Raw genomic sequence first — 115,343 nt, 5'->3', positions numbered from 1 at the left:
AGCGTAAAACGCTTTTATAAATTTTTTTGCATAGATAACAATAGAAACACATAAAAAAATGAGACATAGCTTCATGAGACTTTTGCACATAGCACTTGGTCTGATACATCTGTTTAGTATTGAAGAGACTACAGGACAACATGTCTCATTCCATAGGGGAGCAGTATCGGCTGCACATCCCCTGGCAGTAGAGGCCGGATTGGAAATATTGAAATCCGGTGGCAATGCCATAGATGCAGCCGTGGCAGTACATTTTGCACTGGCATCAGTGTATCAGATAGCCGGAAACGTGGCAGGAGGAGGATTTGCAGTCGTGCATGTGCCCGATGGCCGGATTCTTACTCTGGACTTCAGAGAAACTGCCCCGGCTGCCGCGTATGACTCCATGTATGCGTATTTGATGGCGCGTTATCCAGATACAAAACCCAGCCTGGAGGGAGCTACTTCTGTTGGAATTCCGGGCAGTGTAGCCGGACTTTTCGCACTTCACGATTCGCTCGGCTCATTGCCCTGGCATCGGTGTCTGCAGCCAGCTATCCAATTGGCTGACAGCCATCGGCTTACACCATACATGGCCTCTCAATGGCTCAGGCATACGTCCGATATTAAGAGAATTTCTGGCTTTTTGCCATCATTTTTACTTCATGACGACTCACTCTATCCCGGACAACTGGTCCGACAGTCTGAATTGGCAAACCTGCTCCGAAGAATTGCGGCTTTCGGTCCCGACTCCTTTTATCACGGGACATTTGCTCTTCAAATGGCCGATTTTCTGCAAACTCATGGAGGAGTGCATACAGCTGAAGATTTTGCCAGTTATCAGCCAGTCTGGCGAAAGCCGGAGCTCATACCCTATCGCGGATATCTTATAGCCACCATGCCACTTCCCTCTGCAGGAGGTATAGGTCTTCGCCACTTTTGCGGCATGTCAGAAAGCCTGAACCTGCATCGGATTAAACCGTACTCCCCCCGGTATGCTCATTATTTTGCGGAAATGGCCAAAAGAGTCTATGCCCACAGGCACAAGTACCTGGGCGATCCGCGGGACACCGACCCAGATATCCTCAGCCGAATTACTTCGGATACCTATATAAGGCAGATGGCCTCAAGCATCAGCCCTACATTCCGAACACCTTCAGCAGCTTTTGGCACCCCCTCTCCGGCTTCCATCGAAAGCTTTGAAACCACCCATTATTGCACGGCCGATTCCACGGGACTTCTCGTAAGCATTACCACTACACTCAACGGCTACTTCGGGAGTAAACTTTATTTCCACGGAATGTTTTTTAACAACGAAATGGACGATTTTTCAACCCTTCCGGGACAAAGCAACCAGTTTGGCCTCCCGTTTTCCACTGCCAATAAAGTCCGACCCAATCGTCGAATGCTCAGCTCTATGACACCTGCCATTTTATTACATCGCGGGCTGCCTATCGCAGCCGTCGGTACTCCGGGAGGTACCACCATCATCACCAACATATTTCAGGTCCTTGAGCTGATGTCCAGAGGATGGCCGCTGGAAAAAGCCATCGACCAGAAAAAGCTCCACGCTCAATGGCTGCCCGATGAACTCATCGTTGAAAACGGCGCTCTCAATCCAACCACCATAAAAAAACTCCAAAAGATGGGCTATCAAATCCGAGAAATTGAACAAATTGGCATCTTCAACGCCATTTACATCACTCCCAACCGCAACTTTGTGCCCTTAGCCGATTCCAAAAGAAAAGGTGACTCCTGCGCCAGCGGATGGTAACAGCATTCTGCCATACCCTCATTTTAAAATATCAGAACATTTACATTCTTTTTATAAAAAATTTCAAAATAATCCAAAAAAAATATTTTTTTTTCAATTCACTTGACCAGACGCTGAAAAAAATGTCAGTACACGTACATTCGCGCCCTGAATTGTGGACAGATTTGTGCTGATTGCAACCACATTAAAAAATGCTAAAACAGTAACTCACACCCGTCGTAGTTCTGTGAAAGGCTTTTTTTAAAAGGGGTAAGCAGTACACATCACCTCCAAATGTTTAACCCAAATTCCATTAAAAAAATGCCTTATCTATTCACCTCTGAATCCGTCTCCGAAGGTCACCCCGACAAAGTAGCCGATCAAATTTCCGATGCCATCCTCGACCACTTCCTGGCCTTCGACCCCGACAGTAAAGTAGCCTGCGAAACCCTTGTCACCACAGGACAAGTCATTGTAGCCGGCGAAGTCAAAACCAATACCTACATCGACATACAATCCATAGTGCGCGATACCATACGCCGTATAGGCTACACACGCAGCGAGTACATGTTTGAGGCCAACTCTTGCGGCATCCTCACCGCCATCCATGAGCAAAGTCCCGACATCAGTCAAGGCGTAGAGCGCGGCACGCCTGAAGAACAAGGCGCCGGAGACCAGGGTATGATGTTTGGCTATGCCACCAACGAAACCGCCAATCACATGCCCCTTGCCCTCGACTTGAGCCATCGCCTCCTTCGCGAGCTGGCCGACATCCGCCGGGAGGGACGTATGATGACCTATCTGCGCCCAGATGCCAAAAGCCAGGTCACCATCCAATACGACGACAACAACCGCCCTGACAAAATACACACCATCGTCGTCAGCACCCAGCACGACGAGTTCGACGCCGACGACCGCATGCAGGAAATCATCCGTCGCGACATCATCGACATACTCATACCGCGCGTCAAAGCCCAGCTGACCCCCGACCTGCAAAAACTCTTCACCGACGACATCATCTACCACGTCAATCCCACCGGAAAATTCGTCATCGGAGGCCCCCATGGCGACACCGGTCTCACCGGTCGTAAAATTATCGTCGATACCTACGGAGGCAAAGGCGCGCACGGCGGAGGGGCCTTCAGTGGCAAAGACCCCTCAAAAGTCGACCGCTCAGCAGCCTACGCCTGCCGCCACATCGCCAAAAACCTCGTAGCCGCCGGCATAGCCGACGAAATCCTCGTCCAGGTATCCTATGCCATCGGAATTGCCAGCCCCATCAACATCTTTGTAAATACCTACGGCACAGCACATCACGGCCTCACTGACTCACAAATCGCCGAAGGCATCGATGCCATTTTCGACATGCGCCCCTACGAAATCGAAAAACGACTCTCCCTCCGCGCACCCATCTACAGCGAAACAGCCGCCTATGGCCACATGGGTCGCAAGCCACAAACCGTCATCAAAACCTTCCGAAAGCCCGACCACAACGGCACCCTGGAGCTCAAAAAAGAAGTCAAACTCTTCACCTGGGAAGAACTCAACTACGTCGACACCATTCGCAAGTACTTCAAAATCAAATCATAACCAACCAAACTCCCAGCCAGACCGCACATCGATTTACGATCCATTTGGGCGTGCCCCCGCGCGCCGGCCTCCTTGCGCCGGCCTTACCGCGCGGGGTCGGGCTGCTCCGGGGTGCGCTTCGCTCCCGTGCTGCGCACCGCCCTGTCGGGCGCCCTCCGCATCCCTCACGCACATAACCCTAACCACCACCTACACCTCCATTGTACCAAAACCCATAATATCTTTTCTAAAAAAATCAAATCATTTAAATACAAACCCCACGAAAATCTCTGATCCTTTCACAACAAAAAATCCGTAAAAAAATCCTGGAAAATATCAACACCCGGATAGTACCCATCCCCAAATATAGCCTAAGAAATACGCCCTTAAAATTCATTAAATACAAAAGCGATTTGTACAGCAGAATTTAGTTATCGATACACCAATAAGTCTGAAACAAGTACAAAACTCACTACAAAATCCCTACATTTAAATCCCACGGACAATATCCAGCTTTCTACAGATTCCAAACCCATGTTCCATATTCTATCTTTGCTAAAAGACACAATCTATACCCTACAATCAACTAGAATATTCTACCAATATAAAAAAGCTTTAGACACAAAAAAAATCATTGTATTAGCAGACATTTGTAAGACAGAGGCATACTACATTTCCATTTTCAACGATCTAATATGTTCTTTACTAGGTATATACGTGGAAAATTAAAAGAAAAATTAAGATTAAATTCCTTGATTTTACCACAGAAGAATTCTTACTTAAAATAACGCAGTGGTAATGAAAAAAATAAAGTAATAAGATAATATTATGCAGTGGCATGCACATTAAAAAAATGTTATGTCAAGATGATTTTACCATTAAATTTCATAAACATTTGAAATAATTTATTAATAGCCAATGGATTTTTCTGTAAATAATTTTGCCACGTGATCAAAAACAACCCAAAATGAAAAAAGCACTAGTACTTCTTTTATTATTCCTGTGCGGAAACTTCACCTTTGCACAGGTCACTTCTTCTGGTATCAGAGGAAGACTTACCGACACTAAAACCGGGGAGGCATTACCCGGTGCCACCATCGACGCCATACACACCCCATCCGGTACACGCTATTCAGCGGTTACTACTGATAACGGTTTCTATCAAATCAGCAACATGCGCGTCGGCGGCCCTTACCGGATTACCTTTTCATTCATTGGTTATCACACCAAAACGATTGAAGGGATCTACCTAACCTTGGGAGTACCTTCTGTGTTTGACATCAAAATGGAAGAAGTCTCCCTTAGCCTTCAGGAAGTAACCGTCACTTCCACTATTGATCCCGTATTCAGCTCAGGACGCACAGGAGCAGCCACATCGGTTGACAACAAAACGCTCAACTCACTGCCCACCATTTCGCGTCGTATCGACGATTTCACACGTCTGACACCTCAGGCTGGTCGAGGCAACTCATTCGCCGGAGCTGACAACCGTCTCAACAACATCACCGTGGACGGATCTTACTTCAACAATTCCTTTGGTCTGGGTGGTCAGCCAGGAGATCGTACCGGAGTTGCTCCTATCTCCCTCGATGCCATCGACCAAATCCAGGTCAATATTGCTCCTTATGATGTCAGGCAAGGACTTTTCACAGGAGCCACTGTCAATACTGTAACCCGCTCCGGAACCAACGACTTTCAAGGCTCCATTTACTCTTTTTTCAGAAACAACAACATGGTAGGCCGCAAAGCAAAAGATCTGGAATTTAATCCCGGAGAATTTAATTACGATCAATATGGAGTTAGACTTGGTGGCCCCATTTTGAAAGACAAACTCTTCTTCTTCTCTTCTTACGAATATGAAAAGACCACAGAGCCGGGAACAACTTTTCGCGCTAACAGAGGCAATGAACCTGTTGGTGGAAATGTAACACGTGTCCTTGCATCAGACCTCGATTCTTTGAGCTCCTTCCTGTTTAATAGATTTGGCTACGTTACCGGACCTTATGAAGGCTATGACAACAATGTAATAGCCCACAAATTTCTGATCCGTCTGGATTATAATCTAGATAAGAAGAATAAAATTTCACTCCGCTACAATCACTTAAATTCTTCTTCGGATATTCTACTGTCGAATTCATCTTCATTGGGCTTCGGAAACAGAAGAACTAACTTAACTGGCCTAAACTTCAAAAACTCCAACTATCAGATTATTGAAAACATCCGGTCCATTATAGGCGAGTGGAACTCTCAAATCGGCACCAACATGAGCAACCAGCTCATCCTTGGCTACACCTTCCAGGACGAAAGCCGTCGCCCGGTAGGCCAGTTCTTCCCGATGGTGGATATCCTCAAAGACAATACCGTGTACACCACCTTCGGGTTTGAGCCTTTTTCACCTAATAATGAACTGAGATATTCCACCTGGCAGCTTCAAAACAATTTTAATATATACAGCGGACGTCATACCCACACTTTTGGGGCAAGTCTTGAATATTATCAGTCTGAAAACATTTTCTTCCCCGGTTCGCAAAGTGTGTATGTATACAACAGTCTGGAGGATTTCTATACCGACGCCCTTGACTATTTCGACAACCCCAATCGTACCACTTCCCCTGTCAACTTAAGGAGATTTCAAGTTCGTTGGTCCAACATACCGGGTCAAGACAAACCTATTCAGCCGTTAAAAGTAACATTACCAGGAATCTACTACCAAGATAACTTCCAAATCAGCAGTAAATTCAACATCATTGCTGGACTAAGGGTGGAAGTACCATTCTTTGGCAATACTGCCTATAGAAACTCTCAAGTTGATACCCTCCTGTTTAGAGATGAAAAAGGGAATACCGTACAATACAGAACTGACAAGCTTCCGGATCCTAACCCCATGTGGTCTCCACGTCTAGGCTTCAACTACGCTGTTGACGATGCGCGTACCCTTCAGATCAGAGGAGGTACTGGGGTGTTCTCCGGTCGTCCGGCATATGTATGGATTTCCAATCAAATCGGAAACAACGGAATTCTAACAGGCTTTGAAAGATTGGATAACACTACTCAACGACCTTTTCATCCCGATCCTAACCGCTACAAGCCAACCAATGTAACCGGCGCTCCTGCATCGCGCTACGAGCTAGCTCTTACCGATCCGGGATTTGTCTTCCCTCAGCTTTGGAGGTCCAACCTAGCGGTTGACTACAGACTACCATTGGGAATGATTGCCACACTTGAGGGAATTTACAGCCGAGACGTCAATGGCATTTACTACATCAATGCCAACTTGGCACCAGCTGATTCTTTTTACGTAGGAGTGGATCCTCGTCCCCGTTGGACGTCTACCAATGCCACTAGAATCAATTCCTTCATCGACAATGCCATTGTACTGAAAAATCAAAATGTCGGGTTTGCTTACAATGTTTCAGCCTCCATTGAAAGACCCGCTCAAGAAGATGGTCTTTACTTCAAGTTGGGTTATTCATACGGTGTAGCTAAAAACACCATCGACCCCGGATCCATTGCCTTCGGCTCATGGAATAACAACCCTCATACAGGAGATCCCAACAATCCTGGATTGGGCTTCTCTGCCAATACCCAAGGACACAGAACATTTGCCGCAGTTTCCTACAACATACTTAGCGATCGCAGCTATAAAAACATGGGTAATAAGTTCTTTTCTAATTTTGGTAATACCACCATCTCGCTATTTTACGATGGATTTACTCAAGGTGTAGCCAGCTACACATACAGTGGTGATATGAACGGCGATGGAGGTACATCCAACGATCTCATTTACATCGCAGCCAATATGGATGAGATGAATTTTGAGCAGTATACCGTTACTGTAGGTAGTCAATCCATCACCTTCACCGCCGAACAACAAAAAGAAGCCTGGGAAGCATTTATCAACAAAGACCCCTACTTGAGCAAAAACCGAGGAAAATATGCCGAAAGAAACGGAGCTTGGCTTCCAATGGTGCACCGTGTGGACTTCAGCATTGCTCAGGAAATCGGTATTAAGCAAGGTAAATACAAAAACTCCCTTCAATTCAGAGTTGACATTCTGAATTTCACTAACTTCCTGAATTCCAATTGGGGAGTAGGTCGCCGATTTACTTCCACCCAACCGTTGATCAACAGAGGTGTTGACGCAAATGGCCAACACAGATATCGCCTGCTCCAACTGCAAGGCAGATTGATAGACGAACCCTATCAGTTCACAAACAATGTGGCTGACGTTTGGAGAATTCAGGTAGGCATCCGCTACAATTTCAATTAACTTATAATCTCAGCACTATACAACCCCGGATTTTCCGGGGTTTTTTTTATGTCAGTTTTTACAAAGTGCCAAATTGTCAACGATAGACTTACTTAATGGCAGTTTCTCATGACTGGCATATTATTAGCCTATAGCTGTGATCAAAAAATAGTAATAACCAAAACATAGATAGCTATGTCAGAAGTGAAAATTCGTCCGTTAGCAGACAGAGTGCTCGTAGAGCCAGCACCAGCTGAAACAAAAACCTCATCTGGTATCATCATCCCTGATACCGCTCAGGAAAAACCTCAGCGCGGTAAAGTCGTTGCCGTAGGTAATGGCAAAAAAGATGAACCAATGACCGTAGCTCCAGGTGATATGGTGCTTTACGGAAAGTATGCCGGTACTGAAATTAAAATCGACGGAAAAGACTACCTCATCATGAGAGAGTCTGACATCCTCGCAATCATCTAACGACTCTGTACTAATTGACGAAATGTTTAACCCAAAAACAAAAAAACAATGGCTAAAGAAATCAAATTTGACGTAGAAGCCCGCGAAAAACTTAAAAAGGGCGTAGATGCTCTTGCCAATGCTGTTAAAGTAACACTCGGTCCTCAAGGTCGTAATGTTGTTATTCAAAAATCTTTCGGATCACCTCATGTTACCAAAGACGGTGTAACAGTAGCCAAAGAAATTGAGCTCGAAGACAAAATTGAAAACCTCGGTGCTCAAATGGTTAAAGAGGTGGCCAGCAAAACAGCTGACATAGCCGGCGATGGTACCACTACTGCTACCGTACTTGCTCAGGCCATCATCACTCAAGGTATGAAAAACGTAGCAGCCGGTGCTAATCCCATGGACCTGAAAAGAGGTATGGATAAGGCGGTAGCCAAAGTTGTATCAGAGCTCAAATCAATATCTGTAGCCGTTGGCGACAGCTACGACAAAATTGAGCAAGTGGCTACCATTTCCGCCAACAATGATACCACCATCGGTAATCTGATTGCTGAAGCCATGAAGAAGGTGAAAAAAGAAGGCGTGATCACCGTCGAAGAGGCTAAAGGCACAGAAACTACAGTAGAGGTGGTGGAGGGTATGCAGTTTGACCGCGGTTATCTGTCTCCTTACTTCGTGACCAATGCCGATAAAATGGTAGCTGAGCTCGAAAATGCCTTCATTCTGATTTACGACAAGAAAATCAGTTCGATGAAGGAGCTGTTGCCAGTCCTCGAGCCCGTAGCTCAAGGCGGACGTCAGCTGCTCATCATTGCTGAAGATGTAGAAGGCGAAGCGCTGGCTACACTTGTAGTCAACAAAATCCGCGGTGCCCTGAAAGTAGCTGCTGTTAAGGCTCCTGGTTTCGGCGACCGCAGAAAAGCCATGCTCGAAGATATCGCCATCCTCACCGGAGGTACTGTCATCTCTGAAGAACGCGGATTCAAACTCGAAAATGCTACCATTGACATGCTCGGAAGAGCTGAAAAAATCACCATCGACAAAGACAATACTACCATCGTCAATGGTGCCGGTAACCCAGAAGACATCAAAGCCCGCGTCAATCAGATTAAAGCCCAGATCGAAACTACTACCAGTGACTATGACAGAGAAAAACTGCAAGAACGCCTTGCTAAGCTGGCCGGTGGAGTAGCTGTGCTGTATGTAGGTGCTGCTTCCGAAGTAGAAATGAAAGAGAAAAAAGATCGCGTGGAAGATGCCCTCGCTGCTACTCGCGCTGCCATCGAAGAAGGCATCGTACCCGGTGGAGGTGTAGCCCTGGTACGCGCCGGAAAGGCTCTTGAAAACGTAAAAGGCGACAACGAAGACGAAACTACCGGTATTGCTATCATCGCCCGTGCCATTGAAGAGCCACTTCGTCAGATTGTAGAAAATTCAGGCATGGAAGGTAGTGTAGTAGTACAGAAAGTAAAAGAAGGAACCGGTGACTTTGGTTTCAATGCCAAGACTGAGCGCTACGAAAACCTCTTTGAGTCTGGCATCATTGACCCGACTAAAGTGGTACGTGTAGCTCTTGAAAATGCCGCTTCTGTAGCCGGTATGCTCCTTACTACAGAAGCTACCATCACCGAAATTCCGAAGAAGGAAACCGCTCCTGCAATGCCAGGCGGTGGAATGGGTGACATGATGTAATCCTCAGATCTTTTTCTAATCTCAAATGCCGCCCCTTGATGGGGCGGTTTTTTGTTTTCACCCCAATCATCGAACCGCTTTGCTATTTTTTGGCTCTAAGAGCGTAAAATTCGAACTTTACAAACGGCTTTCTTAAAAATACAAGCAGTGTGCCTCTGTCTGTTATAGGTTCCAACCTGGAGCTTCTGATGCTTGCTGTTGAATGAAAAAATCCTGCCGCCGACTATTATTCCGGCAACAGGATTTTCGGACCCACAGATTTATTTCTACTAAGATAGATACAATACGTCTCTCACCGCTCTGATTACTTCTTTAGGCTGAGGCAGATAGGCCTCAACCAAAGTAGGAGCGTACGCCATTGGTGTGTCCTTGGAAGTAATTCGGCGAACAGGAGCATCCAGATAATCAAAAGCCAGCCTTTGAACAGCAAAGGTTATTTCTGTGGCGATGCTGCCAAGTGGCCATGCCTCCTCTACTATTACCAGACGATTGGTCTTTTTTACACTGCTGAGTACAGTGTCGTAATCAATAGGACGCACTGTCCTCAAATCAATGATCTCGCATGAAATGCCCTCTTTGGCCAATTCTTCAGCAGCCGAATAAGCTACTTTAATTATTTTTCCAAAGGAAACAATGGTCACATCGCTTCCCTGACGCTTTATATCCGCCTTTCCAATGGGAATGAGATATTCTTCTTCCGGCACTTCTGCCTTATCGCCATACATCTGCTCGCTTTCCATAAAAATAACCGGATCGTCATCGCGAATGGCTGATTTCAACAGACCTTTGGCATCATAGGGATTGGAAGGAACTACTACCTTCAATCCGGGACAATTGGCATACCAGCTTTCGAAAGCCTGACTATGCGTGGCTGCAAGCTGACCTGCAGATGCTGTTGGACCCCGGAATACAATGGGTATTGAAAACTGCCCTCCTGACATTTGTCTGATTTTAGCAGCATTATTGATGACCTGGTCTATTGCAACCAGTGAAAAGTTAAATGTCATAAATTCAATAATGGGACGAAGGCCATTCATTGCAGCACCAACCCCTATACCTGCAAATCCAAGTTCGGATATCGGAGTATCGATCACCCTTTTTGGTCCGAATTCATCCAGCATACCTTTGGAAGCCTTATAGGCACCGTTGTATTCAGCCACTTCCTCTCCCATCAAAAACACGCGCTCATCCCTGCGCATTTCCTCGCTCATGGCTTCAGCGATTGCTTCTCTAAACTGTATTACTCTCATTACGATTTCTTTAATTGACTTTTCTACGTCGTGCAAAAATAGGTTTCTGTGAACAGGGTCAAAGGAATTTTTATCAGTATGCTCTGGCAAATAATACCCTTCCTTTTGAATTTTTTCCAGTGAGAATACATTTGCCTTCTTCCGGCTTCTGATCAAATGGAATACAGCGAATTGTGGCCTTCGTGAGTTCTTTTATTCTTTCCTCAGTTTCTGATGTTCCATCCCAGTGAGCACTTATAAACCCCCCTTTTTCATCGAGCAATCGGGTAAATTCTTCCCAGGTATCAGCACTTGAGACCATTGAATCTCTGAATGCTCTGGCTTTTTCATAAATGGTTTCCTGGATATCCTCGAGGAGTTTTCTGATGTAGTCGGTCAATCCGATTTGAGAGACTACGACTTTTTCCAAAGTGTCGCGACGAGCGATTTCGACTTGGTTGTTTTCAATATCCTTCGGGCCTATGGCAATACGGATTGGTACACCTTTCAACTCGTATTCGTTGAATTTCCAGCCTGGTTTATGGGTGTCGCGGTCGTCGTATTTCACTGCTATTCCTGCTTTTTTCAGGTTTTCGAAAATGTTTACAGCTACCTCATTCACTTTTTCAAAATCTTCTCTTCCTCTGTAAATCGGCACAATGACTACTTGTATTGGAGCCAACGTCGGAGGCAAAACCAGGCCATTGTCGTCGCTGTGGGTCATAATCAAAGCTCCGATAAGTCGTGTTGACACCCCCCAGCTGGTTGCCCAGACATATTCTTCTTTGCCTTCTTTGGTGGCAAATTTTACATCGAAGGCCCTGGCGAAGTTTTGACCCAGGAAGTGGGAGGTACCAGCTTGCAAAGCCTTTCCATCCTGCATCATGGCTTCTATACAATACGTCTCCTCAGCTCCTGCAAAGCGTTCATTTGGGCTTTTTACACCTTTTATTACTGGAATAGCCATAAATCTCTCTGCAAAATCTGCATAGACATTGAGCATCAATTCAGCTTCTGCGATGGCTTCATCACGGGTGGCGTGTGCGGTATGCCCTTCTTGCCACAGAAATTCAGCAGTTCGCAAAAAGAGACGAGTACGCATTTCCCAGCGCACCACATTGGCCCACTGGTTGATGAGCAAAGGCAAATCCCTGTAGGATTGTATCCAATTGCGATACGTATCCCATATGATGGTCTCTGAAGTAGGTCGTACAATCAGCTCTTCTTCCAGCCTGGCCTCATCGTCCACAATTACGCCTTTTCCATCAGGTGCATTTTTTAGTCGGTAGTGAGTAACTACAGCACATTCTTTGGCAAAACCTTCTACATGGTCGGCCTCCTTGCTCAGATATGACTTAGGAATAAATAGAGGAAAATATGCGTTTTGATGGCCGGTTTCTTTAAATCTCCGGTCCAGCTCCTGTTGTATTTTCTCCCAGATGGCATAGCCATATGGTTTGATGACCATACAACCTCGTACACCGCTGTTTTCTGCCAGATCAGCTTTGATGATCAGATCGTTATACCATTTTGCATAGTCGATATGTCGTGGAGTCAGCTCTTTTGCCATAAATTTTTTTGTGGTATAATTATTGTCTTATATTTGGTGTGCGAAATTAATTATTAATCAAAAAAACCAAAGCCATGAAAAAGTTAGTGATTTTTGGAAGTTTAGTGGCTGGTTTGATACTATCCTCCTGTAATTCTTCCAATAGGGTAGTCTCAAATTTTTATGAAGATGGGATATACTACAACCCAGCTATTGGAAATATTCCCTCCGGAAGCATGGCTTCAAGTGAAAATGCTTCAGGAGACAACAATAAAGCCAGTGCAGTAGACGACTATTTTGATCCAAATTATAAATCTCAAGGACCTACAATTATCAACAATCATTTTGGCTCAGCTTTAACTCCAATGTGGGGAATGGGCTTCAATCCATTATGGAGTCCCTGGGCCATGAATCCGATGTGGATGAGTCCAGGCTGGTCTTTTGGCATTGGATGGGGAGCCGGCTGGGGAATGGGTTGGTCTCGTTGGGGCATGGGCTTCGGACCCATGTGGGCCAACAATCCTTGGTATTGGAATCCCTGGATGATGAATCGCATGTGGATGTGGGATCCGTGGATGTACAATTCTATGATGATGTGGGATCCTTTCTGGGGTCATCCGATGGCTTGGGGAAATCCCTGGATGAATCCGTGGATGCCGGGATTTGGTTGGGGTATGCCAATAGTGATGCCTCCTCGCTCGGTGAATCAGGTAAGGGGTGTGAGGTCAGGAAGTTATGCTTCTACAGGCTCAGGAATTGGTCGTAAATCATCAGAACCAGCAATGCCTGCAGACCGGACCAGCAGACTTAGTGCAGCCCGTACTTCCTCTGAAATTGCCTCCCCCTCGGCGCAGTCTCTGTCCAAACTGGAATCTGCAAGTGAAAATCCTGCCAGCAGATTAAGGGCTTCTGACTTAAGAGCTACAAGAGATGTGGTTTCATCATCGCAAGCAGTTTCAAGAAACAGCTATGCAGACAGACTTAGCACAAATACCCTGCAGTCCAGCCATGCTGCCAGGTCTGTAGAACATACCACTCCGGTTTCACGTCAGACACCGGCAGCTGTCGAACGTCCGGCTCGCATTTACAGTCCTTCTAACAGCGCTCCTGCAACCAGAAGCCAAAGCTTACCACCTGCTACACGACAATATCAACGTGGACAAATGGAATCTATTCAATCCAGGCCCATTCAACGTCAGCAAAACACCTGGCAAAACCAGGCTCCTGCTTCGCGTCCAAGCTTTAACCCTGGCGGGGCTCGACAGTTCAATACCTCACCTTCATTCAATTCAGGCGGTGCCACAAGAGGCTCTTCAGGTGGTTCAGGCGGAAGACTCAGATAATATAAACAGCATTGCCAGTATCAAGGGCTTTCAAAGGCAGAATATTTCTGCCTTTTTTTGTTCCTCATATCACCTATTAGTAAATTGACTTGCATTTATGAATATCAAAAAGCTCACAGTTTTTCTTTTGTCACTCTTAGCCAGTGTACTTGAGATTAAGGCTCAGAATGCCACAGATGCCCTTCGGTTTAGCTTTTTGTTGCCTTATGGTACTGCCCGATACAATGCGATGGGCGGAGCTTTTGGCGCTTTGGGAAATGACATTGCAGGCATTCACGACAATCCTGCAGGTGTAGGCGTGTTCAGAATGGATGAAACGATTTTTTCATTTGGCTTTCTCTATAGCTCGATAGATGCTAATTTTCAGGGAATTACTACTCCGGCTACACAAGACAGGCTGCTGTTGGGGAATCTCGGAATCGTAAGACGGGTGGAAGATAAAAAGCAGGCCAAACACAAAGCTTCCTTTGCTTTAACATTCAATCGTCTGGCTAATCTCGACAGCGAACATTTCATTGAAGGTGTTCATCCGGGCTCTATTGGTGCGGTATGGTTTGACCGGGTACAGGGTCTTACCGAAGATCAACTGTTCAGTCAGGATCCTTACATATACTACATGGCGTTTTTTCCATTTTTAATCGATTATTCCGACGAAAACACCAAAGTCATTGATAAACTGTGGGGATTTGGCGACCAGATTCTCCATAGTCACCTGCGTCAGACACGGGGTAATATCTCCGAATTGGGCTTGACTTATGGGGGCAATTACCTAAACCGCGTCCAGTGGGGTGTCCAGCTAGGCATTCCATTCATCAATTATTCGGAGCAAATTACCTATACTGAGTCCAACTTTGACCCAGCCTCCATCTTGCGCTTTTACCAGTTTCGTGAGTTACTATCGCTCAACGGTACGGGAGTCAATCTAAAAGCAGGAGTAATTTACCGCCCGGAACAGAATGTGCGCTTGTCTGCCTCTGTTCATACCCCTTCGTTGAATTATATAAGAGGGAGCTTTGAAGTAGCGCCCGAAAGTCGCACCTTCGACAATCAGATTCATCGCCCTAATCCCTTGGTCGATGACAACATAAGGTTTCAACTTACGACTCCGATGAGGATTCAACTTGGTGGAGCTTACATCTTCGACAATTTGGGGCTAATTTCCGCAGAATACCACCTGACAGATTTTAGTACCAACCGATTGCGTTCATCACTTTATAATTTATCGGTTGACAATCAGCAAATAAGAGACATATATCGCATATCTCACCAATTTCGCGTTGGTACCGAATGGCGTATCGAACGTATGGCGTTGCGTACAGGTTTTAATCATATTACTTCTCCGTTTAAAAACGATGCTATCTCAGGAAGATTTAATGGATTACATTTGGGATTGGGATACAGAGGCCAGGAATTTCACGCTGATGTTTCCTATTCATACTTTATTAACCATCCGGAATTTTTTATGTACGATGCTGACTACATCACACCTGCTAAGCTTCGAAATGTACGAAATACGCTAATGCTAACTCTCATTTTCAGAAGTATCTGAGTACAATGACAGATTGGTTTAAGGTTTGGTTTGATACCGACTATTATCATCTATTGTACAATTATAGGGATGAGAAGGAAGCTGAGCAATTTATCTCAAGACTTTGCCAAACAATACAAATACCCTCAACTGCCCATATCATAGACCTGGCTTGCGGACGTGGGAGACACGCGCGAATTCTGGCCCGATATTACGGTTTGGTAACCGGTCTTGACATCTCTTCATCATCCATAGAATTTGCCATCTCTCAACAGACGCCGGGCACCCAATACTATGTACAGGATATGCGAAAGTCCTACGGCTACCATGTATGCGAGGCCGTATTCAATCTGTTTACTTCTTTTGGATATTTTGATACCTTGGAAGAGCATGAACTAACGCTATACCATGTCTATAATGCTTTGAAACCGGGGGGTATTTTTGTATTTGATTTTTTGAATCCTGTGCCGGTGCGCTCAGGTATCACCCCTTCCGAACATCTGACCATAGAGGGTATTCGATTCGATATCAGCCGTTACATAGAAGACCAGAAGGTAATCAAAGAAATCGTGGTGCACGATCGCGGACGTATTCACACTTTTTTTGAGCGGGTTCAACTTTTTGATGCAACTTTGTTGCAAAAATTGTTCAGAAAAGTGGGATTTAGAATTAGTAGTCTATTTGGTGATATCCAGCTATCCAAGTTTGAAGAGAACAGTTCACCTAGAATCATTCTTATTGCGAAAAAGCCTTGATTGTCAACATTTCAGTTCTTTTCTTTAGCACATTTGGCGGTGCCTGGCTCGCCAGATTGTTTGTCTCTGGTAAGGAATATGCCCTGAAAGTTCTATTAGCTTTCAGCGGGTCTTTCCTTTTGGCCATCACCGCCCTTCACATTCTGCCTGACATATTTTTGGAAAGTGGCCACAACCATAGCATTGGAATATTTATTTTAATGGGTATTCTGCTTCAAATTGTTCTTGAGTTTTTTACCCAAGGTATCGAACACGGACATTTGCACCACCACAATGGTCTTGCCCATCACCAGATGCTATCACCGGCAGCCGTTGGAGGCCTATATCTGCACTCTTTCCTGGAGAGTTTGCCATTGGGCGTTCAATGGCTTAACGAAAGCGGAGGCATTCTCTTCTGGGGCATTGTACTTCATCATCTGCCGGTAGGTATTATTCTCTATACCATGTTTAAAGCCGTAGGAATGAAACGGCAAAAAATACTCCTATTTCTGGGATTATTTGCTCTTAGCTCTCCTGCTGGTGCCCTTACAGGCTTCTTTGTCCCGATTTTTAGAGATATCTATTTGTATCTACTGGCAATAGTGGCCGGAATTTTTATGCACATATCCACCACTATCATTTTTGAAACCAATCACAACCATCGGTTTAATTTGATGAAGGTTATTTCATTTATATTGGCTGTGATATTAGCCTACCAACTGGTGGAGAACTTCCATTAATCATCACCTATTTCTATTGGTTATTAAAAATTATATATCATATCAATAATGATCACTTTGCTTTGAAGGCATACCTTTGCGTCTGTCTAATCAAAAAAACAAATCTCTATGGCAGTTTTAGTAGGAAAAAAAGCACCTGACTTCAGTGTAAATGCGGTAATCAATGGGGAAGAAATAGTTGAAAACTTCACCCTAAGCCAATTTCACGGTAAAAAATATGTACTCCTGTTTTTCTATCCAAAAGACTTTACATTCGTGTGCCCTACAGAGCTTCACGCGTTTCAGGAAAAACTTGCAGAATTTGAAGCTCGCAATGTTCAGGTAATCGCTGCATCTACCGATACTGAGCAGTCACATTGGGGCTGGTTACAAGTCTCCAAAGAAAATGGTGGAATCAAAGGTATTACCTATCCTATCCTGGCTGATACCAATAAGACCATCGCTTCCAATTACGACGTACTTGCCGGCACATATTATTACAACGACAATGATGAACTCTGTGCCGAAGGCGAATTGGTAGCGTATCGCGGCCTCTTTCTAATCGATAAAGAAGGCATTGTACGTCATCAGGTCGTCAACGATATGCCCCTAGGCCGTAGTGTAGATGAAGCACTTCGTATGGTGGATGCTCTTCAATACTTCGAGGAAAAAGGAGAAGTATGCCCTGCTAATTGGAGTAAAGGCAAAGAAGGCTTGAAGGCAAGCCACGATGGAATAGCAGAATATCTCGCAAAACATTAAAATCCAATTCTTTAATTAAAGATAAAGCCCCTCTTTCGAAGGGGCTTTTGTTTTTATTTTTCTCATGACCCTATTTAACTTCCGATACATCCTATCCAAAGCCTTCAATCAACTCTTGAGATGTAAAGTAAAAAGTATCTCAGTTCTTATTGCACCATAATTTTACTCATCTAAGGTGGTTTCACTAAAGATTTCTGACTTTTTGTTTAATAATAGCCTTGGTTTACTAAGTAATCCGTATTTATGCTTGTTTCTTTTTGCCAATTGAGTACTTTTGTTGCGCAAAAAATTGAGTAAATTATTTACTCGATTGTGCTCCATGTCAGACCTAATCAATGGGACTGACGTGGCGGAGCCTTAAAAAACATTTAATGTCGGCTCCTACTGACCCACAACTTCAAGAAGATCTCGATGCCATTCGTAGGATTGTTCTTCCTTATGATTTCGAAGCAGAAATCAGAGTTTTTTCTATCGAACCAGAGGAGATCGATATCGGCAAGGAAATCTACCTATTGATCATAAGCCAAAAAATTGACCGTGCTACTTGGTTTTATATGGAATACGAACTTCGAAAGCACTTTAAAGGTAGATTCGTAAAAACGTATGTCGTTAAGCAAATCGATTCAGGATTGCTTCGCATTGCCTATGACTGCTCCGTTCGGATCACTGAATGCAGGGATTGATCAAACCGATTGTTTTACTTTATGCTCGATACCCTCATTTCATCCAAAACCAGAATCAAGCTCCTGCTGAAATTTTTTCTCAATACGGAGGCAAAGGGCTACTTGCGCGGTCTTGAAGCGGAATTCGGCGAAAGTTCCAATGCAATCAGGGTTGAACTCAACAGACTTGAGGTGGCCGGTATTCTCATATCAGAAAATGAAGGTAACAAACGTCTGTTCTCTGTCAACAAAAAACATCCGCTGTTTATTCCAATTTACAACCTCGTTCGTTCCTATGTCGGAATTGATACGGTAATTGAAAAAGTCGTTGAACGCCTGGGCAATGTAAAAGAAGTGTATCTCACCGGCCATTTTGCCAAAGGTTTAGATTCTGAGGTACTGGAACTTGTCCTTGTGGGAAGTGACATCGATGCTGAATATCTGGAATTTCTTTCCGAAAAAGCATCAAAAATGATCAACAGAATTATTAAAACTGACATATTTTCGGACCTGGAATCGCTCCAGCAGGTGTATGGAGATTCAAAAATATTAATCTACAAAAACGAAGAACAGAATGGCTGAATTAAAACCTCTAAGTGAATCCAAGATTGGCATCATTGGTCTTGGATATGTAGGTCTTCCCTTGGCAGTGGCACTTGCATCCAAATACAAAGTGGTGGGATTTGACATCAGCTCAGCTCGTGTGGATGAACTGCTCAAAGGACATGACCATACACTGGAGGTATCTGACGATGAGCTGCAAAAGGTACTCGTAAGAAACCCCGTGCAGCTTTACAATGGCAGAGTAGGTTTTTATCCATCTATGGCCGTTGGCGATCTTTCGTCTTGCAATATTTACATTGTCACTGTGCCTACCCCAACTGATAAGCACAATCGCCCGGACCTTACACCTATGATAAAGGCATCTGAAACTGTGGCTAAGGTGCTCAAAATTGGCGATGTAGTCATTTATGAATCCACCGTATATCCCGGAGTGACCGAAGAGGAAATGGTTCCCATACTTGAAAAAGGCTCAGGATTGAAATTTAACCAGGATTTCTTTTGTGGATATTCACCTGAACGCATCAATCCGGGGGATAAAGAGCATACTGTAACCAAAATCCTGAAGGTGACCTCAGGGTCTACTCCGGAAGCAGCCGAATACGTCGATCAGCTCTATCGCTCCGTGATCACAGCCGGGACTTACAAAGCCTCTTCCATAAAAGTTGCAGAAGCTGCCAAAGTGATTGAAAACAGCCAGCGTGACATCAACATTGCCTTTGTGAACGAACTTTCCAAGATTTTTAACCTCCTTGGAATTGATACCACAGAGGTACTAGAGGCCGCTGGTACGAAATGGAACTTCCTGAAATTCAAACCAGGTCTTGTCGGCGGTCATTGCATCGGCGTTGATCCCTACTATCTGGCTCAAAAAGCTCAGGAAGTCGGCTACCATCCGGAAATCATCCTGGCCGGACGCCGGCTCAACGACAGCATGGGCAAGCATGTAGCTACCGAAACCATCAAACTCATGATGCGCAAAGATCTTCGGGTGATCGATTCCAAAGTATTGATCCTGGGATTTACTTTCAAAGAAAACTGTCCCGATGTGCGCAATACCCGTGTCATTGATATTTACAAAGAATTGAGAAGTTTCGACATCAATGTAGACATATATGATCCCTGGGCCAGTGCTGCGGAAGTAAAACACGAATACGACATTGACATTATTACAGGGCATGGCAATTGCCCGGATTTAACACAATATCAGGCCATTATCCTCGCTGTAGCGCACAATGAATTCAAAACCCTCAATCTATGTAAATCCGATTCACAGGTGATTTATGACGTTAAAGCCATTTTGCCAAAAAATTGTGTAGATGCCAGACTCTAAAGTTTTTAATTAATCCTTTCATTTCTGAATATTGCCTTTCACTGGAATGAATTTGTAATCCCTGAAAAGTAGCTTTAAAAAAAGCATAAGCTTAAAAAAAAAGCAAAAAAACAATTGAAAAGTTGTAAATAACAAAAGTGATTGTAAATTCAAATTTTAGATACAGTTATAACCTTGAATGACAAAATATTTTTTTTGAGGGGATAAATGCATTTACCTAACATATATTTTACATCTGGGTAAAAAAATCCTTTCTATTTTTTAGTTTAACATAAAAATTTACGCGTAAAAAATTTACAATTAATGAAAACATTACTTACCGGTTGTGCAGGTTTTATTGGTTCAAATATTCTGGAGGCTCTGATAGAAAACCCTCGTATTTCCCACATTGTTGGAATGGACAACCTTGCAACAGGTTACCTTAAAAACATTGAAGAATATTTGCGGCATCCCAAATTTACCTTTATAGAGGGTGATATACGCGATTTTGATACTTGTTACCGTGCCACAGAGGGGGTTGATGCCATTTGTCACCAGGCTGCCCTGGGCAGTGTACCCCGCAGCATCGAAGACCCAATTACTTCTCACGATGTGAATGTCAACGGTTTTCTAAATGTATTGGAGGCCGCACGTCGCAGGGGTGTAATGCGAGTAGTATATGCTTCTTCATCGTCGGTGTATGGTGATCTTGAAGAATCGCCTAAAGTAGAGGACAGAGTAGGGAAGGTATTGTCTCCTTATGCAGCCACCAAAATGGCCAACGAACTCTATGCAGAGGCATATGCGCGCAATTACGGTATTACCTTGGTTGGCCTGCGATACTTTAACGTATTTGGGCCCAAACAGGATCCCAATGGCCCATATGCAGCTGTGGTACCACTGTTTATAAAAGCTGCTTTGACCAACACACCACCAACCATAAATGGCGATGGTACCATCACCCGAGACTTCACCCCGGTGAGCAATGTAGTTCAAATTAATACCAATGCCCTGCAGGTGGATTTGCGATCTGGCCGACACTATATCTGGAATGTAGCGTGTGGACAAACTACTGATCTAAATACCCTGTGGTCAATGATCAAATCCATAACTGGTACCACCGTAGATGCAGTGCATGGACCCATGAGAAAAGGCGATATCCTCTATTCGTTGGCAGATGTAAACAGAGCCATTTCGCAAGGTCAATATCAACCTGATGCCGATTTGCTCAAAGGACTTAAAAAAACAGTTGATTTTTATAGAAAGAATATTGTCGCGACGAACAGGATAATTTCTTGAAATTAAAAATATTTCTAGTAAAAAAGTTCCTTTGATTAGGAAAAACATTCAAATTTTTCATGTATTTTGCGCATCCAACTGCTGTGATTGACCCGGGGTGTGAAATTGGGGATGGAACCAAAATCTGGCATTTCTCGCATATCATGACCGGGTGTAAAATCGGCAAAAACTGCAACCTTGGGCAAAATGTAGTAGTCAGTCCTGAAGTAGTCCTTGGTAATAACGTTAAAGTGCAAAATAACGTAAGCATCTATACCGGAGTGATCTGTGAGGATGATGTGTTTCTAGGTCCCAGCATGGTGTTTACCAATGTAATCAATCCACGTTCGGCAATCAACCGACGCGATCAATATCTGTGCACTCATGTGGGAAAAGGTGCTACCATCGGAGCAAATGCTACTATTGTGTGTGGTATTGAAATTGGACAGTTTGCTTTTATTGGAGCTGGAGCAGTGGTGACCAAACCGGTGAAAGCATATGCTCTAGTAGTAGGTAATCCTGCCCGCCAGATTGGATGGATGAGTGAATTCGGCCATAGATTGCATTTTGATACCAATAATCGCGCACAATGTCCTGAGAGTGGTGATTGGTATGAATTGGTGAATGGGGAAGTGAAAAAATTAAATTTAAAGACATGATTCAGAATGCTACCTTATTGATAACCGGAGGTACAGGTTCTTTTGGCTCAGCTGTTTTAAAAAGATTTCTTCATACAAATCACTTTTCTGAAATCAGAATCTTTTCACGAGATGAGAAAAAGCAACGTGATATTCGCACTCAACTGAATAATCCAAAAGTTAAATTTTACCTGGGTGACGTACGCGACATTGACTCCATTAACAGAGCCATGGATGGAGTTGACTACGTCTTTCATGCAGCAGCATTAAAGCAAGTACCATCATGTGAATTTTTTCCTATTGAAGCTACAAAGACCAATGTTTTTGGTACACAAAACGTTATAGAATCGGCTATAAAATTTAATGTTAAAAAAGTAATTTGCTTAAGTACAGATAAAGCTGCTTATCCGATCAATGCTATGGGTATTTCTAAGGCATTAATGGAAAAAGTAGCAATTGCTGCAGCGCGAAACACAAATTCAACGACAGTTTGTTTGACCAGATATGGGAATGTAATGGCCTCTCGTGGTTCAGTGATTCCTCATTTTATTCAACAAATAAAAAACGGGCAACCGATAACAGTCACAGATCCCAATATGACAAGATTTCTTATGAGTCTTGAAGATGCTGTAGATTTAGTGCTTTTTGCCTTTGAGTTTGGTAATTCCGGTGATTTATTTGTAAATAAGGCACCCTCTGCCAGAATAGGAGATCTAGCCATCGCAATTAGGGAACTTGCTAACTCCGACAATGAAATTAAGATTATCGGTACCCGTCACGGCGAAAAATTGTATGAGACATTGTGCACACGAGAAGAAATGATTAGGGATGAGGATATGGGAAACTTTTACAGAATTCCGGCCGATAACAGAGATTTAAACTATGCAATGTACTTCTCCGAGGGAAATCCTGATATATCCAAAGTAGAAGATTACAATTCACATAACACAAAGATACTAGATATAAATGAAATAAAAAATATACTTCTGAGTTTATCTATAATTCGAAAAGAATTTTTTAATGAGAAAATAGAAGAGATATTATATCAATGAAAATTATAAAGGGAGAAGTATATACTGATTTCAGAGGAATAGTTCGATTTGTAAATGGGTTTACATTGGACAAAGTAGTTCGAATGTATTCAGTTCAACCTAGAAAAAATTTCATAAGAGCCTGGCAAGGCCACAGGCGGGAGACAAAATGGTTTTTTGCAGCAAAAGGTGATTTTTTAGTTAAATGCGTTGAAATGAATACAGGAAAGAAAGAAGAATATTGGTTAACGGATAAAAAATCAGAAGTATTGGAAATTCCAGGAGGTTTTTATAATGGATTTATGTCTGATGGTGAAGATTCCACATTGTTGATTTTTTCCAATTTTACTTTGGAGCAATCCAAATCAGATGATTATAGAAAAACTATTGAAGAATTACCATGGTAAACAAGTGCGATGATTAATATAGGTATTACTGGTAGCAGTGGCTTTATAGGGTATCATTTATATCAAACCATAAAACTTAATAAAGAATTTAATATTGTTGAGTTTAATAGAGAATTTTTTGAAAATTCTGATCAATTGGAACAATTTGTGTCAAGTTGTGATGTTATTGTTCATCTAGCAGGATTAAACAGACACCATTCAGATCGTGAAATATATAATGTAAACCTTGGATTGGTACAAAAACTAATCAATGCATTAGAAAAAACAAATTCTAAGCCTCATGTGCTTATTTCCTCCTCCCTGCAGGAAGAAAGAGGTAATGTTTATTGAAATTCAAAAAAAGAAAGTAGAATGCTTTTGTCCGAATGGGCTAAAAATAATAATGCGAGATTTTCAGGACTAATTATCCCAAATGTTTTTGGTCCTTTTGGAAAACCTTTTTATAATTCTGTAGTCGCTACTTTTTGTCATCAAATTTCTAGATATGATCAACCTATCCTTGAAAATGATGTACCCTTAAAGCTTATTTATGTAGGTGAACTTGTTAATGAGATAATTGAATTAATAAACAATAAAGATACCACGCACTACAAAATAATCCCTCATACAGCTGAGGTGAGAGTATCCGGCATTTTAAATTTATTGTTGTACTTCAGGGAATCCTATCAAGAAAACGGGATAATTCCAAAAATCAAAAATTCCTTTGAGCTTCAATTGTTTAACACTTACAGATGTTATATGAATCTTGACAATTATTTCCCCAGAAAATATAATGTAAAATTGGATGAACGAGGAATATTTGTAGAACTTTCGAGAAGTGAAATCTCTGGACAAACCTCATTTTCAACAACAAAACCTGGAATTACCAGAGGCAATCATTTTCATACTAGAAAAATTGAGCGTTTCTCAGTAATTAAAGGAAAAGCTAGAATTCAACTCAGGCGAATTGGTACGGATAAAGTTTATCAATTTTTTCTGGATGGAAATAATCCTGGTTATGTCGATATGCCCATCTGGTACACCCACAATATCACCAATACCGGCGATGAAGACCTGTACACCATTTTCTGGATCAACGAGCATTACAATCCCGAAGATCCTGATACCTTTTTTGAAAAAGTTTAATGAAAGGTTCTCGCAGATCCCCGCAGATTCTTCATCAGCGTAAATCAGCGGGAAATCTAATCTGCGAAATCAGCGAGAAACAAAATTCAGCCAATGAAAAAACTTAAAGTCCTTACCGTCGTCGGTACACGCCCAGAAATCATTCGCCTTTCCCGGGTGATGGCTGCGCTCGATTCATCTGAAGCCATTGAGCATCTTACGGTTCATACAGGTCAAAATTACGATTATGAACTTAACCAGATATTCTATGAAGATTTGGAAATACGTAAACCTGACTATTTTTTAAATGCTGCTGGAGAAACTCCTTCTGCAACGATTGGCCAGATTTTAATCAATATTGATCCCATTCTTGAAAAAGAAAAGCCAGATGCTTTTTTAGTCCTGGGCGATACAAATTCCTGTCTTTGCGCAATTCCGGCCAAAAAACGCCACATACCCATTTTTCATATGGAGGCAGGAAATCGCTGTTTTGACCAGCGTGTTCCTGAAGAAACCAATCGCAAAATCGTGGATCATATAGCCGATATTAACCTTACTTACAGCAGCATAGCCCGTGAATATTTACTGCGGGAAGGCCTGCCTGCCGACCGGGTCATTAAAACGGGCAGCCCTATGTACGAAGTCCTACATTATTATATGCCCAAAATATTGTCCAGTGATGTTTTAAATCGATTAGGACTCGAAAAAGAAAAATATTTTGTGGTTTCGGCACACAGAGAAGAAAATATCAACAATGACCGGAATTTCTTTTCATTGCTGGAAGCCTTAAATAAAATCGCTGAAAAATATCAATATCCGGTTATTGTTTCTACTCATCCTCGCACCAGAAAGAGAATAGAGGAAGTCAAAGGGAAGAATTTAAAACTCAACCCATTAATACAATTTTTAAAGCCACTGGGATTTTCTGATTACAATGCTTTACAAATCCATGCATTTGCTGTTTTATCCGATTCGGGAACCATTTCGGAAGAGTCCTCCATCTTAAATTTTCGGGCCCTCAATATTCGCGAAGCACATGAACGCCCCGAAGCCATGGAAGAAGCCAGTGTGATGATGGTAGGTTTAAATCCGGAGCGCATATTACAGGGATTGATTCAATTGCAATATCAAAGAACAGGAAACGAAAGAAACTTCCGCTTGGTTAGCGACTATGGCATGCCGAATGTAAGTGAAAAAGTCGTTCGTATCATCCTGAGCTACACCGATTACGTGAAACGAGTCGTCTGGAATGAATAATATCCATCGTGTAGCACTATGCCAGACACTGTGAAACACTGTACAACTAATCCAACCCTTATCACCAATCACCAATCACGAACCACGAATCACCCATGAAAGGCATTATCCTTGCCGGAGGCGCCGGCACCCGTCTCCATCCCGTCACCAAGGTAGTATCCAAACAGCTCTTGCCTGTCTATGACAAACCCATGATCTACTACCCGCTATCGGTGCTCATGCTTGCCGGAATACGCGACATTCTGATCATCTCCACGCCTCACGACCTACCCAATTTTGAAAAGCTCTTTGGCGACGGCAGCCAACTTGGACTCCGGTTCAATTATAAAGTACAACCCAGCCCCGATGGACTTGCCCAGGCCTTTATCCTAGGTGAAGAATTTATTGGAAACGATAATGTATGCCTGGTTTTGGGGGATAACATCTTCTACGGTGCAGGACTTCAGCAGCTTTTGGCAAAAAGTGTAGCTATCGTAGAAAACGAGCACAAAGCCGTTGTCTTTGGATACTATGTGGACGACCCTGAGCGCTATGGCGTGGCCGAAATAGATGATGAAGGCAATGTGTTGAGCATTGAGGAAAAACCCAAAGCGCCGAAAAGCAATTATGCCGTAGTGGGCTTATACTTTTATCCCAATTCGGTGGTTGAGATAGCCAAAAATGTAAAACCCTCTGCCCGTGGCGAACTGGAGATCACCTCTGTGAATCAGGAGTACCTTAATCGCAAACAACTCAAACTACAAATCCTAAGCCGCGGTTATGCCTGGCTGGATACCGGCACCCATGAAGCCATGAGCGAGGCCACCGAGTTTGTGAAAGCTGTGGAAAAACGCACCGGACTTAAAATAGCTTGTTTAGAAGAGATTGCATACAAAATGAGATATATCGACCGAGAAAAGCTGGAAGAGCACATCAAAGCTCAAGGCAAAAGTTCGTATGGTGAATATTTAAGAAAAATTTAGAATGAAGAAGCCCGAAATAATAAATCTTCCCAAATTTGAGGACCCAAGAGGAAATCTTTCTTTTATCGAGGAATTTAAACATATTCCCTTTAAAATTGAGCGGGTGTACTGGATCTATGATGTACCGGGTGGACAAGTGCGCGGGGGACATGCATTTAAAAAACAGCAGGAGTTTATCGTAGCACTTTCGGGAAGCTTCGATGTAGTGGTAGATGATGGAACGATAAAACAAACCTTTTCGCTCAACAGATCGTACTATGGCCTTTATATTCCGGCGGGTTATTGGAGGCAAATGCAAAACTTTTCCACAAACTCAGTTGCAATTGTTTTGAGTTCAACAGAATTTGATGAAAATGATTATATAAGAGATTATTTAGACTTTTTGAAATCTAAAAAAAATGTATAAAGTTACAGTTTTCAATTGTAGTTTAATAGAATTTCCAAAAATTCAAAACAGAGCTGGTAATATTACTCCAATTACAAATTTAAAAGAGGTTCCTTTTGAAATAAAAAGAATCTTCTACATCTATGACATACCTGGAGGAGAAGATCGAGGTGGGCACGCCCATAAAAAATGTCATCAGATCTTAGTAGCAGTGAGTGGAAGTTTTGAAGTAGAGCTAGATGATGGTATGCTAAAAAAAACTGTTTTAATAAATCGACCCTATTATGGATTGCATATTCCGCCAGGAATTTGGGCAAAAGAAAAAAGCTTCTCTTCCGGAGCAATTTGTCTGGTTTTGGCTTCGGAAGTATATGATGAAGAAGATTATATACGAGAATATGAACTTTTTAAATCTTATAAATTTCAATAAATGGAAAGCAAACTTTTAGAAATTTTCAATGTAGTGCTCAGAAACAGAGGAAGAAGCGAAGTTTCTCAACTCACCGAAAACACTCATTTAAGATCGGATTTGGGTTTAGATTCACTGGATTTAGCCGAATTGACTGTTCGAATCGAATCGGAGTATGGCATCGATATTTTTGAAGAAGGAATTGTTAATACGGTGGGGGAAATTGTAAATAAACTTAATGCACTAAAGTGAAGACATGTTTTTGATAGATGTAAAGAATAATCAACATTACTCTTGGGAAGGACTTGTAGAAGAAATCAATAAAAACAATCGATACTATCCTATCGGTATTTTTGAAAATTTATACCAATACCTCCATAACATCATCGTTGCTGTCCTGGCAAATAAGAACGTTACTTTGGTCGATTATACCTTCAAGAAAGAAGAGATAGAAAGAATTTTGGGGGATGATGTTATACTTTTAAATAAAGCGGAAGATGTAGAAATACCTTGGATTTTAAATAAAGAAGATTTAATTGAAAAAATAAAAAGCAGAAGAAATTGGTCGATCACTCTTTTTACTTCTGGTACTACCGGTTTACCTAAGAAAGTAACTCATAATTATGAGTCAATAGGCAAAGGATTAGTCATCAATGAAAAACATAGTAAGGATGTGTGGGGTTTTGCTTACAATATTACACACATTGCAGGATTACAGGTGTATTTTCAAGCGCTTTTTAATAAAAACACATTGATAAACTTATTCGATGTGGAGAGGGAACTAGTGTTTGATGCAATAAATAAATATAAAATAACTCATATTTCGGCGACCCCTACTTTTTACAGGCTATTGCAACCTTTTGAAAATAGAGTAAACCAAACAATAAAAAGAATTACATTAGGTGGTGAAAAATCTGACAAGAAGCTCATTGAAAATTTATCGAAGTGCTTTGTAAATGCGAAAATAAAAAACACCTATGCAACTACAGAGTTTGGAACAATTCTGATTACCCATGATGGAGAGAATTTTTCAATACCAGAAAAGTACAAGAATAAAATAAAAATTGTCGATAATGAAATTGTAGTACATCGCAGTTTGCTGGGTATGGTTGATCTGGATGTGGAAGAATGGTATTATACGGGTGATCGAGTTGAGATCATTCAACATGATCCCTTGAATTTTAAAATAATGGGAAGAACATCTGATTTTGTAAATGTGGGAGGGTATAAAGTGAATTTACTTGAGGTTGAAGAAGTTCTCCGAAATATAGATGTAATTAAAAATGCGAAAGTATATTCTAAACAAAATAGTATTATTGGAAATATCATTTGTGCTGATGTTATATTATTAAAAGATAAAAAATGCACTGAATCTGAAATCAGGAAGATTTTAAAAGACCATTTACAAGAATATAAAATACCCAGGGTAATTCGGATGGTCGAAAAATTAGATGTAACCAGATCAGGAAAATTAAAATCCCAATCTTAATAAATTAAGTATGGAAAATGAAGGTAAAACTGTTTTGATCACTGGAGTATCCAAAGGTTTGGGCATTGAATTGTGTACAAAATTCCTTGATAACAATTGGAAAGTATTCGGTATCAGTCGGACAAAAACAGAAGAAATTATAAGGCTACAAAAGTCTTATGAAGATAGATTTAGTTGGAAAAGCTATGACCTCGCAGATACAGATAATTTAAAACAGTTTTTTAATGAATTAATAGACAAAGAAGCGCTCAATGCTTATGTAAATAACGCTGCAGTAGCCTACGATGATATCATTACCAATGTACAACTTGATCCGCTCATACATATGTACAAGGTTAACGTATTTTCTCCAATAATGTTGACAAAGTTTGTGCTCAGAAATATGCTCCTTCACAATGTAATGGGATCAATAGTACACCTATCCTCGATAAGTGTTCATACAGGATATAAGGGGCTAGCCATGTATGCATCCACAAAAGGAGCCTTAGAAGCCTTTTCAAAAAATACGGCTCGGGAGTGGGGGGAGAGAAAGATCAGAAGTAATTGCTTAGTAGCAGGATTTATGGAGACTGAGATGAGTTCGTCCCTTACACCAGACCAAAAGAACAGAATTTATCAAAGAACTTCATTAAAAATTCCTACAGAAAAAAGTTCAGTTGCTTCAATGGTTTATTTTTTATGTACGCAGGAGGCAAGCTCAATAACCGGACAAAATATTTTTGTAGATTCAGGTACAATTTAAAACCGTATGAAATTTAATAAGGAGAATATCAGGATATCGCCTAATGCTCAAATAGGAAAAAATGTCAAAATCGGTGATCATACCATCATATACGATAACGTAATAATAGGTGACAATGTAATTATCGCAAATCACTGTGTTATTGGTGAGCCGCTACATTCATATTATTGGGATGAAAAATATGAAAATCCCGTTACATATATTGGTAACAATTCATTGATCAGAAGTCATACTATTATTTATGCAGGATCAAAGCTTGCAGCACACCTAAACACTGGGCACAGAGTAACGGTAAGGGAATATACCATCGCTGGCGAGCATTGTTCCTTTGGGTCTTACACCGATATACAAGGTTATGTAAAACTTGGAAATTACAATAGATTTCACAGTTTTGTCAATATTGGTCAGAATTCTGAAACGGGTGACTTTGTATTCGTTTATCCTTTTGTTGTTTTTACAAATGATTCAACGCCACCTTCGGAGGATTTAAAAGGACCTTATGTAGGCAATTATACACAGATATTAACGGGTGCTATCTTATTGCCTGGAGTTCGAATCGGAAACCATAGCATGGTAGCTGCCAACTCTGTAGCCGGGGGGACATTCGAAGATGATTCCTTAATCCAAGGTAATCCAGCAAAAGTATTAGGAAAACTAAGTAAAATGCCTCTGTTTAACTCAAAGGGCAAAAGACATTATCCCTGGCCTTATCACTTCGACCGGGGGATGCCATGGCAAGGAATCGGATATGATGAATGGTTAAAAAATCAAGAGGAATGATATCATTTTTACCCTTAAAAGACATAAATGCCCAATACGCTCAACAGCTGAAAGAAGCAGCTGCCGAGGTAATCGACTCCGGTTGGTATTTGATGGGTGAGAAGGTAAAACAATTTGAAAGCAATCTTGCTACTTATATCGGTGTAAAACACGCCATCGGTGTGGCCAATGGATTGGATGCGCTTCGATTGATTTTGAGGGCTTGGAACGAATTGGGCATTTTAAATGAGGGAGATGAAGTGATTGTGCCTGCCAATACCTACATTGCCTCCATCCTTGCCATTACCGACAATCGTTTAAAACCGGTTTTGGTCGAGCCGGATATTCATACCTACAACCTGGATATCGACCTTGTTGAACAGCACATTACCGAAAAAACCAAGGCCATTATGGTGGTACACCTTTATGGTCAGGTGTGCTGGAGTGAAAGGCTTGAGACCTTGGTAAAGAAATACAATCTGAAAATCATCGAAGACAATGCTCAAGCCATTGGTGCAGTGTGGAATGGCAGAAAAACGGGCTCCCTTGGAGATGCTGCAGGACTGTCGTTCTATCCTGGCAAAAACTTAGGAGCACTGGGCGACGCTGGAGCTGTAACCACCAACGATGATCAACTGGCCGATGTCGTGCGGGCATTGGCAAACTACGGCAGTCGGAAGAAGTACATAAACGATTACCAAGGGCTGAACAGCCGACTGGATGAAATTCAGGCTGCTTTTTTGGACATTAAACTAAAGTACATCGACCAGGAAAACCAACAAAGGCGAGAGATTGCTCGGTATTATTGTGAAAACATCAAAAATCCAGAAATTATCCTTCCGAAACACCCTGATTTTTTCGAATCTGATGCAACCCTAAGCCATGTGTGGCACTTGTTTGTAATTCGACTTTTTCAGAGGGATCAGCTACAAAAATACTTGAATGAGAAGGGGATTCAAACTCTTATTCATTATCCAATTCCTCCACATCTTCAGACGGCATATAGTTTACTAGGGTTTACGAGAGGTCATTATCCAATTACAGAGCAAATAGCTGATACTTGCATAAGTTTACCCATATGGCCGGGAATGACACTTGAAGAGCAAAATATTGTGGTGAGTGCAGTCAACCAATTCTTTAGTGCAGGAAAATAAAGTTGCCTATAGGCAAATTATGAAAGCCACCTCCATTTTTGGAGGAGTACAGGTGTTTCAAATAATAATTGGGATCATCAGGTCAAAGTTTATTGCCATTCTATTGGGACCATCTGGAATGGGCATCGCCGGATTGTTACAATCGACAACCGGTTTAATCGCAGGTTTGACAAACTTTGGGTTGTCAACCAGTGCTGTAAAAGATATTTCTGCGGCACATAGCACAGGCAACTCCATTCGTGTATCTATTGTGGTGACTGTTTTCAGGAGGCTTGTATGGATTACCGGCATCCTGGGAGCAATAAGTACACTCGTCTTATCTCCTTGGCTTAGTCAAATTACTTTTGGAAATAGGGAATATACCTATGCCTTTATTCTCATTTCAGTAACTTTACTCATTGACCAAATCAGTAGTGGACAGGGAGTATTGTTGCGCGGCATGCGTCAGATAGGTTATATGGCCAAATCCGGAATGATTGGCAGTGTGTTGGGACTTTTTACCACCATTCCTCTCTATTACATATATGGGATTAAGGGCATAGTGCCTGCTATTATCATTTCATCGGTCACATCATTAATGATTTCCTGGTACTTTGCTCAAAAACTCGGTTTAAAACCAATTTATGTATCAATAGCCCGTACCATTGCAGAGGGGAAGGATATGTTGAAATTGGGCTTTATGATCAGCCTTAGCGGCTTGATTACAATAGCAGCATCATATATTGTGAGGATTTATATCAGCAATACCGGTGGTGTGGATCAAGTGGGACTTTACAATGCCGGCTTTGCTGTAATCAACACTTATGTAGGACTGGTTTTTACTGCCATGAGCACTGATTATTATCCTCGCCTGTCAGCAGTAGCACATAGCAACGAAGAAAGTAAAGAAGTCATCAATCAGCAAGCCGAAATTGCCTTATTAATCTTAGCTCCAATTATTATAGTTTTCCTGGTTTTTATCAATTGGGTCGTGATAGTGCTTTACTCAACCAAATTTTTACCGGTTAACGACATGATACTATATGCTGCTTTGGGTATGTTTTTCAAGGCTGCTTCCTGGGCTGTTGCCTTTATTTTTTTGGCAAAAGGGGCAAGTAAACTTTTTTTCTGGAACGAACTTGCTACCAATGTATATATGCTGGCTTTAAATATTTGGGGTTACTATTTCTGGGGATTGAGCGGATTGGGGATTTCATTTCTATTAACTTACATGTTTTATTTGATCCAAGTATTTCTTGTGGCCAGATTAAAATATGATTTTTCGTTTACCCCTGCTTTTTATAAAATATTCGTACCACAACTGGCTTTGGCATTTACTGGCTTTATGGTAGTAAAACTTTTGGGTAGCCCCTATTCCTATAGTATAGGATTGCTGCTTATTCTGATTTCTGCTTGGTTTTCGTTTAAAGAATTGGATAAACGGCTAGAATTAAAGTCAATATTGACAAAGCATTCCCAGAATTAGTCTAATTTTAATAGCACACATGCGAAACCGTAAATCCAAAATTTTTCATGGTTTAGTAAATTATGGCACACAGTCAGGTCTATTTGCCAGAGAATTAAGAAAAATGGGATATGACGCCATATCAGTAACCTATCCTGATGCATTTAAAAGAGTAACAGATGTAGAACTCAAACACGGTGGTAACTTTATTCAAAAAGTTATAAAACATACATGGAATTATTTATTCCGTATAAAATGTTTTTTTAAATATGATATTTTTCATTTCTATTATGGGACAACGTTATTGCCTTGGCAATTGGATTTGCCTTTTTATAAGTTTTTTGGTAAAAAAGTAATTATGGAATATTTGGGTTATGATGTTCAACTTTATGAATATTCTATAAAAAAATACGAAATCACAAATGTGATGTTTTATAAAACACCTGAAGAAGCAAAAAAAAGTGACAAAAAAAAATTAGCTAGATTAAGATCAGAATCGAAATATTTAGATAAGAAGTTGGTTTGTGCCCCTTACCTTTCTGAGTTTGTTCCAGGATCAGAGGTACTTCCATTAGCTATTGATTTGTCAGAATACAAATATTCACCGAAAGCTATCCCTTCAGAAGATATTGTCATAATGCATGCGCCTACAAGCCGGGGTAATAAGGGATCCTTATTTATTATAAATGCTATCGATAAATTAATAAATGAGGGTTATCCAATCAAAATGCTATTAGTTGAAAATGTTACTCATAATGAGCTAAAAAAAAAGTACATAGAATGCGATATTTTTGTGGATCAAATCCTTGGCGGTTGGTACGGAACAGCTTCAATTGAAGCAATGGCCCATGGACGTCCGACTATTTGTTTTATTCGAGAATCATATTTCAAATATATTGATTATGGCAAATCCATTCCAATTATAAATGCCAATCCTTCTACTATTTATGAGGTTTTAAAATTTCTTGTTGACAACAAACACTTACTAATTGAAATAGGAAAAAAATCGAGACAATTTGTTGAAGATATACATGATTCAAGAAATGTGACAAATAGACTTGTTGAAATCTATAATTTACTTTAAATAATAATTATGAACATTTCTTTAGTTGCCGGTGCCCGCCCGAATTTTATGAAAATAGCTCCAATTATTCATGCAATAAAAATTAAAAATGAGAAATTAAAAATTAAAAGTGGTCAAGATAAGTGGAGTTTTATAAAGTATCGTCTGGTACATACCGGGCAGCACTATGATGAAAAAATGAGCGAAACGTTTTTTCGGGAGCTCAACATACCTGAGCCTGATGTAAATCTGGGATGTGGAGGCGGCACGCAAGCTGAGCAAACTGCTGCTATTATGGTGGCTTTTGAAAAGGAGTTGATTGCTCATCCGGCTGATTTAGTCATTGTAGTTGGGGATGTGAACAGCACATTGGCATGCAGCATAGTCGCAAAAAAATTAAATACAAAAGTAGCTCATGTAGAAGCTGGGATTCGATCCGGAGATATGAGTATGCCAGAGGAGATCAATAGAATCGTAACGGATAGTATTACAGACTATTTTTTTACCACTACCACATGGGCAAACCAAAACCTATTAAAATCGGGAATTGATGAAAAAAGAATATTTTTAGTAGGCAATGTGATGATTGATACATTAATGGCTAATCAGCACCGGTTTTATCCTCCTCCTTTTTGGGAAATATTTAATTTACAACCAGGCCAATATTTTGTGCTGACTTTACACCGCCCTGCCAATGTGGATGATGCCCAAAAGCTAAAGAGTATGATACATGAAATAGTAACAAATATTGACGGCTTACCGGTAATATTTCCAATGCATCCCAGAACTTTTAAGGTTTATTCAGAACTAGGTATTAGTTATCCAAATCTATATACTGTAGAGCCTCTGGGTTATCTGTCCTTCAATTATCTTGTCAAACACGCAAAGGCAGTCATTACGGATTCGGGAGGCATTACAGAAGAAACAACGGTGATGGGTATTCCTTGTATAACCCTACGAGATACTACGGAAAGGCCTGAAACAGTAGAAATCGGTACCAATGAATTAGTAGGATCAAATCCTAAAGCAATAAAAGCAGCACTTGAAATACTAAAACGAGGTGAATGGAAAAAGGGGAAAATTCCGGAATTATGGGATGGTAAAACTGCAGAACGAATTGTGAATGTTTTAATAAAACTGAGAGATTATTCAAATTATTATGTATAAAAAAATAAAAATATTAATCATAACACATAATTTTTACCCGGATTTAAGTCCAAGATCTTTTCGGGCTACCGAACTGGCTAAAGAATTTTATCGACAGGGACATGAGGTTACATTAATGGCTCCTGAAAAAAAAGGTCTCGAGTCATTCTTAACAGAGTACCCAATCAATTTTAAAAGTTTAGGAACATTACGTTGGAAAATTTTTAATTTTAAATCTTTTGGAATATTAGGAAGACTATACAACAAAGCTGTAAACCGATTGCTTCCTCTTTTATTTGAATATCCTAATATGGAAATTTTTTTCAAAGTTCGAAAGGCGCTAAAAAAAGAAAATGATCAGTACGATTTGTTAATTTCCATTGCGGTGCCTTATCCCATTCATTGGGGCGTGGCGTCAGTCTGGTCCAAAAGTCATAGAAAAGTTGCAAAAGTTTGGGTAGCGGATTGTGGAGATCCGTATTGCTTGCAGGAAAATGATACATTTAGGCCTCCATTTTACTTCCGATGGATTGAAAAATGGTTTATGAGGAAGGCAACTTATATAACAGTGCCTACTTTGAATTCTATTAAAGGTTATTTTCCTGAATTTCATTCCAAAATTCAAATCATTCCTCAGGGATTTAAATTTGAAGAAGTTAGAAAAAGACCTGAGATAATGGATGGGATTGTACGCTTCGGTTATGGTGGTGGATTTATTCCCGGAAGGAGGGATCCCAAAGAGTTTATTCAGTTTTTAGTACAATTACCAGTGGAAAGGCGGTTTGAATTTCACGTGTATACACATACACCTCAATATATCCTACCATACATTCAAAATGATCCTCGTATTTTAATTCATAATCCGAAAGACCGTCTTGAATTTCTCTATACTATTTCTGGATTTCAATTCGTAGTTAATTTTTCCAATAAAGGAACCGTACAAACTCCTAGCAAACTGATTGATTATGGAATTATTAACAAACCCATTTTAAATATTGAAACTGGTAACTTGGATAAAGAAGCAGTAGTAGAATTTTTAAATGGTAACTATAGAAAATCTCTAAAAGTTGAATGTCTGGAAAATTATCGAATTGAAAACGTATGTAGAAAATTTCTCAGTTTAGCTGATGCATCTAAATAAGCCCTACAATTCAGCCAAGTTGCCGCGAATTTCTTTAGGCCACCTTGTCATGTTTCTCATTTGGCCTTTTGCTGTTTTTGTGCGGTCTCTTCGTCGGTATCGTATCCCGCAATCAAAAACCATTTTCTGGCTGTTTTGCATTTACTTTGGATTAGTTTTCATCGTAGCTGAGAATTATGTTGGGTCTGCTGATTCAGCTCGCTATGCACTACAGCTAAAAGAACTGCACCGAGAATCCTTTTCTTTTTCAGCTCTTGTAGAGCTGATCTATTCTGAGGTTGGGTATGTGGACATTTACCAGCCGCTACTTACCTGGATAGTCGCATCTTTTACAAATAATCCCAAAGTCCTTTTTGCCCTATTTGCTGCTGTCTTTGGTTTCTTTTACGTGCAAAACCTATGGATGGTTCTGAACAGCAAGCAAATACGGTTTTCCCCCTTGCTTTTTTTGTTTGTTCTGGCACTAGCGTTGACCAATCCCATCTGGAACATCAACGGAGCAAGGATGTGGACGGCTACTCATATTTTTCTATACGGCGTTTTACATATTTACTTAAATCAGAATAAAAAGGGATATCTCTGGGCAGCGGCATCTATTTTAGTTCATTTTTCCTTCCTGTTCCCGGTTGCATTGTTGATAGCTTATGCCTTCATCCCCAAAAATGCCACCATCTTATTTGTTTTTTTTGTATCTACTTCATTTGTAAACGAAATAAATTACGAAGGCTTAAGGGAAGTATTGGGATTTTTGCCTGAGACCTTTCAGCCGAGGGTGCGGGGATATACAAATGAACAATATGCCGAACAGATGAGAGCATCCATTGAAGAATTGTCATGGCATGTGCGTTTTGCCGATTACTGCCAAAAATTTGTGTTATATCTCTGGACCATTTTAGCATTTGCCTTTTATGATAAGTGGTCAAAAAATTTACCCAAAATAAAAAATCTATTTTTATTAGGATTATTTATCGGTGGATTTGCTAAAATCGCTGGTCTTGTACCCTCCGGAGGCAGATTTTTAGTGCTGTCGAATTTTATTTTCTGTATGGTTTTTATCTTTCTAATAGCTGAGTTTACTGTGTTCAGATTTAAGGTGCAATGGGCCAAACAAATCACGTATTTACCTCTTACATTTTATTTGATTTTTGCTTTCAGAACAGGAATGGATTATTATGGACCATTGTTGTTTGTAGGCAATCCTTTATTTGCTCTAGTAATGGATGATCAAATACCTTTGATTGAATTTATAAAATCGGTTTTTTAAAGTTACTAATATATTTTGAGTTTAACATGTAAAATTTAACTAAAAAATTTTGATTTTTCTTAGGCTGAACCGTGCCCGTGCAAATTCATATATGATTTTTTTAAAATAGGTACTTAAAATAATCTAAAGGTGATCGACAATATAAAAATGATCATTTTATGGGTACTTGATCACCTGTCAGAAGTACGAACAAAGCGCAAAATAGTGGTTTTTAAGTCGGACGATTGGGGTTCGGTACGCATTCGATCCAAGGAAGACCAAAAAGCATTAATAAAAAAGGGTTTGAAGATTACCAATAGGTTTGATCAATACGATTCGCTGGAAACCAATGATGACTTGGAGATGCTTTTTGAAGTATTGACTAAATACAAAGATCAATATGGGAATCATCCTGTAATTACAGCAGTTACCAATGTAGCAAATCCTGATTTTACACGCATTCAAGATTCTGCATTTAAGGAATATTTTTTTGAAACAATAGATCGGACCTATCAAAGGTATCCTGATTCTGATCGAGTGATGAGGCTGGTGCAAGAAGGGATTCGTAATAAAATTTTCATCCCTCAATCCCATGGTAGAGAACATGTACAAGTAAATTGGTGGATGAGAGAGTTGAGCATTGAAAATAGCCCTGCCAGAAAATACTTTGAAAACGAATTTTTTTTTATTCCCTCTTGTGATTTACTTCATACTTACAGAAACAGAGATTTATCGGCTGCATTTGATGTTTTGGACAAAAATGATCTGGAAGTACAAAAAGAGATAATCTATTCAGGTTTAGATATTTTCGAACAACTATTTGGATACAAAAGTACTACTTTTACTCCGCCTGCTATGTTTTATAGTCCATCGATTGAGATAAGTTTATTCCAAAAAGGAATCAAATGGTTAGACGTTGGAAGAATATTCAAAGTCCCCATGCCTGATGGATCGGAAAAATGGCAAGTCAATTATTTGGGAAGGAAGAAAAAATCAGGGCTTAAAGTCTTGGTTCGAAATGCCATGTTTGAACCCAATATTTCAGAAACAGATAATGGAGTTTCCAGATGTTTGTATGATATCGAACGTGCTTTTTCTGTTGGTCAACCAGCAATTATATCCAATCACAGGGTTTCATTTATTGGTAGGTTAGATGTGAGCAATAGAAATAAGGGATTAAGAGCATTGAACATGCTTCTTTCGAAAATAGTTCACAAATGGCCTGAAGTAGAATTTCTATCCACTAATGATATAGTGCATTCCTTGAAATGAGTTTGTATGACAAAATTAAATATGCTGAATCTCTTTTTAGAAGCCGAAAATTTAAAAAGAAGATCGTTATTATAGAATCCGATGACTGGGGAAGTGAACGCATACCGAATTTATCTGTACGTAAAATACTTGAAGAAAAGGGAATTGATGTAGGAACTAACCCACATTCCAAATATGATACCTTAGAGAGATTAGAAGACTTGGAATTATTACATAACCAATTGGAAAATTTTGAAAAGCAATTTGGGAAAAAAGTTAAGATTACTGCCAACTTTATTTTAGGTAATCCTGATTTCGAGAAGATAAAACAACATAATTATCAACAGTATTTTTTTGAAGAATTCACTAAAACTTATGAGAGAAGAGATGGTCATACTTTGGTTTGGTCAAAGATTCAAGAGCTCATCAGAAATGGATATTTTGTGCCCCAATTTCATGGCAGAGAACACATTAATTTTTGCTTTTGGTTAAAAGAATTAAGAGAGGGTAATAAGTTTTTCTCAGATGCTTTTGAGTTGGGATGTTATGGAATTGACATACCAAGAGCGGGGCTTCATAGAAAAAATTTGATGGCAGCTTTTGAGTATTCAGATATTTATCAAAAAAAGATAATAGAAGAAAGCATTTCCGAGGGGTTAGAAATTTTTGAAAATAATTTTAAAAGGAAGTCAGAGACTGTAGTTGCCCCCAGACATGTTTGGGATTCAGACCTTGAGTACCTAATGAGAAATAAAGGTGTTACAGCCATTCAAACTACCATGTTTCAGCTCTCTCCGGGAATAGACAGATATCAAAGAACTTTTAGATATACAGGCATGCTAAACCCGAAGACAGGGATGAGGTACCTGGTGAGGAATGCATTTTTTGAACCTTCTTATTCAGAAAAGTTCGATTGGATCAATCAGACTCTCCGAAAGGTCCAAATTGCTTTTTTGTTTAATATTCCAGCAATTATTGGGATGCATAGAATAAATTTTGTAGGGGGATTGATTCCATCTGTCAGAGATCAAAATCTTGAAAAATTCAATAAACTATTGCAGAAAATTGTTGAATCTTACCCGGATGTCGAATTTTTAAGTTCTGATGAATTGAGTAAAATGATTAATTAGCTAAATGTGCGGAATAAGTGGTTTTTTTCATAGAAAGGGATTCTTGGACGTCGATCAGCTTTTACTTTACAATGAAGGATTAAAACATCGAGGCCCTGACAGTTCTGGTTATTTCTTTAAAAAATCTAAGATAGGAAGTTTAGGTCTTGGCCATGTAAGATTGTCTATAATTGACTTGTCAGAGTCAGGTAAACAACCAATTTCCTCTGACCATCTAACGATTGTTTTTAATGGCGAGATTTACAATTTTCGGTCAATAAGATCTGAACTTCTTGAAAAGGGATATTCATTTGCGTCAGAGTCTGACACGGAAGTTGTACTTAAAAGTTTTGAAGAATGGGGTTTAGATTGTGTTGATAAGTTTAAGGGAATGTGGGCCTTTGCGATCTTTGATTCTATAGACTCGAGGCTATATCTCTGCAGAGACAGATTAGGTGTAAAACCCTTGTATTGGTTTAAGGACGAACAACAATTTTTGTTCGGTTCAGAATTAAAAGTTTTTTTTCTTACCAAAACCTTCAAAAAAGAGATAGATACCGATAGCCTTTTAACATTTATCAATTACGGTTATGTAACAAATAATAAAACTTTAATCAAAAATGTAGTAAAAGCTCAGGCCGGTGCTTGGACAATCGTGGACTTAGAAAACTTAACAATTCAAATTAAAAATTTCTGGTCTTACGGGAATTTATTTGAAAAAGAAAAGTTTAAAGGTTCGTTTTTTGAGGCAGTAGAGGAAACCGAGCGATTAGTAAAAGAAGCCTGTGAGTTAAGAATGGTTTCTGATGTACCCGTAGGAGTATTTTTGAGTGGAGGGTTTGATAGTACGCTGGTAACTACCATGCTTCAAAAAGATCGAACAGAAAAGATAAAAACTTTTACAATTGGATTTTCGGATGGAGTAGATGAGTCCAAGGATGCTGAAAAAATAGCCAAGTATTTAGGCACTGATCATACGAGTTATGACTGTCGGCAGAAAGATGCATTGGATTTGATCCCGGAATTGCCAACATATTATGACGATCCCATTGCAGACATTTCTTGTATTCCCACCATGCTAGTCAGCAAGCTGGCTGCTAAAGAAGTGAAGGTTGCTCTTTCAGCCGATGGGGGCGATGAGTTGTTCGCCGGATATGAAGGATTCAAAACAACTCCGGAATATTTGCATATCCTAAATAGAATACCTGTAAAGTTAGTTGCTGGAGTGGTGACAAAAGCAGCTTCACATTTTTTCAAAGGCAGATTTAGTCATCTCAATAAAAAGCTTATTGCTATAGGATCAGTGCTTTTGGCACCGGAGCGAAAAAAACTTTATTTCATGCACATTAATCAAAACAGCCTTCCATCCGAAATAATCAATAATCTATTAAAAATTCCAGCAAAAATTGACCCTCCCGAGTTTTCATTTCCCGATTTAAAAGATCAACTCGATGACCTATTTATTTTTGGTGTTGAAGATATTTTAACAAATATGCTTCTTGTCAAAGTAGATAGAGCTACGATGGCTTTTTCATTGGAAGGCAGAGAACCATTCTTAGATCATACATTGATGGAGTTTGCGGCCACATTACCATTTGAATTTAAGCATAATGGTGTCGAAAGTAAAAGACCGTTGAGAGAAATCGTTTACAAATATCTGCCAAAAGAGATGATGGATAGACCGAAAACAGGATTCGACCTACCCATTTATAAATGGCTCCGAAGTGACTTATCCTATCTTTTCGAAGACTTTTTAAATCAGAAAAGTATCGAAAAACAAGGAATTTTTGATTCCTTGTATCTTGAAAATCTGAAAAAGCAATTTAAAAATAATCAATTAAGATATCCACAGGTATTGTGGAGACTTATGGTGTTTCAGTTGTGGTATAAAAAGTGGTTCAATTAATTAATAACAAATAAAACAAATCATTAATGATCCCGGTAACAAAGCCTTTCTTACCTCCTTTAGAAGAGTATTATAAATTGGTACAAAGTATTTGGGAGCGACAATGGTTGACTAATAACGGACCATTAGTTAATGAACTGGAATTAAAATTAAAAGAATATTTAAATGTTCCCCACTTAATTTATGTAACCAACGGTACGATTGCGCTGCAAATAGCGATTAAAGCTTTAGGTTTAAAGGGTGAAATCATAACAACACCTTTCTCTTATGTGGCAACTACAAGTAGTATAGTTTGGGAAGGCTGCACACCAATTTTTGTTGATATTGACCCGAATACATTCAACATTGATCCTACTAAAATTGAGGCTGCTATCACAAATGAAACCTCTGCCATTTTAGCCACACATGTCTATGGAAATCCTTGTGATATTGAAAAAATTCAGGAAATTGCGGACAGATATAATTTAAAAGTAATCTATGATGCAGCACACTGTTTTGGCACTAAATATAAAGGTAAGTCCATCTTCGAATTTGGAGATGTAAGTACAACCAGTTTTCATGCTACCAAATTATTTCATTCGATTGAAGGCGGAGCTATCATAACAAAGGATCCAGATTTGCTAAAAAAAATGGCTTACATGAGAAATTTTGGACACGATGGGCCTGAAAATTTTAATGGAGTGGGAATTAATGGGAAAAATTCTGAACTTCACGCAGCTATGGGACTTGTAAATTTAAACTACATTGAAGATATTCTAAGTAGAAGAAGAGAGTTATTTGCATACTATGATAAAAAACTTAAGGGATTAAAAAAAACGACTCAGAGTTTATTGCCAGAATCTGAATATAATTACTCATATTACCCGATAGTATTACCTTCCGAAGAGTTTTTGTTTAAAATTGTTAAAATTTTAAATGATCATTGGATTTATCCCAGAAGGTATTTTTATCCATCACTCAATACATTACCCTATGTACAGCTTCAAAATTTACCAGTGACTGATGATATCTCAAGAAAAGTCTTATGCTTGCCGCTGTACCATACTTTAAGTTTTGAAGAAATTGATTATATTGCAAGACTAATGTTAAGAGTTCAAAATAATTAATATGAAAAAAAAAGCTTTAATTATCACAGATAACTTTAAAATCTGTTCTAAAATCAATCAAATCAATCAAATTCTTGGAATAGATAGTGAATTTTCATTTGCTACAAGTATTTATTCTTCAATTAAAGACTTTAATCTTTCTGACAGATACCTGAAGCAGTATAATTTAAAAAAAGATAATGATGTTGAAGAAATTATAAATAATTATGAAATGGTTTTTTCTATTCATTCCAAACAAATTTTTCCAAAAATTTTAATTGATTCATGTAAATGTTATAATTTACATCCTGGATATATTCCAATAAATCGTGGTTGGTATCCACAAGTTTTTGCAATAATCAATAATACTCCAGTTGGTGCAACATTCCATGAAATTGATGAAAATTTGGATTTAGGAAGGATTATTGATAGGGAATTTGTAAAAAAAGAAAGCTGGGATACTTCATTTACTTTATATAATAAGATAGTGAATAAGGAACTTGAATTATGGGAGAGAAATATTTTAAATGTTTTGAAAGGTGACTATATGACAATCGAGCCTGAAAATAATGGATCAATTTATTTTAAAAAAGATTTTTATAATTTATTAAAACTAGATTTAAATGAAAAAGTTACCGTAAAGCAATTTATAGATAGATTAAGAGCCTTAACATTTGATTCTTATGATAATCTATTTTTCATAGATGAAAATGGTCAAAAAGTATATGTTTCAATTAATCTAAAAAAAGGTGAATAAGATCTCTATAATAATACCGCTTTACTACTCTGAAAACTATATAGAAAGATTAAATTATTCTTTAATAAATCAAACATTTGAAAATATTGAAATTATTTACATTAATGATGAAAGTCCAGATAATTCATTAAAACTTATCAAAAATTTTTCTTTAAATGATTCAAGAATATTCATTATCAATAAAAAAAACCAAGGTCAGGCAGCGGCATTAAATGATGGTATAAAATTGTGTAGTGGCAATTATATTATGTTTTTAGATGCAGACGATTGGATTGAACTTAATACATGTGAATTAGCAATACATGCAGCATTAAAATACAATGTAGATATGGTTTTCTGGCCACATTTTAAAGAATATGCCAATAAATCAGTTCCTGGCCCGTTTTTTTTCCCCGAATCTAAGTTATTTACAGGTAAAGATATGCAGTTTCTTCGAAGGCGGATGATGGGGCTTGTAGACGAAGAGTTGAAAAAACCTATGAGCACTGATTATTTCAGTGCAGGCTGGGGTAAATTGTACAAAGCCGATATAATTAAGTCAAACGGTATATTTTGGACAGATACAATGACTGTTGGAAGTTCAGATGTTTTGTTTAATGCTCAATTAAATCCATACATAAAAAGTGCATATTATTTAAACATCTATTTACATCATTATAACAAAAACAATCCGAATTCTCTAACTAAAACCTATAACAATACACTGAAAATCAAGTTAGAAAATTTATTTGTTGAATTAAATAAGGTTATTCAAAAAAATTACATAAATGAAGAAAAAGATGAATTTGAAAAGGCATTAAATAATCGAATAGCCTTATCCACGGTCAACATTTCTCTGGGCTATGTTTCAAAAGGTATAAGCAGTACTGGATATCGTCTATTCAAAAATTTAATCACTTCAGAGCCTTTTTCAAAAAGTTACAAAAAATTACAAATAAAATACATGCCTTTTCATTTCAGAATATTTTTCTTTATGTGCAAAAATCAGATTTCAATTCCAGCTTATTTAATGATTTATTTTATGTCAAAATTTCGGAAAAAATGATAAACAATAAAATTTTGAGATATGGAAAAAAATTTGCTCTTTTAAGACGTTTTTTTAAGCATTCGTTATCTCTATTGTTTCCTATAGTAAAAATTTATTATAAATTTCCAAAAGTTGAATCTGTATTTGATACATTGCAAAAGATTAAAAAGGACAAATTATCAATAGTTCGTTTTGGAGATGGTGAAATTTTATATTTAGTTGATCGCCTTGATTTGCCTTTTCAGAAATTTGATAAACGACTTGCTAAGGTTTTCATTGATATTTTAAAAAATGACTACGATGGATTGTTGGTCGGATTACCAATTGGTTACAGCAACATTGACACTCTTTCTGGGGAAGTTAAAGTTTTTTGGAAATCTCAAATTGTTTGGAACTATGGGAGGTTTAAAAAATATTTAAATTTAAATAAGCAATATTCAAATGCAAGCATTACCAGACTTACATATGGTTTTAACAAAGATTACAGTGAGAGAGGATTCAATTTATGGAAAGAAATTTTAAGAGGTCAGAGAGTTCTTATCATTGAAGGTGAGAAAACAAGATTCGGAGTTGGCAATGATTTATTATCCGGTTTTAAAAAAATAGATAGAATTATTGCTCCGAAACATAATGCTTTTTATAAATGCGACGAAATTATTGATTACGTAACAAAAAACCACGGTCACAATGATTTAATAATTGTTGCTTTAGGACCAGCAGCTAAGTTCTTGGTTTTTGAACTTTTTAAAAAAGGATTCCGGTGTTTGGACGTAGGTAATTTAGATATTGAATACGAATGGTATCTGAGAGATTGCTATAAGGAAAGACAACTTATTCCAGGTAAATATACAAGTGAGGTTAAAGGAGGAAGAGAAGTAGGTGATCATCCCGATTCAGAAGCTTTTGACCAATACAAAAGGGAAATAGTAGCTTCCTTTCTATGAAGAAAATTGTTGTAATTGGTCCTAATGCTGGCATGGGCGGAGTTGAACGTGCATCTGTAAATATAGCTAATGGCTTTGTGGAATTTGGCAACGAAGTTACATATATCGCTCTTATTCCTAAATCTCCTTTTTTCGAACTTAAATCTAAATATATTGAGCCAAATGGCTTTAATAACGGATCAATGGATTTAATTAAAACTTTGAGATATATACGAAAACATGTTATTGATATTAAGCCAGATGCAATTTTATGTTTTACGAAATTTTATGCTGCCATAGCTAATATGGCTTTAATTTTTTCCAGATATAAAATATATGTTACCGAGCGTTCTAGTCCATTGTATAAATGGCCTGAAAAAATAGAGTGGTTTTGTCGTTTATCTTTTTCCTTAAAAAAGGTAAATGGTGTCATTTCTCAGACATCTATAGCTTCTGAATTTCATAAAAAATATTATGGAAATAATAAATACACCATCATTCCAAATGCTATTCGAGAAATCAAATTATATCCTTATGTAAAAAGAGAAAAAATCATTTTAGCTGTTGGGAGATTTCAAGATACTTGTAAAGGTTTTGATTTGCTGGTCAAAGCGTTTAACGGAGTCAGTAATGATGAGTGGCGTTTAGTCTTTGCCGGCGGTACCCGAGAAGAGGGTAAGTATTTGTTGGATTTTGCAAATGAAGACAAGAAGTCAATGATCGATTTTTTGGGGCCGGTGAAGGATATCGATTTACTGTACGCAAGAGCTGGAATTTTTGTAATGCCATCCAGAAGTGAAGGATTTCCAAATGCGCTGGCTGAGGCATTAATTGCTGGATGTTGTTGCATAAGCTTCGATTTTACAGCAGGTGCAAGAGATTTAATAAAAGATGGATTTAATGGAGTTCTTATTGAACCTGAAAATTATGTGAAATTAGGAGAAGTTTTGAGTGAACTTATAGTAAATAAAAACAAGAGGGAATTATATAGCTCAAATGCCAGATTGATAAAAAATAATCTTGATTATTCCAAAATAATACAATCGTATTTAAAATTTATCTTGTGAGATATTAAATTATTTCTGTCTTTGTTATTTATGCTATTTATCTTCACGAGCGTTTGTAGAGTGATTTTTTTTCTTTTGTGGTTTTGTCATAGTAAAAGCAAATTTATTATAATATAAATTTATTTTTTTATCTTGTTTTATGAAAACTAAATTTTGGTATGTTCTTTGGATAGACAATAAAGCAATATTAATTATTTCACTTTACTATTAAATACAAACTTTACACATTAAAGGCAAATCTTTTCTTGTAGATGCATACTAAAGAATCGAGTTTTAAAAAACATAAATTAAATCTGGTAATTGTAAAAAATATGTTTGAAGTTCTCTTACATTTGTAATTTAATTAATTAGATTTTTAAAACTAAAATTAAAGCATAACTTTTTGATCATATTTACGCTTTAAGTATTCAATAATTTTACACAAATTTTTTTTGAATAAATGTTTCTAAAGTAAATTTACTGTATTCTTTAAAAGGTAATCCAATCTGTTTTTATTCTAAAATAACTTCATTTGATAGAATCGTTATTTAGACGAAAAAAATACTTCTAAAATTTTTAATTGAAATTCAATTTATCAACAAATAGTTATAACTTACATCTCATATTAAAATTATTTTCTCTATACAAGGAATAGTGGAAAAAATTAAATTTATTTATTCAATTTGATTTTCACAATATGTGCGGAATTTTCGGATTTATTTCTAACTCTATAAGTGAATCGGATCTACTATACTCCACTAATTTTTTAAAAAAGAGAGGACCTGATGCAGGTGGCATTTACTATGACCCTCCTGTGGGTTTAGGTCACCGGAGATTATCAGTAATCGATTTAAATCAAGGCAGCCAGCCAATGTTTTCAGAAGACCAATCGATTGTTGTTGTTTTCAACGGGGAAATTTATAATTTTAAAAAATTAAAAACTGAATTAGGCAAAACTGGAGTAGAATTTCTAACTCAGAGTGATACAGAAGTCATTATAAAATGCTATCAAGCTTTTGGTTGGAAGGTATGTTTGGAAAAATTAGAGGGAATGTTTTCGATCGCTCTTTTGGATAAGAATTTGGAAAAACTCTTTATCGCAAGAGATCGATATGGGGAGAAACCATTATATTATACCAGAGGTTCTTTTGGATTTATGTTTTCATCAGAGCTCAAAGCATTAAATAGTTTTTTTTATAAAAAAAAAATTTCTCTTAAGGGACTAAATCTCTATTTTAGCTTAACTTATATACCGGCTCCTTATACCATTTATGAAGATGTGTATAAGCTGTGTCCGGGACATTATATTGTGGTGGATTATAATGGAAATTATGAAATACAGAAATATTATGATCTAAAAAAAATTGTACATGGTGGTGTTAATAAATTAATTACTGATTACGATAATGCAAAAAAAACATTAAGTAAACTTTTATTTGAATCAGTTGAGGAACGAATGGTATCAGATGTGCCAATCGGATCTTTTTTAAGCGGAGGTATAGATTCCAGTATTGTTTCGGCCATTATGGCTAAAATTTCTTCAGAGCCTGTTAAAACTTTTTCAATTGGTTTTAAAGAGAAAGCGTATGATGAAAGTGAAAGGGCTGCTTTAGTGGCAAAACATATACAATCAGATCATACCTTGCATGTGTTGGGTCATGAGGAATTACTAGCCGTAGTGGATGAAGTCCTGGCTTATTTTGATGAACCTTTCGGCGATTCTTCTGCTATTCCGTCGTTTATTGTCTCAAAGAAAGCAAGGGAGAAAGTGACCGTAGTATTGACTGGCGATGGTGCAGATGAATTGTTTGGAGGATATGAAAAATATTTAGGACTTTATTATGCTACTCGATGGAAAAAAATTCCGACTGTTATTCAAAATTTTATTAAAAATGTAATTAGCTTAATTCCTCATACTAACCTTACAAATCATGAACTAAGGAAAGCAAAAAAATTAATTAATTCTGCTTCCTTAGCTTCAATTCAGCGCTACATTCAACTATCATCTCTGGGATTTTCGGACAGAGAAAAACAGGAATTGATGATGGTTGATTATTACCAGTCATCTGATAGTGATATAGGTATTTATTTCAGTGAAACATCATTTTTGAGCGAATTAGACAGCACTTTTTACAGCGATATAAATATGGTGTTGGAGGGTGATATGCTGACTAAAGTGGATCGTATGAGTATGTTCAATTCCTTGGAAGCAAGGGTTCCTTTTTTGGATTCGAAAATTGTTGATTTTTCTTTCCGTTTACCAATACATTTTAAAATTCAGGGTAAAGAAAAGAAAAAGATACTCAAAGACACCTTTGCAGACCTTTTACCACCGGAAACTTTGACTTTTAGTAAAAAGGGTTTTGGGCTTCCTCTTAGAATATGGTTTAAAAATGAATTGAAGAGCGAATTATTAGAATTACTTGACTATGATTTTGTAGAATTCCAAGGAATTTTTAGAGCTAATTATATTCAAAAATTAATAGATGAGCATATGAGAAATCATGAAAATCATAGTGTGAAACTTTGGGTTTTATTTGTTTTCCAGAAATGGTATCAAAAGCAAAGATTTTGATGGGAAAAAAGCTTATTTTGGGGGTTACTTTGGGAGGAAGTTCAAGATTATTAGACGGACAGGCGAGTTATTTTAGAAAATTAGGATACGATGTGTATTTAATTTCTGAAGATCATTATAAGGAGAGGATTTTTTGTGAGAAAGAAGGGATCAAGCATTTACCGGTTGATATTGTGGCTGATATTAACCCTCTTAAGGATCTAAAGACATTATTTCAGATCATAAAACATTTTAGAACGATCAAACCAGATATCGTAAACTTAGGAACTCCCAAAATGGCATTATTGGGCCTTATAGCGGCAAGACTTTTAGGAATTAAAAAACGCATTTACACTTGCAGGGGATTAAGATTTGAAACAGAGAAAGGAATCCTCAGAAAAATTTTGATTATTATTGAGCGTATAACTGTAAATATGGCATATAAAGTAGTTTATGTCAGTCCTTCATTATTGACAGCCGCAGGCAATTACAAAGTTTTGGACAATGTAAAATCTATTGTTCTTACAAGTAGCAATGGAGTTAATATTGAAGCTTTTGATAAACTCAAGATAAATCAGGATGAGGTAAACCAGTTAAAAATAAAATACGGTCTAAAAGATTGTTTGGTTATTGGTTTTGTAGGCAGAATTACCAGAGATAAAGGAGTTTATGAGTTGGTAAATGTTTTTGAAGATTTATATAAAAAATACCATAATTTGAAACTGATTATGATGGGTCATATTAAATGCGATAAAATTTTCGAACATAGATTCCGATCTCATCCTGGGATTATTCACATACCCTTCCAGGACAATGTTCCCTTGCACATGTCACTTTTTGACATATTTGTATTGCCTTCATGGAGGGAGGGTTTTCCGAATGTGCCTATTCAGGCAGCCGCCCTTGGTCTACCGGTTGTGGTTAGCGATGCTACAGGTTGCATTGACTCAGTAAATAAGGATATTAATGGTTTGGTATTCAAAACTAGAGATAAAAAATCTCTTTATAATGCTCTTGGTCTTTATATTGAAAATAAAGAATTGAGAATAAAACATGGACAGGAAGGTATAAAATGGGCACAAGGTTTTTCTCAAATTTCAATTTGGAATAAAATACATCATGTTTATTTATCTTGCTATTAAAATGAGTGAGTATGAAAAAAATTTTTTATTTAATTTATTACTTGAAACATCTGGATAAAAAAAAATTTAACAAATTTTTGAACTATACAGAAAAATTAACCGGAAGACCTAGATTTTTTCTCTTAAGGGATGTATTAGGCTCGGTTTTTCGGTATAATATTTCTTTACTTGAATATTTTCAATTTCGTTTTTATTATCTAATTGATCAAGAGAGGAAAAAATGGGCAGGCACCGGGTATATGTATGAGTACCAGCTACGAATGAACCCAAAATCTGAACGTCAAATTCTTGACGACAAAACGCTTTTTTACAAGAGCTATAATGAGTTTTTTTTACACAAGGTGGCAGATTTAAAAACCCTTAAAAGTAATCAGAAATTATGTCAAGAACTATTGGCTAATTCATCTGGAAAAATAGTTTTTAAGTTTGCTAAAGGTAAATGTGGTAAGGGTGTATTGATCAGGCCAGCCGATGACTTTACAATAGAATCATTGATTCATTTTATGGAAAATGAGGGCTATGATTTGGCCGAAGAATTTTTAATTCAGCATTCAGATTTACAAAAATTATCTCCCTCTGCAGTCAATACAATCCGAATCTTTACTCAACTCAATGAAAAAAATGAAGTGGAAGTGTTAGGTTGTCGTCTGAGAATTTCTATAAATTCACATGTGGACAATTTAGCTGCTGGGAATATTGCGGCCCCTATTGATGAAAGTACAGGAGTAGTAACTGGTCCAGGAGTATATAGTGACATAACAAAACCAGATGAATATTATCATCCAAACACTGGAGTATCTATCATTGGCTTTCAGATACCATTTTGGAAAGAAACTGTAGAATTGGCTAAGAAAGCTGCTTTAAAACACCCTCAAAACAGATCTATTGGATGGGACATTGTGATTACTCAAAATGGACCAGGGCTTATTGAAGGCAATCATGACTGGTGCAAACTATTATGGCAATTGCCAGTCAAAAAAGGGATGAAAGAAATCCTTGAAAAATATGTATAGAAAATGGATAAAAAGAACATTAGATGTTTTAATTTCAATTGTAGCTTTAATTTTCACCTTTCCGATTTTGCTGATAGTAGCTGTTCTTTTAAGTATTCAGAACAAAGGTCAAATTTTTTACTATCAACTTAGACCTGGATTAAATCAAAAGCCCTTTAAGATTATCAAGTTCAAAACAATGAATGATCAGTGCGATGAAAACGGTAACTTATTACCTGACGTACAACGAATAACCAAAATTGGCAGGATTATAAGAAATTTATCCATTGATGAACTTCCACAGTTGATCAATGTGCTCAAAGGCGATATGAGTATTGTAGGTCCCAGGCCTTTATTGTTTAAATATATACCTCTTTACAATAAAGAACAACTACGCAGGCATGAGGTGAAACCAGGCATTACAGGTTGGGCTCAGGTAAACGGACGCAATTCCATTTCCTGGACAAGAAAGTTTGAATTAGATATAGAATATGTAGATCATGTTTCATTTTTATTTGACATGAAAATTCTCTTTCTCACTATAAAGAAAGTATTGTTGCGAGAGGGGATTAATCAATCAAAAGAGCGTCCTATGCAACCTTTTAGCGGAAACAATTAGTATGAAAGAAAAAATTTTTATAATTGGCGCTGGAAGCGTCGGAGGACACATTGCATCTAATTTAAAGTTGTACGGAATTGATCGGTTTCAAATAAAATTTTTAGATGATGATGTTAAAAAAATAGGAAGTACCTTTATGGGTTATCCCATAGTTGATAAAATTGAATTTTTACTCACTTTGGATGAGCCTGCCTTTGTTGTAATGGGTGTAGCATTTCCAAATATTAAAAAATCAATATTTGATAGGATATCATTGAGTTCAAATTTTGAATACATGACCCTTATCGCAAAAAATGCCTGGATTTCAGAGGATGTTGAAATTGGAAAAGGTTGTATAGTTTATCCAGGTTGTATGGTAAACTACGGCGCGACATTGAAAAATTTTGTAATTTTAAACATGAACTGTGCTATTGGACATCATGCAGAGATAGGAAATTTCAGTAGTTTAGCGCCTGGTGTATGTATTGGTGGACATACAAAAATAGGAGATTGTGTGGATATGGGTATAGGAAGTTGTACGCTTCAAAATATAATCATTGGGGATAACTCTGTAGTAGGTGGTCAAGCAATGATAACTCGTTCGATTCCAGATAATTCAAAGGTTGTTGGTGTACCAGCAAAAATTTTACAATAATTTTTTATAAGCTTGAAATCCAAAATTTATCTTTCCTCACCTCACTTAGGCGATAAGGAACTGGAATACGTCCACGAAGCATTTCGCAGCAACTGGGTAGCTCCTCTCGGTCCGAATGTAGACGGATTTGAGCACGATCTGGCCGAATATACAGGAGTCAGATACGCAGCGGCCTTGAGTAGTGGCACAGCAGCCATACATCTGGCATTGGTCATGCTGGGAGTAGGGAGGGGAGATGTGGTCATATGTCAGAGTTTTACTTTTTCAGGTACGGCAAATCCCATTGCGTACGTAGGTGCTCATCCGGTTTTTATCGATTCAGAGTCGGAAACCTGGAACATGTGTCCTGACCATCTGCAGGAAGCCATCACCGATTTAGAAAAAAAGGGCAATAGACCAAAAGCGATCATTCCCGTGCATCTGTATGGCATGCCTGCCAAAATGGATCGAATCTTAGAAATTGCAAGGCAATTTGAAATACCTGTCATAGAAGATGCCGCTGAGGCATTAGGCTCATCTATTCAGGGTAGAAAATGTGGCTCTTTTGGTGATATTGGAATCTTATCTTTTAACGGTAATAAAATCATCACTACCAGTGGTGGAGGTGCATTGCTTTCCGACAATAAGGATTTTGTGGTGAAAGCCAGATTTCTGGCTACCCAAGCCAGAGAACCAGCACCTCATTACGAACATAAAGAGATCGGCTACAACTATCGCATGAGCAATGTGGTGGCGGGAATAGGGCGTGGTCAAATGCAGGTACTGGAAGACCGAATTTGGCAGAGGAGAAAAAATTTTGAACGGTACAAGGAAATCTTTTCAGAAATAAACAATCGAGGATATTGCATCAAATGGCTTGACGAACCGGAGGGTTTTTTTTCCAATCGCTGGCTGACGACGGTGATTTTAGATCCAATGAAAAATAACGGCATCAACCGGGAAAAATTGAGGTTGGCCTTTGAAAGTGAAATGATTGAAAGTCGTCCTTTGTGGAAGCCTATGCATTTGCAGCCGGTTTTCGCTAAAGAATTATATTATGGTGAAAAAATCTCAGAGCAATTATTTGTGCAAGGATTATGTTTGCCCTCGGGTTCCAATCTCACCGATGATGATTGGAAACGCATTGAAGATGTAATCTACAAAGTTTTTGCATAGAGAAATTGAAAACTGGAAAAAAATTTGGTCTAATAGGTGCAGCTGGCTACGTGGCTCCCCGGCATATGAAGGCCATCAAAGATACCCTCAATGAATTAATTGTAGCCTACGATCCATGCGATGTAGTCGGAATATTAGACAGTTATTTTCCTGACGCAGCTTTTTTTACTGAGTTTGAGCGTTTTGATCGCCATGTAGAGTTGATTAAAAGAAGAAGTCAACCGATTGATTTTCTTTCTGTATGCTCGCCTAACTATTTACATGATAGTCATATACGATTTGGATTAAGGATAGGGGCTGATGTAATTTGTGAAAAGCCACTGGTGTTAAACCCATGGAATGTAGAGGCCTTGATGGAAGCAGAGCGGGAATATGGTCGCAGGATTTATACCGTTTTACAGCTTAGAGTACATCCCTCTGTAATGGCTTTAAAGGAAATGGTCGATAACCATAAGTCTGATCAGTTGTACGATGTAGATCTTACCTACATTACTTCAAGGGGCAAATGGTATTATGCATCCTGGAAAGGTGACGAAAGCAAATCAGGAGGTATCGTTACAAATATCGGCATTCATTTTTTTGATATGCTGGTGTGGATCTTTGGCAAGCCGGTGCATCAAACCGTTCATATATATACCCATGACAGAGCTGCCGGATTTCTCGAGCTGGAGAAAGCCCGGGTCCGTTGGTTTCTCAGCATCAACAGCGAATGCCTTCCTGAGCAGGTTCGAACTGCCGGCGGGCGAACGTACAGAAGTTTAAAAATCAACGGCGAAGAATTTGAGTTCAGCGATGGCTTTGCCGATCTGCACACTGCCATGTACCGCGATGTATTGAAGGGAAACGGATACGGTCCGAAAGACGCCTATTGGGGAATTGAGCTGGCCTATCAGATAAGAAACAGCAAACCGACCGGACCGAAAGGGGAGTATCATCCGCTGGCATCTCTGCCGCTAAGTCCACATCCTTTTTTACGAAACGCCCCGATTAAAAATCAAAATTTGCTTTGAAGGTCCGGTTAGCATGGAAAATACATATAACAACTGAATTTTATTAAATCAATGAAAAAATTTAGCATCCCTTTTCTAATTTCTTTAATGGCTTTATCTTGTGTCTCAAGGCGCCAACTTACCTACTTCCAGGACAAGGGAGCATCTTTAGAAGTCGATTCAGCGGAATTTCATTCCCGATTGATCATCAAATACCGTATACAACCTGGTGATATAATTAAAGTCGAGGTGATTTCGACAAATGAAGATGTGAACCGCGTATTTAATGCTGCCACTGCTCAGCAGGTACCCATTGGAGGATTTGCTGGTGGATCGGGCGGTGGGCTCGATCCGATTTTTTATCTGCAGGGATTTTTTGTCGACCAGCTGGGTTATTTAACCCTCCCCGTTGTTGGTAAAATTCACATTGCTGGGCTTTCCATTGTAGAGGTAAAAGAAGCTATAGAAAGAGAGCTACTTCGGTATTTTGAAGCAGGGACAGTAACTGTACGTTCAGTAATACCCGGAATCAACATAAAGGTAATCGGTGATGTAAGACGCCCCGGAAGGTATGTTTTCTTCAGAAATTACGTAACTGTGATGGATGCCCTTGCAGAGGCTGGAGATATTGATTTTGTCGGAAACCGAACAGAAGTAGAGATTATTCGGATGACTCCCAAGGGGTATGTGTTTAAAACCCTTGATCTGACCGATAGATCTGCGCTGGCCAGTCCGGATATTTTTTTAGAACCGAACGATATCATCAACGTAAAACCGCTACCGGCCAAAAGCTGGGGTATCGGTACCACAGGCTTTCAGACATTTACCGGAGTATTAAGCGTGGTGAGTACGCTGCTTACATTAATCATTGTTTCCAGAAATTTAAGATAAACGTTAACCATGCAGTTGCAAAGAGATAGTAATTCTATGTACAACAGATCGGAAGAGGAGTCTTTGGATATCCGAAATTTCTTGTACAGAATTTTAGAGTATTGGAAATTGGTGATTGCCGGAGTTTTAATAGGACTTATCGGAGCATGGCTCTACATACGATACAGTGTTCCTACTTACAAAGGGAAGACCATTATTTTATTGGCCGATGGCGAAAAATCTGCCCCGGCCATGGACATGTTGTTGCTGTCCATGGGGTATTACAATCCTCGGCTGAAATTTGAAAACGAGGTGCTGATATTGAAAAGTGTGAATCTGGCAGAACGAGTGTTAAAAAAGGTGCCTTTTGAAGTGAGTCTAATAGGAGAAGGAAGAGTCCGCAATGTCGAACTGTATGGAACAGAGAAGCCTTTTGAGATAGAATACGATCCGGCGCATCCTCAGTGGCTGGGTGAGTATGAAGTGACCATCCTGTCACAGAATGAATTCAGAATTCGCATTCGGGATGCAAAGTCTGCAGCAAGTTATCTGTACGAGTCTGATTCCGCGCTGAGCTGTTCCTCCATAAAAGAATTAGAACAAATTGTATCGTTTAATGAATGGATAGAGAGTGAATGTTATAAATTTCGGCTGATACCTTTAAAAAAATTAACGGAGAAAGCCAATTTCACTTTTAAATTTCAAAACCGAAAAGGCTTGGCCAATGCGTATGCTCAGCAGGTTAAAATAGAACCTGCAGCCAAGAGCTCATCAGGTATTAACATTGAATTAACAGGTTCTTCTACAGAAAAAATCAGGGATTACCTCAATGCGTTTGTTCAGTCCTACATCGAATTCGGACTGGAACTTAAGAAGTCTGCCAGTAGGGCTACTCTGGATTTTATCAATGAGCAACTTAAGGGAATAGAAGACAGCTTGATAGTGGCTGAAAACATTTTGCAGACTTACAGATCGTCCAATCTGGTCATTGATATACAGTCAGAGGCTGGTGAACTGCTTTCTAGACTTACCGAGATCGATCGTGAATCCTCTCAAAATCAGTTAAAGCTCGAGTACATCAAATATCTGGAAAATCAACTCAATCAAAGAGATCTTAAATCAGAACTGGTGCAGCCCACCGTAAGTGGAATTAGCGACCCGGTGATCATCAACCTGGTTACTAAACTCAACGATCTCATTAGTCAAAGAGCGCGGTATGGAAGTCTGACGGCTGATAACCCGGTCATTAAAGAGCTCACTCTTCAAATTGCCCAGATTCAACAAAATATCAGGGACAATATTTCAGGACTGAGAAATGTACTCCAGATGGAACAAAACACTCTGAAGAGGAAGATGCAACAACTGGAGCAACAGCTCAGTAAAGTGCCTAAGTCGGAACAGGACCTGTTGAGAATAAAGAGAAAATTTGAACTCAACCAAACACTCTTTACCTATCTGATGCAGAAGAGAGCAGAAGTAGGTATTAGTGCTGCAAGTACACAGACAGATGTACGCATCGTGGAAAGAGCTTTGGTGGATAATATTCCAATAAGTCCCAAACCCGGTTTGACCTACGCTGTGGGACTGATGTTGGGTTTTATTATTCCGGTTGGATTTGTATTAACTGTCGTGTATTTTAACAACAAGGTGTACTCCATTGCGGAGATTGAAAAGGGAACATCGGTTCCTATTGTAGGGATTGTTGGGCACAGCAAAAGAGATTCTAATTTGGTAGTTTTAGACTATCCAAAATCCATCATAGCTGAAAATTTCCGGGGCATTAGGGCCAATCTGGAATTTTTTAAATCCACCAATAACGGAGTGCTTAAAGTGATCGCTGTAACTTCGAGTATCCCCGGTGAAGGCAAAACGTTTGTAAGTATAAATTTGGGTAGTGTTCTTGCCATGGCTGGTAAGAAAACAATATTGATTGGTGCAGACCTCAGAAAGCCGAAAATCTTCAAGGACTTTGACCTTTTGAACGAAAAAGGTCTTAGTACGTATTTGTCTGGACAGGATTCGGCAGATGAAATTATTCAACACACGGTATATGAAAATCTGGATGTCATTTCAGGTGGACCCATACCTCCTAATCCCTCCGAACTTATCATCAGGCATGAATTTGAGGTGTTGATCAACCAGCTGAAGCAACAATATGAATACATCATCATCGATACAGTTCCGGTGCTTTTAGTTTCTGATTCGATTGAAATAGCAAGGTTATCGGATTTGATGATTTATGTGATTCGGGCTGGTTTTTCTCCAAAGGAGGTTCTCAGGTCCATAAATGAGAAATATCAATCGGGTATTTTTAAAAACCTTGGCATATGTGTCAACGATTTTAATGCAAAAAAAGGTGGCTATGGCTACGGCTATGGCTATGGCTATGGGTACGGCTATGGATATGGCTATGGCTATGGATATGGCTATGGCTACACAGATGAAGAGGAGGGTGAAGATGTGAATGTAGGCAAGAAGAAAAAAAAGTAATTCTGATCCAAATGCATGAAAAAAAGCCCCGCAATGGGGCTTTTTTGTTTTGTGCTGGTCAAAAGGCTACATCAGGAATTTTTTTACCAACAGTTCTGCAATCTGTATAGCGTTGGTAGCTGCGCCTTTTCGCAGATTGTCGGCTACAATCCAAAGGTTTAGGGTATTATCGAGAGTGAAGTCACGTCTTATTCTTCCTACAAAAACATCATCTTTACCTTTAGATAACAGTGGCATGGGATATTCGAATTTCGAAGGGTTGTCCAGTAGCCTTACGCCCGGTGCGGAGGAGAGGATGTCTTTTACCTCGTCGAGGTCAAAGGCGTGTTTGAAGGTGGCATTTACGGATTCGCTATGGCCGCCAATGACAGGTATCCGAACGGCTGTAGCGGTAACTTTTATTTCTGGATCGCTGAGGATTTTTACGGTCTCATGGGTGAGCTTCATTTCTTCTTTGGTGTAGCCATTGTCGAGGAAAACATCGCACTGTGGGATGCAATTCAGGTCAATGGGGTGTGGATAAATTTTTTCGGTTGATTCTCCCTTTCGCTCAGCCATAAGTTGTGCCACGGCTCTGGCTCCGGTGCCAGTGACAGATTGGTAGGTACTTATGACTACTCTTCGGACTTTGTAGCGTTGATGAAGTGGTCCTAGTACCATGACCATTTGGATGGTAGAACAGTTGGGATTGGCAATGATGTAATCGGTGCTCTGGAGCAGGTGGCCATTGACTTCGGGCACGATGAGCTTTTTGTCGGGGTCCATTCGCCAGGCTGATGAATTGTCGACCACACGGCATCCATAGGCTGTAAATCTTGGGGCCCATTGAAGGCTTACACTTCCTCCGGCGGAAAAAATGGCTATGTCAGGCTTTCGTTCGACAGCTTCCTGCAGGGAGACTACCGGTATTTGTTGACCTTTGAATGTAATTTTCTTTCCGATGCTTTTTTCTGAGGCTGCAGGAATTAACTCTGTTACCGGGAAATTTCTTTCTTCCAGTACTTTAAGCATTTCGGAGCCCACCAAACCTGTAGCTCCAACCAAGGCGACTTTCATTGTTGATATTGGGATTTAATTGTCTGTTATTTGAGTTGGCAAAAAAGAAATAAAATACTGAAAATCAATTTATAACAAAGCTTTAAATTTTAGGATTGCAGGGATGTATCGGGTTTCTACGAAGCCACATCGTTTATTTAAATACTTTGTGAGGGTCTGAATAGAGTTGTATGATTTTGTATGCCAATTCACTGAGTTCATTTACAATTCTTTAGTTGTAAGCGGCAGGATACAGATGTGCGCAAGTATTGACTTTAGGAGAAAATTACCTTGATTTGGGAACGCGAGGTGTTATCTGTCCATTGTGGTTTTCGCGCCAGGGCGGAGGCGGATATGAGCTGTAGCGGGCGGGCAGTGTGGTCCAAGGGTGAGGAGGCGGAGCGGAAGCAAGCCACCGCAGCCCTATGGACCACGCCCGATCCGCAAAGGGAATAGTAGCCGTAGACCGGCCCCCGGTCTCCCCTCAAGGAGGCCGGGGGAGGCGCCCAAACTACAAATATTATTCATGTGGAATTAGTCTTGTCTGTGCAAGAGGGCTACGCTCTCTACATGATGTGTGTGTGGAAACATATCGACTGCTCCGTAGCGTATGATGCTGTATCGGCTGCTGAGCATGGCCAGGTCGCGGGCCTGGGTGGCGCTGTTGCAACTGATGTAAACGATTGCGGGCGGGGCCAGGCGCAATAGAGTATTGACTACATCGGGGTGCATGCCATCGCGGGGAGGGTCGACTATTATGGCGTCGGGATTGCCATGGGTGGCAATAAATACAGGTGTGAAAGTTTGTTTTATGTCGCCGGCAATAAAGGTGGTATTGGTGATTTGATTGAGAAGGGCATTGGTGTGTGCGTCGGCTATGGCATCGGGTACGAGTTCTACGCCTATGACTTTGCGCACATACCGAGCCATGTAGAGGGCGATGGTACCGGTGCCGGTGTAGAGGTCGTAGACGAGCTCGGTGCCTGTGGGTCGAAGATAGTCGAGGGCCCTACGATATAGCTGTGTGGCCTGGTGGGAGTTGGTCTGGTAAAAACTCTTTGGGCTGATGCGAAAAATGAGGGGCTGATGCCGGGCGTTGTAGGCTGGCATTTGTTCTTCGATGTATCCGGGACCGTGATAACAGACCAGGTCGAGGTCGTAGAGGGCATCGTTGCCTTTGGTATTGATGGCGTAGAGTAGGGTAGTGAGCTGAGGAAAGGTCTGCAGCAGGCTGTCAAGGAGTCGATGTATGGCGGATGTATCGTTGTGACCAAATTGCAGGATGACCATGTATTGGCCGGTGGTGGTGTAGCGGAGGGTAAGGGTGCGCAGCAGGCCTGTTTGTTCTTTGGGATGCCAGAAGCTTAGGTGGTGATCGATGGCGTAGTGAAACAGGTAATTGCGGATTTGGTTGGTGAAGGAGTCGTGCAGGTGGCAGTGTTCAATATGTAGTACTCTGTCCCATCGGCCGGGTATGTGGAAGCCAAGCGCCCGGCGGTCGAGCGACCGGCCTTCGGTGATTTGCTGTTCGGTGAGCCATCGCATGGAGCTGAAGGAATATTCGACTTTGTTTCGATAGCCGAATGTGCTGCTGGATGCGAGTATGGGGTCGGGTTCCGGGAGTGAGAGTTTGCCGAGGTGGAGGAGGTTGTTGGTGACTTCCTGCTGTTTCCATTGTAATTGGGCCTGGTAGTGCATATGCTGCCATTTGCAGCCTCCGCATAGGCCGAAATGAGTGCAAGGGGGGGAAGTACGGTGTGGTGAGGGGGTATGAAGGTGGACGATGCGGGCTTCGAGGTAGTTTTTTTTGGATTGCACGACTTCTGCGTCTATGATATCTCCTGGTACTGCGTATGGAATGAAAACCACCTGGCCTTGAGAGGTGCGGGCTATGGCTTTGCCCTGGGCTCCGGCAGCTGACACTTCAAGATGCGGGATCAGGTCGCCTTTTTTGAATTTTTTGGTCATCGGGTGCTGGTATGGCATGTGGCGCCCTTTCAGAGGGGAGTGAATTTGAGAACAATCTCTTCGATTTCCTTCCAGTCATTGGGACTGGGTTTTCCAAGTGGGAAGTGGTATATGAAGGGTTCTTCGTATTGTATGTGTCTGAACCGGGCTGTGAGTGGATGGCTATCGGTGACTACGGCGGTGAGTTTATTGTCGCCTTTCAGAAAGAGAAGCATACGGATTCGGTCGCCTTTGAGGGAGCGGTTGTGGTCGCGGACGATGTATACGGTACCTTGGGGAAGGATGTGTTTTTCGGGTTTGAATGCGGCAATCCAATCGGTCAGGGCTGCTTGGATGTTTCCTTTTCGGTTGATGATTTTTTCGATTTCAGTTTCGGGTTTGGTGGTTTCGTCCACTTTGGTTTTGAAGAGATAGCCTTCAATGATGACGCGGTACTTGTCTTTGTGGCGGCCGGTTGCTTCAATTATTTCTGGTACATCCCATTGTTGTGGCATGATGCCGACTTCTTTTCCGCCGATGAATACGGATGCTCCTTGAGCGATGCGGTGGCCGCTCATTTCGGCCTTTCGAATCATGACTTCGATGCTGACCGGATACCAGTTGTCTGTCATAGGGCCTGTGTACACTTCGGTGCCTTCGGGTATGATGAAGAGCACACGGACACCGGGTTTGGTATATAGCTCAGCATTTTTCTTTACTTTCTGAGCCTGACTCAGCTCAATGCTAAAGAGTGCAATAGCGATGAGAGCTATGTGTTTCATTGTTCCGTATTTTTTGCCTGGTCCCAGTACTTATCCATTTCGGCCAGGGTGAGGTTGTGCAGGTTATTGCCGGCAGCTTGAACGGCCTTTTCCATGTAGGTGAAGCGGTGAATAAATTTTTTGTTGGTCTTTTCGAGGGCGTTTTCGGGGTTTATGTTGAGGAATCGGGCATAGTTGATCAGGCTGAACAGCAGGTCACCGAATTCGTTTTCCATTTTTTCGTGATTGCCGGAGTGGACTTCGGATTGAAATTCTTCTAGTTCCTCCTGTACTTTCGTCCAGACCTGCTCGGCATTATCCCAGTCAAAGCCTGCTCCACGTGCTTTTTCCTGTATGCGTTGGGCTTTCACCATAGCGGGGAGGCTTTTGGGGACACCTTCGAGTACGGAGCGGTTGCCTTCTTTGAGTTTGAGTTTTTCCCAATTGGCTTTTACTTCTTCTTCGCCACTGACTTTAACATCGCCATAGATGTGAGGATGTCGGGCTATGAGCTTGTCGCAGATGGTGTTGAGTACATCGGCTATGTCGAAATGCCCGGATTCGGAAGCAATCCGGGCGTAGAAGACCATGTGAAGCATCAGATCGCCGATCTCCTTTTTGATGTCATCCATATTGTGTTCCAGGATGGCGTCTGCGAGTTCGTAGGTCTCTTCTATGGTGAGATGGCGGAGGCTTTCCATGGTTTGTTTGCGGTCCCATGGGCATTGTTCCCTCAGCTCGTCCATGATGGTGAGCAGGCGGTCGAAGGCTTTGAGTTTATCTTCTCTGGAGTTCACGCTTGAGTATCGGCATTGGTGTTTTCTTCCGGTTGCTTGTCGGGGGCACTTTCCTGCTGAGCTGTTGCAGGCTCTGGATGTTCATCGACCAGTCCTTTTTCCAGTAAGATGTTGTACCATTGGAAGAGCTTTTTGATGTCGCTGAAGTAGACTCTTTCGCGGTCGTATTCGGGAAAGAAGTGTTCGAGTTCTGCCCTGAGTGTTGCTTCGTATTCTTTGTGAGAGGGGGCTTGTTTTCCCTGGTAATGCTTATACATCATGGCCAGGATTTCGCGAAGAGGTTTGTCGTCGCTGTAGGTAAACATTGAAATGTCGTTCAGGCTGGAAGCGTTCTGGTTGGCACTGACAGGCATTTTTTTGCCATCGGCCAGGCTTTCGACCAGGATGCCTGTTCGGGTGGTAGCAATCAGTTTGTAAAGACCGGGCTTTCCGGTGATGGCGATGATTTTCTTCAAATCCATAGGTTCACTCTGTTTGCACTTGTATTTGATTGGTTTTGTTTTTTGGGTCGTTGAGCCATTTTTCAATCAGTTCAATATCGTTGGAGGGGTCCTCGTCCGTGATTTTTAACAGGGTAGCTGCTTGTGCGGCCAAAGGATGTCCCGGATACTGTTCTATCAATTGTTCCCACATTTTAATGGCCTGCTGTGGCTGACGCAGGTTGTTATCGTAAATCATGCCGGAGAGAAACAATGCCTGTGCTGCATGATTCTGCCCTGCAAACCTGGTGTATACCAGCTGCAGCTGTCTGAGTGCATTCACTTCCATATCGGGAAAGAGCAGAAACAGGTTGGCCGCTTTGATCATCAATTGAGCCGAAAGTGTGTCGTACGGCAGAGCTTCGGTGTACAGGCTGATTTTTTCAATTAGTCTGGCAGCTAAGGCCGTATCCGCATTGGGCATTGTGGCCAGCAATTGGTTTTCGGTCTGTCGTATATCTTCCAACAGGTCCGAAAGCTCCAGGCCTGTATCGCCCTCCTGTGGGCTTCTGCCACCGCATTGCCAGTGAACAGCCAGAAGCAGAAACAACGCAGCGCGATACAATTTTTTCATCGGTTGTAAAAACGGATTTTGTAATTGCACTGAACTTTTCCTTTCAGGATGTTGTCGAGTTTTCCCTTGATCAGACGTTTTTTCAGCGGGGAGAGCCGGTCGGTAAACAAGATGCCTTCGATGTGGTCGTATTCGTGTTGGATGATTCGGGCTCTGATGCCATTGAATGTCTCGCGGTGTTCGCGAAAATGTTCATCCAGGTAGCGGATGGTGATGCTTTCATGGCGGAGCACATCCTCCCGCACTTCAGGGATGGACAGACATCCCTCGTTGAACATCCACTTTTCGCCAAATTCCTCTTCGATTTCAGCGTTGATAAATACTTTTTTAAAGGTCGAAATGCCCTCTTCATTCCGAAAATCGGAATCTTCGGCAAATGGAGTTGCGTCCACCAGAAAAAGCCTGATGTTGAGCCCGATTTGTGGGGCTGCCAATCCTACACCGTTGGCCTGATACATAGTTTCCCACATATTGGCGATTAGCGTATCGAGGTCTTTGTAGTCCGGGCCAACTGGCACACTCCGGCGCTTGAGCACCGGATCTCCATAAGCTACTATTGGCAAGATGGTAGTTGTCATTATCACTTAGAAAGCGCGCAAACCTACAAACTTTACACCAAATTACACGTGCCACCTAAGCCTATCTTCTAAAGTATGGGCACTGTTGTTTACCGGCTGTTGTGCCTGAATTTTAAAAATCCATCGGCCAATCCTCTATAATCAAAATATTTTTATCAGCATCTTTGTTCAAAAGCCTTTGAATACCATATCCAAAAAAATTTCTAATAAGCCGGTCGCAATTGTGGAGGCAACCCTTTGTTTGTTCGTCCCCCCTGTATTTTTGCTGCTTGATCTTAAGTTTTCTTAAATGAAAATATCATATAACTGGCTGAAAGAATACATTGATTTAAAGAATCTAAATGTAAATGAAGTTGGTGAAATTCTGACACAAATAGGACTGGAATGTGAAGCAATCGAACGCTTGGGCGGGGGACCTGAAATCGATCCAAAAGTCGTTGTAGGCTACATAGTCAGTGCCGAAAAGCATCCAAACGCAGATAAGCTTACACTTTGTCAGGTAGATGTGGGCAACGGACTACTGCTGCAGATCGTATGCGGGGCTCCCAATGTTGCCGCAGGACAAAAAGTGCCTGTTGCTCAGGTCGGTGCGAGGCTTAAGACCTTTTCCGGAGAAGAAATCCACATTAAAAAAAGCAAAATCAGAGGAGCAGTTAGCGAGGGGATGATTTGTGCAGAAGATGAGCTCGGCCTCAGCCACGACCACAATGGCATCATGGTGTTACCAGACGATACACAGGTAGGCCTCCCGCTGGCAGGATGCATCGCAACCGATGTGGATTACATCCTCGAAATCGGACTGACCCCCAACCGGGCTGATGCCATGAGCCACTATGGCGTCGCACGCGACCTCTACGCCTACCTCACTCACAAGAAGAAAAAAACCGAAATCAACCTGCCTTCAGTGGCAAGCTTTAAGGTCAGCAACCAACAATTGACCGTCGACATTGAAATCGATGACCTAAAAGCCTGTTACCGCTATGCAGGCGTCACTGTGTCAGGCGTTAAAGTAGGTCCCTCTCCGCAATGGCTACAGCAACGGCTTAAAGCAGTAGGGCTTACTCCCATCAACAATATCGTCGACATTACCAACTTTGTCCTGCACGAATGTGGACATCCCTTGCATGCCTTTGATGCCGACAAAATAACAGGCCGCAAAATCAAAATACGAAAAGCCACCGAAGGAGAAAAGTTCATCACTCTCGACGGTATTGAACGCACACTCTCAGCCGACGACCTCATGATATGCGATGCCGATAAGCCCCTAGTTCTGGCAGGTATTTACGGAGGCCTCTATTCAGGAGTGACCGGGCACACCGTCAATGTATTCCTGGAATCGGCTGTTTTCGATTCGGTTCACATTAGGCGGTCAGCACGGCGTCATGGATTACAGACCGATGCCTCTTACCGCTACGAAAGAGGAGTGGATCCGGATATGACCCTTTACGCACTCAAGCGTGCTGCCATTCTCATCAAAGAACTGGCCGGTGGCGAAATTTCCATGAACATCCACGACGAATACCCTACCCCCATAGCTCCACATCCTGTAGATGCCAATCTCGACCGGATTCGCCGGTTCATCGGCAAAAAAGACATCTCCAACGCCGAAATAAAATCCATACTCGCATCGCTCGAAATCAAAATAGCCGCAGAAATCGAAGACACCCTGCGCCTCGAAGTCCCCGCCTACAGGGTAGATGTACAGCGCGAAGCCGACATCGCCGAAGAAATTCTACGCATCTACGGCCTCGATGCCATCGACCCACCACGGAAAATAAAATTTGCCTGGCATACCCCCGTCACCGACCATCAGGAGCTACTCCAGAAAAGCCAGGTAGCACGACTGCTCTCGGCAAGGGGATTGAGCGAATGCCTCAACAATTCACTCACCTCTCCCGACCATCTACCGGCCAGCCAACAAGATAAAGCCATCGCCCTGCTCAATCCCCTGAGCCGCGACCTTTCGGTACTGAGGACCTCCATGCTCCCACCCCTCCTTCATACCATACGCTACAACTTAAACCGCCAGCAGCACAGCCTGATGCTCTTCGAATTCGGGAAAATCTACCATCGAACCACGCCAGATTCCTTTTCGGAGACCGACCAGCTGGCCATCGTCCTCACCGGACATTGGCCTGAAGATACCTGGATGCAGCCCTCCACGCCCATCACCTTCTATCATCTGGTAGACACTGTCGAAGCTGTCCTCCATCAATTCAAAATTCACGACATCACCAAATCCTACACCTCCGATGACCTTGGCGAAGGCATCGATATATCTGCCCATGGACAGCCGATTGCCAGCCTTCGGGCGGTAGCGCCCACTCTGTTGGTCAACTTTGAAATCGACCAACCTGTTTACTATGCCCACCTTCACTGGGAAAACCTCTTCCACCTTTCGCTTCGGCAGAAGACCACCTACAAGCCCATACACCCCTATCCTGAAGTAGTCCGCGACCTTGCTTTGCTGGTCGATACCTCCGTCACTTTTAAAGCCCTGACCGATGCCATAGCCTCCTTACGCATCAGCCAATTGCGCGATATCAGGCTCTTCGACGTTTATCAGGGCAAAAACCTTCCCGCCGGCACCAAATCCTATGCCCTGCGTTTCATCCTGCGCAGCGACAGCCACACTCTTCAAGAACACGAAATCGACCACATTATGCAGCGCATTTTCGAAACTCTGTCCAGCCAGTGTGGAGCTAGACTCCGTTGAAAAGCAAGTATTTATTTTTTTTGAGGGGCGCCTCCCCCGGCCGTCCGATGATTGCGGCCGGGGGCCGGTCTACGGCTCCTATTCGCCTTGCGGTTCGGGCGTGGCACATCGGGCTGCGGTGGCTTGCTCCGCTCCGCCTCCTCGCCCGTGAGCCACACAGCCCGCCCGCTGCGGCTCATATCCGCCTCCGCCCTGGCGCATGCACAATGAGGCAAGGCTTCAATGATATTGACAAACCTCCAAAATCTGTTTTGTTTAGTACCTTACCAGCTATATGGTTGAGCCCGGCAGATGACTGCTTTTTCAACGCGTTGGTAGACCGAATTCAATCTGCTGATAAGACATGGAAACACTCCGGTCAGCCATCCCTGATTTGTACAGCTCACCTCATACAATTCTGCAGCAGTCACCGAAACCTTGTATCAAATAATCCGCTTTCGATACAACCAAAGCCACACATATTTTCATCCAGGCACGGACAAAATTTTTCAACTCCCGTTGAGGCTCTTAAAATTCACATCACATCCAATCTTATCTACTTACCATATATGCCTGCTGCGAAGAAATCAACCGTAATCTTCTCATCCATCACCCGGTCATACAATTAAAAAATTCCACCATTGATGTGGAGAGTCTGACCGGTCATAAAGCTGCTCTCCTGCGAAGCCAGGTACACCACGGCATGCCCGATTTCTTCAGGAGGTCCTAGGCGCTTTTGCACCGATTTTTCAGTAAACTGAGGGAGAATTTCCGGCGGTATGTCTGAAATCATCCCGGCCTGCATATACCCCGGAGCTATGCAATTGACAGTGATTCCAAAAGGCGCCCAATCTGCTGCAAGTGCACGAGCCAGCCCTTGTAAGCCCGCCTTGGATGCCGCATAGGCAGCCGTGCCACGTACCAAAGTATTGGCCACAACCGACGAAATAAAGATGATACGACCGAAGTTTCGCTTGCGCATGCCTGCAAAAAGCGATTGTGCCAGGTAAAACGGCACAGAAAGATTGATATCCAGGGTCTTTTGCCAGTCGTCTGTTCTGACCTTATGGGCAGCAGCCGATAGGCTAATACCTGCATTTGCTACCAGGACATCGATTTCTTCGCCTACTAATTCCGCAAAAGCCTTCACCTCCTCTGCATTGGCAAGCGAATGCCGGATGACGGAAACATTTTCAAAATGCCTTTCTTGTACAAAATTTCTCAGTTCATCCACACGGGTATTAGCTTGAAGAACCAAGTGAAATCCAGCATTGTGCAGCACAGGTATAATGGCACGGCCCAGCCCACCTGAAGCCCCTGTGAGCAGGAGAGTTTTTCTATCACTTGCCATAGGGAGTATACATGGTAATTCCTTTTTGTTTGTATTGCTCCAGCATCACCTCAAACATGCGGGCAGCATCGGTCATCAGTCCGGTTCCCTCTCCGATTTGTACCTTATGCATAGCGCCAGAAGAGATAAACATGGGTATCAAAGCATCGCACTGTCGCCTGGCCGATTGAGCGGGATTGTGTACTTTGACAGGTTGGGTATATCTCACACCGTTTTTGTCAGTAATCTTTACGGTGAAGGTATCCGGAAAATATACCGGATATGGAAAGTCCTCTACGGCATCTTCGAGCAAGTGAAGACTGGTACCTGCCTGAGCCAGGGTAACACCGGCGTAGAGGATTTTTCCGTTGACTTCGGTCAACCGGTAAAATGGTGAGTATTTGTCGTATGGAGTCAGTCGGCCGAGGTGCCCCTCTGTAAGCCATTGAGCCAAAGGACCAAAGGCACATACAGGCTCAGTAGGGCTCAGAGAGCGTTCCACACCGGGCATCAGCCGAAAGTATTCGGTCACCGCCCCCATCGCTGAGGGGTCTAGCCTTACATCAAAATGTGGATGGCTTCGAATGTAATCAAGTTGCAATGCCGGGTTGGGCGAAGACGGCATCAGCAGGTTTCCGTCAGGTCCAATCACTTCCAGAATTGCATCGATCAGCGTTTTGGGACCGTCGGCCAAATAGCCAAGTCTGCTCATTGAACAGTGTACCAACAAGCTATCTCCGGTCCTCAGACCAGCGCTTTTCAACTGGTCAATCAGTGTAGAAACTGTGATGATTTGACCTGACCGAGCTTTGTTCAGCAGTGCAGTACGCGTTCTTTGTTTTTTGTACTTTCTGTAGAGCTCCAGCACACCTGCAGGCATCAGCGATCGGAGTAGGTCTCTCATTGCTTTTGACAGTTTACCTCAGAATTGTACATCATCGCGTCAAGGAAATATTTCACGCCCCAGTTTGGAATCCGGAAGGGTTCGTATCTTCCCCACAGCGGAGAACTTCCAGTGATGCCCCCGTGCAAATACGGCACTCCCGGAGTGCGGATCTGATGATGGAGCAGATAGTTGACCAGCATGTTGTAAGCGTCTTTCCAGATTTTTGCCCTGTAGTGCAGATGTAGTTTGGCGAAAATTACAGCACATTGAGCCACTCCAGTATTGCAGATCGATCGCTGTCCGTACCATCTCTTGTCGTACCTGCCTTTAAGTCTTTTATCTTGGAGCAGTGCTGCTTTCAGCGCTGTGGCGGTGGTAAGAGCAGCATCCAACCACACCCCGTCACCGGTTGCCAGCGCCAGGTCCAAAAGTCCGTCCAATGAGTAAGCTATCGTGTGCAATATGGGTCGGTGGTTGTGCTTTTTGGAATTGTCCGCGTTTTGAAACCATCCGTTTTTTAAAAGCTGGCTTCCTACCACCCAATTTGCGTTTTTTAGGGCAGCATCTTTGTATCCCTGATTTTCGGTGATTTTACCTAATTTGTACAAGGGTGCTGCCACGTAGGTATCGTATACGCGTATTTCGTTCAGATACACGTGCCGGTTCCAGTAGCCCTCAGGGTGCTGAATCGACACCAGCCAATCTGCAGCCCTGGTGGCAGCATCGAGATAGTGTTGACCACCCAGGTGAACGTATCCTTCCAGTAATCCCCTGATGACCTGGCCGGTATTGAATACGATCTCGGGTCTGTTTTCGTGCAGATACCCGCCTTGCCAGCCGCCCGAAGGTTTTTGGATGGCCAGCAGCCATTGAAGTGCTTTTTCGGCTGATTGCCTGATTTCGGGTTTTTGACGTAACTCAGGCCACATCAACAGACTTTCGACTATGTAGCCGGTGGTTTCCGGGTAGGGAGATGTGTATCCACCCGCGAAGTCATATGTGGCAAAACCTCCTTCCGAATTTGATGCCTGACTGTGAAGAAGCCATTGCAGCGCCGATTCTACTGCAGATTCTACTTCATCGTTTGCAGGAGGCCTGTGATCAGTCATGTAGAGATCAGTGGCCGATAGTAGTGCCGCGCGCGTTTTATGGGGCGATGCTATTGTACATAAAAAATACTTAGAGTACAGAGCTACCGAGCGTATCAATATTCCAGGATTTTGGACAAATGTAGGGTGACCCGGGGGTTAATAAATGTTTTGACCTGAAGGGACAAGTTTACGGGCCAGGTATTTAGCTGTGTATGAGTTTTCGCACTTTACCAAATCTTCAGGTGTACCTTCAAAAATCAGATGGCCACCTCCAATACCTCCTTCAGGTCCGAGGTCTACTACCCAATCCGCACATTTGATTACATCCATGTGATGTTCTATGACAAGGACTGTATGCCCATTATCAATCAGGGCATTGAATGCAGCCAATAATTTTTTTACATCTTGAAAATGCAGACCAGTGGTAGGTTCATCAAAAATAAATAGTGTGCTAACCGAGTGAGACCCCTGAGTTAGAAAAGATGCCAGTTTTAGTCGCTGCGCTTCACCACCACTTAAGGTGCTGCCCGATTGCCCCAATTTAACGTATCCTAATCCTACATCCATCAATGGTTTCAACTGTCTTGAAATTTTTGGAGCGTTAATAGAAGTAAAGAAATCAAATGCTTCGTCTACAGTCATTTCAAGAATGTCATAGATAGATTTGTCGTGGATTTTGACTTCCAATACTTCTTTTTTGTATCTAGTGCCATTGCATTCTTCACATATCAAATGTACATCGGCCATAAATTGCATTTCCACAGTAAGAATCCCTTCTCCCTCGCAAGCCTCACATCGTCCACCGGGCACATTGAATGAAAAATGTCGGGCACCGTAACCTCTAAGCTTAGACAATTTTTGACTGGCAAACAGTTCTCGTATCTCATCAAAGGCCTTAATGTAGGTAACCGGATTAGATCTTGAAGACCTTCCAATCGGGTTTTGGTCGATGAACTCTACTTTTTTAATCCGGTTTTTAGGCAGGTGCAAGGCTTTGTGCAGTCCTGGCCGTTCCCCTGGCAAATCCAAGTATTTCAACATCGCCGGATAGAGAATCTCGTTGATTAAGGTGGATTTTCCAGACCCACTTACTCCCGTTACTGCATTCAGGCATTCCAGTCCGAATCGGACTGTGATTCCCTTCAAATTGTGTTGATATGCATCTTCTATGGTGATGAATTCTTTAGGTGTTCTACGTGTAGTGGGCACTTCGATTTCCATCCTTCCAGTCAGATATTTGGCCGTTAGGCTATTTTCTGAATGGACCAGTTCTGCGGGCGTGCCCGCAAAGATCACTTCTCCTCCTTGCGAACCGGCACCCGGCCCCATGTCTATAATGTAATCGGCTGCTATCATCACATCCTCATCGTGTTCCACCACGATCACACTATTGCCAGCAGATTTTAGTTTTTTGAGTATGGAAATCAACTGCTCTGTATCGCGGCTGTGCAACCCAATGCTCGGCTCATCGAGAATGTACATGCTCCCCACCAGGCTGCTACCCAGTGAAGTCGTCAACTGGATTCTCTGTGTTTCTCCTCCTGACAGCGTATCGCTTCGCCTGTTCAAAGTGAGATATCCAAGACCTACGTTGCACAAATACTCCAATCTGGTAGTAATCTCTCTAATCAGCCGATCGGCTATTTCTCTTTCAAAAGGGGAAAACTTCATCTCTCTGAAGGTTTTCAACAGATCCTGAACTTGCATTTCGGCCAATTGAGCAATGTTGTAGCCATTAATTTTTACATAAAGTGCTTCTTTTCGAAGCCGGCTACCACCACATTCGGGGCATACTGTACGCCCCCTGTATCTGGAGAGGAGCACGCGGTATTGAATCTTGTGCAGATTAGATTCGACCTCTTTAAAAAAAGCGTGAATACCCTGAAACCACTTCGTCCCTTCCCAAAGCATTTTCTTTTGTTGTTCTGACAGCATCCGGTAGGGTCGGTGAATGTGAAAACCCGCCTTTTCGGCACCTGATATCACTTGTGACATCCACCACCGCATGCCATCGGTTCGCCAGGGTGCCACACATCCTTCAAAAAAGGAAAGATTTTGATCGGGTATTACCAGATTTTCATCTATACCAATCACAGTGCCCCAGCCTTCACAGGTCGGACAAGCACCGTAGGATGTGTTGAAACTAAATAGGTGAACACTCGGCTCTTCAAACTGGATACCATCTTCTGAATATTGATTGGAAAACACTGCATTGCGTTCCGGCGCATCAATTAAAAGCACCTCACAACTTCCCCTTCCTTCAAAAAAGGCTGTCTGCACGGAATCGGCCAGTCGACTTAAATCTTCCTCATCAGCAGGTCCGGTGGTTCCACGGTCCACCACTACTTTGATTTCTTTATGTTTATCAGGTGAGAAATCATCGATCCGCACCACCTGTTGGTCTGCCAACAGTCGGGCATAACCCTGTTGTCTCAGAATGTTGACAGACTCTTCTATAGAACGGCCGTTGTGTGGCTTATAGGTAAATACTAGTAAAAATCGATGGCCTGCCTCGAGAGATGTAATGTAATCAATCACATCAGATACAGTATGCCGCTTTACAAGTTTACCACTCACCGGCGAATACGTTTTCCCGATTCTGGCAAATAACAGTTTTAGGTAATCGTAAATTTCTGTGTTTGTACCTACCGTACTTCTGGAATTTCGGGTGGTAACTTTTTGTTGAATTGCAATAGCCGGTGCAAGACCTGTAATGCTGTCAACATCGGGTTTGCTCAGTTTACCAGTAAATTGCCTGGCATAGGACGAGAGACTCTCTACATATCTCCTATGTCCTTCGGCATAGAGCGTATCAAAAGCAAGTGAAGATTTACCACTACCCGATACCCCGGTGATTACAACGAATTGAGATCTGGGTATTGAAACCGAAACGTTCTTTAAATTGTGCATCCGTGCACCCCTGACGACTATTAATCCCTTGTCCTTCAGCAATTGATTGTCCTGCATTGAATACTGCAAAAAATAACAGCAAAATTATAAGGACACATCTTGCATATTTGTTTAATACAGCGTTTATATTTGTGAAACAAAAATCAAAATAAAACCGGAAGCCTATCGCATAATACTACTTCTATCCTTTTATCTGGTGTAAAATTTTAAAAAAGAAGTAGTTATGGCTTACGGTAACGCATCTGACCAACAGCTCATCGAAAAATATTTAGCAGGTGACGAATCAGCATTTGCCTGCCTACTGGCCCGGCACGAGCGAAAAGTTTATCACTTCATCTATTCAAAACTCAAGGACGAAGAGCTGGCAAACGATGTTTTTCAGGATGTATTTATCAAGGTAATCAATACGTTGAAATTGGGAAAATACAACGACGAGGGAAAGTTCATAAATTGGGTAATGAGAATTGCACATAATTATATAATTGACCACTTCAGAAAAGCAAACAGAAATCAAATCATCAATGAATCAATTGACCAAAAATTGACTTTGAAAAGAATAAAATCCAATGTACCAAGTATGGAAATGAATATGATAAGTGAACAAACTGAAACTGATCTGAAAAAGTTGATTTCCTTATTGCCTGAGGAACAACGCATAGTACTTGAAATGAGGATTTACGATGAACTTAGTTTTAAAGAAATTGCAGATAAAACGTTTGTAAGCATCAATACAGCTCTCGGCAGAATGCGATATGCATTGATAAATTTGAGAAAGTTAATTAAAAAACATCAAATACAAATTGAATTGTTTCCGGATGAATAATTTTCAAAACCGAAATGTAATGCAACCGTACAAAGGTGTTGTATGTATGGACAGTTTCTCTTTTAAAAATTGATTCTTTTTCTTGTTGATTACCACGTATTGATAGATATCGAATATCGCCAGAAAAGCACCTTGAAGTATTAATGACTGTCCAAATCCTTTAAACTGATCAGATCGAATGGGTTGGTGCCTGGAAAGCTCAATCAAGGCTATACCCGAAGTGATGTATGCGACATCGAGTCCCGTGTTGAGCATAAGCGAGTTTTCCATGGCCGATAGCCTGCTGATTAGCCTAAACGGATCGGATTCGCCGGAAGGTTTGGTTAAAATGTAGCCTACTGCTGCAATTCCGAGATTTACCGCATTCCACCCGACATTCATTTGATGAAAATAGTAGGTATTTCCTTTTGTGAATCTCATGCCTGCTATCCCTCCGCCTATGTTTACAAGGGCCCAACCTCCCAGAATAGCCATGTTTTGACGTGTTTTTACAACCCGCCATGTGTCAAGATTTTCAGTAGATTGCGCCTTAGAAGTAACAAAAAGAAACAGTAGGCTCAGAGTAATTACGACAGTTCGCATGGAGAGTTGTTTACTTGATTACATCACTTATAGACTAAAGGTTTAGACCAGATGATTTTAGCTGTTTCTTTTATCTGAAATCGAGTGAAAATTAAGATTAATTGGGAATCAGAACATAGGGCTTACGGAATGCTGATTCCTTTTTCATGAATCTACTATATACTTGCTCAGCATTATAAATTTATCTCAAGGTAAATAAAAACGTCATGCCTCAGACATTTGGTGACAAAAAAGTTTTTTCTCTCTTCGAAGTCTGCAGAAGCATAAAAAAAACTCTCGACGAGCGATATACGTCCCGATTTTGGGTGAGAGCTGAGTTGATGAAATTAAATTATTACAAATACAGCGGACATGCCTATCCCGACCTGGTACAAAAAGACGATGGCAGGGTGGTAGCCCAGCTCAGAGCCATAATTTGGAAAAGTGATCTGCTGCGGATTCAATCAGCCTTTCTTCAGGTGCTCAATGAACCACTCAAGGATGGATTGGAAATTCTGTTTGAAGCTTCTATCACCTTCGATGCTGTACACGGCCTGAGCTTGCGAATCCATCAGATAGATACCTCATTTTCACTGGGGATGATCGAACGCGAAAAACTGGAAACCATTGCCAAACTCAAAAGCCGCGGTGTCTTCGAACTCAATAAAAATCGCTCATTTAGAGACTTGCCAAAGAATGTAGCCGTCATATCCGTTGAAACCAGCAAAGGATGGTCCGATTTTCAAAAAGTAGTGGAACCGTATACAACGAAATACGGCTTGTTTTTTATGTTATTTCCGGCACTGCTGCAAGGTGATGAGGCCGTAGCATCCATCAGACAACAATTGAGAAAAATTTTATCGGTTCATACCAGCTTTGATATGGTCATGATTATCAGAGGGGGTGGGGGAGAAGCAGGCTTATCCTGTTACAACAATTACAACCTTTGTAGTGACATAGCCACTTATCCATTGCCGGTTCTTACCGGTATAGGGCACTCTACAAACTTGACCGTAGCTGAAATGGTAGCCTTTCATCACGCAATTACCCCTACAGCCCTTGCAGAGTATTATCTGGACATATTTCACAAAAGAGAATCAGAACTGAAATCTGTAGGCCACGCAATTGTAAAACAAGTTACCTTTGCTCTCAAGATTCACAAAACACAAATCAAAAATATTCTCATAAAAACAACTTCCTCATTTCCCCGTAAAATAACATACCAGCAATTCAAAATTTCATCACTGATTCATACCTATCAAAGCAATATATTCAGAATAATTAAAGCACAACACGGAAGATTGGATTTTGAAATAGTGACACTGATAAAATCCGGGCAATCTCAATTGAAAAAATACAACAGGGAACTAAGTACTATCGAAAAAATAATTCAGATTCAAAACCCTGAAAACATTCTGAAAAAAGGATATGCCTACATTACAGCAAATAAGAGAACTATCCGCTCAATCAAACAACTAAAAGCAAATCAAGAGATCATCATTACGATGAAAGATGGAATAGTCAATGCCGATGTCCTTAAAATTCAAACCAAAAAAGATGAATAAAAAAACAAAATCAAAAAAGAATACCCAAATTACAGCAGTGAAAGACCTCAAAAACAAAATACTGAAAACCCTTTCATCCGAACCCGGAAAGCAACTCAACTACAAACAAGTAAGTGCCCGGCTTCACATCACCGATCGCGAACAGAGAAAAGTTCTCAAGGATTGCCTCGACGCACTGGTGCGCGACAAAGTAATAGAGTCCCCTACCGAAGGTAAATATGTCTTCAGACCAAAGAGTCAGACGGTTTTAGGAGTGCTGGAAATAACCAATGCAGGACATGGATTTGTGATTGCCGATCCTCTGCCCGACGGTACCCGAATGCCAGATATATTCATCGACAAAGAAGCGCTCAACCGGGCCTTGCCGGGTGACCGGGTTCAAGTAGCTCTGTACGCCTTTAAAAGAAGGGATTTGCCACATGGAGAAATCATTGGAATTTTGGAAAGGGAGCGAACAGAATTTGTAGGCACCTTTATGGCGGCTCGCAAAAAGTACGGCTTTGTGGTACCCGACAATAAAAGAATTTACACCGATTTCTATATCGGTGAAGAAAATAAAAATGGAGCAGCAGACGGCGACAAAGTCGTAGTGCAACTAACGGATTGGCCAGAGCAAGCGACCAGTCCTTTTGGAAAAATAATCAAAGTACTCGGCCGCCCCGGCGAACATGAAACCGAAATTCACTCCATTCTGGCCGAATACGATTTGCCTTACGAATTTCCGGCAGATGTAGAGGAAGAAGCTGAAAAAATACCTGATAAGCTGGATCCCAAAGAAATATCCAAAAGACGCGATTTTAGAGGCGTCGTTACATTTACCATCGACCCTGAGGACGCTAAGGATTTCGACGATGCGCTTTCCGTTCGGCCTCTTGAAAACGGAAATTTGGAAGTTGGTGTTCACATTGCCGATGTGACATATTACGTTCGGCCAGGCAGCAAAATCGACGAAGAAGCATATCAAAGAGGGACATCGGTATATTTGGTGGACCGGGTTGTCCCCATGCTGCCGGAAAAACTTTCTAATTACCTATGCTCCCTCCGACCTAAGGAAGACAAATTCTGCTTCTCAGCCGTCTTTGAAATTGATGCCAAAGCACACGTCCATTCAGTATGGTTTGGAAGAACAATTATTCACTCCCAGCGCAGATTTACATACGAAGAAGCAGAGGGAATATTAAAAACCGGAAAAGGTGATTTTGCCCGTGAATTAAAAATTTTGAATTCAATAGCCAAAAAACTCCGTACACAAAGGTTTAAGGCCGGTTCAATAGGATTTGACAAGTCGGAAGTAAAGTTTATCCTCGATGAAAAAAACAATCCTACCGGGGTGTATCAAAAAACTATTGGAGACAGCAACCATCTCATCGAAGAATTTATGCTGCTCGCCAATAAATATGTGGCAATGGCAGTCGGGCGAAATGCTGACGGTAAACCATCGGGGAAAATAATGGTCTACCGTGTCCATGACGATCCGGATCCCGACAAATTGATTGAGCTACAGGGTTTTGTATCCAGATTTGGATATAAACTGCATATTTCCAGCCGTAAGCAAATCACCAACAGCATAAATGCCATGCTCAATGCAGTAAAAGGCAAACCAGAGCAAAATTTGATTGAAACCCTCGCCATCAGGTCAATGGCCAAAGCCATTTACAGCACAAAAAACAGAGGTCACTACGGACTGGGGTTTGAATATTACACACACTTCACTTCGCCTATACGCAGATATCCCGATGTGATGGTTCATCGAATACTTCAATGGCACCTGGAGGGAAAAGAAGCAAAAAATAAAAACCTTTGGGAAGAAAAGTGCAAGCATTCCTCCCAAAGGGAAAAGTTGGCGACAGATGCCGAGCGAGCCTCCGTTAAATACATGATGAGTAAATTTTTAATGGATAAAATAGGTAAGACCTTCGAAGGTGTGATTTCTGGAGTGACCGAATACGGCATATATGTGGAACTAGTGGACAATAAATGCGAAGGAATGATTCGAATCTCGGATTTTAAAGACGATTACTATATCTTCGACGAAGATAATTATCAACTAATCGGAAGCAGAAAGGGAAAAATATATCAGTTAGGAGAAAAATTAAAAGTCAGAGTAAAAAAGGTGGATTTGCAAAAGAAACAAATAGATTTTTCTGTAGTCGAGTAAAATTTATTTTTACTTTCGCCCCAAACATCAGCGCCATGGATTCCAAAAAGATTGAACTCGTCACTCTGATTACTGTAGCAGTGGCCATATTGGCGGCTATCTACTTTGGATTTATTGCTTCAAGTTCACTTACGTCGGCTAGCATTACAAACTGGATCTTTGCCATTGCTTTTGCCATTTACATCGTGTACCAATATATTCGTACTCTGGACTATGAAAAGATTAAAAATCAACTACTGGAGGAGATAAAAGCATTAAATCAAAAAGTTGAACAATTAAATACTATACTCGAGGAAAAATCAGTTCAGATTGATGAATTAAAAAAATCCGTAAATCAAAAAGAACAGAAAATAAGTCAGCTGGAAAAAAGCAACAAGCAGCTCACACAAAAGATTTCAGATTTGGAGGCTCACATAGAAGAGTTAAAACAGCAGTCAAATAATCCCGCTATTTAGTGATAGAGCTGGTTTCTGCAGCCATTTTGTTAGGCCTTACATTGAGTTTTATGGTAGGTCCTGTGTTTCTAATTCTTTTAGAAACAAGTATTTATCAAGGAGCTCTGAAGGCATTGGTTTTCAATTTTGGTGTGCTGATATCGGATATACTTCTAATCGCACTTGCCTTTTACGGAAGCGAACAATTGTTGAGCTCTGTTGCTGGCAACAAATATGTTTATATAGTCGGTGGATGTATAATCCTTTTTTATGCAGCTTTTTCATTTTTTAGAAAGAGAAATATTGACGTTCGAAGTTTTACAATTCAATCGAACTTTTCAAAAAATTTTTTCAAGGGCTTTTTGATTAATTTTTTAAATGTAGGTGTGCTAGCGTATTGGCTTACGAGTACAATCATTATCGGTAACAAATACGCTTTTCAAAATACATACATGTGGTTGTATTTCGGCTTAACCCTTGGCACCTATTTCACTGTAGATATTGTAAAGATACTCTTCGCCAGAAAAATGCGACAATACTTGACAGAGCGACATTTGAAGCGCCTAAACGGCATTGTCTCTTTTGTTTTAGGAGTTTTTGGGACTATATTGGTAGGCAAGGGATTACTTCTCAAATAAACCTATACTGCCTCCTACCCAGGTTTTGTTTTTATTGTACTTTACTCCGATCATCTCGCCCTTGCTAAGGCGCATCAGGTTGATCATAGGTATCGGTTGTTGCTGATCTTCGGGCCATACGTACAAAATTCTCAGTTCGGCTTTTGATTTTTGAACGTCATCAGGGTCTTCAATCAGGCGGGCATATGGTACTTTCTCCTGAAGAATGTAATTGGACCTTTCTGCTTTCGGTATTTGTAATATATCCTCTTCTTTTACATTGAAAACAACTCCACTTCCTGAGAAGCTAAAGAGAGGTTTTAATACATAATTTTCCAGATTATCTGGTATGTTTTGCTCCTCATTTAATTTTATACATTCGGGCGAATATTTGCTCTTAATTTCTGGTAAAAGAAGTTTTGATATTTTAAAAAACCAGTTGGGATGAGTAATCCATTTCACATCATATGTTTTGTTAAAATCTATTGAAAGATTTAAATCTCTTCTTTGGTCTAGTTCATCGAAAATTACCCGGTTGTATATTCTTTTGATTTGTATTGCTTTTCCGTCTTTATTATAGTATAATTTGTTTCCTTTACCATACACTTTTGTCAGGCAAACGTAATCAATTCCAAAGATTTTCTTTGTAACAAAAAAGTCAATAGCTGTATTCTGTTTTTCGGGTTCAATTTCCAGTAAAATTACCTGTTGCGGATCGCAATCTCCAACAATGATTTTGCGAAGAATTTCAAAATATTCTTTCTCGGAATCTCCAAGAAAATAAGGCGTTAAGTTGTCAGGTAATTCGAAAAAGTCTTTGTAGTGGTTGTACAGCCACGGCTGATAACAAAAAAGGGAGGGAAATCCTTGAAGCTCAATAAGCTTTGGAACAATATTTCCATCCTCGTCTTGCGTCAGACCAAAATCAATGGCTATGAAATGTGGCTTTCCGTCATCTCCCGGGAGCTGATATCTTTCTGGTATTTTATTTCTGGTTATTTCTTCTAGATCAATGGTAAGAATCTGGTCTAGAATATCGCTTGCAGCTGAGAGAAATAAATTTTTATATTTGGATTCAAAAAAAACTGGAGTTTCAGCTATTCTGAAAGGTATTTTATAGTCAAAATCTTTAAACAATCTGTCAAGAAACCGAACATATTTCTCCTGTGAAAATTTTCTGTTAAAATCATCTCTGTACTTCTTGTACATAAGCCATGTAGTTATTTTTTCTGATAGTATTTGCTTCTTTTAAAAAATTCATTAATATTGTATCTCTCGTAAGGATTATTTTGTCGGAGTCATTGATTTTTTTGAGCATATCATAGTATTTGTCTTCTCCATACGTGTCGATGATATATTTTTTCTTTTCCGGATTTTGCAGATAGGTGAGCATTCCTTCCACATTTGCTTCCGGATGAAATTGAGTTCCGAATATTTCCTGGTCAAAACGCATACACATGATGGCTCTTTCGAGTCTTACATGAGGTCTTAATTTTTCGACACATAAAATCTTACTTCCCATCAGCAGCAGGGCTTTCTCATTGGGTTCAGTAATTTGATAATCCCTACTATCAACTGCCCAAAAGGGATCTGGAAGGTCTTTTAAATATCTGTCTTCTTTGCCGTCAGCGGTTTTGTGTATAGGGAAAATCCCAAAGGAAGTTGATTTTCTCTTCGATAATTTTCCTAATCCATAGTGTCTAACAAAAATCTGAAAACTGTGGCAGATCAGAAAAAGTAGTTTTCTTTTTTTTGGATAAAGCCGGTTGTGCTGTCTCAGTTTTTCGATAAACGAAAAATAGGCTTCTTCCCATTGGCTTCCTTCACTATCTATCGGACTACCAGGACCACCGGTTGATATATAAGCATCATAATTTAAGTCAGGAACATCGCCTTTTCCTCTGGTATCATATTCTCTAATGATGGGTTTTAGATTATTTTCTGCGCAGAAATCATGTATTATGGAGTATATTCCAGGCTTTCCCTGATTGGGTTCGCCGAGGTACATATCCAGGATGGCTATTTTAAAACTGTTGTCGTATAAATCTTTTGACAGTGTATTCATTAATATATTACATTAGACCATTGACAAAGTTTTACCGGATTATTGGATGAAATTTTCATAAGTGTTTGGTTTTGCTTTGAGTGATTTAATCAGATATTTGATACAAATAGGATTATTTCTTAAAGTCAAACAACCAAATCCTTTTTCCGAACAGTCCGCTGTTCGATTCTTTTTTCGTAATGGGCACCTTGAAAGATTCTTTGTACAAAAATGCCTGGCGTGTGAATGAAATTTGGGTCAAGAGCGCCTGCAGGCACCAATTCTTCAACTTCCGCCACTGTTATTTTTCCAGCCATCGCCATCACATGATTAAAATTCAATGCAGTGCCTTTGTAAATAAGATTTCCTGCTGTATCGCCTTTCCAAGCTTTCACAAAAGCAAAGTCCGCCTCAAATGCGTATTCCAAAATATGGGGCTTACCATTGAAAACTTTTACTTCCTTTCCCACAGCTACTTCAGTACCGTAGCCTGCTGGTGTATAAAAGGCTGGGATACCGGCGCCGGCAGCCCTGCAGCGTTCCGCTAAAGTCCCCTGAGGTATGAGCTCTACTTCGAGCTCCCCGCTGAGCATCTGTCGCTCAAATTCTTCATTTTCACCTACATACGAAGAAATCATTTTTTTTATCTGTCTGGTTTGCAGCAATAATCCCAGACCAAAATCATCAACTCCGGCATTGTTGCTTATGCAGGTAAGATTTTTAATACCTGCACTTCGGATGGCTGATATGGCATTTTCCGGTATTCCACAAAGCCCAAAACCTCCAAACATCACGGTCATCCCGTCTTTAAGGCCTTGTATAGCTTCCACTGCATTTCTAACTGCTTTGTTAATCATTCTTTAAATTGATTTACTGGCAAATGTAAATTTTTATTGATATGTGATAAAAACAAATTTTGCACACCGGCTTTAATTGGCCTGTCAAACTGTTTATTTCCAGATTTACCAGCTTTTTTTAGTATGGATGCATTCATTGCTTTGGTTACTCTGACGGTCATGGAGATCGTTTTGGGGATTGACAACATCATTTTCATCAGTATTTTGTCGTCCAGGTTGCCTGTACATCAGCAAGACAAAGCGCGAAAAATTGGGCTTTCGTTCGCCATGGGTACAAGGATTCTTTTACTGTTGTCACTGAATTGGATTATGGGTTTGACTTCCCCCATATTCGAATTGCCATTTGACCTGGCGGATAAGGCTACCAGAGAAGTCTCTGGCAGGGACCTCATCCTCTTTTTCGGAGGTCTGTTTCTAATCTATAAAAGTACCGTAGAAATTCATCATAAGCTTGAGGGAGATCTGCGTGAGGAAGGTTCTATTGCGATGAAAACCATTACATTAACTTCAGTAATCACACAGATAATACTGCTGGATGTTGTATTCTCCCTGGATAGTGTCATTACAGCCATTGGGATGGCCAATCAGCTATGGGTTATGATCGTGGCGGTAATTCTGGCCATCCTGGTAATGATGTTTTCGGTTCGTTCGGTCTCGGCGTTTGTCGAAAAACATCCGACCGTAAAAGTTCTCGCATTGAGTTTTCTCCTTTTGATTGGGGTTTCGCTTTTGATGGAAAGTTTTGATAAGGGAATTCCCAAAGGCTATATCTATTTTGCGATGGCATTTTCGGTCTTTGTCGAAATGTTAAACCTAAAATTGCTAAAAAGACAAAGCCAAAGAGGTTGACTTTAATTTTTATTCCTTATTCTTCATGGATTTTGACGAAGTAATTGCCAAGACTATTTTTTCCAGCCCTAAACATTCCATTGGTTGTGAAGTCTGAGTATAGTCGGCCTTTTGGATCAATGGCAATCATACCCCCTGTACCCCCTAATTTTTTGATGGTAGCTAAGGTTTGCTGAATAGCTTTTGCAGGTGCTTGCTTTTTGTACATTATTCGTGCAGCCACCTGATAGGCTGCTACTTGTCGGATGAAAAATTCTCCGTGGCCAGTACAGCTTATGGCAATTACCTCATTTTGTGCGTATGTTCCGGCACCTATGATTGGCGCATCGCCAATTCTTCCGAAATTTTTCATCATCATACCACCAGTAGATGTACCAGCAGCAAGGTTGCCCCATTGATCGAGTACTACGCATCCTACCGTGCCAAATTTTTCAGATTCTTTGAGTTCACGCCAGCGTATTTTGGTTTTTTCAGTGATGAAAAACTCATTTGCGACGCTGTCAAGACCATTTGAAAATGCAAATCGCTCGGCTCCCGGACCTGAAAGCAGCACATGTGAACTGCGGTTTTTTACCAGTTGAGCAGCTTTAATCGGATTTTTAATATATCTGACGCCACAAACAGCTCCTGCTGCTAGGTCATGACCTGTCATGATAGAGGCGTCTAACTCTGCATGGCCCTCTTTTGTTAGTACGGCACCTTTTCCAGCATTGAAAAGTGTATCGTTTTCCAGAATTTCTATGACAGCAACTACCACATCCTCAGCCTTATGTCCGTTTGTCAGCATTCGATATCCGCTGTCAAGAGCATAGCGAAGGCTTGCTCTGTAAACTTCCGCGAGTTCCGGGTTTTTTCTCAGATTAAAGTCTCCGGCACCTCCGTGAATCACCAATCCAAAGGGTTTGTTTTGCGCGAGAATAGGCATTAAGCTTATCACATAGTATGAAAACACAACAAGGGTTTTTGATATTTTCATTTATTAAATAATTTTGTTGAAAAACGCAAAGCTATGAATGCGGATAAAAAATATACATCTCTGAAAGAGTTTTATCCCTTTTATTTATCAGAACATCAAAACCCCAATTGCAGGGCCTTACACTTTGTAGGCACCGGATTGGTAATTATCAGTTTCATTACTTTTTTAGTCACATTTAACTGGATTTATTTGGCTATAATTCCTGTACTTGGATATGGTTTTGCCTGGGTGGGTCACTTCTTTTTTGAGAAAAATAAACCAGCCACATTTAAATACCCAGGATATAGTCTGGCATCTGATTTTATTATGTTTTTTGATATTATTCGGGGAAAAGAACCATTGAATCCAAAAAATAAATAAACATCTCAAGAAATTAAGTATATGAATGAAACTCAATTTCTGAGTAAATTACTCAGATCGTATTCTTTTTTTGCTGCCATAACCGTTGCTTTTTATACACCAATTATTTATTTACTGGGAATCAGAGAAGTTGCATTTCTTTCATCCATTCTAGTAATGTTTATGCTATTGTCTTATTACTTCTCAAAAGTAGGCAAATACAATATTAGTCGTATTATATTTTTTACTTCCATTGCAGGAGTTATACTCTTTTCTATTACCAATAGAAACTATCTCAATGGAGTGAGTCTTTATATATTTCCACTATTGGCCTATATTTATGTACTTACTTTAAATGATGAGAAAAATTTAAGGAGGTCAGTATCTCTCATCGTGATGATTACTTTTTTACTGATTGCTATATTGCTTTTTTTTAAAACCGATATTCAATTTACTACAGAATATAAATTGTTTTACATCCTAAATTATGTCTTTTCGTTTTTGCTTATAAGTTATTTACTCGGTATCATAGCTTTAAAAAATTACAGAAAAGAAAAATCACTTCTGGAGAATCAAGCCAATATTATTACAATAATTTATACAATTCCACAACTGGTATTACAAATTGACAAAGAATATAAAATCACAACAACTAATTATAGATTTTCCAATATTGTAAGATCCATATTTAATAAATCTTTTACTACAGGCGACAGCATATTTGATTTTTCATTCGAAGAAGATAAGGATCGCGTAAAAAAAGCGATTGATATGGCATATGCAGGTCAGCAGACCATTGTGGAAAGAAAAATATCATTAAAAAACAATACAGAATTATGGATTAAACTTCATTATCTTCCTGTTGATATTAAAAATTCAATTAACAGTGTATTACTGATTGTTTCAGATGAAACAGAACATAAAAACCTTCTGATACAGACCAAAAAACTTGCAGGCATTGCAGAAGAAAGTCCAATTCCAATAGTGGAAATTGATTCAAACGGAAAAATAGTTTATGCTAATATAAAGTTTATTGCAGATTTTTCATTAAATATCGATCAATATGTACCCCATCAATGGATGGATTTTGTCATTGATTGTTTTGAACATAAATCAGAGGTAAATACTTATGAATTTCAGCACAAAAATAAATATTATAAATTTTATGGACGAATAGACGAAACTTCAAATAATTTAGTTGGTTATCTATTGGACCTTACCAATCAAATTGAAATCAACAAACAGCTCGTTGAGCAAAAAGAATTTTATGATACCATACTTGACCATTTGCCATCTGATGTAGCCGTATTAGATAAAGAATTTAAATATATTTTTGTAAATAAATATGCCATAAAAGATGAAAACAGAAGAAAATGGATTATTGGGAAGACAGATTATGACTACTTTAAGATACGAAATCTTCCGGTCGATATTTTTAATCAGCGAAATGCTAAAAAATCAGAAGTTATTGAAAAGAAATGTGAAGTTGAATGGATTGAACAATTTAATGTGAACGGTGAACAAAAATTTCATCTACGAAAACTCAAACCAATCCTTGATGTAAACAATGAAATACTGTTTATATTGGGTTATGGAACAGATATAACTTCACAAAAAATTGCTGAGGTTGAAGTTAATAGAATTAAATTTATGTATGAAGAAATCCTAAATAATTTACCCGTTAGCATCTTTCTTAAAAATACAGAAGGCAAGTATTTCTTTGGTAACAATTTAATGTTGTCTTATATAAATAAAACACGCGAAGAAATTCTTGGTAAGCTTGACCATGAAATCTATCCCAAGGAACTTGCCGAAGAATACAGAAAAAGTGATTTGATTGCCATTGAACAAGGAGAGTACAAATACGAACAAAAACTAATAACACCTTGGGGCAATGAATATATCTTAGCTGGAAAAAAATTGATTAAAATCGAACAGGAAAAAATTTTAATTCTCGGATATTCGCTTGATATTACCGATAAAGTAATATTTCAGGAAGAATTGAGAAAACAAAAAGAACTGATGCAAAAAATTCTGGATATCAGTCCTACTCTTATATATATTAAACGCAAAGATGGTTCTGTATATCTTGCTAATAAAGCTACTGCAGATTTATTCGGATTTTCCGATCCTTCAGATATAGTGAATAAAAATGCTCAACAACTTGGTGCTGTCGAAAGTGAACTTGTTGTTTGGACATTAAACGATGAAAGAGTATTTAAAGATAACAAACTTCATGTATTTGAAGAGACATTCACAAAAAATAATGAAACCAAATGGTTTTTAACCTATAAAATTCCTTTTGAAATACAGAATCAAGAAAGTGGACTTCTTTGTGTTGGTGTTGAAATTACTGATTTAAAAACGGTACAAAGCGAACTCACTGAACTTAATCATCAAGCCAATGAATCGGCTAAGGCTAAAAGCTTGTTTCTTAGCAATATGAGCCATGAAATCAGAACTCCTCTCAATGCTATCATTGGATTCTGTGAGCTTTTAATGGATGAAAACCTCGATGAAAAATCAAAAGAATACACAAATACAATCCTTTTTTCGGCCAGAAGCCTGCTCAATCTGGTAAACGATATTTTAGACTATTCTAAAATTACCGATGCTAAATTCACTCTTAAATTCAAGACAATACATTTATTTGACTTTTTTGAAAATATCTACAAAATGTTTAGTATATGGGCAAAGAAAAAAAACATATTTTTCAAAATTGAACATGACTATGATAAGGAGTTGCTTGTATACACGGATGTAAACGTATTACATCAAATTTTTAATAATTTGATATCCAATGCAATAAAGTTTACAAAAGTGGGAGGTGTGAGAGTATATCTGCGTGTAGATGGCAATCAGTTGATGGCGGAAATCCACGATACTGGTATTGGTATTTCAGAGGATTTTAAACCAAAAATGTTTAAAACCTTTGAACAGGAATACAGGGAATTTAATAAAGAGTTTCAGGGCACCGGTCTAGGCCTGGCATTAACTAAAAAGTTTGTCGAATTGTTACAGGGTGAACTTTCCTATGAATCCACAAAAGATGTAGGAAGTATTTTTTATTTGAAAATTCCAATTCAAATTGAGGATAAGGATAAAAATAATCTGTCAGATACGGAAATTGAAATTAATTCTGTAACCGATAAAAGTACTAATAAATCAGTATCTAATGATACAGTAATTCTCATTGTAGAAGACAATATAATAAATCAACGGTTACTAGGGAATATTTTGAGTAAATATGGGTATAAATTTGATGTGGCTGGAAATGGAAAAGAGGCTATTGAAAAAGCAACTGTCAACCGATACGACCTTATTTTGATGGACCTTCACATGCCTGTAATGGATGGATTTACTTGCCTTGAATACATAAGGAGTAGCAATAATCTGGCTACCACCAAACATGTTAAAGTCGCAGCCGTCACTGCCGATGTGATGCCTGAGACTATGGAGCGGTGTAAGTCAGCAGGCTTTGATATGGTCATCAAAAAGCCAATGGACCTTTATCAGTTGATTAATATCTTAAAATCATTGGCAGATGATTCTACCAATTAGAGTATAAAATATTTTTGTCCCTATAAATTTTAGATGAAGCGTATAGCTGTATTTGCGTCTGGCTCAGGCTCCAATGCCGAAAAAATTGCCAAACATTTCGTCGAAAGCGACGTAGCACGTGTTACCTTAGTTTGCACCAACAACAAAAAGGCAGGTGTTATTGATCGAATGAAAAAGCTTGGTATTCCGGTTTTGATTTTTCAGGAAGATGAACTGGAAAATGGCTCTGTGCTATCTAAGCTTAAATCGGCAAAAATCGATTTCATAGCTCTAGCAGGATTTTTAAAGAAGATTCCGAACAACATTCTGCAGGCATATGAAAGAAGAATTGTAAACATTCATCCTGCTCTACTTCCTGATTACGGAGGTGAGGGAATGTATGGCATGCGCGTACATGAAGCAGTGGTAGCCAATGAAGAGGAAGAAACTGGAATTACCATCCATTACCTGACCAATGAATACGACGAAGGCGAAATAATTTTTCAGGCTCGAGTGGAAGTTGATCCGGAAGACACCCCAGAAGAGGTTGCTTACAAGGTTCAGCAATTGGAGCATACCCACTACCCGGGAGTCATTGAATCACTCATTCAGGAATTGGATGAATAATCATGAAGTTATCCGTATTTACACAGATGGGGCCTGTACAGGCAATCCCGGTCCGGGTGCTTATGCTTCCATATTGACCTTTGGCGAAAAAGAAAAAATACTGATAAGGCACTTTCGTAAGACCACCAATAACAGAATGGAATTACTGGCTGTGATCGATGCTCTTAAAGCTGTTAAAAAAAAGCATATTCCGATCGAAATTTATTCTGATTCAAAATATGTGGTCGATGCCGTCAATATGGGATGGTTGGCCAAGTGGATCCGCAAAGGATGGAATAAGGTAAAAAATCCGGATCTATGGCAGGAATTTTCAACGCTTTACCAGCTCTACCTGCCCAAAATGTATTGGGTTAAAGGACATAACAACCATCCTTACAATGAACGATGCGATAAGCTGGCAGTCGAAGCAATTTTAAAACCCGATCCTGAAGTGGATTTGTATTATGAGTCTATTTGTGCAAATAATACATAGAAGAGTAAAGATATTTTTGATTTCTTTTAATGCTTATCTGTATTTACCTCAGCCGTCAAAGTTTTGAATTTCTCTTTTAAAAACTTCAATGCAGCATGTCGGTCATTAGGTATCACACCATCGAGTATTGCTTCCTTCAAGCTGTCTTTTAGCATTCCAACTTTTTTTGATGGTTTCAGATTAAACATCTCCATGATTTCATCTCCACTTACTGGCGGCTTCCAATTTCTTATTTTGTCCTTTTCTTCAATTTCGGCGAGCTTTTTACGCACAGTGGCATAGTTTTCAAGAAATTTAATCTTCTTCTGATGGTTTTTGGTTGTGATGTCTGATTCACATAAAAGGATGAGGTCATCTAGGTAATCGCCGGCCTCAAAGAGCAACCTTCTGAACGCAGAGTCGGTGGTATTCTCGACGGTAAGAGCTGCCGGCCTGGAGCTTAAGGCAATGAGCTTTTGCACATATGAAAGGGGCTGACCGAGGGGCCATTTCATGCGCTCAAAAATTTTTTTTGTCATCCGACTTCCCACCAACTCATGACCGTGAAAGGTCCAGCCCTGCTGAGGGTCGACCTTCTTTGTGAGAGGCTTGCCAATATCGTGAAATAAGGCAGCGTAACGCAGCCATAAATTGCCTGACCGTCGAGCTACATTGTCCACCACTTCAAGAGTATGAAAAAAATTTTCCTTATGCTGATGGCCATCTACTTCATCCACACCATGAAGGGCATAAACTTCCGGTAAAATCAGTTTCATCAGTCCGCATTCAAACATAAGCCGGAGCCCGATGGAAGGTCTTGGGGTGTGCATGATTTTATGCAATTCATCGCTGACACGTTCCTTAGAAACTATGGAGATTCGCTCAGCTTGTGAGCAGATGCCCTGAAAGGTTTCTTCCTCGATGGTAAACTGCAATTGAGCTGCAAATCGTATGGCGCGCATCATTCGCAGTGGATCGTCGGAGAAGGTGATTTCCGGATCCAGAGGAGTTTTTATGATCCCCTTACTCAGATGAGCAACACCACCAAATGGGTCAATAAGCTGGCCTTTTAGCTCCCCATTTAGGGCAATTGCCAATGCATTGATGGTAAAATCGCGTCTTTTTTGATCATCTTCCAGGGTCCCTACCTCTACTGAAGGCTTTCGGGAGTCGCGCCTGTAGGATTCTTTACGTGCTCCTACAAATTCAATTTGCAGATTTCCAAAAGGTACCATGGCAGTACCAAAATTTTTAAAAACAACCAAGTCCTCCTCTCTCTGTACTGCTTCAGCAAACTTCTCGGCCAGGTCAATACCACTTCCCAAGCACACGATATCGATGTCAGAGGGCAAGGGTCTCTTTAAAAGAAAGTCACGAACATAGCCTCCAACTACATAAGCCGTCGTGTTGCACTCGTCTGCACAACGGGAAATCAGGGTGAATACATCGTCTCGTATTGCATCTGTTAAATCCATTTGCATCAATTTCGGAGACAAATTTACTCGAACGATGTGCTAAAATCCGAAATACAGTATGCTTTCAGGATCTGGCAAAAGCCGTGTATGATGAAATGGTGTCTTTCAATTATCTACGGACAATTTATCCTGGTGTTTTGCCCTGAACATGATGTATTGCTTGTGAAGTTGGGTGGTAGGTTAGATCTACTATACAGGGCGTAAGAACAGAACGATGCTTCAATCTTTTTTTAGTATGACACTTATGTGATTATTTTAAAGTTGGGATAAAAATAATAGCGTTTTAAGTTGTATACCAATTCATTAAGTACATACCAGAGCATGGGCATGATAATGCTGAGGTTGGATTGGCTATTCACAACTGAAAATGGAACAATGAAAACAAATTCCATCCCATGCAATCGTTGCATTTTAGCATATAGCCTTATGCAATTCTTCATTTATCAGAATTACACTGCAAAATAGTTAAATAAATGAACAAGGTGTAAAAACATATGAACTAATGCTTGTAAACTAGCTTTTAGTACTGGATGGAATTTTGCTGAATAAACAAGGTGTAAAAGGTAGAAGTACTATGTAGGAAAAAATTTTGTTTTCATAGCAAGTAGCTTGACAAATGTTTAACAATATAGAGATGAAATAAAACAGATTCATTTTTTGTAATGTCTTGTATAGTAAAAAGCTATTTTATGGGGCTTTTATTTTTAATTAAAAAATACTATTAAATTGAATTATAGACAATTGATATTTGAAATCATTTGCTCAAAATTAGAAAACTCATACGGATAGCAGTAATGGACTGTGATTCCAGATTAATAAGCTTCAGAAAACTTCTTTATAATTTGGTTTTTTAACTACGAAAATAGGATGCATGAAATTAGGTATTTATTTGAGAAATTAAACCTGAATATGTTGATACATCCATTGTCAGAAATCTAATAGTACTTTTAAATTTATTTATTGACTTTACTGCATCAATGATGAAATTTAAACAACCGATCACAACTGTTGAAGTACTATAAGGCTTGTATTCAAAATAGAAATTTAAGATATTTTGAATACCGTTAAACTTAATCTGTAAAAATTTGAGCTATTATTTATGAAATAAAAACGTAAATAAAGTGATATTTATTTTGAAATTATTCTATTGTTTTAACTTTTTAATACTTCAATATTTCATGGAAATTATTTCGTTTTGTATAAGTAGTTCTTTTGAAATTCCTACTGATTGGCTTTAGACTTTAAAATACAATTCAATAATTTACGCTTATTCTTCCACTATTTCTTATGAAGTGAAATGAAATTGTAAAAAACTACCAATTTTAAACTTGAGTATTTAAATATCATCTAAAAAATATGTATGCGTTTATTGATACATTTTTGATTTAAAAAGATGTATTTAACACTTTTTTATTTTTATTAGAATTTGTTCTCTACCTGTGAAAATCAAAGTTGACAATAGTGGCTAAAAGGTAAACCTTTATCTCACAATCAAAATAAGTGTTATTTAATAAGCAATAAGAATTAGCATATTTCTACGCACTGACTTTAATCTTTTAAAACACACAGGTTGTAAATAAATGTACCTACATCAAAAATTCCATTTAATCAATTTATTTGGTAATTGATGTAAAAAACATGCTGTCTGGTAGTAATGTCTTGGTTTAGACACATTTGGGTTTATTATTTTGTATATGTAAAAAAATATAAACTCAAAAAAATTTTCGTGTTGTAAAGTATGAAAATGTTGCATTTCCTATTGAGTTTATTAATCATTTTCATTATTACACCTGCTTTAGATCCTTATTTTGTCAAGCAAATCGTATCTACTGAAGCATTTATTTCTACAAATCAAAAATCATTTGAAAATTTTGCAATCAGCAGATTTTTAGCCTATAGCACCGATTGTAATAAGTTTTGCAATTATAATATTATAATCACCGGCTTTCAGTTCAAATATCTTCTCTCATTATCTTTTCATTATGATCTGAAAAACTCAACATATCTGCACAGAGATATTGTAATTCATTTATAGGAGTAACTGTTGGTTTTTGTTATAGAAACTTTTTTAAAAATTTTCAGAAACTCCAATTTGAATGTAGTGTTCATAAGGCATTTGATTTTTTCGTCATTCCGATGTTGCATTTCTTAAAGGAGCTGATGTTGACTTACTATAAACTTCTATATTCTCATTACATATCGGAATTTAAAGTACCATTAAATTTAGTTGTAATATTTCAATCATGGTTCAATATTTCACAAACCATTTTCGATACAATTATAAATTGCAGAAATCCAATCTTAAAAACATCTAAACCACTGATTCATAATACTCTTAAAATCATCACTATATGAACACTAAGTTTTACTGTTGGCTGATTTTTCTAAGTTCTATTTTCAGTTTATCAATGGCTCAAATCAAACGTCCCATTGGGATAAACATTTCATCAGTTGGGGATTATTCTACAGAGCTTGTTTTTACAGATGGTTTTAAACAATCAAGAAGCTGGATAAGTAGTAACGCTGATGGCACAGGGCCATGGAATACAGGAGTCAATGTACCGCTTAATGTAAGTGGATATCCATTGCAGATTCCCTACAATGATGGTTCCAACCCACCTCAAATCGTGAAAACATTAATGCTTTGGGACATTGGCAACGCGGTACCAACAGGTCATTATCGGCTTAAAGTTTGGGGAAATGGACAGGTTCGCTTGAGTTTTGGAGCCTCGGGTACGTACAACTGCCCTGTCGATACTTTAGTAAATGTAACAGGTGGGGGTATAATGCTTGAAATTCTCAGCTCTTCAGTTTCCAGTCCCATTAGTGATATTAAATTTATTTACCCCGATTATGTAAACACTTACGAAGTTCAAAAATACACCAATGAATTTCTTGATTTTTTGAAAGATTTTCAGGTAATCCGATTTATGGATTTCACGAAAACGAATGGTTCCGCTGTGGTCCAATGGACGGATAGAACACCTGCCAACTATTATACACAAGCAAAATCCACAGGAGCTTCGTGGGAAAGTGTAATTGAAATTGCTAATTTGACTAAAAAAGACATTTGGATAAATATACCTCATAAAGCAAATGACCTATATATTTATCAACTAGCTACACTTTTGCATTCAAACCTGGATTCCTCTATTAAAGTATATCTGGAATACAGCAATGAGGTCTGGAATGCAGCATTTCCTCAACATGCGGAATGTGCTCAGATGGCTCAAAGTTTAGGTTATACAGGCCCAGAATGGGAGAGAGCCTGGAAGTATACCGTGAAAAGGTCAGCAGATGTTTTTAAAATTTTTGAAGATGTTTTTGACAATGACTCCCGGCTTATCAAGATAATTCCTTCTCAGGCAACGACCAATGGCTGGTTGTCGGAGCAGCTGATTTCATATTTTAATAATCCTCTGTATAATCCACATGGCGTTAGCGCTAATGCTCTTTCTATTGCTCCATATTTTGCAGGAAATGTGGCTGATCAGATTGTATCTGATGGAGTAGTTAATTCCATAACAACGGCTGAAATTATAACACGAATGCAAAATTCTCTTACTGAAGCGTTCTCAGCTATGATTGCACATTAAACAGTAGCAAACTATCACGGACTGGACTTAATTTGTTATGAAGGAGGACAACACCTTGTAGCCACCGGTGGTAATATTACCAACAATACTCTGACAAATAAACTGATTTCCGCAAATTTACATCCTTTGATGCAAGATTTGTATTGCCAGTATTTTAACTTTTGGTATGATACCATTGGAACATTATTTTGTCATTATTCATCTCATAGTACATATACTCAATGGGGCAGTTGGGGAATAAAAATCAATTTTCAGGATATCAACAATCCCAAATATTTAGGACTTAAAAATTGTGTTCTTAATCACAATATTTCTACTAGAGAGTTTACTGAAAATTCCGTTATATCTATTTATCCAAATCCGTCAAATGGGAAGTTTTTTTTACAATTAAAAGAACCTGAAAAAGCTCATATAAAAATTTTTGACCTCACTGGAAGATTAGTGTTCCAGAAGCTGTTTACCTCACATTCCATTTTACCAATAGAGTTTACTTCCACTGGTACCTATATTATCAATATACAAACTAAAAAAATAAACAAGACTTCAAAAATTATAATCCAATGAAATGGTTGTTTCCAATCCCTGGATTAAAAAAGTTTTGAAGTTTTATTGAATGGAATTACTGGTATTGTCATTGGAATATTTCGTTTCTGTTTTCTACCGAATGATCCATTTGAGAATTTACCTAAAGTTTGCAAATAATATTCAATTGATTTGATTAAGGTCTATGATATTTCCGGTAAGAAAATCAGGGTATTTAATAGCTTACCATTCCCAAGATTACTTATAACTCGATAAAATTTAGTTTTCTTTTTTATTGATACATTTTTGATTTAATTAGACGTATTTTACACAAAAAATGTTTTACCGAAACGCCCAACACTCCAATGCCGTAAATGGCGCTGTTTTTCAGGTTTATTGAGGAAGCATCGTCGAAGTATTTGGTCGGGCAGCTGACTTCACCGATTCGAAACCCCTTATAGATGATTTGGGAGAGCATTTGATTGTCGAATACGAAATTGTTGGAGTTGTAATCCAGATTAAGTGATTCAAGCACTTTGCGACTGAAGGCCCGATATCCGGTATGGTATTCGGAGAGTTTGTGATTGACCAGGATATTTTGTATAAATGTCAATATTCTGTTGGCCAGGTATTTATACCAGGGCATTCCACCTGCCAGAGCTCCTTTGCTGAGGATTCTGGAACCGAGTACACAGTCGTACAATTCGTAGGCGATAAGGTAGCACATGGAGGGGATGAGTTTAGGGGTGTATTGGTAATCAGGGTGAAGCATTACCACGATATCTGCCTGAAGTTCGAGGGCTTTACGGTAGCAGGTTTTTTGATTACCACCATAGCCTAGATTGCGGTCGTGTCGGATAATGTGGCGAATTCCGAGCTGACGACCTACTTGGACGGTTTCATCGTGCGAACAGTCGTCTACCAGAATGACCTCATCTACCAGGTCGAAGGGAATTTCATTGTATGTTATTTCGAGGGTTTTGGCAGCGTTGTATGCCGGAAGTACTACTACGATTTTTTTATTGTTGATCATTCGATTAGATTTCTTCTTTTGAGTTCTTTATTGATAAGCGATAGTTCGCGGCCGGTCTGACCGGCTACACTTGTATTTTCTTCAGCCCGGCGTATAAGATATGGAAGTACGTCGTGTACAGGTCCAAAGGGAACGTATTTGACCACATTGTACCGCAAGGCGGCCAGATTAAAGCTGAGGTGGTCACTCATCCCATAGAGCTGGGAAAAATACACGCGGGGATCATCGTTGTGCACATTGTAGTCGGCCATGGCCCGCATGAGCACCCTGCAGCTTTCCTCATTGTGTGTACCTGCCACTAATCCGAATTGGTGAAGATTGTCTACGACAAGGCGGAGTGCGTAATCGTAGTCGCGATCAGAAGATGCTTTGTCAGGTTGTATCGGGTCTGTATATCCCAATTGTCGCGCTCGCTCTCTTTCTTTTTCCATGTAGGCCCCTCGTACGATTTTAACCCCGATCTTGCGGTTGAGCTCTCTGGCGCGTAGAAGTAGGGTTTTGAGGTATTCGAAGCGATCGTGTCTGTACATCTGAAGTGTGGTGTATACCACGGGTTTATCGGTGTTATACTTCCACATCATTTCTTCGGCCAAAGTGTCAATGGCTGGCTGGATCCAGCTTTCTTCGGCATCGATCATCACGGGCAAATTGCACAAAGCGGCTTCGGCACAGATGGAATTAACGCGTGACTGTACGCGCTCCCACTCTTTTAGCTCATTGGCTGTGAGTGGGCATTGCTTACTTACTTTTTCGAGAAGAGCAAAACGTCCGATGCCTGTCATTTTAAAAACGGCAAAGGGTATTGCTGGCTTGTCTTTCGAAAACCGGATGATTTCAATAATTTTCAGACAAGTATGCTCGAAGTCATCTTCCGATTCCTTGCCTTCTACACTGTAATCCAGAATGGACTTTACCCCAAATTGATACAGCCTTTCAATGGTAGGGAGCGACTCCTGCATGGTCTCACCACCGCAAAATTGTCGGAAGATGGTTTTTTTTACGATCCAATGGTAGGGAATGTGCAGTTTATCGGCTAAGGGAAGTATTTTCTTTCCAAATGTAACAATGGAAGGATTTTCGATAAGCTTAAAGAGCCAGCGGGCTTGCCTGAGTTCAGCATCTGTTCGGTAACTGAAGGCTATGCTGGTATTTTCAAATAGCTCTGGGTCTTCATAGGGCTTCATAGTAGCTTCTGTCAGTTTTGGCGGGCAAAGATAGAATTGGGACTAAGCGCAGATTAAATGATGTCGGGTTTTTTATTTTCGGCAAAAATGCAATCGTTTATCCAGTTGTATTATACTGTTCAAAATAGGTTATGATGTTCATTATTTGATAAATGTACCGCATTCACATATCATTTTTAATATAGAATTTGATGGTAATTTATTGTCTGAAAGCATTGTATGTAACTAAAGATTTGAACGAATTACTTACAGGAGATTACCAGCTCGAAATACCGGAAACTTTGATTTTACTAAATATGTAAAGCAAGAGATTTTTTTAGTAATATCTATGACATGCCATGTAATGACAAATGCATAATCTCTTATTATTTTAAGCAATTTAAAAATTAATTCCGTTAATGAGAATCCTCCCTTCCAATCGGAGGTCATAAGGTGGTGAAAAGAGGTCTCTATATACCATCTAAAACCCACATAACTGCCAGTAATATTAAAGTTTGAAAAAGAAATCAAATAACAAAGATTACCTGTTTACCTTTAAAATACTCAGCATCCACATAAGATATTTTCCAAAAATGAATTTATTATAAATTGAGTTTTCAGGTCCTTCACTCAGATACAACTGCCTGGAATCGCTATTTATAAAATGATGAATCGTTATAAAACCTGATAACATTTTTTTTAACGATTATAACATATTACTTAATTTTACTTGTGCTACTAGTTTTAAACAAGGATTAAATGGTTCCAAATCTGTTCAATAAGATGTGGATAAGATGGTCCTGGATTGTATTAATCTTGGATATGGACCAATATGTCAGGTAATAGTGATTTTTTATGTGATATTTTAGCTTAACAACTTAGGTTTAAAATCATAAATTACTTGCGTAGTCGTGAGTAAATCCTTCTTACGACAGGGGTCGGTGAAAGACGGACAGCAGTGCGTATGCATAGCTGAAGAAGGTATTGCCACCAGGTAAAAAAACCCATTCGGTAGATCATAGACATAGATTTGTATTCGAGGCGGAGGTAATGCCAGCCTCTCCGGCGATGAATGAGAGCTCTTCCTGCTCGCACCTTTACCAACGGACGGGGAATGTTGGCGGTGCGATATCCGGCATGTAGAAGACGAGTCCAGAGTACATAATCTTCGCCCATTACTTTAGTGAGGGGATAGCCACCTACGCTGAGTACTGCATCGCGTCGGTAGATAACGGTTTGATGATTGAAGGGACAGCGCCAGTGAGCGAACTTATAAATTTCACTGTGCGAAACGGGCGGCCTGCGGGAAGACAAAAAGGTAGTCATGGATTCATCATATTCATCAATCCAGGAGCCAACGATGACTACGTCAGGGTTTTTCACCAGGAAATCCCACTGAATTTCAAATCTTTGGAGGTCGGAAATGTCGTCGGCATCCATTCGGGCTATCCATGGCTGTGTAGCAGCCTGAATGCCGGCATTAAGGGCTGCAGGAATGCCTTGATTTTCGGGAAGCGTGACCAACTTGCCATTGTGATGCAGCTTGAGCCAAAAGCGGATACGATCGTTGAGTTCAGAGGAAATGGGTCCGTCTTGAACGACAATGAGTTCAGAAGCGCGTTGTGTCTGCTGTGTGAGACTGCGCATTGCCTGGTCAAACCAGTCGGCCCGGTCGCCATAATACACAGGGATGAGTACGGAAATGGGCAGGTATTGATCAAAGTAAGTTTTCATATAGGGACAAATATGCGGCTGAGACCACATCAGGGGAAAAGTCTTTTTGGAATCTCCTATAAGCGGCTTCTGTCAACTGTGCTTTTTGATGAATAGCCGCAGATACTGCACTGCTAAATTGAACCACGTCGGATGGTCGGCAGCGCAAAACCTCAGAAGAAAAAAGCTCCTGAAAGGTCCTGATATCATTAACGACTACCGGTATTCCCGCCTGAAAGGCCTCGAGCACGACCAAAGGAAAGCCCTCGCTGAGTGAGGGAAGCAGCAGTACATCTGCTACCGGCAATAGTGCGCTTCCACCATCGATATGTCCTTGCAGAAGAACGCGGTGCTGAAGCTTTTGGTCGGAAATTTTTTCTTTGAGTTTTGTCATCAGAGGGCCTGTACCGATGTGAATCCACTTCCACTCTGGATTGGCTATCAAAAGGGGAATGATGGTGAAAAGGTTTTTTCGCTCATTGACAGTGCCAATGGTCATAAGCAGTATTGAATTCCCTTTCCAATCGGATATCCGAAGAGCTAATTGCCGAATATACTCCGTTGGCTGTGGCAAAATACGTGTGTTGGGTATGTAACGGACATTTTGCAGCCTTTTGCCTTGATAGTATCGCTTCATTTCCGGTGTAATGGCTACCAGAGCGTCTTTGTTTTTAAGAGCGAGGTAGTGAAAAGCCGTGCCGGCAATGGCATGAGGAATAGGGTATTCAATGCGGTATTCTACTGGGAAAAAGTTGTGAAGGGTCGCTACAGTCCTGACTCCGGGATTAAATGTTTTTTGTATAGCGGAAAAAAGGTCAGGTCTAAGCGTATGGCTATGAAGTATGTCATATTCACGCCATTTTCGGGACAATTTAAAGAAGGATATCTTCCGGCCATTGGTCCAGCGATAGCCGTTCTTTTCATCAAAATAGAAAAGGTCTACTTCGGCTTTTTTAGCTAGTAATTGACTGAGCTCATGAGCTACAGTGACCGGTCCGGTCATTGCAGGGGATGGGATTAGTTGAGCGATTTTCAAAGTCGCGTGTGTAGTTATTTTTGTTTAAAACTGAGGCAAATCTATTGGATTTAAAAAAAGAAAAAAGAATATTTACTGGATTTGTCAGGCCTTCAGATATTTGGCAATTGATAGTTTTTAGACATTCGGCCAACATGATCAATGCTCTCTAATGATTCTTTTGGTCCATAATATAAGAAGGTGGATATACCAAGTAGAGGGAGTGTTTTTGATTAGAATTACCGATATAAAAAATGCTTACCCGCCAGCCATAAGTCCATGGCAGCTTGGAAAGGAAGACTATGGCTCTGAAAGATTGACATTCCACAGATTTGAACAATCTTGAAAGAAAGTTGCTCGATCAGATTTTTGTATTTGGAAGTTAGCCTACGCACACTATCCTCGGCTGATACTATTGATTGAGAAGACAGGCTTGCGTACACCTGGTCTGCCAGCGTGTAGAGGTCATTTCTCCAATGTTGTGTAGCATGCGATAAATTGTTGAGCTCATCGTTAGGAGAAATGTGTTCGTATGAAAGGAATTCAGAAACATGTTGTAAAAAACAATGAGCCATACCCAGCAGCGAGGCCGACATACAGAACCTGGCGAATGATGAAAAATCCAGTCGATAAAGAGGATAGTTTGTATAGGGCTGAATAGTTCCTATGGTGAATGCAAAAGATTCAGGAATTTTTACATCCTTGGCCTCAATAGTAAAGGTAGCTGTAGCTTTCATAGCCAAATATGGCCAGTGAGTATGCACAATTACCTGTTGGGGTGGCAATACAAAGGTGCGGTAAGTACCATCTTCCAGGAGTGCATTGACAGTAAATGCCGTGGCAATATCGGCACCAGTACAGAAATTCCACGTGCCGTTTAACAACCAGAAATCCCCCTTTCGGATGGCGGAGCCCGTTGTGGCACCACTACCTGAAATCAAGACTTTATCAGGTCTGAAAATTTGCGAAGCAAGTGTTTCTGGCATACTTCCGGCAAAGTAGCCTGCACCTGCACCAAGATTGACCCTCCATCCAAGACTGCCTTGAACAGCAGCAGTATGGTAAAGAACATCCAGACCTTCAGAAAGTGGGAGTTCAAAACCACCGAGCGATTGGGGAAGAAAAATTTTGAACCAACCTCCTGAAAAAAGGTGCTCTTTCCACCCTGACGGCAGCAACCCGTTGGTATATACTTGCAAAAGTTCAGGTTTATCGAGCTTAAAAGGCTTGTAATCAAACATTAATAATGAAAATGTCTTACAATTAAGCAAATGTAGGAGTTGTAAAAAGTCCAAGTGTTAACAAGAAAAAAAAACGGTTGAGGTAATTCATACACACACTTAAAATCTTAGTATTGTATTTGGTGTGAACTAAGATGCAGCATATTAGCTTTGTCGACCTGTTTTTCTGCATCAGAAGATTGTATTCATGTCATCAGCTACCAAGTATATTTTTGTTACTGGCGGTGTTACGTCATCATTGGGGAAAGGTATCATTTCCTCATCGCTAGCTACTTTGCTACAGTCCAGGGGCTACTCAGTTACCATCCAGAAATTGGATCCTTACATCAATGTGGATCCCGGGACGCTCAATCCTTACGAACATGGTGAATGCTTCGTAACGGAAGATGGAGCAGAAACAGATCTGGATTTAGGACATTATGAACGATTTCTCAATCGGCCTACCTCCAGAGCAAACAATGTAACTACCGGAAGAATATATTTAAATGTAATCGAAAAAGAAAGGAGAGGGGAGTTTTTGGGCAAAACGGTGCAGGTAATTCCTCATATCACGGACGAGATCAAAAACCATATCAAAATCCTGGGCCAGTCAGGGGAATATGAGATTGTGATTACTGAAATCGGTGGCACGGTGGGCGATATTGAAGCACTTCCTTACATTGAGGCAGTCCGACAGCTGAAGTGGGAGCTTGGAGAGAATGCATTGGTCGTGCACCTCACACTTATACCTTATCTGAAAGCAACTGGTGAGCTTAAGACCAAACCTACACAACACTCTGTTAAGATGCTTCAGGAAAGTGGTGTACAGCCGGACATATTAGTATGCCGTACTGAGCATCCTCTTGGTGAGGACATTCGAAAGAAGCTCGCGTTGTTTTGCAATGTTAAAAAAGACGCAGTCATTGAATCTATCGATGCAGAGACCATCTACGCTGTGCCTATGCTGATGCGAAATGAGAAGCTCGATGAAGCTGTATTGAAACGGTTGAAACTGCCCATGCAGGGAGAGCCCGACCTGGCACAATGGAAAGATTTTCTCTACAGGCTCAAATTTCCAAAGGCAGAGGTAACCGTAGGGCTAATAGGAAAGTATGTAGAGTTAAAGGATTCCTACAAGTCCATTGCTGAGAGCCTGATACATGCGGGTGCCAAAACCGAATTGAAAGTTAACATACGATGGATACATGCTGAAACATTAAGACCCGATACTGTATCTGAAACCCTTCAGGGACTACACGGAGTATTGGTAGCACCCGGATTTGGTGAAAGGGGATTCGACGGAAAACTCGAAGCTGTACGCTACGCTCGCGAGAGAAAAATTCCGTTTTTTGGAATCTGTCTGGGTATGCAGGTAGCTGTCATTGAGTTTGCCAGAAATGTAGCCGGGCTCGTTGGTGCTAATTCCACTGAAATCGACCCAAATACCCCACACCCCGTAATTGACCTGATGGAAGACCAGAAAAATATTACAGACAAAGGCGGCACCATGCGTCTGGGGGCCTGGCCATGTACTCTGAAAGAAAATACCCTCGCCTATGCCATCTATCGAAGAACTAATATATCTGAACGACACAGACACCGGTATGAGTTCAATAATACATATCGCAATCAACTGGAAGAAGCCGGTTTGGTGTTTTCAGGGGTTAATCCTGATAAAGACCTGGTCGAGATTGTAGAGCTGACAGACCATTCATTTTTTATTGGAGTTCAATTTCACCCCGAGTACAAAAGCACAGTGGCACATCCTCATCCCCTGTTTGTTAACTTTTTAAAGGCATGCGATACGGTGGCTAAGTCATCAAAAGATTAAAAAATTACAGTCATAAACAGAATATGAATAAGTTAGATAACAATACCATCATCGGTCTGATTCTGATTGGAGTCATTATGATGTGGATAGGTTTCACCAGTACTCCACCAGCCGAAACCTCTGCTGTACAAAAAGTTGAAACCTCCGATGAAACTACAGCAGATGATATCAATGAAGAGGAAGAGATCCCATCAAGTATTGAAGGAATAGTAATGGCAGATTTTTCGAATGAAGAGTTTTTCTCAATTGAAAATGACTTAATTTATCTGAACCTCTCAAACAAGGGGGCCTCCATTCGACAAGCCATTATAAAAAACCAGTTCAACTATAAAAAGGAACCCTTAAAACTGGTAGATGAAAATCTTGAGTTTAAAATACTACTTGGCAAAGTACTATCCGTACCCACGGATAGGCTTTTCTTTCGAATATCCGACAAATCAGAAAGTCACATTCGATTTTCTGCGGAAGTGGAGGGCAAACCAATACATATCACTTACCATCTACGCAATGGAAGTTATCGAGTTGAGATTACGGTAGAGTCGCCGATGCTTCAAAACGGAGGCTTTATCGATATGAAACTCAAAGGATTCAGACTTGAGAAAAATCGAGATTTTGAAAGCAATCGGACTACGGTGTACTACCACCTCTCGTCAGGGAAACTGAAAAACCTCAGCGAAACACGTTCAGATAGCGAGAGGGCCGAACAGTTGGACTGGATAGCCTTCCGACATCAATTTTTTTCGCTGATACTCAACAGCAAGAATGAATTTCCGAATGCTGAAATGACGGTAGAACCACTACCGGATGAAAATTACACCAAGCTGATGACACTGCGCGCTGAACTGCCATCTACCTCCTCAGCCATTGATATGAACCTCTACATGGGGCCCAATAAATTTGTAATTCTTAAAAAATACAAGAACGACTACGAGAAGCTGATTCCGCTGGGATGGGGCATTTTCGGATGGATTAACAGAGGCGTAGTAATCCCCATATTCAATTGGCTTGAATCCTACGGCCTGAATTATGGCATTATCATCCTGCTCATGGCCATTATGATCAAAATAGTGATTTTCCCATTTACGTATGGTTCTTACAGAAGTATGGCCAAAATGAGGATACTCAAACCCGAAATGGATGAAATCAATGAAAAATACAAGGATGAAAAAGACCAGCTGAAAAAACAACAAGCTTTGATGGAACTTTACAAAAAAAGTGGGGTCAATCCGCTGGGTGGTTGCATACCACTTTTGTTTCAGTTGCCGATACTGTTTGCTGTATTTCAATTTTTTCCGGCATCCTTTGAGCTTAGAGGACAATCATTTTTGTGGGCAGAGGATTTGTCCACTTACGACTCAGTATTCGAATTGCCTTTCAGAATACCCGGGTATGGGTCGCACGTGAGCTTGTTTACATTGCTGATGACCATCTCAACCATCATTTATACATGGATGAATCAGCAGCTTACACCTCAAAACAACCAATATCCGCAGCTGAAATACATGATGTATCTGATGCCCGTAATATTCCTCGGCGTATTTAACAACTATGCCGCCGGACTTACATACTACTATTTCGTCTCTAACCTGATTACTTTTGGACAGCAATATGCCATTAAGTCCTTTATCGACGAAGAAAAACTGCACGCTAAAATCAAAGAAAATCAAGCCAGAGAAGTCAAACCATCGAAATTTATGCAGACCTTTGAGCAGCTGGCCAAAGAACAGCAAATCAAAGGAAACAGAAGCCTCCGGCGCAAAAAAATCTAAAATGAAACATTGGATAATCTTTCTCTCGATGTTGGCAGGTGGTATAGCGGGTGGCTGCAAAAGCAAGTCCAATACCACTGCCAGGGCTTTACATGGTAACAAGCCCTTTACCATCACTTTAGAACGAACTCCCTGCTTTGGTACCTGCCCGGTCTACACCGTCACTTTGGACTCCGATGGAAAACTTACTTTTATAGGAAAAGATTTTGCAAACCCCAAAGGTCAATATGAAACCTATATTCCCCTCGACGAAGTACAGAAAATCAGGGCAGCATTGGTAAGCATCAATTTTCTCAATCTACAAGACGCTTACGACAACGTGTACATAAGCGACCTGCCCTCTGCCATCACTACTCTGAACGTAAACGGAAAAGTAGTAAAAACAGTGACAAACAGATACAATCCGCCTCCACAGTTGGTAAAGTTTGAGCTGATGATCGATAATCTATGGAGAAGTGAATTTGAAATAGATAGGTGACAAAAAGTAAATTGAATTACCGGTCAGTCAAAAAAGAACGGCTCTATCTTTAATTTGAAATACAGAGCATGCCAGCCCAGATTGAGAGAATGCCTTCAGCAATCGCATCCATATGAGCGACACTATAAAACACGAATGCGGAATAGCCCTGTTGAGGCTGTTGAAACCGTTGGATTACTATAAAGAAAAGTATCAAACGGCCTTCTATGGGCTTAATAAGATGTATTTGCTGATGGAAAAGCAACACAACCGGGGACAGGATGGAGCCGGTTTGGCTTCCATCAAATTTGACATGCAGCCCGGACAGCGATATATCAGCCGGATCAGATCCAATGATAGTGCACCCATCAAAGATATCTTTGCCAGGATACGAATCCGGTTTGCCGAGCTGCTTGCTGACAAGAAACCTGATGAGCTGCCCATGCAGCGCTTAAAAGAATTGCTTCCCTACGTAGGCGAGCTGTATCTGGGACACCTGCGCTACGGTACGTATGGCGGAAACAGCATAGAGCAATGTCACCCATTCCTTAGGCAAAACAACTGGATGACCCGCAATTTGCTGCTGGCCGGTAATTTCAACATGACCAATGTGGACTTTCTCTTTCAAAAGCTGATCAACTTAGGGCAGCATCCCAAAGAGAAAGCGGATACGGTCACCATTCTGGAGAAAATTGGCCATTTTTTAGACAAAGAAAATGAAGACGTTTATCAGAAATACAAAAAAGCCGGATACAGCAAAAAAGACATCACCCCTCTGATCGCAGCTGAGCTCGACCTGGCTAACATTCTGAAAAAAGCCAGCAAACATTGGGATGGAGGATATGTAATGGCGGGTCTGCTTGGGCACGGTGATGCTTTTGTGCTTAGAGATCCGGCAGGCATACGCCCGGCGTATTATTACGCCGATGATGAGGTGATCGTCGTAGCCAGTGAGAGGCCGGTAATTCAGACCACTTTCAATGTACCTCTCAAAAAAATAAATGAACTAATACCCGGCAATGCTTTAATCATTAAAAAAAACGGGTATTTCGAAGAGAAAAAAATCAAAAAAGACACCTCCCGCAGGAGCTGTTCCTTTGAAAGAATTTACTTCAGCCGGGGAAATGATGCAGGAATTTACAAGGAGCGAATTGCACTTGGAAAAGCCCTTGTAGAGCCAATTTTAAAATTGATCAACTACGACCTGGAAAATACCGTATTCTCTTATATTCCCAATACAGCTGAGGTTGCCTACTACGGCCTGATTCAAGGCTTAAACCATTACCTCAACCACAAAAAAGCCGATCAAATCCTGAAACTGGGCGGCAGTTGCGACAAGAGTGACCTGCTCCACATTCTGGACCAAAAAATCAGAATGGAAAAAATTGCCTGGAAGGACGCAAAACTTCGAACTTTTATCACCGAAGATGCCTCCCGCTCTGATTTGGTAAGTCATGTTTACGATACGACTTATGGCGTCGTCCATGCAACGGATAACCTGGTCGTGCTCGATGACTCAATAGTAAGAGGAACAACGCTGCGTGACAGTATTCTGAAAATTTTGGACAGACTTAATCCAAAGCACATTGTCGTAGCATCTTCTGCACCTCAAATCCGATATCCGGATTGCTATGGCATCGATATGGCTATGCTTGGTGATTTTGCCGCCTTTCAGGCGGCAATAGCCCTTCACAAAGAGCGTGGTACGGAATCCGTAATTCAGGAAGTGTATGAAAAGTGCAAAGCTTACCTGTCTGATGAAAATCCGGAGCCAGTAAATCACGTAAAAGCGATTTACAAGTCGTTTTCAGTAGAAGACATTTCAAAAAAAATGGCTGAAATCCTATCGCCTGAAGGAATTCGAGCAAAAGTTTCCTTTGTGTTTCAAAGCATTGAAGCACTCCATGAAGCTATACCTGAGCATACGGGCGACTGGTATTTTACGGGTAACTATCCGACGCCTGGTGGAATGCGTGTAGTCAATCAGGCATTTGTAAATTACGTAGAGGGTAAGCGCCAGAGAGCATACTGATATGTATCCCGACAGGAAAATATTTTTTGTTTCAGACCTTCACCTTGGAGTCGATGCCTCCCTGACATCAATCGACAGGGAAAGGCTTTTTGTAAAATGGCTGGATGTACACAGCCGCGAAATGGATGAGCTGTATATTGTGGGCGATTTGTTTGACTTTTGGTTTGAATATCGAAGAGCAGTACCTCGTGGATTTACCAGGGTTATTGGCACACTGGGCCTGCTTGCAGACCAAGGGGTAAACATCCATCTGTTTAGCGGTAATCACGATTTGTGGATTTTTGACTACCTGCCACGTGAAATTGGCTGTACACTTCACAAACAACCTGTAGTGCGCGAAATCGATGGAAAGAAATTCTACATCGGTCATGGAGACGGACTTGGGCCTGGTGATTATGGCTATAAATTTTTAAAACAAATTTTTACAAATCCTGTAGCACAATGGCTGTTCAGGTATTTACACCCCGATGTCGGAATCTGGATCGCAGAGCGTTCGAGCCGGGCCAGTCGTCGAAACACTGGCGGCAGCGACAGAGTATTTACAGGCAAAGAAAAAGAGTGGCTATATCAGCACTGTCTCGATGTATTGAAAACGCAAGCAATCGATTATTTCATATTCGGACACCGGCATTTACCATTGGATCTCAGCATCGGGCAGGCAAGATATGTAAATCTGGGAGATTGGCTCTCGTATCAGACCTATGCTACATGGGATGGTGTCGATCTTCGTACACATGCCTTTGAAAAAGTGAATCCGTTCACATGCGCTTAAATGGATTGGATACTTGTTTTTTTTGGCGTTGTTCTTCTGATAGCTGGCTTGTTAGGGGCACTGCTGCCGATTTTGCCGGGTCCCCCTCTTAGCTTTATAGGTTTGGTAGTACTTCAGCTGAGTAAACAGGTCGAATTTACAATGGCCTTTCTCGTATCTGCAGGGGTGGTGGCCTTTTTGATTACTCTACTGGATTACTACATCCCAGCCTGGTTTACAAAAAAAATGAAATCTTCCCCGCAGGCTACCAAAGGTGCTGTGATAGGTACGGTGTTGGGTTTGTTTATTCTGCCCCCATTCGGCATTGTAGTATTACCTGTTGTAGGAGCGTTTGCGGGCGAACTGATGGCCGGCAGCAGTGTAAAAAAAGCCAGCGCAAGTGCGCTGGCAGGTCTTATGGGTATCGTAAGCGGAGTGGTATTAAAAGGTATTTACGGACTGTGGGCTCTGATAGCAGGTGTGTACCGTCTGTTTTAACCTATACCTTGCTGTGATTTGTGATAATCTTCCAGAAATTTCTTAAGTCCGATGTCGGTGAGGGGATGATTGAAGAGACCCATTATCGAACTAAGTGGCCCGGTCATTACATCTGCTCCAGCTTCAGCACATTTTATGATGTGCAACGTATGTCTGACAGATGCAGCAAGGATTTGTGTCCCAAAGCCGTAGTTGTCGTAAATCAATCGAATTTGTTCGATCAGTTGCAGACCGTCGTAGGATATGTCGTCTAGCCGGCCGATAAATGGGGATACATAGGTGGCTCCTGCTTTAGCAGCCAATAGAGCCTGGCCTGCAGAAAATACAAGGGTACAGTTGGTTTTAAGTCCTTTCGTAGAAAAATATTTGATGGCTCGTACACCCTCCGGAATCATAGGTACTTTTATGACGATGTTCGGGTCTATCTCAGCCAAAGCCTCTCCCTCGCGTGCAATCCCTTCAAAATCTGTAGAAATCACTTCGGCACTTACTGGTCCGTTGACGATCTGACAGATCTGCTTGTAGTGTGCTTTTATATTTTGCTCCCCCTTAATGCCTTCTTTTGCCATCAAACTTGGATTGGTCGTGACGCCGTCCAGAATACCAAGTGATTGAGCCTGAATGATTTGGTCCAGGTTAGCTGTGTCAATAAAAAATTTCATAGGTTGGATTTCTTTTGGGTCAAAGGTATGATATACCGGGTGGAGTTTTTAATACTTAGACCGGGACCATAACTCGTCACACCTTAAGAGTGCAATGCATTCAAAGTCAAAATTTAACCATTTAAACTCTACACGATTTTTCAGCATTCGGTTAATTACACAAAAAAGCTGATACGTAGCATTCACCCGTTACTGTCCGGAACTCGGACGATTTGCTCAAGTCTAACAGATAAACCGATGACCTTATCAAACATCTGTATTGATTGGTCTCTTTTGACTTGTATTTTTCTGAATTTTCCTTTACCTAATTCTTGTGTATATGCCGGTTTTCGAATGGTATAATTTGATTTTTTTTTAAAGAGAAAATTCGGTAATGCACTACATGAGTAAGGTAGTTGTGCACGTTTGTTGTGCTTTAATCTTCCGCCACTATAAATCTTTTGAAATCTATCAGATTTTCTTTGGTTGGAAATTTTTGATTTGTGTATTTACATCTAAATTATCACTCGAAACCAATCAAAGCTGAGTAAAGGAGGTTTTTATCGCATTGTATCATATTAAAATGAATTTGACATTAATTTTTTATACCCATTCAAAAATATAAATGATGCTTAAAAATAATTAAGAGATAATAAAGAAAGGCAACACCATATCTCTTCGAAAAAGATAAAAAAAGCTGGAACAGTTACTAGAAATTTGAATACAACTGTTAGCGAAATCTCAACGACATACCTCCTCTAAAGCTGATGTTTTCTTCCAGGAAAACATTGCCCATTACCCAGCCTTTTGTCTTTGCTTCAATTTCGAAATATGGCCACCATGCTCCTAGTACAAAGGCACTCCTAATACTCAACAGTCCTCCTAAGCTTGCATCGCTGGTAGTAAAAGATTGATTCCTGGGTTGTGTCCATACCATGCCTCTTCCCGATACCATGATTTTATTGAAATAAAATGGCCTATCGATTACTGCACCTTCCAGTCCAAAGAAGGATGCGTTCAGATTGTTGAAATTATGCAGGGAAAAAAAGTAGTTGTTTTTCGGTGTTTGATAAAACAGGTCCAGACAAATGTCGTTGCCAAATGAGGTGAGCAAATGTCTGATGGCTATGTTTCCGTAATGATCGCCTTGTGCTGTGGACTTGAGTTTGATTTTTGGGAAGCCAAATAAATGAGGAGATAATAGATTTATCCACTGTAAGTTGCCTTGTCTTTTGAGATACGCTAGTTCGTCGGTACTTAACTCAGAAGGTTTTATGTATCGATTGATGCCTACTCCGGATGGATGTATTCCCCGTTCTTCATATGGTCTGTCGGGATTGAATAAAGCACTGACCCAGGCAGTAAAGTCAGGCCCTGTAAAGTCCCTCTTGGAAATATCTGCACCTTCTTTTTCATTAGCCTCATCGATCAATGGGTCAAAATCTTCGGCACTTGCTGACTGAATGACATAGGTGATAGCGTTTAAGGTGCTCAACCAGTAAAGAGGGATGTGTGGCAAGGTTTGATTGTAGTAAAAATTGTTTTTCTGCAAGGACTGGATTTGATGATACTGAGCCTCAAGTCCAGCTGATTGAAGCCGTATAAAATCAAAAGTATGTTGATCCGAGAGGCGTATTAAGTCTTCATCATCGATTTTTCTGACTGAAACGGTAGCTTGCCCAAACGGGGAAGGTGTTCATATCATTAAAACTGTTAATTTCTCTTCTGGTTAGCACTGCCCGGTGGTATTCTTCATGCAACCAACCCATTCCAAAAGGCGCATACAACGAAATAAGATCAAATCCTAAGACGAGGGCACTGCCGAGTAGTTTTCTGAAAAATTCATTTTTTAATCGGACTCCTCTATTGATACCATAGTGGGCTGTGGAATAGAGATTATTTGACATTGCCAGCGATTGGGCCATGCTGGGGTTGGCATAACCGGTGAAAAAGCTTCCTGTGGTTCGCGTTGCATAGAACTGATGGGGCATATCTAGGACCGGAAATTCTAGGTAAAGCCCGATTGTGTCAGCAGGAATTTTTGTTTGTGCAAAACTTACTTGCTTTAAGAAAAATAATGATAAAATTTGAATCGAAAATCTTGTTTTCATATATCCATTTTCAATAATCATTTATTAATCAAAATTAAAAATTAAACAAAAAACTTAAAATTATTTTTCTATTAAGTACCTCAATTTTTACTTAACTTTTCACCCGTAAAATTCAGATCATTTAGAAAATTTTTTTTTTACCTAACGCGCATGATCTACTGCGACCATTTAAGGCCTTTGGTTGACAATTTCTCATTCATTATTTACAGCTTTGGATATATAAATTTTGGATTAGCTCGTTTGTAAATAGGATTTGGATGACATGTTTTCTGCACAATTATTGAAATATGAATTTATTGGCAAGACAATTGAATATTTTCTTCTTTACCATTCGAAAACACGGAAACTAATCTTTTTAAAGTACCGATTTAATGTGCAAAAAATTGTCAATAATGAAATTCGTCGCTGCCTTTTGTGTATTATAACTTATTACACGACTTTTTTCAACTTCTTTAATCGAAACAAAACAATTTTTCTGTATCAAGCAGTTTACTTTCGTCTTGAGTTTTAAAATCCATAGATAAAGATTTTTGTCATACTATTCCTGCTTAAGGATGTACATGATACCTGAGACATTTACTTAATAAACAGTCTTTGAACATGTTCTCAATAAAAAAACAAATAAGCTCACCAAGTTTAATTTCAGCCACTATATCTGTACGGACTAAGGGGGCTATATGGAGCTCTTTGTCTGCAAAAGTTGTAAAAAGTTAATTGACATTTTTAGGTTATTTATTTGACCCGTCTGTTAATTTCATTTCACCTTTCAGTCTTTCGATTGTATTTGTGGATTACCCCATAAGCAATGCCTGCAGCTATCAGGAGTCCTAAGCCTCCATCTATGGGCGTAGGGTTATTGGGCATACCTGGCTGGGCCATTAGTTCATGAACAAGTAGCAGGATGAACAAGGTTGTGATTTGTTTTTTCATATTCAATATCTTTAGTTATGATTGAATTTTACACTTATGTAGTTTGCTCCATTGCTTACTTTGATAAGGTAAATTCCTGCTCGAAGTGGAGGTAACTTTATCTTTAATGTTTCGTGTTCACTTGTTGTTTCAGTTGTTTTAAGTAAACTTCTGCCGGTCATATCGATCAATTCCACTTTTACAAGCTCAGACAATGTGTTTTTGATGTATGCATAACCTTCTGAATGCCATACCTGAATGCTCACCCTACGCTTATCAAATTCATATGTATCTACACTTTGAGGGCTAAAGTGTAAAACGAATCTTTGAGCATCATGGTGGGCCAAATGCTGGAAGTGATATTCCTGATGAAATGGGTGGAAGTTATTCAACAACCGATCTTCAAGCCATACCTGTCGCGGGTAATTGTTTTCGCTCTGGTCCAGTTTCAATGAGTAAGGTCCCTCTTGAGAACATTCAAAATATACGGGTACACTCTTGGTGCTTAGAAGTTCTTCCTGTGCATTGACGGCTACTGCTCTATTTGCGGCTTTGGAGTATAGATTGATGTTGCCGTAATCGTTTGAGAGTTTTTCACCATCGTAAGCCAAATCGAATCCCGAACTGGCACCGGTCATAAAGATGAAATAAGCCAAATCTTCTGCCTGATTTTGAATTCCTTTGGCTTCTAATTTGAAGGCCAGTCGCTCACTAGTAGTTTTTCCTAATGGAGGTTGCTGGTTGGCAACTCTTCTTGATTTTTCAAAGGTAAAAGTTCCTCCGGTTACTGTTCTCACCCAAAAAGCTTGCATGGGAGCTATAAAGCGACCATTTCCTATCATAGATCCGGGAGTAAAGCTTTGAAAGCCATTGTTGCTGGAATTTCGGATATGGATGGTACTTACGTGGTTTTGTCCAAAATCCTGAGGGTTGTTGTTAAAATCTCCAAAATCGTAAACACTAAAGTATGGATTGGCAATTAGATTCCAGCCATATAACTCATTACCATCGATTGTACCTGTGAATCCAACGCCCTGGCTGCTGTAGTTTAGATTTGCAAGGATATTCACTCCTTCTGTTTTGTTACCTGTAAGAGTAACATTTCCCGGAAGGCTTCTGGTAAAGAGACCACTGTTATTGCTGCCGGCATACAATACATATCCTCTACCTATATCAAATTGTGCAGCCGGTAACTCGTAGTCGTTGGTCAGGGCATTCCATTGATAGATAGGTTCCTTGAGGAAAAAGGGCAGGTGTTACCTGCAACTGATTAATATTTACTTCCATTGGACTTCCTATGCTGAACCAACGGCCATTGTTGCTACCTCCGTCGTTTATAGCCGGATTGGGGAGTCCTTCTACTAAATACATTTGTCTTTGAATTTGTCCCTGACCTTCCACCTGATTCTGTATCAGATTGGCATATCCGGTAGAATTCGCATTTAAGCTGATCAAGGCTTCTGTTCGCAGCAGTCCTTTTACATGAAGTCCTGAAGTAGGCTGTACCTGAATGGGGGCATTGGCTCGGCTGATGATGTCACGAGCCTCTATGTAATTGGTGATCGTTGGGTAGGAGGGGCGACCTGTCGGGAAAAGGATAGAACTTTGAGACGTGGGAATGCTGTTGCCAAACCAGTTGCCAGGTGAGTTCCAGTCGCCGTTCAAGGCGTCTCCGGTCCAACGATTGAATATGTTGATTTCAAAATTATCGATTGCTACAGGTGGTTGATTGCCAGCCGAGGCATCATTGATCCACTCTAGAACTATGCGCACAACTTGGTTGTGGTATGCACTAGGCATTTCATACAAGAAAACTGTAAAATTGGCTTCGTTAGATAGGTTGTCCGATAATTGAATTCTACCAGTAGGGGCAGAGCCTAACGGAGTTATTTGAGTTCCTGCCTCAGGTGTATAAGTAACAGGCACCAACCACACCCTGAGCCTATCTGCATTAACTTGCCCTACCCCGCGCCACATAAAACGAATGTAGCATTCCTGATTGGTATTGAAGTTCAAATCGCGATACGCGTGACTTACTGAAGCTTGTGTGATGTCGTACTGATTGTTAACTCCGTTGTTGTTGCTTATATACAACCCATATGAGCCCTCATACGCTGTAGCCTGGCCTCTGAACCATCCGTTGCTTTGGTTAGCTGTAATCCACCCTTCGGCATCCTGCTCAAAGGTATGTAGTGATGGTATGGTAACTGCTATTTGAGGTGCAGTAAAAGTAAAAGGTCCCACCCAGCCGCTGAAGGTATTGCTTGCACAAATAGACCTTACATAATAACTATACGTAAAACCTGCGCTAAGGCCAGTCAAGGTGTATGGATTGCTGCTAACAGGGTTTATTAAATTGCCATTTCCTTGGCTGAAGCCTACTATACCCCATTCTATTTGCCATTGGTTGGCTGTTCCGTTTTCAGTCCAGTTGAGTTGTGCCGATGTAGAAGTGATGTTGCTTGCGCTTAAATTACTGGGGTCGCTGCATTGCAATCCACCAAATTCTATGGCACCAGGGTCGGGAGTGTTGCTTCTGGTAGTACCGTTAAAATCGGTAGGCACTATAGCGGTGAGATTTAATCCAATATTGTCTAAGGCTCCTGAGGTAGGAGTAAAGTCTTTGTTAGGTACATCGCTGTAATTTGGATTGTTCTGCACTGAATTGGAATCCTGAGCGGTGGCTGTTTGCCAATCGGAAAGTGTTTCTCTTTTTTGATTGGCGAAAAATCCTACTCCAAAGTCGGTAGCAGTACTTGGATTGATGAAATACACGTTGTTGGAAGCTTCAAAGCCACCGATGCTACTGCTTGCAAGTTCCACACCATACCGCAAACCATTGCCTGAGCGATCGATATAAACGATATTGTTTCTGAACAATACGTTGGTTAAAGATGAGGTTCTCAAACCATATGATGACCCAGAAGTGGATTGACTGCCTCGTATATTTAAAGTATTGTGAAATACATGCACATTGGCTGCAAGTACTCTAATCGCTGTATTTATTGCGTTGCCATTATTGATATCTACGATGTTGTTGTAAATCAATAAAGGTTTTGCAGATGTTCCACCTGATTCGACACTTATTCCTAGCATAGATGAAAAAGATGTAGGAGACACCTCCAGAAAATTGTGCATCAGGTTGTTTCGGATTATGCTTCCGGACATTGGACCAGAGATAGTGATTGCTGAGTGACTACTACCCGAAGCAATGGCTTCTCTGTTGAATTCATTCCCCTCTATACTACAATCCTCACAATGAGCAATGATTATCCCTTGAGAGGTAGTATTTAATATTTTATTGTTTCGGAATATATTTTCTTTTACAGGAGCGTTGTTTTGACCATAAATGCTGAACCCTTGAGTAATTTTTGGACCATTG

General features: G+C 40.3%; 100 protein-coding genes (1 of these 100 only partly in view). 69 read left to right on the top strand and 31 right to left on the bottom strand.

From position 1 onward, the window contains the following. Window positions 1-73: 73 nt before the first annotated feature. From ggt to groL, 5 genes are all read left to right on the top strand, one after another. Entirely contained in the window at window positions 74-1,753 is a 1,680-nt protein-coding gene (gene ggt / locus DES35_RS04955) for a gamma-glutamyltransferase (protein ID WP_170125703.1), read from the top strand. 300 nt (window positions 1,754-2,053) lie between these two features. Beyond that, window positions 2,054-3,322, top strand: a complete 1,269-nt coding sequence (gene metK / locus DES35_RS04945) for a methionine adenosyltransferase (protein ID WP_114366028.1) — start codon at window positions 2,054-2,056, stop codon at window positions 3,320-3,322. Between the two features lie 946 nt (window positions 3,323-4,268). After that, complete coding sequence (locus DES35_RS04940; RefSeq protein WP_114365977.1) at window positions 4,269-7,571, top strand: TonB-dependent receptor; 3,303 nt, start codon at window positions 4,269-4,271, stop codon at window positions 7,569-7,571. Between the two features lie 174 nt (window positions 7,572-7,745). Further along, the gene (locus DES35_RS04935; protein ID WP_037356814.1) at window positions 7,746-8,024 is read left to right on the top strand and encodes a co-chaperone GroES; all 279 of its coding nucleotides are present in this window, start codon (window positions 7,746-7,748) and stop codon (window positions 8,022-8,024) included. A 48-nt stretch (window positions 8,025-8,072) separates the two neighbouring features. Further along, window positions 8,073-9,701, top strand: coding sequence for a chaperonin GroEL (gene groL / locus DES35_RS04930; protein ID WP_114365976.1), 1,629 nt, complete (start codon window positions 8,073-8,075; stop codon window positions 9,699-9,701). A 269-nt stretch (window positions 9,702-9,970) separates the two neighbouring features. Here groL and DES35_RS04925 read toward each other — a convergent pair whose 3' ends face one another. Then, window positions 9,971-10,957 carry a pyruvate dehydrogenase complex E1 component subunit beta gene (locus tag DES35_RS04925; RefSeq protein ID WP_260429767.1) on the bottom strand — a complete coding sequence of 329 codons (987 nt, stop codon included), beginning with the start codon at window positions 10,955-10,957 and terminating at the stop codon, window positions 9,971-9,973. Between the two features lie 67 nt (window positions 10,958-11,024). Beyond that, on the bottom strand, window positions 11,025-12,500 hold the full coding sequence (gene proS, locus DES35_RS04920; RefSeq protein ID WP_114365975.1) for a proline--tRNA ligase: 1,476 nt from the start codon (window positions 12,498-12,500) through the stop codon (window positions 11,025-11,027). A gap of 74 nt (window positions 12,501-12,574) precedes the next feature. Between proS and DES35_RS04915 the strand changes: the two genes are divergently transcribed. From DES35_RS04915 to DES35_RS04700, 45 genes are all read left to right on the top strand, one after another. Further along, complete coding sequence (locus DES35_RS04915) at window positions 12,575-13,822, top strand: hypothetical protein (protein ID WP_114365974.1); 1,248 nt, start codon at window positions 12,575-12,577, stop codon at window positions 13,820-13,822. A 97-nt stretch (window positions 13,823-13,919) separates the two neighbouring features. Further along, entirely contained in the window at window positions 13,920-15,371 is a 1,452-nt protein-coding gene (locus tag DES35_RS04910; RefSeq protein WP_114365973.1) for an OmpP1/FadL family transporter, read from the top strand. A gap of 5 nt (window positions 15,372-15,376) precedes the next feature. Beyond that, window positions 15,377-16,105: a class I SAM-dependent DNA methyltransferase gene (locus DES35_RS04905; protein ID WP_114365972.1), complete on the top strand. Its 729-nt coding sequence runs from the start codon at window positions 15,377-15,379 to the stop codon at window positions 16,103-16,105. Continuing rightward, window positions 16,102-16,824: a ZIP family metal transporter gene (locus DES35_RS04900; RefSeq protein ID WP_114365971.1), complete on the top strand. Its 723-nt coding sequence runs from the start codon at window positions 16,102-16,104 to the stop codon at window positions 16,822-16,824. The genes DES35_RS04905 and DES35_RS04900 overlap by 4 nt, the downstream gene beginning before the upstream one ends. A gap of 108 nt (window positions 16,825-16,932) precedes the next feature. Continuing rightward, window positions 16,933-17,565: a peroxiredoxin gene (locus DES35_RS04895; protein WP_037356794.1), complete on the top strand. Its 633-nt coding sequence runs from the start codon at window positions 16,933-16,935 to the stop codon at window positions 17,563-17,565. Window positions 17,566-17,936: 371 nt separating this feature from the next. After that, window positions 17,937-18,248 (top strand): hypothetical protein, encoded by a 312-nt coding sequence (locus tag DES35_RS04890; RefSeq protein ID WP_125039323.1) that lies wholly within the window; start codon window positions 17,937-17,939, stop codon window positions 18,246-18,248. Between the two features lie 9 nt (window positions 18,249-18,257). Next, on the top strand, window positions 18,258-18,809 hold the full coding sequence (locus tag DES35_RS04885; RefSeq protein WP_211306537.1) for an ArsR family transcriptional regulator: 552 nt from the start codon (window positions 18,258-18,260) through the stop codon (window positions 18,807-18,809). After that, entirely contained in the window at window positions 18,802-20,121 is a 1,320-nt protein-coding gene (locus tag DES35_RS04880; RefSeq protein WP_114365968.1) for a nucleotide sugar dehydrogenase, read from the top strand. Before DES35_RS04885 ends, DES35_RS04880 begins: the two co-directional genes overlap by 8 nt. Window positions 20,122-20,424: 303 nt before the next feature. Further along, on the top strand, window positions 20,425-21,399 hold the full coding sequence (locus tag DES35_RS04875; protein ID WP_114365967.1) for an NAD-dependent epimerase/dehydratase family protein: 975 nt from the start codon (window positions 20,425-20,427) through the stop codon (window positions 21,397-21,399). A gap of 59 nt (window positions 21,400-21,458) precedes the next feature. After that, window positions 21,459-22,037, top strand: coding sequence for an acyltransferase (locus DES35_RS04870; protein ID WP_114365966.1), 579 nt, complete (start codon window positions 21,459-21,461; stop codon window positions 22,035-22,037). Then, window positions 22,034-23,068 (top strand): polysaccharide biosynthesis protein, encoded by a 1,035-nt coding sequence (locus DES35_RS04865; protein WP_114365965.1) that lies wholly within the window; start codon window positions 22,034-22,036, stop codon window positions 23,066-23,068. The genes DES35_RS04870 and DES35_RS04865 overlap by 4 nt, the downstream gene beginning before the upstream one ends. After that, window positions 23,065-23,454 (top strand): hypothetical protein, encoded by a 390-nt coding sequence (locus DES35_RS04860; protein ID WP_114365964.1) that lies wholly within the window; start codon window positions 23,065-23,067, stop codon window positions 23,452-23,454. Before DES35_RS04865 ends, DES35_RS04860 begins: the two co-directional genes overlap by 4 nt. 9 nt (window positions 23,455-23,463) lie before the next feature. Beyond that, complete coding sequence (locus tag DES35_RS11750; protein WP_307718903.1) at window positions 23,464-23,784, top strand: NAD-dependent epimerase/dehydratase family protein; 321 nt, start codon at window positions 23,464-23,466, stop codon at window positions 23,782-23,784. Between the two features lie 21 nt (window positions 23,785-23,805). Further along, a complete protein-coding gene (locus tag DES35_RS04855; RefSeq protein ID WP_307718904.1) occupies window positions 23,806-24,579 on the top strand; it encodes a polysaccharide biosynthesis C-terminal domain-containing protein in 774 nt (257 codons plus the stop codon). A 93-nt stretch (window positions 24,580-24,672) separates the two neighbouring features. Then, window positions 24,673-25,815, top strand: coding sequence for a non-hydrolyzing UDP-N-acetylglucosamine 2-epimerase (gene wecB, locus DES35_RS04850; protein WP_114365963.1), 1,143 nt, complete (start codon window positions 24,673-24,675; stop codon window positions 25,813-25,815). Between the two features lie 95 nt (window positions 25,816-25,910). Next, window positions 25,911-26,777 (top strand): glucose-1-phosphate thymidylyltransferase RfbA, encoded by an 867-nt coding sequence (gene rfbA / locus DES35_RS04845; RefSeq protein WP_114365962.1) that lies wholly within the window; start codon window positions 25,911-25,913, stop codon window positions 26,775-26,777. 1 nt (window position 26,778) lies between these two features. Continuing rightward, window positions 26,779-27,183 carry a sugar 3,4-ketoisomerase gene (locus DES35_RS04840; protein WP_114365961.1) on the top strand — a complete coding sequence of 135 codons (405 nt, stop codon included), beginning with the start codon at window positions 26,779-26,781 and terminating at the stop codon, window positions 27,181-27,183. Then, window positions 27,176-27,592 carry a sugar 3,4-ketoisomerase gene (locus DES35_RS04835; protein ID WP_114365960.1) on the top strand — a complete coding sequence of 139 codons (417 nt, stop codon included), beginning with the start codon at window positions 27,176-27,178 and terminating at the stop codon, window positions 27,590-27,592. Before DES35_RS04840 ends, DES35_RS04835 begins: the two co-directional genes overlap by 8 nt. Then, window positions 27,593-27,823 (top strand): acyl carrier protein, encoded by a 231-nt coding sequence (locus DES35_RS04830; protein ID WP_037356759.1) that lies wholly within the window; start codon window positions 27,593-27,595, stop codon window positions 27,821-27,823. Between the two features lie 4 nt (window positions 27,824-27,827). Next, window positions 27,828-29,060 (top strand): AMP-binding protein, encoded by a 1,233-nt coding sequence (locus DES35_RS04825; protein WP_114365959.1) that lies wholly within the window; start codon window positions 27,828-27,830, stop codon window positions 29,058-29,060. 10 nt (window positions 29,061-29,070) lie between these two features. Next, window positions 29,071-29,802 (top strand): SDR family oxidoreductase, encoded by a 732-nt coding sequence (locus DES35_RS04820; protein WP_114365958.1) that lies wholly within the window; start codon window positions 29,071-29,073, stop codon window positions 29,800-29,802. A gap of 6 nt (window positions 29,803-29,808) precedes the next feature. Beyond that, window positions 29,809-30,582: an LbetaH domain-containing protein gene (locus tag DES35_RS04815; RefSeq protein WP_037356750.1), complete on the top strand. Its 774-nt coding sequence runs from the start codon at window positions 29,809-29,811 to the stop codon at window positions 30,580-30,582. Beyond that, entirely contained in the window at window positions 30,579-31,715 is a 1,137-nt protein-coding gene (locus tag DES35_RS04810) for a DegT/DnrJ/EryC1/StrS family aminotransferase (RefSeq protein WP_114365957.1), read from the top strand. The genes DES35_RS04815 and DES35_RS04810 overlap by 4 nt, the downstream gene beginning before the upstream one ends. 19 nt (window positions 31,716-31,734) lie before the next feature. Next, entirely contained in the window at window positions 31,735-33,180 is a 1,446-nt protein-coding gene (locus DES35_RS04805) for an O-antigen translocase (RefSeq protein WP_211306536.1), read from the top strand. Window positions 33,181-33,199: 19 nt separating this feature from the next. After that, window positions 33,200-34,243 carry a glycosyltransferase family protein gene (locus DES35_RS04800; protein WP_114365955.1) on the top strand — a complete coding sequence of 348 codons (1,044 nt, stop codon included), beginning with the start codon at window positions 33,200-33,202 and terminating at the stop codon, window positions 34,241-34,243. A gap of 9 nt (window positions 34,244-34,252) precedes the next feature. Then, complete coding sequence (wecB, locus tag DES35_RS04795; protein WP_185714342.1) at window positions 34,253-35,389, top strand: non-hydrolyzing UDP-N-acetylglucosamine 2-epimerase; 1,137 nt, start codon at window positions 34,253-34,255, stop codon at window positions 35,387-35,389. Further along, window positions 35,382-36,509, top strand: a complete 1,128-nt coding sequence (locus tag DES35_RS04790; protein ID WP_114365953.1) for a glycosyltransferase — start codon at window positions 35,382-35,384, stop codon at window positions 36,507-36,509. The genes wecB (DES35_RS04795) and DES35_RS04790 overlap by 8 nt, the downstream gene beginning before the upstream one ends. After that, a complete protein-coding gene (locus DES35_RS04785) occupies window positions 36,496-37,773 on the top strand; it encodes an EpsG family protein (RefSeq protein WP_114365952.1) in 1,278 nt (425 codons plus the stop codon). Before DES35_RS04790 ends, DES35_RS04785 begins: the two co-directional genes overlap by 14 nt. Before the next feature lie 129 nt (window positions 37,774-37,902). Continuing rightward, the gene (locus DES35_RS04780) at window positions 37,903-39,024 is read left to right on the top strand and encodes a polysaccharide deacetylase family protein (RefSeq protein WP_114365951.1); all 1,122 of its coding nucleotides are present in this window, start codon (window positions 37,903-37,905) and stop codon (window positions 39,022-39,024) included. 2 nt (window positions 39,025-39,026) lie between these two features. Continuing rightward, a complete protein-coding gene (locus DES35_RS04775) occupies window positions 39,027-40,133 on the top strand; it encodes a hypothetical protein (protein ID WP_211306535.1) in 1,107 nt (368 codons plus the stop codon). Between the two features lie 4 nt (window positions 40,134-40,137). Continuing rightward, on the top strand, window positions 40,138-42,018 hold the full coding sequence (gene asnB, locus DES35_RS04770) for an asparagine synthase (glutamine-hydrolyzing) (RefSeq protein ID WP_114365949.1): 1,881 nt from the start codon (window positions 40,138-40,140) through the stop codon (window positions 42,016-42,018). Between the two features lie 26 nt (window positions 42,019-42,044). Continuing rightward, window positions 42,045-43,124: a DegT/DnrJ/EryC1/StrS family aminotransferase gene (locus DES35_RS04765; protein ID WP_114365948.1), complete on the top strand. Its 1,080-nt coding sequence runs from the start codon at window positions 42,045-42,047 to the stop codon at window positions 43,122-43,124. A gap of 1 nt (window position 43,125) precedes the next feature. Then, window positions 43,126-43,860 carry a dTDP-4-amino-4,6-dideoxyglucose formyltransferase gene (locus DES35_RS04760; RefSeq protein ID WP_114365947.1) on the top strand — a complete coding sequence of 245 codons (735 nt, stop codon included), beginning with the start codon at window positions 43,126-43,128 and terminating at the stop codon, window positions 43,858-43,860. After that, the gene (locus DES35_RS04755) at window positions 43,853-44,905 is read left to right on the top strand and encodes a glycosyltransferase family 2 protein (protein ID WP_114365946.1); all 1,053 of its coding nucleotides are present in this window, start codon (window positions 43,853-43,855) and stop codon (window positions 44,903-44,905) included. Before DES35_RS04760 ends, DES35_RS04755 begins: the two co-directional genes overlap by 8 nt. Beyond that, a complete protein-coding gene (locus DES35_RS04750; RefSeq protein WP_125039324.1) occupies window positions 44,902-45,831 on the top strand; it encodes a GT-D fold domain-containing glycosyltransferase in 930 nt (309 codons plus the stop codon). The genes DES35_RS04755 and DES35_RS04750 overlap by 4 nt, the downstream gene beginning before the upstream one ends. After that, window positions 45,828-46,877, top strand: coding sequence for a glycosyltransferase (locus tag DES35_RS04745; RefSeq protein WP_114365944.1), 1,050 nt, complete (start codon window positions 45,828-45,830; stop codon window positions 46,875-46,877). The genes DES35_RS04750 and DES35_RS04745 overlap by 4 nt, the downstream gene beginning before the upstream one ends. A 676-nt stretch (window positions 46,878-47,553) precedes the next feature. After that, the gene (asnB, locus tag DES35_RS04740; RefSeq protein WP_114365943.1) at window positions 47,554-49,431 is read left to right on the top strand and encodes an asparagine synthase (glutamine-hydrolyzing); all 1,878 of its coding nucleotides are present in this window, start codon (window positions 47,554-47,556) and stop codon (window positions 49,429-49,431) included. Continuing rightward, on the top strand, window positions 49,431-50,552 hold the full coding sequence (locus DES35_RS04735; protein WP_170125700.1) for a glycosyltransferase family 4 protein: 1,122 nt from the start codon (window positions 49,431-49,433) through the stop codon (window positions 50,550-50,552). The genes asnB (DES35_RS04740) and DES35_RS04735 overlap by 1 nt, the downstream gene beginning before the upstream one ends. An 11-nt stretch (window positions 50,553-50,563) precedes the next feature. Next, a complete protein-coding gene (locus DES35_RS04730) occupies window positions 50,564-51,565 on the top strand; it encodes a sugar-transfer associated ATP-grasp domain-containing protein (protein WP_114365941.1) in 1,002 nt (333 codons plus the stop codon). After that, the gene (locus DES35_RS04725) at window positions 51,558-52,163 is read left to right on the top strand and encodes a sugar transferase (protein WP_114366026.1); all 606 of its coding nucleotides are present in this window, start codon (window positions 51,558-51,560) and stop codon (window positions 52,161-52,163) included. The genes DES35_RS04730 and DES35_RS04725 overlap by 8 nt, the downstream gene beginning before the upstream one ends. A gap of 1 nt (window position 52,164) precedes the next feature. Continuing rightward, complete coding sequence (locus DES35_RS04720) at window positions 52,165-52,797, top strand: NeuD/PglB/VioB family sugar acetyltransferase (RefSeq protein ID WP_114365940.1); 633 nt, start codon at window positions 52,165-52,167, stop codon at window positions 52,795-52,797. A 12-nt stretch (window positions 52,798-52,809) separates the two neighbouring features. Continuing rightward, window positions 52,810-53,952 (top strand): DegT/DnrJ/EryC1/StrS family aminotransferase, encoded by a 1,143-nt coding sequence (locus DES35_RS04715; RefSeq protein ID WP_114365939.1) that lies wholly within the window; start codon window positions 52,810-52,812, stop codon window positions 53,950-53,952. A gap of 5 nt (window positions 53,953-53,957) precedes the next feature. Next, complete coding sequence (locus DES35_RS04710; RefSeq protein ID WP_211306534.1) at window positions 53,958-54,962, top strand: Gfo/Idh/MocA family protein; 1,005 nt, start codon at window positions 53,958-53,960, stop codon at window positions 54,960-54,962. Between the two features lie 51 nt (window positions 54,963-55,013). Then, window positions 55,014-55,832, top strand: coding sequence for a polysaccharide biosynthesis/export family protein (locus DES35_RS04705; RefSeq protein ID WP_114365938.1), 819 nt, complete (start codon window positions 55,014-55,016; stop codon window positions 55,830-55,832). 36 nt (window positions 55,833-55,868) lie between these two features. Beyond that, window positions 55,869-58,301, top strand: a complete 2,433-nt coding sequence (locus DES35_RS04700) for a GumC family protein (protein ID WP_170125699.1) — start codon at window positions 55,869-55,871, stop codon at window positions 58,299-58,301. A 66-nt stretch (window positions 58,302-58,367) separates the two neighbouring features. Here DES35_RS04700 and DES35_RS04695 read toward each other — a convergent pair whose 3' ends face one another. The 7 genes from DES35_RS04695 to def all read right to left on the bottom strand — a co-directional run bounded on the left by DES35_RS04695 (window position 58,368) and on the right by def (window position 64,472). Then, the gene (locus DES35_RS04695) at window positions 58,368-59,357 is read right to left on the bottom strand and encodes an aspartate-semialdehyde dehydrogenase (RefSeq protein WP_114365936.1); all 990 of its coding nucleotides are present in this window, start codon (window positions 59,355-59,357) and stop codon (window positions 58,368-58,370) included. A 513-nt stretch (window positions 59,358-59,870) separates the two neighbouring features. Beyond that, the gene (rlmD, locus tag DES35_RS04690) at window positions 59,871-61,304 is read right to left on the bottom strand and encodes a 23S rRNA (uracil(1939)-C(5))-methyltransferase RlmD (RefSeq protein ID WP_114366024.1); all 1,434 of its coding nucleotides are present in this window, start codon (window positions 61,302-61,304) and stop codon (window positions 59,871-59,873) included. 29 nt (window positions 61,305-61,333) lie between these two features. Beyond that, window positions 61,334-62,065 (bottom strand): hypothetical protein, encoded by a 732-nt coding sequence (locus DES35_RS04685; RefSeq protein WP_114365935.1) that lies wholly within the window; start codon window positions 62,063-62,065, stop codon window positions 61,334-61,336. Continuing rightward, complete coding sequence (gene mazG, locus DES35_RS04680; RefSeq protein ID WP_114365934.1) at window positions 62,062-62,841, bottom strand: nucleoside triphosphate pyrophosphohydrolase; 780 nt, start codon at window positions 62,839-62,841, stop codon at window positions 62,062-62,064. Before mazG ends, DES35_RS04685 begins: the two co-directional genes overlap by 4 nt. Next, window positions 62,838-63,302, bottom strand: coding sequence for a DUF5606 family protein (locus DES35_RS04675; RefSeq protein WP_037356698.1), 465 nt, complete (start codon window positions 63,300-63,302; stop codon window positions 62,838-62,840). The genes mazG and DES35_RS04675 overlap by 4 nt, the downstream gene beginning before the upstream one ends. Before the next feature lie 4 nt (window positions 63,303-63,306). After that, window positions 63,307-63,894: a tetratricopeptide repeat protein gene (locus DES35_RS04670; RefSeq protein ID WP_114365933.1), complete on the bottom strand. Its 588-nt coding sequence runs from the start codon at window positions 63,892-63,894 to the stop codon at window positions 63,307-63,309. Continuing rightward, window positions 63,891-64,472 (bottom strand): peptide deformylase, encoded by a 582-nt coding sequence (gene def, locus DES35_RS04665; protein WP_114365932.1) that lies wholly within the window; start codon window positions 64,470-64,472, stop codon window positions 63,891-63,893. The genes DES35_RS04670 and def overlap by 4 nt, the downstream gene beginning before the upstream one ends. 289 nt (window positions 64,473-64,761) lie before the next feature. On the opposite strand from def, the gene pheT reads away from it, so the two are divergent. Next, entirely contained in the window at window positions 64,762-67,188 is a 2,427-nt protein-coding gene (gene pheT / locus DES35_RS04660) for a phenylalanine--tRNA ligase subunit beta (protein ID WP_114365931.1), read from the top strand. A 604-nt stretch (window positions 67,189-67,792) separates the two neighbouring features. On the opposite strand, the gene DES35_RS04650 is transcribed toward pheT, so the two are convergent. The 4 genes from DES35_RS04650 to uvrA form a co-directional block, all read right to left on the bottom strand. Further along, window positions 67,793-68,518: an SDR family oxidoreductase gene (locus DES35_RS04650; protein ID WP_037356686.1), complete on the bottom strand. Its 726-nt coding sequence runs from the start codon at window positions 68,516-68,518 to the stop codon at window positions 67,793-67,795. Beyond that, entirely contained in the window at window positions 68,508-69,401 is an 894-nt protein-coding gene (locus DES35_RS04645; protein ID WP_051889170.1) for an AAC(3) family N-acetyltransferase, read from the bottom strand. Before DES35_RS04645 ends, DES35_RS04650 begins: the two co-directional genes overlap by 11 nt. Beyond that, window positions 69,398-70,492, bottom strand: a complete 1,095-nt coding sequence (locus tag DES35_RS04640; protein ID WP_125039325.1) for a beta-L-arabinofuranosidase domain-containing protein — start codon at window positions 70,490-70,492, stop codon at window positions 69,398-69,400. Before DES35_RS04640 ends, DES35_RS04645 begins: the two co-directional genes overlap by 4 nt. 138 nt (window positions 70,493-70,630) lie before the next feature. Then, window positions 70,631-73,441, bottom strand: coding sequence for an excinuclease ABC subunit UvrA (uvrA, locus tag DES35_RS04635; protein ID WP_114365929.1), 2,811 nt, complete (start codon window positions 73,439-73,441; stop codon window positions 70,631-70,633). A gap of 166 nt (window positions 73,442-73,607) precedes the next feature. Here uvrA and DES35_RS04630 point away from each other — a divergent pair, with 166 nt between their 5' ends. Further along, window positions 73,608-74,207 carry an RNA polymerase sigma factor gene (locus DES35_RS04630; RefSeq protein ID WP_037356682.1) on the top strand — a complete coding sequence of 200 codons (600 nt, stop codon included), beginning with the start codon at window positions 73,608-73,610 and terminating at the stop codon, window positions 74,205-74,207. Between the two features lie 3 nt (window positions 74,208-74,210). On the opposite strand, the gene DES35_RS04625 is transcribed toward DES35_RS04630, so the two are convergent. After that, on the bottom strand, window positions 74,211-74,681 hold the full coding sequence (locus tag DES35_RS04625) for a DUF6992 family protein (protein ID WP_125039326.1): 471 nt from the start codon (window positions 74,679-74,681) through the stop codon (window positions 74,211-74,213). A gap of 314 nt (window positions 74,682-74,995) precedes the next feature. On the opposite strand from DES35_RS04625, the gene xseA reads away from it, so the two are divergent. The 4 genes from xseA to DES35_RS04605 are packed head-to-tail and all read left to right on the top strand — an operon-like array spanning window position 74,996 to window position 79,563. Next, window positions 74,996-76,333 (top strand): exodeoxyribonuclease VII large subunit, encoded by a 1,338-nt coding sequence (gene xseA / locus DES35_RS04620; RefSeq protein WP_114365927.1) that lies wholly within the window; start codon window positions 74,996-74,998, stop codon window positions 76,331-76,333. Next, complete coding sequence (gene rnr, locus DES35_RS04615; protein ID WP_114366023.1) at window positions 76,326-78,491, top strand: ribonuclease R; 2,166 nt, start codon at window positions 76,326-76,328, stop codon at window positions 78,489-78,491. Before xseA ends, rnr begins: the two co-directional genes overlap by 8 nt. Window positions 78,492-78,526: 35 nt before the next feature. Beyond that, on the top strand, window positions 78,527-78,946 hold the full coding sequence (locus DES35_RS04610) for a hypothetical protein (protein ID WP_037356680.1): 420 nt from the start codon (window positions 78,527-78,529) through the stop codon (window positions 78,944-78,946). Continuing rightward, window positions 78,946-79,563: a LysE family translocator gene (locus DES35_RS04605; RefSeq protein WP_125039327.1), complete on the top strand. Its 618-nt coding sequence runs from the start codon at window positions 78,946-78,948 to the stop codon at window positions 79,561-79,563. The genes DES35_RS04610 and DES35_RS04605 overlap by 1 nt, the downstream gene beginning before the upstream one ends. Here the strand turns inward: DES35_RS04605 and DES35_RS04600 are convergent. The 4 genes from DES35_RS04600 to DES35_RS11530 all read right to left on the bottom strand — a co-directional run bounded on the left by DES35_RS04600 (window position 79,549) and on the right by DES35_RS11530 (window position 82,580). Next, window positions 79,549-80,751 (bottom strand): hypothetical protein, encoded by a 1,203-nt coding sequence (locus tag DES35_RS04600; protein ID WP_125039328.1) that lies wholly within the window; start codon window positions 80,749-80,751, stop codon window positions 79,549-79,551. The genes DES35_RS04605 and DES35_RS04600 overlap by 15 nt on opposite strands. Then, window positions 80,729-81,607, bottom strand: coding sequence for a type 1 glutamine amidotransferase (locus DES35_RS04595; RefSeq protein WP_114365925.1), 879 nt, complete (start codon window positions 81,605-81,607; stop codon window positions 80,729-80,731). Before DES35_RS04595 ends, DES35_RS04600 begins: the two co-directional genes overlap by 23 nt. Window positions 81,608-81,732: 125 nt before the next feature. Further along, entirely contained in the window at window positions 81,733-82,443 is a 711-nt protein-coding gene (locus tag DES35_RS04590; protein ID WP_114365924.1) for a CoA transferase subunit A, read from the bottom strand. Next, window positions 82,440-82,580: a hypothetical protein gene (locus DES35_RS11530; RefSeq protein WP_170125698.1), complete on the bottom strand. Its 141-nt coding sequence runs from the start codon at window positions 82,578-82,580 to the stop codon at window positions 82,440-82,442. Before DES35_RS11530 ends, DES35_RS04590 begins: the two co-directional genes overlap by 4 nt. 22 nt (window positions 82,581-82,602) lie before the next feature. Between DES35_RS11530 and DES35_RS04585 the strand changes: the two genes are divergently transcribed. Beyond that, on the top strand, window positions 82,603-83,292 hold the full coding sequence (locus tag DES35_RS04585) for a TerC family protein (protein WP_260429655.1): 690 nt from the start codon (window positions 82,603-82,605) through the stop codon (window positions 83,290-83,292). Window positions 83,293-83,308: 16 nt separating this feature from the next. Here the strand turns inward: DES35_RS04585 and DES35_RS04580 are convergent, their stop codons facing one another. Beyond that, window positions 83,309-84,268: an isoaspartyl peptidase/L-asparaginase family protein gene (locus DES35_RS04580; RefSeq protein WP_114365922.1), complete on the bottom strand. Its 960-nt coding sequence runs from the start codon at window positions 84,266-84,268 to the stop codon at window positions 83,309-83,311. A 33-nt stretch (window positions 84,269-84,301) separates the two neighbouring features. On the opposite strand from DES35_RS04580, the gene DES35_RS04575 reads away from it, so the two are divergent. Genes DES35_RS04575 through rnhA form a run of 4 tightly spaced genes read left to right on the top strand, consistent with a single transcriptional unit; the run spans window position 84,302 to window position 89,246 of the window. Continuing rightward, window positions 84,302-84,628, top strand: coding sequence for a DUF962 domain-containing protein (locus DES35_RS04575; protein WP_037356668.1), 327 nt, complete (start codon window positions 84,302-84,304; stop codon window positions 84,626-84,628). Window positions 84,629-84,649: 21 nt separating this feature from the next. After that, complete coding sequence (locus tag DES35_RS04570; protein ID WP_114365921.1) at window positions 84,650-88,168, top strand: response regulator; 3,519 nt, start codon at window positions 84,650-84,652, stop codon at window positions 88,166-88,168. A gap of 33 nt (window positions 88,169-88,201) precedes the next feature. Continuing rightward, window positions 88,202-88,774 carry a phosphoribosylglycinamide formyltransferase gene (gene purN / locus DES35_RS04565; protein WP_037356662.1) on the top strand — a complete coding sequence of 191 codons (573 nt, stop codon included), beginning with the start codon at window positions 88,202-88,204 and terminating at the stop codon, window positions 88,772-88,774. Further along, complete coding sequence (rnhA, locus tag DES35_RS04560) at window positions 88,767-89,246, top strand: ribonuclease HI (RefSeq protein WP_037356659.1); 480 nt, start codon at window positions 88,767-88,769, stop codon at window positions 89,244-89,246. The genes purN and rnhA overlap by 8 nt, the downstream gene beginning before the upstream one ends. A 26-nt stretch (window positions 89,247-89,272) precedes the next feature. On the opposite strand, the gene DES35_RS04555 is transcribed toward rnhA, so the two are convergent. Then, a complete protein-coding gene (locus DES35_RS04555; RefSeq protein ID WP_037356657.1) occupies window positions 89,273-90,700 on the bottom strand; it encodes a CCA tRNA nucleotidyltransferase in 1,428 nt (475 codons plus the stop codon). Between the two features lie 2,351 nt (window positions 90,701-93,051). On the opposite strand from DES35_RS04555, the gene DES35_RS04540 reads away from it, so the two are divergent. Together DES35_RS04540 and DES35_RS04535 are read left to right on the top strand one after the other, a co-directional pair. Further along, on the top strand, window positions 93,052-94,296 hold the full coding sequence (locus DES35_RS04540) for a hypothetical protein (RefSeq protein ID WP_125039329.1): 1,245 nt from the start codon (window positions 93,052-93,054) through the stop codon (window positions 94,294-94,296). Between the two features lie 129 nt (window positions 94,297-94,425). Next, on the top strand, window positions 94,426-94,860 hold the full coding sequence (locus DES35_RS04535) for a T9SS type A sorting domain-containing protein (protein ID WP_114365917.1): 435 nt from the start codon (window positions 94,426-94,428) through the stop codon (window positions 94,858-94,860). A gap of 250 nt (window positions 94,861-95,110) precedes the next feature. Here the strand turns inward: DES35_RS04535 and DES35_RS04530 are convergent, their stop codons facing one another. The 5 genes from DES35_RS04530 to DES35_RS04505 form a co-directional block, all read right to left on the bottom strand. Beyond that, a complete protein-coding gene (locus DES35_RS04530; RefSeq protein ID WP_037356645.1) occupies window positions 95,111-95,851 on the bottom strand; it encodes a glycosyltransferase family 2 protein in 741 nt (246 codons plus the stop codon). Continuing rightward, on the bottom strand, window positions 95,848-97,035 hold the full coding sequence (locus DES35_RS04525; RefSeq protein ID WP_114365916.1) for a proline dehydrogenase family protein: 1,188 nt from the start codon (window positions 97,033-97,035) through the stop codon (window positions 95,848-95,850). Before DES35_RS04525 ends, DES35_RS04530 begins: the two co-directional genes overlap by 4 nt. A gap of 876 nt (window positions 97,036-97,911) precedes the next feature. Further along, a complete protein-coding gene (locus tag DES35_RS04515) occupies window positions 97,912-98,748 on the bottom strand; it encodes a glycosyltransferase (protein WP_170125697.1) in 837 nt (278 codons plus the stop codon). Then, window positions 98,732-99,763 carry a glycosyltransferase family 4 protein gene (locus DES35_RS04510; protein WP_125039330.1) on the bottom strand — a complete coding sequence of 344 codons (1,032 nt, stop codon included), beginning with the start codon at window positions 99,761-99,763 and terminating at the stop codon, window positions 98,732-98,734. Before DES35_RS04510 ends, DES35_RS04515 begins: the two co-directional genes overlap by 17 nt. A gap of 218 nt (window positions 99,764-99,981) precedes the next feature. Continuing rightward, a complete protein-coding gene (locus DES35_RS04505; RefSeq protein ID WP_114365913.1) occupies window positions 99,982-100,983 on the bottom strand; it encodes an acyl-CoA dehydrogenase family protein in 1,002 nt (333 codons plus the stop codon). Window positions 100,984-101,170: 187 nt separating this feature from the next. Between DES35_RS04505 and DES35_RS04500 the strand changes: the two genes are divergently transcribed. The 6 genes from DES35_RS04500 to DES35_RS04475 all read left to right on the top strand — a co-directional run bounded on the left by DES35_RS04500 (window position 101,171) and on the right by DES35_RS04475 (window position 108,300). Then, window positions 101,171-102,793, top strand: coding sequence for a CTP synthase (locus DES35_RS04500; RefSeq protein WP_037356629.1), 1,623 nt, complete (start codon window positions 101,171-101,173; stop codon window positions 102,791-102,793). Window positions 102,794-102,816: 23 nt separating this feature from the next. Continuing rightward, a complete protein-coding gene (gene yidC, locus DES35_RS04495; protein WP_114365912.1) occupies window positions 102,817-104,562 on the top strand; it encodes a membrane protein insertase YidC in 1,746 nt (581 codons plus the stop codon). Window position 104,563: 1 nt separating this feature from the next. Further along, a complete protein-coding gene (locus DES35_RS04490; protein ID WP_125039331.1) occupies window positions 104,564-105,040 on the top strand; it encodes a DUF6438 domain-containing protein in 477 nt (158 codons plus the stop codon). 112 nt (window positions 105,041-105,152) lie between these two features. Beyond that, window positions 105,153-107,051, top strand: a complete 1,899-nt coding sequence (locus DES35_RS04485) for an amidophosphoribosyltransferase (RefSeq protein ID WP_037356620.1) — start codon at window positions 105,153-105,155, stop codon at window positions 107,049-107,051. A gap of 1 nt (window position 107,052) precedes the next feature. Next, complete coding sequence (locus DES35_RS04480) at window positions 107,053-107,823, top strand: UDP-2,3-diacylglucosamine diphosphatase (protein ID WP_114365911.1); 771 nt, start codon at window positions 107,053-107,055, stop codon at window positions 107,821-107,823. Then, window positions 107,824-108,300 (top strand): DUF456 domain-containing protein, encoded by a 477-nt coding sequence (locus DES35_RS04475; RefSeq protein WP_051889162.1) that lies wholly within the window; start codon window positions 107,824-107,826, stop codon window positions 108,298-108,300. It begins immediately after the preceding gene. On the opposite strand, the gene fsa is transcribed toward DES35_RS04475, so the two are convergent. The 6 genes from fsa to DES35_RS04450 all read right to left on the bottom strand — a co-directional run. Next, the gene (gene fsa, locus DES35_RS04470) at window positions 108,297-108,962 is read right to left on the bottom strand and encodes a fructose-6-phosphate aldolase (protein ID WP_037356614.1); all 666 of its coding nucleotides are present in this window, start codon (window positions 108,960-108,962) and stop codon (window positions 108,297-108,299) included. The genes DES35_RS04475 and fsa overlap by 4 nt on opposite strands. A 709-nt stretch (window positions 108,963-109,671) precedes the next feature. Continuing rightward, window positions 109,672-110,493, bottom strand: coding sequence for a hypothetical protein (locus DES35_RS04465; RefSeq protein WP_114365910.1), 822 nt, complete (start codon window positions 110,491-110,493; stop codon window positions 109,672-109,674). A gap of 94 nt (window positions 110,494-110,587) precedes the next feature. Then, window positions 110,588-111,052 (bottom strand): hypothetical protein, encoded by a 465-nt coding sequence (locus DES35_RS04460; protein ID WP_147269339.1) that lies wholly within the window; start codon window positions 111,050-111,052, stop codon window positions 110,588-110,590. A gap of 759 nt (window positions 111,053-111,811) precedes the next feature. Beyond that, entirely contained in the window at window positions 111,812-111,982 is a 171-nt protein-coding gene (locus DES35_RS11525; RefSeq protein WP_170125696.1) for a PID-CTERM protein-sorting domain-containing protein, read from the bottom strand. Window positions 111,983-111,993: 11 nt separating this feature from the next. Further along, complete coding sequence (locus tag DES35_RS04455) at window positions 111,994-113,031, bottom strand: T9SS type A sorting domain-containing protein (RefSeq protein ID WP_125039333.1); 1,038 nt, start codon at window positions 113,029-113,031, stop codon at window positions 111,994-111,996. Window positions 113,032-113,134: 103 nt separating this feature from the next. Then, on the bottom strand, window positions 113,135-115,343 hold the final stretch of the coding sequence (locus tag DES35_RS04450; RefSeq protein WP_114365907.1) for a fibronectin type III domain-containing protein. It continues 2,639 nt past the right edge of the window; 2,209 of the gene's 4,848 nt are visible here — the last part of the coding sequence; its start codon lies off the right edge, out of view; it ends in the stop codon at window positions 113,135-113,137.

This window comes from Schleiferia thermophila (genome assembly GCF_003337435.1).
GTDB classification, from domain to species: domain Bacteria; phylum Bacteroidota; class Bacteroidia; order Flavobacteriales; family Schleiferiaceae; genus Schleiferia; species Schleiferia thermophila.
The sequence above is the reverse complement of the archived record's forward strand: the minus strand, read 5'-3'. Positions and strand labels throughout refer to the sequence as shown.

Excerpts from the sequence above, each read along its gene's own strand:
- ggt (WP_170125703.1), top strand. The coding sequence starts at position 74 with ATGAGACTTTTGCACATAGCACTTGGTCTGATACATCTGTTTAGTATT.
- metK (WP_114366028.1), top strand. The coding sequence starts at position 2,054 with ATGCCTTATCTATTCACCTCTGAATCCGTCTCCGAAGGTCACCCCGAC.
- DES35_RS04940 (WP_114365977.1), top strand. The coding sequence starts at position 4,269 with ATGAAAAAAGCACTAGTACTTCTTTTATTATTCCTGTGCGGAAACTTC.
- DES35_RS04935 (WP_037356814.1), top strand. The coding sequence starts at position 7,746 with ATGTCAGAAGTGAAAATTCGTCCGTTAGCAGACAGAGTGCTCGTAGAG.
- groL (WP_114365976.1), top strand. The coding sequence starts at position 8,073 with ATGGCTAAAGAAATCAAATTTGACGTAGAAGCCCGCGAAAAACTTAAA.
- proS (WP_114365975.1), bottom strand. The coding sequence starts at position 12,500 with ATGGCAAAAGAGCTGACTCCACGACATATCGACTATGCAAAATGGTAT.
- DES35_RS04915 (WP_114365974.1), top strand. The coding sequence starts at position 12,575 with ATGAAAAAGTTAGTGATTTTTGGAAGTTTAGTGGCTGGTTTGATACTA.
- DES35_RS04910 (WP_114365973.1), top strand. The coding sequence starts at position 13,920 with ATGAATATCAAAAAGCTCACAGTTTTTCTTTTGTCACTCTTAGCCAGT.
- DES35_RS04905 (WP_114365972.1), top strand. The coding sequence starts at position 15,377 with ATGACAGATTGGTTTAAGGTTTGGTTTGATACCGACTATTATCATCTA.
- DES35_RS04895 (WP_037356794.1), top strand. The coding sequence starts at position 16,933 with ATGGCAGTTTTAGTAGGAAAAAAAGCACCTGACTTCAGTGTAAATGCG.
- DES35_RS04890 (WP_125039323.1), top strand. The coding sequence starts at position 17,937 with ATGTCGGCTCCTACTGACCCACAACTTCAAGAAGATCTCGATGCCATT.
- DES35_RS04880 (WP_114365968.1), top strand. The coding sequence starts at position 18,802 with ATGGCTGAATTAAAACCTCTAAGTGAATCCAAGATTGGCATCATTGGT.
- DES35_RS04875 (WP_114365967.1), top strand. The coding sequence starts at position 20,425 with ATGAAAACATTACTTACCGGTTGTGCAGGTTTTATTGGTTCAAATATT.
- DES35_RS04870 (WP_114365966.1), top strand. The coding sequence starts at position 21,459 with ATGTATTTTGCGCATCCAACTGCTGTGATTGACCCGGGGTGTGAAATT.
- DES35_RS04865 (WP_114365965.1), top strand. The coding sequence starts at position 22,034 with ATGATTCAGAATGCTACCTTATTGATAACCGGAGGTACAGGTTCTTTT.
- DES35_RS04860 (WP_114365964.1), top strand. The coding sequence starts at position 23,065 with ATGAAAATTATAAAGGGAGAAGTATATACTGATTTCAGAGGAATAGTT.
- DES35_RS11750 (WP_307718903.1), top strand. The coding sequence starts at position 23,464 with ATGATTAATATAGGTATTACTGGTAGCAGTGGCTTTATAGGGTATCAT.
- DES35_RS04855 (WP_307718904.1), top strand. The coding sequence starts at position 23,806 with ATGCTTTTGTCCGAATGGGCTAAAAATAATAATGCGAGATTTTCAGGA.
- wecB (WP_114365963.1), top strand. The coding sequence starts at position 24,673 with ATGAAAAAACTTAAAGTCCTTACCGTCGTCGGTACACGCCCAGAAATC.
- rfbA (WP_114365962.1), top strand. The coding sequence starts at position 25,911 with ATGAAAGGCATTATCCTTGCCGGAGGCGCCGGCACCCGTCTCCATCCC.
- DES35_RS04840 (WP_114365961.1), top strand. The coding sequence starts at position 26,779 with ATGAAGAAGCCCGAAATAATAAATCTTCCCAAATTTGAGGACCCAAGA.
- DES35_RS04835 (WP_114365960.1), top strand. The coding sequence starts at position 27,176 with ATGTATAAAGTTACAGTTTTCAATTGTAGTTTAATAGAATTTCCAAAA.
- DES35_RS04830 (WP_037356759.1), top strand. The coding sequence starts at position 27,593 with ATGGAAAGCAAACTTTTAGAAATTTTCAATGTAGTGCTCAGAAACAGA.
- DES35_RS04825 (WP_114365959.1), top strand. The coding sequence starts at position 27,828 with ATGTTTTTGATAGATGTAAAGAATAATCAACATTACTCTTGGGAAGGA.
- DES35_RS04820 (WP_114365958.1), top strand. The coding sequence starts at position 29,071 with ATGGAAAATGAAGGTAAAACTGTTTTGATCACTGGAGTATCCAAAGGT.
- DES35_RS04815 (WP_037356750.1), top strand. The coding sequence starts at position 29,809 with ATGAAATTTAATAAGGAGAATATCAGGATATCGCCTAATGCTCAAATA.
- DES35_RS04810 (WP_114365957.1), top strand. The coding sequence starts at position 30,579 with ATGATATCATTTTTACCCTTAAAAGACATAAATGCCCAATACGCTCAA.
- DES35_RS04805 (WP_211306536.1), top strand. The coding sequence starts at position 31,735 with ATGAAAGCCACCTCCATTTTTGGAGGAGTACAGGTGTTTCAAATAATA.
- DES35_RS04800 (WP_114365955.1), top strand. The coding sequence starts at position 33,200 with ATGCGAAACCGTAAATCCAAAATTTTTCATGGTTTAGTAAATTATGGC.
- wecB (WP_185714342.1), top strand. The coding sequence starts at position 34,253 with ATGAACATTTCTTTAGTTGCCGGTGCCCGCCCGAATTTTATGAAAATA.
- DES35_RS04790 (WP_114365953.1), top strand. The coding sequence starts at position 35,382 with ATGTATAAAAAAATAAAAATATTAATCATAACACATAATTTTTACCCG.
- DES35_RS04785 (WP_114365952.1), top strand. The coding sequence starts at position 36,496 with ATGCATCTAAATAAGCCCTACAATTCAGCCAAGTTGCCGCGAATTTCT.
- asnB (WP_114365949.1), top strand. The coding sequence starts at position 40,138 with ATGTGCGGAATAAGTGGTTTTTTTCATAGAAAGGGATTCTTGGACGTC.
- DES35_RS04765 (WP_114365948.1), top strand. The coding sequence starts at position 42,045 with ATGATCCCGGTAACAAAGCCTTTCTTACCTCCTTTAGAAGAGTATTAT.
- DES35_RS04760 (WP_114365947.1), top strand. The coding sequence starts at position 43,126 with ATGAAAAAAAAAGCTTTAATTATCACAGATAACTTTAAAATCTGTTCT.
- DES35_RS04750 (WP_125039324.1), top strand. The coding sequence starts at position 44,902 with ATGATAAACAATAAAATTTTGAGATATGGAAAAAAATTTGCTCTTTTA.
- DES35_RS04745 (WP_114365944.1), top strand. The coding sequence starts at position 45,828 with ATGAAGAAAATTGTTGTAATTGGTCCTAATGCTGGCATGGGCGGAGTT.
- asnB (WP_114365943.1), top strand. The coding sequence starts at position 47,554 with ATGTGCGGAATTTTCGGATTTATTTCTAACTCTATAAGTGAATCGGAT.
- DES35_RS04735 (WP_170125700.1), top strand. The coding sequence starts at position 49,431 with ATGGGAAAAAAGCTTATTTTGGGGGTTACTTTGGGAGGAAGTTCAAGA.
- DES35_RS04730 (WP_114365941.1), top strand. The coding sequence starts at position 50,564 with ATGAAAAAAATTTTTTATTTAATTTATTACTTGAAACATCTGGATAAA.
- DES35_RS04725 (WP_114366026.1), top strand. The coding sequence starts at position 51,558 with ATGTATAGAAAATGGATAAAAAGAACATTAGATGTTTTAATTTCAATT.
- DES35_RS04720 (WP_114365940.1), top strand. The coding sequence starts at position 52,165 with ATGAAAGAAAAAATTTTTATAATTGGCGCTGGAAGCGTCGGAGGACAC.
- DES35_RS04705 (WP_114365938.1), top strand. The coding sequence starts at position 55,014 with ATGAAAAAATTTAGCATCCCTTTTCTAATTTCTTTAATGGCTTTATCT.
- DES35_RS04700 (WP_170125699.1), top strand. The coding sequence starts at position 55,869 with ATGTACAACAGATCGGAAGAGGAGTCTTTGGATATCCGAAATTTCTTG.
- DES35_RS04695 (WP_114365936.1), bottom strand. The coding sequence starts at position 59,357 with ATGAAAGTCGCCTTGGTTGGAGCTACAGGTTTGGTGGGCTCCGAAATG.
- rlmD (WP_114366024.1), bottom strand. The coding sequence starts at position 61,304 with ATGACCAAAAAATTCAAAAAAGGCGACCTGATCCCGCATCTTGAAGTG.
- DES35_RS04685 (WP_114365935.1), bottom strand. The coding sequence starts at position 62,065 with ATGAAACACATAGCTCTCATCGCTATTGCACTCTTTAGCATTGAGCTG.
- DES35_RS04675 (WP_037356698.1), bottom strand. The coding sequence starts at position 63,302 with ATGGATTTGAAGAAAATCATCGCCATCACCGGAAAGCCCGGTCTTTAC.
- DES35_RS04670 (WP_114365933.1), bottom strand. The coding sequence starts at position 63,894 with ATGAAAAAATTGTATCGCGCTGCGTTGTTTCTGCTTCTGGCTGTTCAC.
- def (WP_114365932.1), bottom strand. The coding sequence starts at position 64,472 with ATGACAACTACCATCTTGCCAATAGTAGCTTATGGAGATCCGGTGCTC.
- pheT (WP_114365931.1), top strand. The coding sequence starts at position 64,762 with ATGAAAATATCATATAACTGGCTGAAAGAATACATTGATTTAAAGAAT.
- DES35_RS04650 (WP_037356686.1), bottom strand. The coding sequence starts at position 68,518 with ATGGCAAGTGATAGAAAAACTCTCCTGCTCACAGGGGCTTCAGGTGGG.
- DES35_RS04645 (WP_051889170.1), bottom strand. The coding sequence starts at position 69,401 with ATGAGAGACCTACTCCGATCGCTGATGCCTGCAGGTGTGCTGGAGCTC.
- DES35_RS04640 (WP_125039325.1), bottom strand. The coding sequence starts at position 70,492 with ATGACTGATCACAGGCCTCCTGCAAACGATGAAGTAGAATCTGCAGTA.
- uvrA (WP_114365929.1), bottom strand. The coding sequence starts at position 73,441 with ATGCAGGACAATCAATTGCTGAAGGACAAGGGATTAATAGTCGTCAGG.
- DES35_RS04630 (WP_037356682.1), top strand. The coding sequence starts at position 73,608 with ATGGCTTACGGTAACGCATCTGACCAACAGCTCATCGAAAAATATTTA.
- DES35_RS04625 (WP_125039326.1), bottom strand. The coding sequence starts at position 74,681 with ATGGCTATTCTGGGAGGTTGGGCCCTTGTAAACATAGGCGGAGGGATA.
- xseA (WP_114365927.1), top strand. The coding sequence starts at position 74,996 with ATGCCTCAGACATTTGGTGACAAAAAAGTTTTTTCTCTCTTCGAAGTC.
- rnr (WP_114366023.1), top strand. The coding sequence starts at position 76,326 with ATGAATAAAAAAACAAAATCAAAAAAGAATACCCAAATTACAGCAGTG.
- DES35_RS04610 (WP_037356680.1), top strand. The coding sequence starts at position 78,527 with ATGGATTCCAAAAAGATTGAACTCGTCACTCTGATTACTGTAGCAGTG.
- DES35_RS04600 (WP_125039328.1), bottom strand. The coding sequence starts at position 80,751 with ATGTACAAGAAGTACAGAGATGATTTTAACAGAAAATTTTCACAGGAG.
- DES35_RS04595 (WP_114365925.1), bottom strand. The coding sequence starts at position 81,607 with ATGAATACACTGTCAAAAGATTTATACGACAACAGTTTTAAAATAGCC.
- DES35_RS04590 (WP_114365924.1), bottom strand. The coding sequence starts at position 82,443 with ATGATTAACAAAGCAGTTAGAAATGCAGTGGAAGCTATACAAGGCCTT.
- DES35_RS11530 (WP_170125698.1), bottom strand. The coding sequence starts at position 82,580 with ATGAATGCATCCATACTAAAAAAAGCTGGTAAATCTGGAAATAAACAG.
- DES35_RS04585 (WP_260429655.1), top strand. The coding sequence starts at position 82,603 with ATGGAGATCGTTTTGGGGATTGACAACATCATTTTCATCAGTATTTTG.
- DES35_RS04580 (WP_114365922.1), bottom strand. The coding sequence starts at position 84,268 with ATGAAAATATCAAAAACCCTTGTTGTGTTTTCATACTATGTGATAAGC.
- DES35_RS04575 (WP_037356668.1), top strand. The coding sequence starts at position 84,302 with ATGAATGCGGATAAAAAATATACATCTCTGAAAGAGTTTTATCCCTTT.
- DES35_RS04570 (WP_114365921.1), top strand. The coding sequence starts at position 84,650 with ATGAATGAAACTCAATTTCTGAGTAAATTACTCAGATCGTATTCTTTT.
- purN (WP_037356662.1), top strand. The coding sequence starts at position 88,202 with ATGAAGCGTATAGCTGTATTTGCGTCTGGCTCAGGCTCCAATGCCGAA.
- rnhA (WP_037356659.1), top strand. The coding sequence starts at position 88,767 with ATGAATAATCATGAAGTTATCCGTATTTACACAGATGGGGCCTGTACA.
- DES35_RS04555 (WP_037356657.1), bottom strand. The coding sequence starts at position 90,700 with ATGGATTTAACAGATGCAATACGAGACGATGTATTCACCCTGATTTCC.
- DES35_RS04540 (WP_125039329.1), top strand. The coding sequence starts at position 93,052 with ATGAACACTAAGTTTTACTGTTGGCTGATTTTTCTAAGTTCTATTTTC.
- DES35_RS04535 (WP_114365917.1), top strand. The coding sequence starts at position 94,426 with ATGCAAGATTTGTATTGCCAGTATTTTAACTTTTGGTATGATACCATT.
- DES35_RS04530 (WP_037356645.1), bottom strand. The coding sequence starts at position 95,851 with ATGATCAACAATAAAAAAATCGTAGTAGTACTTCCGGCATACAACGCT.
- DES35_RS04525 (WP_114365916.1), bottom strand. The coding sequence starts at position 97,035 with ATGAAGCCCTATGAAGACCCAGAGCTATTTGAAAATACCAGCATAGCC.
- DES35_RS04515 (WP_170125697.1), bottom strand. The coding sequence starts at position 98,748 with ATGAAAACTTACTTTGATCAATACCTGCCCATTTCCGTACTCATCCCT.
- DES35_RS04505 (WP_114365913.1), bottom strand. The coding sequence starts at position 100,983 with ATGTTTGATTACAAGCCTTTTAAGCTCGATAAACCTGAACTTTTGCAA.
- DES35_RS04500 (WP_037356629.1), top strand. The coding sequence starts at position 101,171 with ATGTCATCAGCTACCAAGTATATTTTTGTTACTGGCGGTGTTACGTCA.
- yidC (WP_114365912.1), top strand. The coding sequence starts at position 102,817 with ATGAATAAGTTAGATAACAATACCATCATCGGTCTGATTCTGATTGGA.
- DES35_RS04490 (WP_125039331.1), top strand. The coding sequence starts at position 104,564 with ATGAAACATTGGATAATCTTTCTCTCGATGTTGGCAGGTGGTATAGCG.
- DES35_RS04485 (WP_037356620.1), top strand. The coding sequence starts at position 105,153 with ATGAGCGACACTATAAAACACGAATGCGGAATAGCCCTGTTGAGGCTG.
- DES35_RS04480 (WP_114365911.1), top strand. The coding sequence starts at position 107,053 with ATGTATCCCGACAGGAAAATATTTTTTGTTTCAGACCTTCACCTTGGA.
- DES35_RS04475 (WP_051889162.1), top strand. The coding sequence starts at position 107,824 with ATGGATTGGATACTTGTTTTTTTTGGCGTTGTTCTTCTGATAGCTGGC.
- fsa (WP_037356614.1), bottom strand. The coding sequence starts at position 108,962 with ATGAAATTTTTTATTGACACAGCTAACCTGGACCAAATCATTCAGGCT.
- DES35_RS04460 (WP_147269339.1), bottom strand. The coding sequence starts at position 111,052 with ATGAAAACAAGATTTTCGATTCAAATTTTATCATTATTTTTCTTAAAG.
- DES35_RS11525 (WP_170125696.1), bottom strand. The coding sequence starts at position 111,982 with ATGAAAAAACAAATCACAACCTTGTTCATCCTGCTACTTGTTCATGAA.